The organism is Leptolyngbya sp. FACHB-541 (assembly GCF_014695875.1).
Classification (GTDB): Bacteria; Cyanobacteriota; Cyanobacteriia; order Elainellales; family Elainellaceae; genus JAAUTN01.
This window is the reverse complement of record NZ_JACJPC010000148.1, coordinates 54,926-146,897: the sequence shown is the minus strand read 5'-3', so window position 1 is coordinate 146,897 and position 91,972 is coordinate 54,926. Positions and strand designations below refer to the sequence as shown.

Here is a 91,972-nt window from a genome sequence, read left to right as displayed (position 1 = left end):
AATTTAGTTTCACAAACGTTCAAAGACGACCTGCTGATCATCCAGTTGGATAACGGTAGATTTCACAAAGCCAAGCGACTGAAGGTGCCAGACAACATCGTTTTGATGTTTCAACCACCCCATTGCCCCGAACTCAATCCGATTGAGCAGGTCTGGCAGTATCTCAAGCGACGACTGCGTTGGAGTTTGCCCACCACTCTGGATCAATTGCGTCAGCAGGTGAAAGAGAGACTTGATGCTTTAACACCAGAAGTAATCTTCTCGATTGTAGGGCGACGGTCTATTTTAGATGCCTTATCTGTAGCTGAACTTTAGAGAATTGGTATAATGCTGATGGACAGATGCTAGTCCACTGAGCAAATTCTCCCTGTAATCCTGCAACAGAGGAGATTTTGCTCGACGACACTAATTTGTATCGATGTCATTTAATTTGTACAGTGCCAAATTAAATGACACTTTGCGATCGCCAATCCTTAGCAAATCAGTACTGGCAAATTTGTTATTACAAATTGTCTAATTCTGTCTCTATCTGTTCGAGTCGGTTTTCATCACCTAAATAGATTGCTCCTACCTGAGCTTGACTAAACCAGAGAGTAGCTTCAGCTATATTGCCTATCCGTGAATTTAAAATACCTAACCCAAACTGAGCGTCTACCCGTTCCTCTAAATTCTGGGCAATCTGAGCCAAATCTGCTGCTTGTTGATATCGCTCTTGAGCGAGCAATTGCAAACCACTTCTAAGATATAAATCACCTAAGAGACGATAAACAAGGGGCGACTGGCTATTCTGTTCAACAAGAGATTCCAAGGTAGCGATCGCCTCAGCAGTTAGCTCGTTTGGGATATAGACATCTGAAACTAGAATCACCGTTTTTGCCTCATTCGGTAGTTCTAGCGCTTCAATTTCTTCAACCTGAGTTTGAACAGTATTCGAGTTGAATACATTAAATCCCAAATCAGCAATGTTTTCTTCTGATGATGAGCGCCCTGTATCTGTCTCAACAACTAGAGAATAGATTACTCCCTGCTCTAGAGGTGTTTGATTGGCAGGGTAGGGGATTTCGGTTTGCTCAGTTTGAATTTCCCAAACTATCTGATTGTCTGCTATGAGCTGTACTGTGTATCGATTTGCTCCAGAAACTGCATTCCATCGTAGTACTGGTGTGGAGTTAGATATCAAATCAATTCGAGGAGTGATGATGTATGGAATTTCTGGATTACTGCCTCCCTGCAAGTTACCAATGCCAATGATGGGTCGAAAACGTCGTAGTTCAGAACAATAGTTACTGACGCTATGCTGCCCCGAAGGAACGATCCACCGTCGTTCATTAGGACAAAGAACTACTGCTCGCGCATTGCGATCGCGCCATAGTAAGTCCCCATCATACAGGTCGGTTCCTTGAGAAGTTTGATGATAGGACGACCATCCATCGCGTCTGAGGCGGACTCGTCCTTCTAGTTCAATAATTCTGGCTGGATTGGCTAAAGCAGAGGTTGCTGTAATAACGGTCATTGCACTCAGACTTAAAGATACAATACCGATAGCTCTACGATTCATTGTTTTCCTTCCATTTCTGCTGTTGCTAATCTTGCTTTTGCCTGGGTGAGCCAAGCATCTTCTTCAGGCTGGAGTACAGATGCATATTGTCTACAACGCTCCCACTCCAACAAACTGCCCGCTCGTCTTTGTGCTTCAAGTACCTGAGCTAGTAAGCAGTGGGCTGCGCCTTGTTCAGGTGCTAGGCGAATTGCCTCCTCTAGTTCTGTTTGTGCTTCTTCTAGCAGAATTGCTTTAGCGTTTTCTGGCATCTCTTCATCTGCACGGGACTGCTCGAATCGTGCCCAGCCTAGATTCTTGCGAATGGCATATTCGAGAAGCGGATCAGCAGATTCGTCGCGACCCGTTAGCCCTAAGCCATTCTGCAGGAGCGGAATAGCTGTGCTGTACTCCTCATCCAAAATATGCAGCCGAGCTAGATTGTTATAGGCTTCAGGAATATCCCCTTGCGCTGCCAATTGGTACTGGGTTTTCGCTTTGTCAAACTCCTGCAAATCTTCGTAAAGCAATCCTAAATTGAAGTGCGCTTCTGAATAATCCGGTTGCAACGCCAGTGCTCGCTCGAAGTTGGACTGGGCACTTGACCATTCTTCTGTTAAATAGTTCTGCTCACCGGCATTGTTGTACCACACCGCAATCTGAGGTAGGAGGGCATGGAAGATGAATAATAATGCGAGGACGGTAACGGCAAGTCCAAACTTTGCTTCGTGTTGATGATGCTTTGGGATATGAAAATATTCCAGACCTTTTTCGATTGTTTCTTTACCCACGTTCGTTAGCGCTCCTCCGGTTGCCAGTAGCGTGAGTACTGCTGGCGCGATCGCTGCAAATGAACTCCATACCCCAGTACTGCCAGAGAGGAAGCGATCGGCAATATCTTTAACCAGGGCAAAGCTAATGGTGATGCAAGCTATGGTGAGCAAACTCCACAGCCAATCCAGTTGATCGCGTGAGTCTACTGGTTGTTTGAAGTACCACCACCATGCCTGCTCGGGTGGATTAAAGCTCTCTCGCCACTGTTGGTATTTCTCATGCTGAGCGATCGTATCTTTATGCTGATTGAGCTGTTCATCAAACTGAACTAGTTTTAGCCAAAAGTCTTCTTCCAGCTTGATCTGTTCTGGCTTTTCAGCCGCTAGCAGCAACAGTGCATAAAGCTCATCTCTGGCTTTCAGTATTTTTAGAAGTTGGGCTTCTGATAGAGATGAATTGTCTTTGAGGAGAGCATTGACAGCACTTCCATAACGGCTGAGAACATCCTGGTGAGGAGAAGACATGATTGTAGGCAGAGCTTGAATGGCTGGAAGAGCAGTTTGTGCTTGCCGTAATCTATCACGGCAGGAAAATCAAAAATACGAAGGCTGTCTTAACCCTGCAAGGGTGACGAACTGGGCGGTACAACTTCGTAGGTTAGCGAAACGACGGCTAGCTGAGTCGTATCCATACTGCAGGCGGCACCTTCTGATGAAGCATTTGTCCCGCTGCGGGTTCCACTCAAATCCGCAAACAAGTTTTCCATAATTTCACCCGGTTCGGTAATTGGGACAAATCCGCGAGTTCTTGGGGCAGCACGCTGCATCGTGCGTAGTGCTCGTCGTAAGGAGTGGGTGCTGGCAATCAGAATCAGTTCTGTCAGCCCTGTCGGCTCTGTCGCTCGCAAGATTGGCAACTCGATCGTCCGTCCTGCCGCAACCAGAGCATCATCTTCGGGGGCATCCCAATTGAAAGGGAATAGGACTTCAACGGTTCCTTCGGCATCAATGACCAGTAGGCTGATGTATAAGTCCTGTTGTTCCTTGTTCTGAAACCTAATCTGAATCTGTCGATTTAGCTCAATTTGCTCGATCGCTTTTCCAGAGAGGGTTGGAATAATAATTTCCGATGCTCCACCGCTTCTAGTTGTCCCTCGAGAAACCGATCGCTCTGCTGTACCTTCACTGCTGAGCTGTTCTACGCTGATATCGACATTTAGACGGGAGGTATCTGGATTGAGCAGTAGTCGCAGCATTCGCCCAACCAGAAGGGATTTGAATTTGGGTTGCAGACGGGCGATCGCCTGCTCAACCGATTCGGAGCCAGGACGTGAGGCTCCAGGGATGGGTTCCAGCATGGGGGTAAAGATGCACCAGCTTCCGGTTTCGGGTAGATTGGCGATCCCGAAATCGCTCAGGTTTTGCTGATTGGCGCTAGTCATGCGCCCAAACAGGCACTGCACCCCTTTCCCAGCTTGGGTTGTGTGAACCTCTAGAAAATCGATTTGGCTTAATTGCTGTGCGGCGATCGCTTCATCGTTTTCCAAAGACGAATCTAAACCAACACTGAGCTTGATATCGGTGGGGACACAGCGTACCCGCTCTTGCAGAAAAATGCTGTCGGTTGCGGCGGTTCCTCGGGTCTGACTCAGCAAGCGCCCTTCACTCGCTAGCCCGTCGCGAGGGCTGTCTTGCTGCACCTCTCCCTGGGGATTGCCATTTCCATCTACAACGGTGAAAACGGCTCCGTTATCAAAGGCAGACAGGCTTTGAGCGTCTAAACCACCCAGCCAGAGCTTGACCCGGTTGTTGTCCAGGTACTCGGTAATAACGGCTTCAGCGGGAGGAGTTGAGTGTCGCACCTGATAAATAGGGGTGTCTTGCACTAATGCATCTGCGGCATATTCATACTCGGGTTCTTGAAAATGCTGAGATAGACGAGTTGTACTGCGGGTGATTTGGGTGATTGCTTGCTGTACCGGACGATCTTCTGCTTGCTGCCATAGGTATTTCGTCATTAGATAGGTGAAGGCTCCGGCATAAAAGCCTTCAAAGGGGTAGTCTGCCGATAGCTGGTCTCGTTTGGCAGAACTAATGACGACTCCACGGGCAACCCCAGCTCGTCGCTTTTGCCGAAATTCGTCCTCTGTCCATCCTAAATCGTCTAGCAAGCGCTGCTGATACTCCCGTTCGTTAGGGGCGATCGCTGGTGCTTGTCCGGTGCGAATTTCTGTATCAGTGGTATGCGATCGCATGATGACGTTGCCGCGTTTGCCGCCGCCGGAGTAGCAGCAATCTAGCACAACGGTCATATTGTCGGTGTTGACTTTCGACATCAGCAGGAAGAGGGTGTGTCCCATGATGTCCTGCACAACGCCACTCTCAGTGGTTTGGGAGAAATCGTAGGGCACTAAGGTTGTATTGCGGCAATCAGGCGCGTCACAATCTGGATCACGAACTCGTGCCCCATGTCCAGAGAAATGAAACATCACAACATCCCCCGGTCTAGCTTGAGCGATTAGATGGGTTTCAAACGCGCTGAGAATGTCTTCCCGTTTGGCTTGCTCATTTTTGAGGGTCAAGATGTCGGCGGAGCTGAACTTGAAGCGATGCATCAGCAATTGCTTCTGGAGTTCAACGTCCACTGTGGGACCATAGAGCACATCGCCAACGGGATAGTCGTTGATGCCAACCAGCAATGCCAGCTTCCGGGGAGTATCTTGAGCCAAAACACGCGCATAGCGTATCGCTCGCTGCTCTAGCTCAAACTGGCTTAGGGCGATCGCTCCCAGGGCAGAACCCGCGAATTGCATAAAGTGCCGACGTTTCATCTAGACAATCCTCAAGTTATTCAGCTTCACCGATTAATGCAAATGCAGCCCAGTCTTGTGGATTAGGATGTTTTTCCATTGTTATTAACATTGCCTGTCGTAGTGCTTGAGCCTTATCTTGACCTCGTTGCCACTGTCGATAAAACTCTGCCATAAATTCAGCTGTGGGAGCATCTGGCACTGACCAAAGCGACACAATTACACTCAATGCCCCCGCTGCAATTAGTGAGCGTGAGAGCCCATTAACTCCATCGCCAGTAACTTCTCCTAATCCTGTATCACAAGCACTAAGAACAATTAATTCTGCATTAAGATCTAGGTCTAAGATTTCTCTAGATGTGAGCAACCCATCTTCTCCCCCTCCAGAAGCTAGAGCAACTGCTCCAGGTACGTCCTGTATGGCTGAATCCTCTGATGTTCCGTATTCCAGCAATCCATGAGTGGCTAGGTGGACAACTCGGGCAGTTAGCATGTGCTGCTTAACCAGTAGCTCTGTAGCTCGCTCACCAATTAATGCCTGAGTATTGAAAAATTCAGAAATCGCTAGGGCTTCTCTTTCAGCTCCAGGCAGATTTGATAATGAATTCAAGGGTTCCTGTGGAGAAAGCTGTATTTTAGGCATGTCAGGATTGCCAACAATTAAAAATTCTTGGTTTGACGGAGATCTGGTACGCCCTATGTGCCTCTGTTGCGTGAGATCTAATATTTGGATAGCGGGAATTGTTGAAATTGTATGATTCTCAATTAAGTATTGACCTGAAGCATCCTTTAGGGCTGGAAAAGGTACTAGAAACAGTTCGTCATGTGGGATGAAAATGACTCGCTCCTCTGAACGAGATGGTAGGAGATCTGCAATAGGCGCAATTAAAAGTTGATGCAGCTTCCGTAACTGCTCGTCTTGGAGCGCACTGCTGTTTTCAGACAGTTCGAAACCACCTCGGCTTCTTACACCAATGTATTCTCTAGACTGACTTATTAGTGATGTTAAATCTATTTGATTGCTATCAAAGTTAACTTGGCGTAAAGCCATCTCACCTGTAGGTTGAATAACCCAAATGTAGAGTTCTGTATCTGAAACCAGTGAGTACTCAACAAAAACAGCTTCATTTCTTGCTGCAAGTTGTTGTATGCGATTGAAAGAAAGAAGCTGATTATCTATTTGAGGCACTGAGCCATTCATGCTTGTCATTAATAGCGCAGCAAAAGCTTGAGCACGTCCTCGTTCGGCAACTTCTAAAGCTCTATCATTTGAATTTGATGCAACAAGAGTTCGTTGTAAAATGTTATAAGTTCCAAGCTGAGTTTCGAATAGTGAAATTCGATTAGTATCCGTTAGGTCAGGTCGAAGTGATTCCCAAATTTCGATAGCATCAAATAGATGTTTTTCTGCCTCTGGTAACATCTCAAGTGAAAAGTAGCTATCTCCTAAGCCAGTAAGAATTCTTCCTTGTTCTACACGATCATCAGTTTGTTGAGCAATTTCTAAAGATTGATAATAAACCTCAACTGCCTGCTGATATTGCTCTAACTGATCGTAAGCAGAGCCTATATTATTTAAGGTTTTAATTTGCAAACGGATGTAGTTTATCTCTTGAGCTATTTCTAATGCTTGCTGATAAACCTCAATTGCCTGCAAATACTGCCCAAGAGCATGATAAGCCATACCTATATTGCTTAAAGACTCGACTTCTCCACGACGAGCACCAGTGTCTCTTTCTATAGCCAGAGCCTGTTGATGAAACTCAATTGCTTGCTGATATCTTCCTAGATAAAAATAAGCTAAGCCAAGATTGCCGAGAGAATTTGCTTCGCCCTGATCACCATCAATCTGCTGCTTAATTGCCAAAGCTTGTTGATAAAACTGAATTGCTCTCTCATACTGTCCTAAAGAAAAATGAGCTAAACCAAGATTGTTCAAAGTCTTAGCCTCTAATTCAAGACTTTCTAATTCTTGTGCTAGTTCTAGTGCTTGTTGATAGAAACCTATAGCTTGTTGATAGTTTCCAAGAATGCTCTGAATGGTGCCAAGATTGCCTAAACAACTAATTTCTCCAGAGCGGTCGCCCAAATCTCGATAAATCTCCAACGCTGCCTGCCAAGACTGCAATGCCGCTTGCCATTGACCCACGTCATACTGCTGGATTCCCTGCTGTAATAGTCTATCTGCCTCTGCTGCCTGCTCTCCTTCACTGCTTTCCTGGGCTACGGCAGGAGAGATGACAGAAGGGGCATTCAGCAAAACCGAGGAGGTCAGAGCAAGGCAAAGGTCAAGGAGCAGAAGGTAAGTATTAATCCTTCTCTTGCCCGTCTTTGCCAACAACGTGTGGAGACTAGGGAGAAGCATAGTTTCAGTTTGAGGGGCTTAATCTAGTTATACGAACTGAAATGCCTCAATTTAAAGAATTAAAGCGAAAATTAACTTCAAGGACGCTTGTGTTTTAGGTGACTTTTTATTCAGCGTCTCCAATCAGTGTGACGCTGCCCAATCTTATGAACCAGGGTTGTTCTCCAGCATAATTAATAGGTAACTGGCATAACTAAGGGCGCAACATCCTGAATCAAGTCATGACAGCTTTTACTCAAACGAGTAAGGCTGAGTGATAATTAGATAAAGTGATCGCCCTCACCCTTGTCCAATCCATTTCCTAGTACGAATCTCTGTCTAGAGCAATCGGGATTGTAATACAAGGTTTGCATATCATTTTTAGGGATTGATGTGTGACAGCGATCGCCTCATACCTCTGATTAGTCAGCTCTGCTTCTTCCTCAGTTAGCTTTTTACTCAGCTAGCCCAACTTTTTGCTCAACCAGCCTGGTTTTTCGCTCAGTCAGCCCACTGTCGTACTTAGTCAAATCAGCTTTTTGCTCAGCCAACCCAGCCTTTTGTTGAGTCAGCGTTTTGCTCAGTCAGCCTAATGAAATACTCAGCTAGCTTGTTTTTTTGCTCAGCCAGCCTAAAAAAGTACTCAGCCAGCTCAGCGTTTTGCTCAGTCAGCTGCGCTTTTGGTAATGCCCGGAATGTTGAGTTCTGTTTGTAAAGACAAAGAGCATTGTGCTCTACCTGTAAACTCTGCTCTCAAGCATTGTGCGCCACATCCCCTCGCTGCTTATACCAACCTGATGAGTAGAAACCCCACAGCTTCGCCTGCACTGAGCCACAGAAAGCTTTCCCTCGGTTCGCTGCTGTTGCTGTTAAGTGTAGCCTTGCCCCTGGCATGGCTCTCCCCATTACCACCCAGAAGCGGTATCGCCGTTGCCCAGATACCCGCCGCAGCGCATGAGGCAGAAGCTAATCGGCTCTATGAACTAGGAGAACAGCAGTATAACGTTCAGCAGTGGCGGCAGGCAGTGCAGTCGTTTGAGTCTGCCTTAGAGCACTACCAAATGCTCGGCAATCAGCAACGCCAAGCCCACACACTTTCCTACTTAGGATCGCTTCATCAATCACTTGGTGAGTATACTCAAGCATTAGACTATCATCAGCAAAGTTTAGCCCTCCTTCGCCAGTTGGGCAATCGATCAGGGGAAGCCAGCTCCCTCAACAACGTCGGTCTTGTCTACGAGTCACTGGGGGAGTATCCGCAGGCCCTCGACTCCTTTGAGCAAAGCTTAGCTCTCTTTCGCCAGTTGAGCGATCGCCTCGGGGAAGCCAGCTCCCTCAACAACATCGGACTTGTCTATCGTCAGCTGGAGGAGTATCCGCAGTCCCTCGACTATTATGAGCAAAGCTTAGCTCTCTCGCGCCAGTTGGGCGATCGTCCCGGGGAAGCTCTTACCCTGGGCAACATCGGCACTGTCTATCGTCAGTTGGAGGACTATCCGCAGGCACTGGAGTACTATGAGCAAAGCTTAGCCCTCAAACGCCAGTTGGGCGATCGCCCCGGAGAAGCCAGCTCCCTTATAGGCATCGGCATTGTTTACCAATCGCTGGGGGAGTATCCGCAGGCCCTCGACTCCTTTGAGCAAAGCTTAGCCCTCTCTCGCCAGTTGGGCGATCGCCCCGGGGAAGCTAACACCCTGGGCAACATTGGTATTGTCTATCGTCAGCTGGGGGAGTATCCGCAGGCGCTGGAGTACTATGAGCAAAGCTTAGCCCTCAAACGCCAGTTGGGTGATCGCCCCGGGGAAGCCCTCACCCTAGGCAATATCGGCACTGTCTACGCCTCGCTGGGGGAGTATCCGCAGGCCCTCGACTACTATCAGCAAAGCTTAGCCCTCTCTCGCCAGTTGGGCAATCGTCCTGGGGAAGCCAGCTCCCTCAACAACATCGGCATTGTCTACCAAGCGCTGGGGGAGTATCTGCAGTCCCTCGACTATTATCAGCAAAGCTTAGCCCTCTTTCGTCAATTGGGCAATCGCGCTGGGGAAGCCAAATCCCTCAACAACATCGGACATGTTTACCAAGCGCTGGGGGACTATCCGCAGGCACTGGAGTACTATCAGCAAAGCTTAGCCCTCTTTCGCCAGGTGGGCGATCGGGCCGGGGAAGCTATCACCCTGGGCAATATGGGGGCTGTATTTGAAGCGCAAACCCAACCAGAACTTGCCATTGTCTTTTACAAAGAGGCCATCAACGCCTACGAACAAATTCGCCAGATCAATCAGGCATTGGAGAAAAACTTACAGGACTCCTATACCGCTACCGTCGAAGACACCTACCGCCATCTGGCAGATCTGCTGCTCCAGCAAGACCGCATCCTGGAGTCCCAACGAGTGCTGGATCTGCTCAAGGTGCAGGAACTCGACCAATACCTGCGGGGGGTACGCAGTTCTGAGAATGCCCGCCAAGGAGCCGAACTGGTGCCACCTGAGACGGTTATTGCCAATGCCCACAACGACCTCATTAACCGAGCTATTGCCAACGGTCAACGCCTGCATGAGCTGGAGGCAAAGGATTCACTCACCGATGCCGAACTTGATGAATTAGCGGCATTACAGGCAGACCAACGGCAGATTGTGCAAGCCTTCAACGCCTTCAAAGACAGTGCCCTGGTGCAAGAGCAACTGGCATTGCTGAGCCAGGAGGAACGAGACCGTAATGTGCAGCTTGACGAACTAGCAGCCTTGCAAGACAACCTGGGACAGATTCCCCAAGGCGCGGTGATGCTCTATCCGTTGATCTTGGAGAACAGGCTGGAGCTAATCGTCACCTCGCCCTATGCACCTCCCATCCACCGCACCGTCAATGATGTCTCACGCCTTGAACTCAACGATGCGGTGCAAGCCTTCCGCTACGCCCTCGAAGAGCCTACCCGCGATGCCATCACCCCTGCCCAAACCTTTTACCAGTGGCTCATTGCCCCTATTGAAGCCGACCTGGAAGCAGCAGGGATCAACACCATCATCTACGCCCCCGATCGCTCCCTGCGCTACATTCCTCTGGCTGCCCTCCACGACGGCAACCAATGGCTAGCTGAACGTTATCGCATCAACCACATCACCGCTGCTAGCCTCACCGACCTCAATACCCCACCACGCACCCAGCCTCAGATTCTAGCAGGCGCACTCACCGAAGGACCGCTGACGGTTAATGTGGGCAACCAGACATTCAATTTCAATCTACTTGAACATGCAGACGACGAAATCAATCACATCGCTGGACTAACCTCTGATGGCACTGCACTGCTAGGCAACGACTTTAACCGCGCTCGGATTGAACGCGATGCCAATCGTCACACCATTGTGCATTTGGCGACCCATGCCCAATTCCTGGTAGGACAACCCGAAGACTCCTTTATCCTCTTCAGCCAGCAAGAACGGTGGACACTGGCAGACTTCAAAGCAGGCTTACTCAACCTGACGCGGGTAGACCTGGTTGTGCTCAGTGCCTGTGAAACGGGCGTTGATAATACCTTTGGCGATGGCGAAGAAATTTTAGGTTTCGGCTACCTGATGCAGACAGCCGGGGCACGGGCGTCAATGGCATCTCTCTGGGCAGTAGACGATGGCGGCACTCAGATTCTGATGACTGAATTTTACGATGCCCTCCTGCGTGGCAACCTCGGCAAAGCAGCAGCGCTGCAACAGGCGCAGATCGCCTTAATTAGCATGGGTGAAGACGGCAACAGAGGCGGCTTTGAACTGGCGGAAGCGATCGGACTTGATCCCAATGATTTGTCACATCCACATTACTGGGCACCGTTTATCCTAATTGGTAATGGGCTATAGCGAATATGGTCCACATTTAAGATGTAAGTTTTCTGCTGAGAAAAAATAACCTTACAGTGAGGCGACTCATGTTTAGACGCAGGACGTTGTTGAGTTCAGTCCTACGGGTGGGGTTTCTCTCCATTCTCGTATCCGCTTGGGCAGGGTCTCAACGTCAGCAGGTGGTTGCTCAAGCCCAGTCAAAACAGCAAGCCACTTTGATAGAGGGAGTCTCTGCTCCTGCACAATTTCGGATCGACATTGAAGGAGAAACCGAATCAGGCAGGTTTGGACCATTGCCTGCGGTCTTAGAAATTATGCTGCCTCAGGCGGGGGATTCTAATCCCTTACTGGTTGCTCTCTCCATGACCGCTCAGACTGAAGCTGAGCTGGTTAACGGCAGTATTTTCTGGCAATCATTCACCGCAGGTCATCCCAACCAGACTGAGCACTTTAGTCAAGTAACGATCAGCGACGGTCAGGTTCACCTGCATCTGCACCCTAGCGACGATACGCTTCGCAGTGACGTGATGTGGTTTACACAAATCACCGGAACGCTGGCAGAGGCAATGTTAGCCTCAGATGACAGTATTCGCTCTGGAGCAGTGCCAACAGCAGGAACTTTGACCTTTACTGTAAATGGCAATCAAGTTTCAGGAGAAATGCAGCTCACTGGTGTCACCGACTTGGGTGTATCAAGCACCTATCAAGCTCGTTTTAACGGACAGCGGCAGTAGGGTTGCAGTAGGCAGAGCAAGCAGGGGGATGGTATGGGCTTACGAAAAAATAGCTGGCTCTTCCTAATCAGTCTGCTGCTAGCGATCGCGCTGTCAATTCTAGGCTGGTCTTGGGAGCAGTCTGGAATGAATGCTCGCACCTTACCAGCAGCAATTTATGCTCAGACGGCAGATCCGATTGAGTTGCGATCGCAAGGTCAAACACTGGCTCTTCAGGGGCAATGCACAGAAGCCATCCCTATCCTCAATCAGGCACTTCAACTCTATCGTGCCAACAGTGCCGATCCGACCACCTCAGATTTGATCCGAGATAGCAACCTGATCAGCGAAGTCAATATCTTCACTCACCTATCGCGGTGTTACTTTCAACTAGAAGACTACGGCGGACTCTTGACTGGACTGAGGGCAGGAATTGCAACTCGAAATCAGTTGACAGCCCGATCGTATTTAAGTTCTGGAGCACAGGCAGGTCTAGGTCAGCTTGCCGACTGGCTCGATAGTTGGCGCAACCGACTTGCCACTGATACCGAACGGATTAACGCTTTGGATGGAAGCCGTGACTTTTTTAACGAACTGACGTGGGTTTTGGCTGAGCTAGGAGATACCGAAGGGGCTTTAGTAGCTTCTGAGAAAGGACGTACCCGAGCGATCGCAGATATTCTTTTCGCCAGTCTCTCTGAGATACCTTCAGAGCAAAGAACCATTGCCCAAACTCCAACCTTGGAGGAGATTCGCCGCACGGCTCAAGACCAGCAGGTGACTCTGGTAGAGTATGCGATCGCAGCGGTGCAGAACAATCCTGAAGATAAACTCTACCTCTGGGTAGTGCGTCCGTCTGGCGAGATTCAGTTCAAATCGCAATTATTAACAGCGGGCAATCAGTCTCTTAAAGACATGATCCAGCAAAGTCGAAGAGCTTTGGGTGCTCGACTCAGAGGTGGCTTTGAGCTGGTTGAATCTCAGCCAGTTGCCCAGCGAGAACAGTTACGGGCGCTCTATCAGCTCTTAATTCAGCCTATTCAAGACTGGTTGCCTGAGAATGAAACCGATCGCATCGTGTTTATTCCTCAAGACGATCTGTTTCTGGTGCCCTTTCCTGCCCTACTAGATGCCAATGACCAACCTCTGATTGCTCATCACACTGTACTCACTGCACCGTCAATTCAGGTCTTGAACTTCACGCACCAAAAGCGGGAGCAAATGGGCGGGTTGGGTTCGATGTCTGAGGCTGATGTATTGCTGGTAGGAAATCCAGAGATGCCTCAATCTCCGAACCTACCTAATTTAACGACACTACCTAGTGCTGCGGATGAGGTGAATGCGATCGCTACCCTCTACAACGTTCCAGTCCTTATAGGAGAAGCTGCTAGTGAAACTGTCATCAAACAGCGGATGCTCAATGCACGAGTGATCCACCTGGCAACCCACGGGCTTTTAGAGGACTACAGCGGCGATGGTGAACCGTCAGTACCAGGGGCGATCGTGCTGGCTCCCGACAATCAAAACGATGGGTTGCTGACCTCCGCCGAAATTTTGCAACTCCGCCTCAACGCCGAACTCGTGGTGCTCAGCGCTTGTGATACTGGGCTAGGAAACATTACTGGCGATGGAGTCATTGGTTTGGCGCGATCGTTCTTTCAAGCCGGAACACCGAGCCTGATTGTATCGTTGTGGTCAGTACCCGATGCGCCAACGGCAGAGCTAATGGTGGAGTTTTATCGCCAGTGGCAGCAGGAAGGACGGGACAAAGCTCAAGCCTTGCGTCAGGCAATGCGATCAACAATGGCAAACCATCCTGATCCAAGCAACTGGGCGGCGTTTACACTGATCGGTGAAGCTGGATAACAGTTAGATGAAGCGATTACCCAACACTGATCCGTCTTCATAATCCGTTGCCAATCAGGACAAATGGTGCCCAATAGTAGGTATGACTGATGCTAAAGGTTTCCTATGGAGCATCTACTGGCTCAAACCTACCTCGCTTCAGTAAGCTTGTCATTTCTTCTTCGCGCGATTTCATCGCAAGACCTTCTACTATTCCAAGTTCATTGAGATGCTCGAGGCATCGATCTGTTTGTTGATCTACTACTTGAAGGATCGGCGAGTGCCTGCTTTGAGATAAATCATGCACCCATTGTGCAGTGCCCGTTTTTCTGTTGATGCCATCGCTCAGTTTCTGGACATAGAAACCTACTCGGAATGTGAGAATCTTACGTTGTAGTGAAACTGTCCGTCTCAAGCACCTCACCTGCTTAAGCTAAACCTTATTTGATCCTCAGGTAAACCTGACTTGCTATCCTCTCAAGTAGCTCTTCTGCTTCCATAATCAGCACTTCTGGCAGATTCTCTGTTGAGACGAAAATTGTTCCATCATCATCGATTACGAATACTAAGTTCTGAATAGTGATATGGAACGGAAACCAGTCACCTTGCACTTGGTAAGTTCTGTTGATCTCGTCCAGATTGAGTTCACAAACCTCGGCGATAGGAGAGGCAATCAAACCCTCTATGGCACTCTGTAAACCTATTTCTACTAATTCAAACGAAACTTGAGCATCACTAACTACCCGCCTTCTCTCACCAACCCTTCCAATTTCCTTAGATCGCTTCAGTTTCTCCTTGAGTTCAGTAATTTCTTTGGCTGAAAACTTCAGCGTCTTTCTAGCACTAATCAGATATGAGTTGAAATCGTAGCGGATGTCATAATCTCTCAATCGCTTTTGCAATCCCAACTGAGCAATCTCTAGCGCCTGCTCAAGGATGTTCATGTGTCCATCACGAGTACTACTCTGAGCCAACTTTCGCATCCAATTTCGCACTAGCTCAGTAAAGCTACACTCGATCTCACTGCTGTACTGCTGGGAACCTCGGTTGGTCTGGTTTTGAACAAGCTCTACTAGATTGTGCAGAATGAACGCTTCCTGGGACAAGATCTTAAACCTCACACCGTTACCTCAGTCACGTAACAACGATAATGCGTCTCGCTCACTAATGCAGTGCCTACCAAAACTCCGACTACGGATCGGGTCTCTAACTCGGCACAGGCAGAAGCATAAGCAACCATGCGGATCAGCTCATCCTCAATAATCTGTTGAATATCTAGGTCGGAAGCGGTAGTTGCTTTAGCTTCTACGAGGTAAGTTTTACCGTTGCCCTCCATCACAATGTCAGGATAATCATGGTTAGGACGGGCAAGCTTTCGACATCGATAGAGTTGCTGAGCTAGAAATCCTGCAATACCTTCACCAATTCCTGCAACTGCACTCTTGCTAGGGGAAACGGTTCTATGCTCAGTTCTGCTGTAGAACAGGGGCGGATATCCTGGCTCTAAGAATGCTCCGCTGGAATAAGCAAACCAATACTGCATCTCGTCAAGCGGTCGGTAGACCATCTGCTCGGAGTACTTACTAATCATTCGCTTGAGGATAGCTGTCTGAATTTGTAAGGGGCTGGCTGATTGGTAAGCAGATTCTTTGTTAGCAAGTTGAAACTGAAACTGAAACCGCATCGCAGACCTACTGGCAGCAGCCTTAGCAAGAGACTGCTCTATGGGAGATAGCTGAAGTTGCCTACGCTCCAGACTGATTTGAATCATCATGGGTAGTCAAGGGCGATGTACGAGTGGAATTGCCCATACAGTAGTACGCCGTTACTTCAGAAGACAAACCCTGGCTATCACGATGATAGTTCTTGCTCATTGGAGTGAGGCGGGGGGCAAAGCCATTGCTTAAGTGCTGCGGGGATCTGCTCGTAAAATTCCCATAGCAAGTTCATCTCTGCTAGTCGTCGCAAGTAAATAGGTTCTGGCTGACGGTAGCTACTAGGTCCAGCAAACCAGCGATCCACAGTGGGTTCTGAACATCCACAAATCTGTGCCATCTGAGCATGGGTGACATTCCACTTGGCGTAGAAGTCTCTGGGTGACATCCCAAGCTGGCAGTTGGCGTAGAGACGAAGTAAAGCAAGTTCTCTCGGTCCCAAGTCTCCAAGATTCATGACGGGTTCCCTTTAACGATTGGATTTGTGGATTCAGCCCCTAGCAATTCAAGGTCTTCCTCCCATGCCACATCACTCTGTGTCCAAATTCGTGAGGGACTTTGGGGATCAAGCCAAACTGTATATTGCCACTGCCAACTTTGCGTCTGTTGGGTTGGAGCGTATAGCAAACCAGTAATGGTTCCAAAGTCTCGGCTAGGTAGCGGATGCCACTGGACGCGATCGCCAAGGCTAAATTTTGGAACTTGAGTACTTTTGGGAAAACCCTCTGGCAAAGATAACGGGAGGCTAGGGTGTAGTGGCTTGGACACGAGAACCTTTTATGATGAATATAAGACTTTGATACTTATAGTGTACATAAATAGACTCATAGTCTGTAGATCTATCGTCTACAGTCTCACAGCATGATGCTGTGAATCAAAACGACCAGTCAGATATCAAACGGCGCTTTGGAAAAGCTGTCAGGCGACGACGGCGAGAGTTAGATATCTCTCAAGAAGAATTGGCAGAGCGAGCTGAACTCCACCGAACTTACATCTCTGGCATTGAGAGAGGGGAGCGGAATACGTCGTTGGAAAACATTGAAAAAATAGCGAAGGCTCTAGAGATCTCGATCGCCGCTCTATTTACTGATTACGGCATTGAAGAGTCAGAAACTCCATAAGCTCAACGAGTATCTGACAGTTTTCCATCGCTCTATCTGTTCTCCTCGCTGATTGAGCAGTTCAACCGCCCACCTAACTCGTCGAATCTGGAAATCTTCGATGGTTTCTAAAACGGAATTTAGGTATACCTGTGTTTGGGGCATCTGGTCGAGGTGTTGTTCTACGAGTGTCAGTTGACCGAGCGCTTTGGCAACTTTGCTCCCCGTAATTCTGATTGGCTTCTCAGCCGTTAGAAGTTCCTGCACAGTTTCCTTTACTTGAGCCAGGATTTGCTGATCTCGCTCCTGCCAGTTCACCCGATTGTTCAAATAGAAGGGTTTTCGACTGTCCTCCTGGGAATGACGTTCTCGTTTACTGAGGATAGCAAGGGCTTTATCAAGGTCTTTGGTTTTGCAGAATGCCAACATCGGCTTTGGGCGCATGATGGAGAATCTCTCAAATTCCAGAAAAGTTGCTCGATTCCTCCTGAGCATCGAATCCGAGGAATAGCGAGACGTTGAACTGAGGCGAGTTCCTCAGCACCTTTGCAAGGTAGATGAATAGGGCGATCGCTGCCTTAGAGTCAGCTACCCCTCGCCCACAAATCCGATCGCCGACAATCGTGCCAGCAAATGGGTCGTGTTGCCATTGAGAGCGATCGCCCACGGGAGTCGTATCGAGGTGTGATTGCAGTTTGATGATGACAAATGACAGAGGGATGCTCCGGATCTCCAATCAGATGTGGCTCGAACCAAGAGCAGTGAGCTTTTCTGCAACACAAGTAGCGATCGCCTGCTCTAACTCGACAAATGGAATCGAAGTAAACTGCTAAAGGAACTCAATTACTTCTTTTAACCAAACAGTTGGCGGTTTGGTAAGCACAGGTTCACTTTACTTGCGTGAGAAATCTTTTTATGGCTCCTTAAAATCGAGCATGGATATTTGAACGACTTGTTGAATTAAGCGTTTGTAAGTTGAGTTCTCTAGATGTTGCTCATACCAACCTACATAGGTTCCAGCATTTAGGTGATGCTTGATCAAGCGAGCTTCCTCTAACAAAATCCATAGGTTATGCGTCGCTCGATTACAGAAGCCTTCAATTTTATCTGCTTTTAATCCATCCAATCCATTTGCCTGGCAAGCCGGACATTGGCATTCTGCTAATTCTTCCCACTCTAGTGGACTAGGTTTGCGCCCCTTCCACTTCCCTAAATCTGCGACTGAACGATCGCCTCGACCCAGAAGCTGGACAATTCCTCTAGCAGCACGGGCACGCCAACCACTTGAATCAACAGAATCAATTTTTAAAAGAGCAGCAATATGTAAAGTTGCTGTTCCCCCAATACCAAAAACGTGAACCTCTTTATCCGAAAACTCTTTCCGGACATGTTGTAAGTCTTTGATTACTTTCTCATGTGGCAAAGCTTTAGAAGCACGTAATAAATTAGGAACAATTCCACCTAATGCAATCTGCTTTTTTAGAGATATTTTTTCATGCTTTTTAATTGCTGAAGAATATTTTTCTAAAAATTGTCCCACATGAATAACTGGTGTATACCCGTCATAGTCATATTTTCTATTTACCTGCATAGTGAGCTTAAAACACTTTCGTTGCTCCTCTACGCTCATTTTAGGAATCGGAATGTAGTCTTGTGGAATTGGGTACCAATCAGGTTCGGCGTTTCTGATAAATTCTTCATAATCTTTTCTTGGTACTTCTCCATCTCGGCTGATGAAGTGAAAGGCACCATTATCAAGAAAAATTTTTACATCCTTTGGAACGCCTAGTGCTTCATGCAATCCCTGCTCCATCGCTTTATGTCTACGAGCAGGCTTTTGATGAAAATCTGCGTAAGATACCATAATTGCCTGTAAGTTAGGCAGGTAATATTTAGGATAATTCTTGTCCCAAACACGAGGGCGTGCATTATTTAGACTCCAGCCTGCAACAATTAACACAGACTCATTTCCTCCTTAACAGAGGAAGATTAGCACATTACAGCCTTGTATGAGTTATACATTGACTGGGTTAAATTCAACTTGCCCATAACCAGAGCTATCCTTTGAAATCCGGTAACGGTAAGCGAACTCCTCGCAAATATCTTCTTGGTGAGAAACAATAATAACCCTTCCCCCCTGCAAAACCTCCTCGCTGAGGCGACGCAACTCACTAACAAGCAATCCCCGATTCACTTCGTCTAGAGCACCAAATCCTTCATCAATGACTAGCGTATCTACAGTGCGCCCACCAGAGGTTGCCTGACCGATCGCGATCGCAAGACTGATAGCAACTCGAAACTTCTCACCACCACTTAAATACTCAAACTGGCGACTCGGTAAACCAGGACTACTCAAATCGCGAGCAAGAATATTTAACTCCTTGCCATCTCTAGATTCTTGAAGATCAATTTGCCAAGTATTGTTACTCAGCCTGCCCAAAGTCGTATTGGCAAAATCTTTAATTGCAGCCTGAGCTGATTGAACAATCTTTGCTTGCAAACCTTTAGCACCCAAAGCTTCTGACAGTTTCTCATAATATCGATACTCCTCAACAGCTTGATCTCGTTCTTGCAATTTCTCCTCATAATCCTGTTTTCTTTCATTGAGCCTTGCTAGCTCACCTCGCTCAGACTGAAGAGCTTGCTCAGCTTTCCCTATTGTTGCATTAACCTGATTAAGCTCTACTTGTACATCGTCAACTAAACGCCTGTGTTCAATAGGAATTTCAGCAAGTTGTCTTTCTAGGATAGAAATCGATCCATCTGTCTCATGCTTTTGCTGTTCAGCCTCACGCAGTTGTGTCTCTTCTTTCTCCACCTGGCTCAAATTTTCTTTTTCCTTCCGCAAGTCCTTTAGGGCTACTTCATCCTCAAATGCTGGGTGTTCATTCCAAGGTAATGGTATTGCTTGCTCTTGTTGTTCTAGATTCTGCTCTGCTTGATTGTATCGGACTTGTAAATCATCAAGCGTAACCTCCTTAGCTTGCAATTTTTCTCGTTCTACCTTTTCATTCGTTTCTAAATCTCTTTGAGTAGAAGTAAGTCGATCTAATTCTTGCATCAAGTCTTGCTGCCTTCGTTTCAGTGGGAGAATAGCTGCCCCAGTTTCTTTAAAGTCATCACGAATTCTTTGCCGTTCTTCATTAAGGAGCTTGGGAAGCTTAGTTAATTCAGTCTGGTAAACACTAACTTTACTTTCAGTTTTGATTTGCACACTCTTAGCTAACTCAAGCTGTTTATGGCGGTCTGGAATATTGCTAAGAGCTTCAAGTTCAAGCTGGAGATCAGCAAATTGGTTTAATCTATCTGTCCAAAGACCAATCTCTTGACGGATGTCTTCAAGAGATCGATCTTGCCGGCTTAGATGTTCCTTTTCAAGTTTTAAGGTCTCCTGATTAGCATGAAGTGTTTTTTCTATGTCACGAGTTTTATCCTGAGAAGATGTATGGTTCTTACGAGCCAGATGCCCCGCATCTTCTTTATTTTTTAGTTCCAGTTGCAGAGTCCGATTTTTAGCCTCCATATCTGACAATTTTTCCTCCCAGAGAGTTCTCTCTAGAGTCAGACGCTCTTTAACTTCCGGCGAATTTAGATGATTACCACAAATCGGACATTCATCATCATCATGAGTAATACTATTGCGGCGTTTGAGCTTATCTTTCAGTTTCTCAATTTCTATTTCACATTCTTTTTGACATTTTTGTAGTTCTTTATATTCTTTAATTCTAGAGTCTAACGATTCTAAGAAACAATTCTCTTCAGTAAGACTTGACCGAAGAGCCTTCTGAAGCACTACTATATTCTGTTGCTTCTCATCTATAGACTGACGTACTTTTTCTCGTTCAGTTTTCCCATCAATAAGCTTTTTCAATTGTGGAATTACTTTTGTTAACTCTGCATGACGAACAACATCACGTTCGATTTTAGCAACCTCAGATAAAATCAAATGATAAGGCTCTAGTTCTGCTTCAGCCTCTTTGAGGCTTTTCTCAAGCTCTTCAATTTTTCTCACACTTTCAAGTTGTTCGGTCAAATAGTTTTGACGCTTCTCATAGACTGCTAGTTGCTCACTGAGGTCAGAGAAATATCGGTCAGTTTCTGCTTTTCGATTTTGATTTTCTCGAATCCTTAATATGAAATCAGCTAATCGCTTTTGAAATAAATCAATTTCCCTCTGAGTAGTCTTAATTTTTTGCCCTTCATCGCTCAAAGTACGTCGAGTTCTCCATAAATTTTCAAACAGAGGGAGAACTGTTGATAATTCTTGATATCGACGTAAATTCCTCTTAATCTCTTCTGACCGTGCCAACAGAGAATCAAGGCTCTGTTGTTTTTCTTGAAGAATTTTAATCTCAGCCTCGTACCTCTGGGCATTTATAGCATCTTGTAGTTCCTTTTCCTTGTTTTCTTTGGACACCCTAGAAGTCTTCAATTTTGTCTCTGCCGCAGCAACTTTTTGGCGTTGGAGTTCTAGATTATCCTCGGCAACTGGTTCCCCCAATTCTTCTGTCACTCTCTTAAGATCAGCCTTACATCGGTCAAATTGTTTTTTAGCGACCTTACCTAGTCGTTCATATAATTTAAGATCAAGCAACTCTAGCAAGCGATCTTTTCGAGCAACAGGTTTAGCTTTTAGAAAGCTATCCGCTTCTCCTTGCCTTAGTACCACAGCAGACACAAACGTTTCAGCACTCATCCGCAGGTTGTCAGCAACCCATTTTTCAATGTCATTTTCGTAGCCTGGAATGGCTTCCCAATCTGCCCCGGTCCAACGACGAACAACCCCCCAAACCTTAGAAGTTACCATTTCGCGTTTGATGCGAGTAATAGTACGCTGAATCAAGTAACGTTGATCTTCAATTCCGATCTCTAGATTGATTTCAGCAATATCATTCTCAGCAGCATCATGAACCAACTCATGAAAATATTTTTGACCACCTCGGTGTAGTTTATAAAGAGCAAAAGTAATTGCATCAAAGATTGAACTTTTGCCACATCCATTTGGACCATGAATTAACCAAAGCGGAGAAGTAGAGAAGTCAATCACAACAGGATCGATATGACCATTCTCATTTTTACATCCATAATGGCTCAGAAAACCTTTTAACTCAATCCTCTGTAATTTCATTTTCCATCTCCCTGAGTAATTGACTAGCTCGACTCTTAAGTTCTGGAAGATCAGCATCATTGGCATACCGATCGCCCAAGTAATCAATAACTGTTGTTAAATAGTCTCTTGGAGTAGCAGGGACACCCGCCGTCGCCGCAGAAAACCCGCCTTCCCCTATAAGCACAACATCTATACAACGTTGACAGATTTCAGTAATATGCCGCCTTATCACTATGGCATCATCAGTTGGTTCACACTCCACCTGGATCCTGACAACAGCACGATCAATATCTGGATATTGCTCCGTTAATGTCTCTATCTCCGTAGACGAAATCTGGATATCATAAAAAGAAGTTGCATCCAGTTTCAACGATTCCTTTTGCTCCCACGTTGTCACAGTTGCAGGACCATATTCAGGTACATCGACCAGCAACACCCCCTTTGTATCTTTTCGCTCACCCATATCTAGACGCTCGATGTTGCCGCTATACCAGCAAGGAATTGGATACTCAATCTGCTGTTGCTGATGAATATGACCGAGCGCAATATAAGCAAGGTTGTCAGCCTTAGGTAAATCCTCCCTACCTATACGGAGATCCTCGTTATAGCTAATCTCTTTTTCGCTAGGGGTAGTTACACCCGCCACCGTGATGTGGGCAACAAAGACAGTAGGTTTCTGAGATTCAACGATTTTGTCAGTAACACTGCGAATCAGATCCGCATATGCACTGCTTAAGGATACATTGCGTCGAGTCGTTCCTGTTTCTTCCGAACAATAAGGCTCCAACAGTTCTCTCGTAGGGTAAGGGATGACGGCAAACTGGACATCATTGATGCAAAAAAACTCCCGAGTTTCAACAATATGAACCCGATCGCTTTCACTTCGTTTCAGGGTTAACAGCGCTTTCATCATCCGGAAGTGTTCCCGATCATCATGATTTCCCGGAACCAAAATGATGTGTAGCCCTTGATGGACATAGGGTGCCAGAATTCTAGCTAGCCGCTTCGTTAATTCAGGTGATTTTCGGACAAAGACATCTCCTGCAACTAACAGTACATCCGCATGTTGACTTGCAATTTGGCAAATGTACTCGACTTGCTTGAAAAGCTCATCACTGCGGTCGTAGCTACCAAGGCGGCTTCCTAAATGCCAGTCCGATGTGTGCAGAATCCGCATGGTTATACCTCAGGAGTTTGATCGAATGATTTGCTGGGAGCGATGTCCTCCCGTCGCATTGCCCATGCTGGAAATGGCATCTTGACAAACATAGGTTGACGAAAAGTTGGCTGCATAACAAGTTTTTCGTCGGCTTTCAGAGTTCCTGCTTGTTGTCGTACTGATTTGTCCCAAGATTGCCACACTTTGTCTTGCAACTCAGCCGAGCCTGTACGCCCTAACACTCGAATTGCTGCATTTTCAATGACCTTGATTGATACCTGGGAAGCTAACTGTTGGGCACCAAACAACAAAACCCCTTGACTCCGCATTTCTGAAGCCACTTTGTCTAAAAGTTGAGTAATAGGATCTGTGCTATTACGTGGTGCAAAGCGGTTCAACTCATCTAAAACTAGAACATAGCGCAAGCTAGAAATAGTTCCCTTACCGCTTCGTGCCGCAACTACTTGTTTGGCAATAGAAGCTACAACAAAGCGTTGCAGAGAAGACGACAAAGCATGAATATCAATTACTTGAGGCGGAGAGTTTTTAGTGCGTGTGACTTTTAGAGGTTGTCCAGTAGGGAGATCACGTGGAAAGATGCTTTCACCTTCAGCTAGAATGTCCCATAGTCTTCGATATATAGCTCGCCAAGTGCCAGTTTGATGCATTTTCAGACCGCGATCGCCTTCTGATAAAGCGGCTTGATCACGTATCCATTGAAGGATCTCATTCCAATTTTTCGGTGCTGCGGATTTCAAGGTCTTGCCATCATTCTCAGTGAGGAAAGCGATGATATCGTAAACTAATGCCATCATTGCCGAACTAATTGAATCATCTCCGAATAAGTAAGGGAAAAGTTCCTCAGAGAGTACATCTGAAAGCGACCAAGAGTATGCTTTCGCCTTGCACCCATCAATTGTCGGAGTACTTGGTTTTCCTGGTTCTGTAGGGGCATAGAATTCAGCCCCTTTGAATGGCTCAGGTTTCACATCTAGTTTCTCCCAGTCACTCTTATATTTGTCTTCACTCTTCTGAAAGTCCTTGTTGGGGCGATCTATCCACATGAGATCCTCTCCCTTCACATTCAAAATGATAGGCACGATAAATAAGGGTTCTTTGCCTTTTTCAGGCTTTGCTTTAGGATCTGCTTCACTGAGCAGTAACTTGACTACAGCTAGGAGAAAACTGGATTTCGTTCCAGCGCCAGCCATTCCAGTCACATTTAAGTGACCGCCGTTGTCGCCTAAAAGATAAGCTAGGTCAATGCGAGCCAAACCTGCATCATTGCTACCCCCATTGCGTAACTGCCCAACCGCCATTGGTCGTTTCATCTCATCAAAACCATAGGAGATTGCAGCATCACTTTCATTGCCTAAGTAGACCTTACTAACCTCAATAGGAGGTGTCAAAACATCAGGCACAGTTCTCAAAACATTAACGTTGGCGTAAGTAACGCCTTCTGGCTTAAATTCTGGATCACTTGCAACTTCACCATCTAATACATCAAATTCTTCACCTATATCCCGTTTCCGGCTTCGGCGATGAACTTCTTCGATTACTCCATAGAATTTGATAGTTTGTCCATTGATAATGCTTTCAGCACGAACTAATTGAGTTTTTTCGACTAAGCGATCGCGCTGTACCCAAAAATAAAATTCTTCTGATGTTGATTCTAATTGTGGTGGAGAAGCAACACGACCAATCAACTCATCGTTAGGAACTTTCGCATTTTGAGGTGATTGCTCTGAGGTGCTATTGGTGGAGTCTTGTTGAAGTGGATCTTCTTTTGCCATATTACTTCTGTCTCCTTATTACGGACAAATGTTTACAATCCGGTGAGTCGGTAGAACTGGCTTTTCAGTGTGCTCATAGGTATCAAAAGAGAGCCTAAACTTTGTTCCCCTCGTACAATTGGGTGTAAAGAAACAGGTGCACGGTCATAACTACTTTCGCGACAACGATATTCATAAACAGTGCGTGACAAATGATTGATAAAGTCTTCTCCAAGCTTGTGTTTTTGAAACCATTTCAACGATGCTTCAACACGAATAAAGCCCCAACTTGGCATTGCTCTCCCCCCAGCAATACGAACAAACCAGGTAATTACTGGTAATCTGCGGTGCTCCGTTGGATAAGTCAAGGTGAATGCAGGTGTCCTTTGTCCAACTTCTAATTGCTGGTAAAGCATCCGAACACCTTGCGGGTGCATATAAAGTTTTCGAGGTGTTTTGATTACACCAAACGCAGGTGAATCTTCGTGGTGAAATCCTTCACTGCGGGGTTCAAGCCGCCCATCGACAACTGTCGGGACATCTGAATTCTGAGCAAGAGCAGCTTCCTCTAACTCAGTCATCTCGTTCATTGTTTTGTTATCGGCTGCCTTTCGCATTCTTTCGAAATCGTCTGAAGGCTTGTTTCCATCAGGTAGAGCATTTAGCAATCGAAACCCATGAGCCTGTAATCCAATCGCTAAATTTTCAACTTGATCCCAAGGGAAAAGATCAGATGCCATTGAGACAACCCGCTCGACAACATGAAAGTCACGGCGACACTCGCCATCTACTACTCGCATAACTACACTTCCAATTTGAGATAGTCGGACGGGGACTGGATAGCCAGTTGGAGAACATAGCCAGGCTACAGTTTCACCTACGTCTTTACCATCCACAAATCTTACTGGGCGATTTTCCCATTCACTCGTTTTCCAATGACTAAACATATTCAATGGAATTGGCTCCCATTTTGCACGAGGAGTTTCGTAGTCTAAGTTCGCTTCCTTTTCCCCCTCCCCCCCTTCCTCCGTCTCTACTGGTTCATCAATAAGCGGATCTGGAGGATTATATTGCTGTAAACGATAAGTTTCATTGTGTTTGAAGAAATCAATTCCCATACTTCGTCTCCACCGCAGTTAGTTGAGCTTTAGATGACAATCTTTTTTGGAAGCTGCAACTCTTGCAGGCGTCGCTTCACTGCCGGTGGGCTTACCAACAATTCAGGAGCTATACGTCCAGCCAATACTTCTCGCTTGCTACCAAACCGGCGATGATAGCGGGTAGCTAATGTTTCACAAATTTCTGTTGGCATTAAAAGTTCGGCTGCAAAGAAGTTTGCCTCCTCTTCCATTTGCGCTGGATTCCAAGCTGGTTCAGATTCATGAACTTCAACCACATCTAAAAACGTTAGTTGACCTAATGGTCTACCTTCCACGCCGTCTCCCACTTCGCCATAGACAAGTCCTTCTGCAATTACTCCTGTCTTTGATGAAGTATTTTGTTTCTCCTGTAATTTAGGAAGAAAGTGCAAGAAATAATGCCCTAGTTCATGTCCAATTGAAAATCGTCGGCGCGATATCGGATCAGATTGAGCAACCAGGATGCAACCATCTAATGATCCATCATCACTCTCATAAGCGTATAGAAAGCCAGCAAGGTTCTTCTCTGGATCTCCATCAAGCGTTATATGTTTGTTCATGTGCTCACTTAAAAACTGAGCAGCAGTTCGATAGGACAAAACTGGCACCTCTAGAACAAGAATGTTGGATAGGTGGTCAAGACTATTTACGATGTTAGAAAGTGGCACAATCCCAGAAGGTAATGAAGTTGGGTCAAATCCAGCTTCTTCATAGATTCGCCTTACACTTAATGCAATTTCGGCCTTACGCTCTTCACTTAGCGTTGATAATGACATAAACAAATTCCTTTCAATCTAGGAGTTGGGTTTGTGCTTCTTCTTAGCATTTCGTTTAGCAACTGCTTCGCGGGCAGCAGCCAATTGAGTTTGATTTTTTGCCTTCTCATGGCTACGTCCCATTCGCATAAAAATGGCTTTTTGCCGAAACAGTTGCCAGAAGCGATCGCTTGCCTCTATTTCAATATCCTTTGCAAGTTGTTTGAGCGATGGAAGCCCAAGGGTGGTTGGCAATGTCACAGAAATCTTTTGCAGGCGTTCCAAAGCTGGCTTATCTATTGATAAAACTTTAGGATCATCCTTCAAACTATGAGCAACATCACTGGTCGTTAAAGGTGTAGTATTTGAAATTTGTTCTTCAAATGCACTGGAAAGATGTTTGCGTAGAAGCTGACGGACAAGTTCTGCGTCAGTTGTCGTAAAAGTTAAATGTTCTTCCTCTTGGTAGGCGATATTAATATCAGCGATCGCTTGTTCTAGTTCTGGATCATCTATAGCCGCCTCTAGAACAGGCGTAAGAGATTCTAAATCTCCCTCATCAAGGGCTGTAACATATTGATAAATCAGGCGTTCACGCAAGAGAGAACTTTTGCCGGTATCGTTTCGTTGCATCTTAGCGCCCTCCCCCTAGCTCTTTTTGTCGAATCAACGCTTCGTGTAACTTCTTTCTGGCACGACTCAACCGAACATGAATTGCTCCAGTGCTAGTTCCTAATTCGGCTGCTAATTCCTTTCCTTGTAAATCCTCACCGTAAAACAACCTAAGAATTTCACGGTCATCCCCCTCAATAAGGGAAAGTAAATCGTCGAGCGTGGAGGAATCACATTTAGAGCGATCAGCAGCTTCATCAAGCAAATCGAACATTTCACTTTCAGATAAAAATCCTGTGTTACTCTGCTGAAGTCTTCTACGAATCTTGCCTAGATCGGCAATAGGAGTTACGTTATTACGCTCTTTAAGCTGTTGCTCTCCCCAATTCAAAACTATGTTCTTAGCAATGCCTAAAACCCAAGGTTTGGGAGAGCGGGTGGAGTCAAACTTATTGGCGAGTTTAAGCGCAGTTTCAATGGTTTCGTGAAGTATATCTCTGGCAGCAGCTTCAATCATTTGTGGTTCAATAGCAAGGTTGAGCTTATTGCAACGTTTGATTACAAAAATATGAATTGTTCCTTGAAGTTGCTGCCAGTCCTGTTGAATAGCATCATGAAGAATTTGCCGGCTCTGGCTATTGCCCCCGACCTCTGCTGAGCTAGTTTTTTGCCCCATCTGTCTGCTCAAGTCGTCCTCCTCAGGATTCCCTTATTAAGTAATTGCCGACACAGGGCGAAATCCTTACATGTTTAGAAAAAATTTTCTCCTCTCTGCTCCTCACTGCTTCCTCCCATGAGCTATCCCTATTTAAGTAATTGCCATGAGGCAGGCAAAACCTTACAGCTTGGAGAAAATTTTTATGAAATTTCTAAGGAGGCGTTGCGGTGCCTACTGAAAATCGACGACTATTGATAGTTTCCTGCTCCCGCCGTAAAACAGAAGGCTCTACTATCAAGCCTGCCCTAGAGCGATATGATGGTCCAGTTTTTCGCCTGCTCCGACGTTTTCTGCAAAGCCAGCAGGTCAAACAGCTATCTATATATATAGTGTCAGCAGAGTTTGGTCTCATTCCTTCAACCCAACCCATTCCTTTATATGATCGGCAAATGACTTTGCAACGAGCGCAGGAACTTGGCCCTGACTGCTTAACTAAACTAAAGTACCTCCTTAAAGAAAATTCATACCAGGAGATCTGTATCTGTGCTGGTCGAGTGTATCTTCAGGCAATGGTAGGTACGAAGCAATTAGTCCCCCAAGACATCAAAATACGGACTATCCAAGGTGGCTTAGGTAGACAACTGGCGGAATTACATGACTGGCTGTACGGTGAAACGATTCCATTGCCTTTGGTGCCCCCTATAAAACGGCAACAGCATCCACGCTTACGAGGAGTCACAGTTAACCTTACGGCAGAGCAAATTTTAGACCTTGCCCAACAAAGATTAATAAAAGACGATAAAGGGGCAAACCATTACCATTCATGGTACGTCCTTGTTGGAGAACAGCCTGTTGCAGCGAAATGGCTTGCCAGTCAAGTAACAGGTTTATCTGTCAGTACATTCACAGCAAGCGAGGCACGAAGGTTGCTGGCACAGCTAGGTATTCAGGTCATGCGCGTCGATAGACAACCTGTTCTGAATCCAGGTTGTCTAGAGCAATAAAACAAAAGGTGGTGGAAGAAGTAGCCCTAATTTTTTCTTTCTACCTGTAAGGTTTTAACCCCCTCTCGGCAATTAAGTAATAGATGCCTTTAGAGGAGGACACATGACTGAAGCCGTAGAAGTATGCTTAAACCGCTTTCCTGTCCGCCAATTGAACCAATCTGACCGAACTGTCTGGATTTATAGTTATCGATTTGAGCAACCGCCAGAACCAGAAGCCATCTACCAATCTACAGGAAAGATTTTATGGCAGATCAAAACGCCTGGAGCGAGACTAGGCTCTACACTGGCCGTTCAATCCGCACTTAAACCGGAATACATGCAGGGAGAGGGATGGGCATTACAACTGCTCGGTCAGCAGGAACTGAACCCCGAAATCTCCTCAGAGCGACGAGTTTTAGAGCAGATAGCGCGCCGCGATTTAGAACAGAAGTTGCGGGGAAGTAAAAGTAGGAAAATCGAGCGCAACGCAGGCAAAGGTTTAATTTGGTGGAATGATCAGCGCGTGGAGCAGGCAGGCGATGGTTGGCAAGTTCATAGTGGGGTGCTACTTGATGTTGTGATTGACGTAGGTGGGCTTCTCCTTCTAGAAATTGATAGCCATTACCGGTTCTACACACCTTGGACATTACAAGACTGGATAGAAGCTCACCCAGAAGCGCCCCTTGATTATCTACGGAATACTTACAATGAAACTTCTTGGAGATTCATAAGAATTAGTGAAGAGAGTCCAGAGGGACTTATTATTCCAGAATTGGGCATCAGTTTGGCAGATTACCATCGGCAAAAAAATGTAACTGAGGCAGAAATCGCTCACTCATCGGTAGTGTACGTCAGAAGTTCTAAGCGTGGGCTACAAAACCGAGAGATTGCTCATCTCTCATGTCGTTTGCGTCCTAGTATTTCAATGGAAGTATTGAGTTACTTGGTTGAGCAAAATCAACCTGATGCAGCCAAAGTCTTCAACCAAGTACGGAAACCCATCAATGATCGTCTTCAGAAGGGGGCTGAAGTTGCAAAGTGGCTGATTCAGAATGTTTATGGACTACAGGTTGTCGATGATATAAAGCCTCAATCTGTTACCGGATTTCGCTTTGAAAAAGATGCACTCCTTGTACAAAAGGGGACTGTTAGCCGACCAGAGGCGGTACTTCAACGTGGGTGTTTACGGGCGGGAGAACTTAAATTTGGCTGCCTGGATTTAGTTGGAACGGACGGATGGGCACCACTCATCAAACAGCAGCTTCTGTCAGTAGCACAAGCGAGCGGTGTAACCCTTGATTTAACAACCACAAAATATCGACAAGACTTGCCAGAGCGAGACTTGGCTCGACGCCAGTTTTGGGCAGAGTTGGGGCAGAATAGTGTCCGCACCATTTTGGTTATTACAAAGTGGTTAGGTGACAAGGAGAAGATGAGACTCCGCTGTGAGGCTCTGCAAGCAGGGATAGCCTTGCAGTTTATGTTACCAATGACCAATCCCAATAGATTCCGGGCTGCCAATATTACTCTTGGACTGTTGGTCAAAGCAGGATGGCAACCTGTTGGTGTAAAAATGCCAGATCATCCCAAGGTAGCTGAATTGACGATCGGCTTTGATGCGGGTGCTAACAGTAGCTTGTTCTATGGCACGAGTGCTTTTGCAGTACTTGCTAATGGTCAGAGTTTAGGGTGGGAAATCCCGGAAGCGCAGCCTGGCGAAAGGTTTTCTGGAAGAGCGATATGGCAAGCTGTTCTCAGCATCGTTGCACGCTTTGAGCGATTGGTAGACCGGAAACCTCGACGAATTCTGTTACTAAGAGACGGCTTTGTTCGGGATGATGAGTTTGAACTCACAATTCAAGAACTGGAAGAGGAAGGAATTGCCGTCGATCTGTTGGAGGTGCATAAATCTGGTGCTGGCCGAATGGCGATCGCTCTTCCAAATGGCAGTTACCAGGATGCACCCCCTGGTGTGGGTGTATCACTAATTCAAGATCAGTCTTTCCGCTTAATCACGACGCAAGCAAAAGCTGGGGGAAGTGCTCGTCCATTGGAAATTGTAAGAATTCACGGCGATGCACCTCTAGCTCTCCTAGCAACAGAAATTTTTCGTTTAAGCCAGTTCCACCCAGCCAGTAGCTTCATCCCCAGTCGCCTGCCCATGCCATTACATTACGCTGATCGCATGATCAAGGAGGTGCAGCGTCTTGGTCAGGTTGGAGTTTTGCACAACGTTGATCGGCAGAAGATTTTTGCTGCCTGAACAATTGTTCTTTAGGTTGCCAGAGTAAGTTTGGGAAAACTAGGATGGGAGCAATTTACTCAAGATCTCCTGCTCCCTGAAGGCTTCAATACTTCTGAGGAATCTTTAGTATTCAATAAGACTGCGACCGTAGAAAATTGTCCCCTATTGACTTAGCTCTCCGAGCATCTTCTACCACTGTTATGCATTAGGAACTTAAGCGGGAATCTCAAATAACAACGGATCATCTGGTCGCTCAGTATCTTGGAAAAACTCCGCCTCCGCCTACTCGACCTGAGTGGTCGCAATCGGCTTCTAAATTTCAAATTCTCGGAACGCTCCCGCACCCAGGTTAGGTTGGTTGATGAATTGCCTGATCAGGTTTTCGAGAAGTTGGAAAGGGGTACTGCACTGACGATCGCCTTGCTACCAAAGCCTTCAGAGCATCCAAGAGATGAAGATGATGATGCCTTTCGCCTCCTGCTTGAAGCAATGCGGGATGCAGATGAGGAATATATGGCTGCGGTTGCATCCCTTGATGAAGCTGACCGTGACTCAGAAGAGTTCCAACGAATTGAGCGGGAACTGCGGGATAAAGAACGGTGCTCATGACGAGGATGCTGACGGGACATTGAGCCAGAAGGTTACTCCATTTAAGCCGAAGTGATGGAGCGATCGCTAACATCGCCAAACAGCAGTCGATAGAACCGCGATAGCAAATTTTCTCCCTGTAAAGGTAAGGAGGGGATTCCCGCGGGTCGCAGTACTGAAAGACTGTCTATTTTCTGCAATACTGCTGATCGTTCCACTGAACAAAAAGCATGGGAGCTAAGCCAGGTCGGGATTCTAATCCACCCCTGGCTCAGCTCTTCTAACCTTACAAGCTATTTAGCCTCTAAGTGACTAACGTTAAACCACCTAGAGGCTATATGGCATCTAATTTGCTGTACAATATAAATAGGTAGAGGTCAAATGCCTAAGAGAGGGCAGAAGAAGCTTCGGGGTCAACCAGAGATCTATGACGAGGTAAAAGGGCAGGTGAATCTATCACTGACCAGATCGGGAGTTCAGGGTATTGATGAACTGGCAACCGCAATGGGGCTGTCCAGATCCGAATTTGTTGAGCAGATTGGACGACAGCTAATCTCTGTAGTGTCTTTGGAGGATAGAGAAGCTATAAAAAAGCCTTACAACAACTGATTGCTACTGCACAAGATGAACTTGTGGGGCAGAATTTGTTGGAGGGACGCAAGGGGGAGGGCGATCGCGCTACCCTTCTGCAACAGGAAATAGCCCAGTGGCAACAGTTGTTGTCAAAGTTAGGTGATTAATTTGAGTAGAGGTATCCCGACAAGACTACAACCACTTATCTAGCCAGGAGATTTGAGGATGGAAACTCCCAGGACGATTGAAGCTCTGCTCATCCCCAGTGAATGGAATCCTCCCATTGAGGAGGATTCTGAGCCTTCTGAGGCAAATAATCTTGAGTCGATCGCGGTTGCTAGCGAAGCCGCAAGAGACCTCGTCTTACAGTTGGCGCTGGCTAGTACGAGATTATGCAAGGAGTTGAATGAGCAAATCGGTCAGCATCCTGACTTCGAGGAGTGGAAAGAAAATAGAAAGATTCCTCCTAAAATACTCAAAGAGATTTGGAATTCGCTGAGGGCTACATCTTCCTATGGAAACGTCCCGTATGAAGATATACCGGAGCGTTTTGCCCGTTCTGCTTGGCTTAGGATTGAGAGTATTTATGCCAGTTGGTTCAAGACTCAAGCCAAGCTTCTAACCAGATATTATGGCTTAAAACGTTGGCTGGATATTGTGAAAAGTGATAAAAAGCTGGCTGAAATTTGTGGGTGTTCGATCGAGCAGATTCAAATGAGAGCTAGCCAACTTCTGGCTGAGGCTAGGGTTCGATTAAAGGAAAAGAGGCAAGCTGAGAAAGCAGAAGGTAAAGACAAGAAGCAATCCCAGAAAGGTAAAAAACGCTCAAAAGCGATCGAGGAGCCAGCTTCTACTGCTGAATCAGACAATCAGTCACACAAAGACCCAGAATTAGAAACAGAACATACTCTAACTGATGAACTGTTTGATACTTACTTTGAACTTGTTAAAAGTCGCAGCAGTCTTCGCGATCAGTGTGCAATCGTTCATCTAATCAAAAATGGATGCAAGATTGCATCTGAGCCAGAAAATATAAAAGAGTTTGCAAAAAAATGCCAGGGGAAACGTACGCGGCTTGAGCGCACTGAGAAGCAGTTATCTGACAGAATTCCCAGAGTTAGGGATTTAGGCGAAGAAGCCGAAAGAGCATTCTCTAACGGAATCGAGAGAGTTCCCCTAGATAATGCTGAATTTGAGGCACAGCTAGCTGACTTTCAGAGGAAGCCAAATCCCCTGCCTTACGCGGTCTTATTCTATAGTGGAGATGATGTTGAATGGCATTTACTTAAGCGGAAAAATCCAGCCACTCACGTTCTTGAGAAGCGGATATTCGTTAAGTTTAAGGGATTGAAAAAGTATCTGAAAAGCCGAATAAGAAAGGAATTAGAAAAGCATATAGAAGAGCATCTGATAGAGCTAGGATTGAAACTAAATGATATAAGATGGAGGATTGCCAAGCGGAAAAATAAGACTACCCAAAAGCTCGAGTATTACATTTCCTTTGGGCTTAAGCAGCCAAATACGGGACTCACAAGACAGTTAAGGGAACGATTTGAGAAAATTGATCTGAAGAACAAGTACAACACACGAAAAGAATATGTTTTTGAAGTCTGTTGTGGTCAACGACAACTTCAAGATTTTCAGATATTTCTACAGGATTGGCAAACTTATTCAGCTAACAGAGACGAGTATTCCATCGATGCATTTGCTTTCGAGGCTGCTGCATTGGTGTGGGAGCGATCTGTCGAGAATGGTATTTCTACACTTCAGCTTTATCTGAAATGTACTTTGGATCACAAGCAGCTAACGGCTGAAAGTGCTGAATCTGTCAGAAACAAGGAGATCTCAAAGCTCACTAAAAAAATTGCAAATTTTGAGGAGTATCAAACTAGAGGAGAAAGTCTGACAGGTGAACAACAGACAGATCTTAAGAGAGCAAGAAGCCAGTTGACGGCTCTCGGTAATCCTTACCCACGCCCCTCTAAACCTCCTTATCAAGGGAATCCAAACATTATCGTTGGTGTATGCTTTAGTCGAAAAGAAGTTGCTACTGTGGCGGTGGTTGATTGCTCAACTCAAAAGGTGCTTGCTTATCGCAACGATCGCCAACTTCTGGGTGATGATTATAAACACTTAGCTGCCTATCGGCTTGAACAGAGGAAGAATGCGAATGAACGCCATAAGCAACAAAAGCGAGGCAAAGTCAGCACATTGTCAGAATCAAATAAGGGCAAGCATCTTGACCGCGTGATAGCGAAAAGAGTTGTAGAGGTAGTTCAGGAGTTTAAAGCCGGAAGCCTTGCAATGCCTGATTTAACAGATACAAGAGAAAGTCTTCAAGCAGAGCTTGAGGCAAAGGCGGTAGGGAAATACCCAGGAGATAGAGCTAAACAAAAGGAGTATGAGAAGCAGTACAAAATCAACCTGCACAGATGGTCCTACGGTAGGCTAATTGAATCTATTAAACAGCGTGCAAGCAAACTTGGTATTCCTATTGAACAAGGACAACAACCAGACGAAGGTGACCTTCAGGAGAAGGTAGTGCAAATTGTCTGGTCTGCTTATCATGCTCGACAAGACACAGGAACCTGAAACACCCTTGCATCGAACCTTGACAATACAATATATTATGCTCTAGCGCCTCCAATCAGGTAGAAGGCACCTGAAGAAGAGGAAATGGGTGGGTTTCCATCGTAAGGTGGTTCTTTTCGACCCTGGTAGTACAACTCTTTTAGAGTTCGCCTGCACCTGAAGCTGCCTAGTTAGGACAATTGTCTCAATTAGAGACGTGCGTTGAGATTAGGGATTAAGTGTACGAACGAATTTCCGATTCTATTAGTATACGTAGGTCGCTCCCATGCAAACAAGGTGCAGTTCTCAGAAATGGGGACAACTCTCAGAAATGAGGGTAGGGACTGTATCCTAAGGCGGCTACTGAATACGCTTACTGGGCTTGCTCAGTGAGTATCCACCAAGCCTTCACCTGACAAACCGAAGCGGGGTCTAAACCCCGGTGGGTTTGCCAAATTTGTTCAAACCCTTACGTAGCTGGCGATTTGTCTATTTTTGGCTTATTGGATACTAATCACAGAATGAGTAAAAAGATTAGTATTTATGCAGATGAAAATACTTTGCAGGATTACGTGAATAACTAGCTTACAGTAAGGGCTTGAGCAGCCGGGGTTTCCATCGACTCCTTGGCTAGAGGTGGTTAGAAAGGCGAAGGAATAAATGTCCGTGCGAAGGAATAAATGGTTTCCATCGACTCCTTGGCTAGAGGTGGTTAGAAAGCATTCGGTTTCAATGCTCCAGCCCTTTTGCGGACGAGTTTCCATCGATTCCTTGGCTAGAGGTGGTTAGAAAGTCCAAGCCTTGAGATGGTTTCCATCGACTCCTTGGCTAGAGGTAGCAGAGGGATTTCATGAGTCTAAGAACGCTAACCTTGATATCTCAGTTATTCCATAGACTTTGAGCTATTGGCACAAACTGCACGAATTGAATGAGTTATCCATTTTCCGCTTCAATCCTCGAAAACTCCGGCATCAACAATGGTGGATAGAAAGGCGCACTTCCTTCGCATAGCAAGGACTTAGGCAAACTGCTTCTTTCTAAAGTTAGGCAAGAGCTTATAAGGTCAAATCCTCAAGAATCGATGCTTCAGAGATTATTCTCTGACAAAAGCCATGAAAAACTGGCTTTTTGTACTCAAAATAGCGACAGTCTTCAGGCAGTAGCTTGAAACGCTTGGAAATTCGTTCTTCTAAATATTCTTTGACAAGAGCTATAGAAAACTGACAAATAGCTCTGGAATGTACACTTGCAGAGACCGCTTTTCAGGAGTTTTAATCGTATGGGCGATACTGGATTTGAACCAGTGACCCCTTCCGTGTGAAGGAAGTGCGCTACCACTGTGCTAATCGCCCACTGTTAGATGATTTTTGTAACCGTTCTTCAGTATATCTTGAAAAGATGGAATTCTGAGAACATTTGCGGTGTCCCTGTAGGTGAGAGGTCAAAAATTCGGCTTTTCAAGGGACTGCTGAAGATTTGGGCAAATGGTTTGAGCCATTCGATTGCTATTGGGGTATTCCTCCCATCCGGACAAGATGCCCTGCAGCTCAAACTTTAAAGTTTCCAGTGCTTCAATTTGTTCCGTGATTGACTGCACCTTGGCTTGCAGGTGTTGTTTTACTTCACCACAAGGCAACTGTCCTTCATCGTGAACAGCTAAAATTTGGTGAATTTCGTTAAGGCTCAGCCCAAGTGACCGTGCGCGTTTGATAAACGCCAATCGGTTCAAAACCTGGCGGTTAAACAGACGATAGCCGGATTCGGAGCGATCTACCGTTGGCGCTAATAGCCCGATTTCTTCGTAATAACGAATGGTTTTGACGGGTAAACCGCTGCTAGAAGCGACTTCACCAATTTTGAGGAACTTCTCTTGAGGTGCCAGAGTGCGGCTTGTCATGGTGTCTGACCTGATAAAAATATTTCAGGTTCGGCGAGGCGGAGTTTTGCGAGACATACTCAATGTGGGAAGCTGAGGGCGAGAGGAATGCCCCGGCAGGTAATGAATCGGTGCGCTACTCGGAATCTCGATTTTGCTTTGACGAATCTTCCACCAGCGCAGGGCGATCGCCACGCCAACAAGTCCTACGCCCAAAAGCATGAGAGAGAGGTGATCGCCCACGCCACCAATTACTGCATCCACAGCCCCGACCGTAATAATAAAGCTTGAAATAGGTTCCTTACGATATCCAGACTTCAGCATCCGTGACCAGAGTAAGTTCATTGCGGCTCGCTTGTCTTCAAAATACGCCTTTGATTCAGGCAATCTATTTAAGATCTATAAGAGAGATCTACACCGTCTATCCACCTGTGAACTCTTTATCTCTAAGCTAGCTCATCAAGCAGAGCAAATTATAGGAAATATAAACAGACAAATAAAGTTCACTGGAAACGGATTACTCGTTCTACCAATCGGCAAACCATTTGAAGAGCAAGCTAACAATGCTTCAGCAAGGGCAAACGATTGTTCACCCCTAAGCATTGCTGAATGCGGGTCTGCTTCACAGATCTCAATTTCCTCTGTAGGGCATGGCATGTCCATGCCCCTACTCATACATCAGATCAGCAATGCTCACCCCTGCGAAGGTAAAATTCTTTTGCCCAAACCGATTTAGTACAGACCTAACCAGGACAGCAGCCCTTGCCCAGTAACGTATTCAATAGCTAGCGTCAAAACGAAACCAATCATAGCGGCGCGCCCGTTCAAACGTTCTGCGTAGTCGTTAAATCCAAACTTTGGTTCTTCTAGCTTGGGAGTGACAGTGGGTTGAGGTTGGGTCATCGTTTTGTTACAACTCTTTGCATTACTTACATATTCTATAGCAATACGATTGGTTGCGATTGTCGGGGGCAGAAGAAGCCGATTCCTCCAACCGCAACTCTTTTAAGAATCAAAGAGACCTAAATCATTCTGCGTCATCGCTGACATCTGGCTCGACCGGTTGAGCTGAAGGTTGCGAGGGTGTTGATGGTGGGGTTGGCGCAGCAAAGGAAGCAGCAGGCGGAGGTGATTGATAAGGTTCTGGTGAGGAACTGACAGGTGAGGGTTTAGCTGGCAATGCTGCGGACTGGGTGGGCTGTTCCGCTGGAAGTCCCAACTGTTCTTTTGCTTGGGAGAGCGTAAAACCAACACTATTCTTTCCGGCTGACAGTAAGGCTCTGCCTGCCTCGGATACAACCCGATCTGGGCTGGACTGCTCGATGCCAGATAACCATGCTCGAAAGTTGCTGCCTAGCTGCACAGAGGTTTTCCAAAACCATTCAAAAGCAACAAGAAATAAGCAAATTAGCAGCCAGAGTAATGTCGCTGTTTCTTTCAGAAGATCCCCAGTGAGCAGGGCTGCCTGCTGATAGGTTGCACCTGTTTCGGGTGCAGACAGGCGCTGCCAGAGATGAGCAGCTTGAGCTTGAATTTTATCCATTAGATGCCTCTATCTAACTTAAGGATTTATGGAAAGGTGAGGCGGGCGATCGCCCAACCCCTTGAAGGCTGTCAACTTACGATTGATATCTTAGCCACATCCTGTCCCTGATTTGTCTATTGGGGTAAAACTCTCTGACACAGCGGGTCATCTGATGAGGTGACTTCAAAAACCCAGGCTCACCCAGACAGGCGAGACAGATGGATGAAGTGCGATCGCAATTGCCATCGTACTTTGAAGATATAGTCACAGGTTCTACCCACGCCTGAATCTAGCTTGAGAAGGGACACCCAGCAAACTGTGATGCAATCTGAGCTCGATCTGCTACTTCAACAAATCCGCCGGGATATCCAGGCTTTGGAAGACACACTTCAGGAAAGGGGCAAGTCAGCACCTAACACACATACGCCTCTGTCGGAGCAAGATCAGCAAGCTCAAGTACTTTGGCAAAAGCTTTATACAGAGCATCTTTATACAGAGCATACAGATCCCGACGAGATGGAGATGAGTTAAAGCAGGAACACTGACGTTAGGGCTCCGTTAATGTCGGGCAAACTTACATAAGCACAGCAAAAAATATTTGGCGAGACATTTGCTGGATGACCTTGCTGAAAGCGACAACGTTTAACCTGATAGAAATATCAGGTTTTTTTGTTGAGGTGATTCAGGGTGGTCGAAAAACTGTTTGAGATTAATCGGGCAATAGCGCGTATTCGCGAGGCAGTGCGTCCCTTTCCTAAAGCTGCTATGTTTGCGCTGGCAGATGAGGGATACGGTTCGCCATTTGAGCAGCTTGTTTCCTGCATTATTTCTATTCGTACTTATGACGAAGTCAGCCTGCCCGTTTCTCGGCGGTTATTCGCGCGTGCCCGAACTCCAGAAGCAATGAGTCGCCTAACTCCTGCTGAAATTGAGCAGTTAATTCAAGACTGCACGTTTCATGAGCCGAAGTCACGGCAGATTCATGCGATTGCCCAACGCATCGTGACGGACTACAATGGTGAGTTGCCCTGTGAGGCAGAGGTGTTGCTTGCCTTTGATGGTGTTGGTCCTAAATGCTCCAACCTGACTTTGGGAATTGCCTGTGGTCAAGCGTGCATCAGTGTCGATATCCACGTTCACCGAGTCACCAATCGCTGGGGCTATGTGCAAACCCGCAAACCCGAAAAAACACTCACTGCCCTTGAAGCCAAGTTACCTACTGTTTACTGGGTAGAAATTAACCAACTGCTGGTTCCCTTTGGCAAACACATTTGCACAGGCAATCTACCCCACTGTTCAACCTGTCCGGTAGCAGAAATGTGTCAGCAAGTTGGGGTAGAAAAGCATCGCTAGCTTGGATCAAAATCACAAATCTCCCGACGGGGAGAGGTGTAGACGGCGATTAAGACGAACACTGATGGATGTTATTCAGTTCAGTTTCGTCGAGGAGAAAAGTCTATGATCTTATCTACGTTATTAGCTGCTGCCCAACAAACTACTGCTCGTGCTGGCAATACCTGGGGGTTGCCAGAAGCTCTGATTATGAGTATTTCCTGTCTTGTAATTTTGTTCTTAGCTAGCCGAGGAATTGAGCGTCCCCATGATGGTCGTCAGATGCCTCTGCCTTTCCCAGAACTGTTCAACAACATCAGTGTAGGAGGCTTTTTGGGTGCAATGAGCTTTGGGCACATTGTTGGCTCTTTGTTGATTTTGACCTTGGCGGACTACATTAGCTAAGCCGAAACTTCTAATACCGACTTAAACAGATTTCGCGACACATTAATTTCTGTAGGGGCGCACTGCGGTGCGCTCCTACCCACATCTGCAACATTCTGTAGATATATTGCATGTCCCGTAACTTATCTTCCTGGATAAGTTCTTAAAATGCGCCCCGTGACTTCCCGCCCCAGCCAAGGAGTGTTGGTGGAAAGCGACTTGAGAGCTTGTGGCGTAATTTGCCAGCGATGATGGGGATCAAATAGAGTTAGCTCTGCAACTTGACCGGGTTGCAGTTGGGCAGGAGTTTGTCCCAAACAAAGGGCAGGGTTGGTGCTGAGATATCGCCAGAGCGATCGCCCCTCCCAGTTCCCTGTTTCCACAAACTTTTGCCAGAGCAGAGGCAGCGCCAGTTCTAGACCAATTGCTCCTGGAGGCGCTTCAGCAAAGGAAACAGTTTTTTCTTCGTAGGTGTAGGGGGTATGGTCAATGGCGATCGCATCCAGCACGCCTTCCTCTAAACCTTGAACCAGGGCAGCTTGATCGGGTGAATTGCCTAGCGGTGGCTCTAGACGCAGGCTGGGATCATAGCTTTGAACGTCAGACGTGTTGAGCAGCAGATGCATCCACGTCGTACTAGCAGTAATCGGTAAACCACGGGATTTTGCGGCTCGAATCAACTCAACGCTGCGGGCGGTGGAAACGCGCATGATGTGAACTGGGGTGCCGATGGTTTCAACACACTCCAATAGCGCCGCTAGGGCAATAGTTTCAGCGATCGCTGGACTTCCCGGTAAGCCTAGCTGCATCGATTCTAAGCCTTCTCGCACCACCCCATTTCCGGCTAGCTGGCGATCGCAGCAGGAGAAGGCGATCGGTTTACCCAAAGGCTGACAGTATTCTAGTAGTCGGCGCACTAGCGCCCAGTTTTGCAGCGGGCGACCGTCAGCAAAGCCAATTGCTCCGGCAGCGGCAAGTTCTGCCAGTTCGGTCATTTGCTCGCCCTTGACCTGGGTGGTGAGGGCACCCCAAAAGTCAACCTGGGGGATCGGTCCAGCGAGGCGCAGCAGCGATCGCATTCTTTCCACACCCGCCGGATTGTCGATTGCGGGGTCGGTGTCGGGTAATAACGCCAGTCGCGTGAAGCCACCTGCCAGTGCAGATTGCATGAGTGAATCCAGAGTTTCCCTAGATTCATATCCGGGCTCACCAGAGTGGCTGTAGAGATCGACCAGTCCCGGTGCCAGGATCAGGTTGGGGCGATCGCAAATTTCCACATCTTCTAGCAGATCAGCAATCTGCGCCTCTACCTGCTGAATCACCCCATCGGCAACCAGCACATCTGCTACGCGATCGCTATCAGAAACCGGATCAAGCAACCGCACCTGGCGAAATAGCTCAGCCATTTACAACGCCCCTGCCGCCGTCCGGTCTAGCACCCCACCCAGGTGAGTCGTGATGTTCATCGCCTGAATCACAGGACGAGATTCGATGCCATGTGGATAGTCGATCACGCTAACGGCTCCATTGCCTTGCTTAAATGCCCAAAAGCGCTCTGGACCTGCTCCAGCCAGATAACAGAGAATTGCTTTGTTGACCGCATCATGGGCAACGACAAGAGTAATTCCAGGCGGGTCGAGCTGAGCGGCGGACTGGACGATCGCATCCCAGGCAGCGATCGCCCGATCCCACACCTGCTGTAAATTCTCACCTTCAGGCATTTGAACGGTTTCAGGGGCGCTTTGCCACTGGGCTAACAGCCCAGGATAGCCCTGCTCAATCTCTTCCTCCAGCTTGCCTTCCCAGAGTCCGTGACTGATTTCACACAGGTTTTCATCAAGCTCCAGGTTTAGACCAGGATGCCTTTTCAGAATCGCCTCGGCTGTTTCTTTAGGACGTAGCATTGGGCTACTAACGGCTTTGGCGATCGCCACCGATTGTAAGAATGCGCCCGCCTGCTCTGCCTGTACCCGTCCCTGGTCATTTAACGGTACGTCAATTTGCCCTTGAAATCGCTTTTGACGGTTCCAGTCGGTTTCCCCATGACGCACCAGCAGCAGACGTGGACCTCGCTGTCCTTGACGAGTTTTGGGCAACACTTCGCCCATGTGTCCAGTTAGGTTAACGGATTCAAGCTGTACGGGCTGCCCTAACCCACGCGCGAAGTTCAATACGCTAATACCGCAGTTGGACTGATAAAAAGTCTGATAGCTTTCGGGTTGCAGCCCAATGGCAGTGCTGAGCAAAGCCCGATTGATGCCGCTGTGAGCGACGACTAGAATCGTTTCCCCAGCATGGTCGGGTAAAACTTCCCGCCAAAACTGCTTTGCTTGCTCGTACAAGGCCGGTACCGGAAAGAATTCTGTCGTACCATTCTCATTAGGAACCTGCATGGAAAGCTCGTGGGGGCGATCGCGCCACAGCCGATAGCCTTCAGGAAAACGCCGCTCAACCTCATCAAAATCCAGCCCTTCCCAGAGAGCCAGGTTGATTTCCTTCAGGTCATCACGAAGTTGCAGCGGTGGCACTGAGCCTGAGGAATCCTGCTGTTCCAAGGCCGATAAAATCAAGGTTGCAGTTTGCTTAGCGCGTTGCAATGGGCTACTGTAGGCAGCACTAAAGCTTAAACCTTGCAGGGCACTACCGACCTGACGCGCAGCAGCTTCGCCCGCATCCGTCAGGTAAGATTCGTCAAAGTGACCCTGAACTTTACGCAGGACATTGTAGGTGCTCTCGCCGTGACGCACGAGAATGACGCGAGTAGTCAGGGCTTTATCCTCCACTAAGGTTTGTTTACAAATTGACCTGTCGTTTGAAAGAAACGCAACCGATGAAAGAAACGCAACCGAGCCTCATTTCTTTCAAGAACCGCAGGATCAACAGGACAGAAAACAGTCAAAACCAGATGCATTTTAACCTGTCTCTGGCACTCCACCCGAACATTTCTTGACCTAAAGAACAGTGCGATAATGCCAATCAAGGTAGAGTTAATTCCTATTCGCCTAATTTAGCTTTTGTGAAGGATTCCATCCGAATTTGTCTGCAAACCCGCTTCCACCGCGAGAAATGATCACATTGAAACGGTTGGTTTTAACCGGTCTCACCTTTTTTGTTGTCTTTTTAGTTGGCAGTTCCCTGATCGGCAGTTGGAGTGAGCCGCAAATTACCAGTCGGCTTCAGCTTTATCAAACTGATTTGTTGCTTCAAGCGACCGAGTTTCAGCCTGAAGCAAGTGGTGCAAACGTAGACTCAACCCGTACTGCAATTTTAGGTAAGGACCCGATCGCCACCTCGCTTGAGCAATACGAGGACGTGCGGCAAACGGCTCAAACTGAACTCGACCGATTTCAGTCACGGCTTGATCAGGTTACTGTCGCCGACGCAGCCGCGCCAGAATTTCCAACCTCCTCTTCAGATCCCTCTAAGCAAGGTCAGTTACGCACCGCGATTCGACAACAGCAAACGCTGATTGACCAACTCGACCTGCGAATTGGCATTCTTCAAGCTGAGCAAGGTCAAGTGGAAACCGCTTTAGAAACCTGGTCGAGATCGACTGCCAGCAACGGGACTCGGTCAGCCTCGGATGCAACTGCTTCGGATACAAGGGCTTCAGATGCAACAGCCCCCCCACCTAACCGAGTAGCCGAAACCTTAACGGGTCTGTGGAGCCAACCGCCACGGCTGTTGCCCGATGTTGAACAGCAGATTCAGGAAAATCTGGACGGCTGGTTTCGCGATCGGGCTCTTAGCCGCCTGTATGAACTGCAACAGCGTCCTGATGCAATATCCGCTCTTCAGCAAGCTGCACAAGCAGCCGCTCAGCAGACTTTTCTCAAACTAACGCTGATTGGTGTGGTCCCTATCATTGGCTGTTTAGCGGGTACTGCCATCTTGATTTCACTGCTAGTACAGCGGGCTTTTCGAGGCGAACAAGCGCTTCTAGCTCAAAACGGCACCACGACCTGGGAAACTCCCTGGAGCGGGGAAATCGTCTGGCAGGTGCTGATTGCTGGCTTTTTCTTTGCGGGGCAGATTGTTCTGCCACTGGCTTCACAGTTGCTTGGAATCGGTTTCTCCGCATTTGATAGCCGCGCCAGAGCCGCCTACGCGCTGCTCTACTATCTCGCAATGGCAGGGATATCCCTGTTTGTGCTTTACCTCTCGATCCGTAAGTTTCTGCCGCTTCCTCAGGAATGGTTCCGCCTGAAGAGCAAAAGTAACTGGTTTTTATGGGGGGGAGGCGGCTATCTCGTAGCGTTGCCATTGATGATCGTGGTGTCGTGGATCAATCAACAGGTTTGGCAGGGGCAGGGGGGCAGCAACCCACTGCTGCAAATTGTGCTAGAGGAAGGTGACCCCATAGCACTGGGAATGTTTTTTGCGACAGCATCGATCGCCGCTCCCATTTTCGAGGAAATCCTATTTCGCGGCTTTTTGTTGCCATCTCTGACTCGCTATATGTCGGTAGGATGGGCGATCGCCCTCAGCAGCTTAATTTTTGCAACTGCTCACCTCAGCCTTGCCGAAGTTTTACCGCTAACTTTATTAGGTGCCGTGTTGGGATTTGTATATACGCGATCGCGTAGTCTCCTATCTCCAATCCTGCTACATAGCCTTTGGAATAGCGTTACGATGATCGGCTTATTCCTTTTGGGTAGTGGTGCGGAATAGGATCGGTTATTACGTCCTACGGGAGTGTCAAGCTGCCTTAGTTTTACGACAGCATAAAGGAGTTGAGGAAAAAAGCTAAGCGTTTCTAGCTCGATAAATTTTACTCGAACAGACCTAGCTTGGCTTTTTGAATTAGCAGTTTTATTGGCAGCTTGATGCCAGGAGCCAATTATGCCTAATTCGGTCAAAGAAAACTCTGTTAAAACCAAAATTTCGGAAGATCTTCAAAAAGCAAAAACTGAAGGACAACTGAGAACAGAACGGATTCGAGAAATCGTCAAACTAGCTGTATCACAGGCAGTTTCAGAAATTAAAGAAGGATCAGTTGAAATTCGCTCGATCGTTAGAGAAGCGGTCTCCACGGTCATTGATAATTTGCAAGATCGGGGACAGGAGACGAAGGAAGAAATCACCGCTTCAATTGAAGGCGCAATTGAAGGGATCAGCAGCGTAAGACGGCAGGCGATCGCCAAAACTCAGTCTGAAGTTGAGCAGCTTCAAGCCCAAATTGATGGCGAAGAAAAAGCACTTCAAGGACAAATTGACAGCGCTCTAATGGATATTGAGGAGACGGGAAGCAGCAGATCAACAGAGATCAAGTCTGCCATTAATTCTGCTGTGAGTTCAGTCAAAGACAGCGAAGAAGTGTCTTCGATGCGGAAGCGTTATGCCCAACTGCAAACCCAACTCTCTGTTTTGCAGGCCAATCTAGCTGCCCGTTATGGTGCTCGTTATGAAGAGGTTCAACGGCATTTAGACAGCGCTAAAACTTGGTACGACCAAACTAAAGCTCAGGCTGAAGTGGGAGAAACGCCTCGGTTAAACCAGAAGCAAGTAGAATTTGAGCAAAAAATGGGTGAAGCCGGAGCCGCTCTAGCACGAGGAGAGCAACGAGTGAAGCAATTGCTCAAAGAGCTTTGGCATTCCGTTAGAAACGGTGATGCAAGCTAATTGCACCAGTCTATAAAAAGAAAAAAGATCTAAAAAGAAAGGTGGGCAATGCTCACCTTTCTTTTTGTTTGAAAAATAAGTCTAAAAAATAAAATGTAGGGGGAGCAACGCTCCCCCTACATTTACAGTCCTGGAATAGATCAATTAGAAGTTTTCTTGACGGCGAGCTACTTCGCTGTGCTTGGCGAGCGCCCAAACAGCATGAATGCTGCCCGGTAGCCAACCTAAGAGCGTCAACACAATGTTAATCAGCAGAGTTGTACTAACTCCGTAGGTCAAAAACACTCCAACAGGAGGTAACAAAATTGCCAGAACTAATCGAAGTAAATTCATAAGGTTTCTCCCAAAAACTTTTGCACTAGAGACTTTTTACGCTAGCTTTTATTCCATTGTTTCAACTTAAGATCAAATTGCCCTCCACCATGAGAATTAATTGTTGCTTGCTTGTTCTAATCCTTTTCAAAAATGTCTTTAGGACGACCTCGAATCTATCTGCATGGGGAGGTGACAGTCAGGTCATATGGCTGATCATTGAGGTAGTTTAAGCAAATTTGTATTTTGCTTCCCCTTGAAGTTGAAGTTCGTTTGAGGAAAATCTTATGCTTAGCGCCCTTTTTACTGCTCTGGCTACCGCTTTAAGTTTGCTAGTTGTGGATCTAGCCGTTCCTGGTGTTGATTTGGCAAACTTTCCAGCAGCGTTGATTGCCGCTCTGGTGATTGGACTGGTTAACTCCACTGCAAAGCCAGTTCTATCAACACTATCTCTGCCGCTCAACTTCGTGAGCTTTGGTTTGTTCTCGCTTGTAGTTAACGGACTTTGTTTCTGGCTTGCGTCAGTACTAACCCCCGGATTCGCAGTTCGAGGAATTCTAGCTTTCATTCTGGGTCCAGTCATTCTGACTTTTGTGAATACTTTCATCCTCAGATATTTTGCTGAGCGCAGACCTGCACTGAACCTGAACACAGATGCCAAGACGGAAGCATAGTACCTAACGAGCACGACTTCTGGGCTCCTGGTGCAGCACAAGTTAAATAGAGCAAGTGCAAAACCCAATGCCATCTAGTTAGGCATTGGGTTTTAGCTATTTAGCTCTCCATACAAAAAAGGGCAGCCTAATGGCTACCCCAATCTACATACTTCTTTCCCCTAAAGGATAGGATGCACGTTGCTCAACTTACTTAAGCACCGACCGCTTCTTTTGCGGCGTACATCACTTCGACGCTGATTTCGGTTAAGTTGCGATCGCGCGCAAACTTTTCCGTATTGCGTTTCACCTTACCGCGCACAAAGCCAGGTACTTTGTTCAGCTCCGCCTGTGCATCTTTTGTCCAGCCCAGATCAGAATCAGCGCTGATACCTTTAGTGATCACTTCCTTAGTATCGTGACCGCCAAAGATCTCGAGCAAGTGATCTTCCATCCCCAACGTGAAGGAGTTGTAGACCAAGTCAGCAATCTGATTGGTCCCTTCATAACCCACAAAAGGCTTATAGCCAATAGGGAAATCTTGAATGTGAATCGGAGCCGCAATTACCCCACAGGGAATGCCTAGTCGCTTGCCCACATGTCGTTCCATTTGGGTACCGAAGATGGCAGAGGGTTCTAGGCGGGCGATCGCATCGCCGATTGCCCCATTGTCATCACTAATCATCACCTCATCACAGTACTCACTCACCTGCTCCCGGAACCAGGCTTCGTCATACTTGCAGTAAGTCCCTGCCAACACCACATGAATTCCCATCTCACGGGACAAGATTTTGGTGAGTGCAGCAGCGTGAGTATTGTCGCCAAACACAACTGCTTTCTTACCCGTCAGGTTCTGGCAGTCGATCGAGCGAGAAAACCAGGCGGCTTGTGAGACATACAGGGTTTGCTCGTTGATGAAGTCTTCGTAATCCACCCCTGCGCCCTGTTCATTCAGCACTTGCTGAATTTTGCGAATGCAGCGGGCTGTTTCCACCACGCCCATCGGCGTAATGTCTACAAAGGGCATCCCAAAGTCTTCCTGGAGATATTGCGCCGCCATCAAGCCAACTTCACGGTAAGGCACCAAATTGAACCAGGCTTTGGGCAAATCCTTCAGATTTTGAACCGATGCACCCTCAGGAATTACCTGGTTCACCTCAATTCCCAAATCTGCCATCAGCCGCTTTAGTTCAGTGCAGTCGTGCTGGTTGTGGAAGCCAAGGGAGGTAATGCCGATGATATTAACGGAAGGTTTCTCGGTTTTGCCTGTGGGCAAGCTGCCCTGTTTCTTCGCTTTGGCAATGTAAAACTGGACAATTTGCTGAAGCGTGCGATCGGCGGCTTGCAGTTCATTCACACGATAGTGATTTACGTCAGCCAGCATCACGTCGCCCTTCGCATCAATTTGGGCGCGATCGACAAAGTTTTGCAAATCCTCTTGCAGAATGCTGGAAGTGCAGGTCGGGGTCAGCACAATCAGGTCAGGCTTTTCTTCGGCATCCTTGCGGGTGATGTTGTTCACCACTTTTTCTTGAGAACCTCGCGCCAACACATTGCGATCGACGGAGCTAATGGTGACAGGCGTAAAGTTGCGATCGCGCTCTAACATCGATCGCATCACATTAAAATAGTCATCGCCAATCGGAGCGTGCATGATGGCGTGGACATTCTTAAAGGAACTGGAGACGCGGAGAGTACCAATGTGCGCAGGGCCGGCATACATCCAGTAAGCCAATTTCATAAACTGATCTCCGTTTCGCTGTGGGTCGCTTGTCCAAAGGTTTTGGACAATACTTCTGAGTTTGAGAATTGCTTACGATTGTCTCAGAGATATCCAAGGCATGAGCGATCGCTATTTATTTCTTAGGATATGGAAATGTGGGGGGCGATCGCTGAGCAGGTTGGTACAAAAGAAGTAGGGCGATCGCCTCCACTTAATCACCCCACTTTTGTGCAATGATTCTTAATCCTTCGCGATCTTTTTCAACTTAATGGGATGTAGAACAAAGTATGTGAGAGAAGTTTTTGAAGGTTTTCTATGTTGTTGCTCCTTCTTCATTGTTTTTGAAATACCAGTACAAATTGGCAACTGCTAAATCTGGCACTCCTTTCCACGTTGAAGGAGCAAGCGCTTTATAGTTTGTTTTCTGAGCTTGCTGACTAACGAAGTCCTCGTAAGTTAGACGCAGAGTTGGACGGACAATCAGTTTTAGCTGATCGCGTAAAGCTAGAAAATGTGATTTTGATTTCAGGCTTTCGTAAAATAATTGTTCTTGAGGTTCGACTGTAGTTATATTTGATTGAGCAATATCAGCGTCAGTTTCAGAATCGGTTAAATCTGCATTTGCTAAAAGTTCCTTTTCTGCTGGAGACAATTCTTGTATCCAAGCAGCATGGTTTTTCCAGGACTGCAACATTGCCATATCGTGACTGTGAATGCGAGTTATTTCTGGAAACAGGAAATCCAACTCGTCCTCAGACCCACATTTGTTAACTATATAGAGAGAGTCTTGGCAAATCTTCTCTTGAAGCTCAGAAATGCGATCGCCAACGATACCATATTCACCTTGCAGTTCGTAAGTTTTCGTGATTGCCTGATTGATTGCCCAAACGCATTCCTGCCGACGAAGTTGACCCGCAGGACAAGTTCCTTCTAATAAATGGGGAGCATCATAGTCAGCTAGAGCATCAAATAGCATTTTTTGAGCATTATTGATTCCTGAATTTCTTAAGCTTACATCGTTGGCTTTTAAAGCATCTCTCAAGTAGATTAAGGCGGTTGTAAAGCGTCCATAGGCTCTAGCTATAATAGTACGGTGATGCCTAAACTCAACATCTTGAGCGACTTGATCTATTCGCTGAAGAATCTCCGCTTCTACGCCTTTTAGGGCTTGTTTAAGATCAAGGAAGCCATCTTTGATCTCTATTCGTAACTGCTTAACGTCTTCTCTTAATTTGAGTGTTTGATGTAGGTTTATAGCCGATAGAACAACTCCTGCTACTGTACCAATACCGATTAGGGCTGTAGCCGTTTGCAAAACACTCACGCTATTTTGAAGGGATTGTAAACCAAGCTGAATTGTATCAAGTTTCTGATAAGTCTTTTGAAACCCTCTATGTACTTGAAACATTTGTATCCCTCCTATTAAAGGAGATAGAGGATTGGAAGGACTTCCAGCTAATGTTCCTAAATCACCAAGAACAGCTTCAAATAAAGGCTTCTGGCGGACTAAAGTACCGATCGCATGACTTACAAAGCGCCCCTCTAGATTTCTTGCCATCCCAATGGGCGTGCCATTATCTAGGAAAACCTGCTTATATATGCCCTGACGGATGCCTTCTTGGATTGCAGGAGGAAACATAAACTCCATTTCGGCTCCAGATGGGAACAAAGTGTCTATCATGAACTTGAGTAAATTAACAGTTGACGGGGAAAGCTAGGTACATCGTAGCCCTCCTAACTTGCTGAGAGCGTCAGAGGTTTCACGGATGAATCAATATTTGCAGGCTTTTGAAAAAGTTGCTCAATCTACAGAACAGCTATTAGATGCTCAATATAATTCTTTAGAGTCTGTAGAAATTAAACAGACTGCATCAGTTTTGCAGGAATCTACTGCCTCATGTATTGCAGAACTTAGGTTATCTACTACCAAGCTCAACGAAACGCTTAAGCTTTGCTTTGATAACTTAGCGCTTGGTGAAGAAGTTTGGCAGAGTAAGCAAAGAATTCGTGAAGCCTCGAGTTTAGAAATTTGGCAGCAGCTAGGAGAAATTAGCGGTTGCAAAGTTAGAATTCAGACCATGACTACTGCATACAAGATTACTGCAATCGGAAAGCTTACAAAATCTTGGAATGAACGTGCTGAGGAACTTAGGAAGAAATATTTCGTTGACTCAAAAGGACGAATGAAGGATGGAATTGGTTGGGATGATAAGAAGGGATTTTTATTGGATGTACGACCTATACTTCTCGCCCAGTCTAATGAGATGAGTCAAGTCATTCGAGAGGGACTTGTACTAATTTTTCAAGATTTAGCGATAATCAACTTCAATGCCCTCGATTCAAGCCTTAAACTCTTAGATACCGAAACAGCTAAGAAGAGTGAATTTAAAATTAAAGACATTTTTCAAGCAGAGAATCTAAAGTTTAAAGATCCAAAAAGTTTGTTCGGTGGCATTCCCCTTCTTGGACTTCATGATCTTTTCAGTCAGGCAATAAAAGATTTGCAGAATCGATGGGGAGATATTGAGTGGAAACATGTTGCTCAAAATAAAGACGAAATTTCCCGAAAAATACAAAAGCAAGTTACAACCATCTTTGACGATAGAGTGAGATTAGTAGAAGAATGCCTGGAGCAGTTGCTCTGTTTTTACAATAACTTCCTTGAGCTACAAAGTCGTTATCAACAGGAAACACCAGAACAAAGGTTAGCCGAAAAAAGTTGGATTGAGCAACAGCAGAGAGAGTTTGAAAAAGTTCAAATTGATATCAATGCAGTTCTTGGTCAAACTCAAGAGAAACTTGCTTCCTGACGTAAGTTTTTTGTGGCGATTGCCCTCATTTTCCCCTATTCCTTTTCCACTGCATCATCCTAGTAGAGCTGTGTAAATGTTTCTGCGGCGTTTGGGTCAATTTGTTGCAATGCATTTCGAATTTCAATAATCGAATCCCCTGCTGGATCGCCAACCTCATACACCCAGCGATGAATATTAGACCGTGAGATACCCATTGCCACAGCGAGTTGGTTTTGGGTTATTTCATATTGCTCTAGAACTTGCTTAAGAGCTTTACCTGCTTTTCCCATGCCCCCGATTGTGTCAAAGGCATTTAGTTGAGTAAATGATCTGAATTCAGATCATTTCGTGTATGACGATCTGAATTCAGATCATTCTGGTTAAAACAGCAAGAGCCAGTGCATCCGGCGACCAACCTTTTAGCACTGGCTCTAAACCCCAATTGCAATGGAGATAGGAATATTATGACGTATCAGGAGTACATTACTCCTTGGGTTGTCGTGCGCCTTTTACCTGATCTGCGGCGAGTGGTAGTCGGTCGATTTCACAAGCGATCAGATGCGGAGGGACATTTGCAGCTTTTGCAACAACAGATGCCCAACAGTAAGTTTGTTGTAATGTTTGACTCATTAAGTAGTTAAGCAGTGAGTGAACTTGTGTAGGGCGATCGCTTCTCTCTCAGTTCTTCTATCCAAGTCCCTAATTGTGTTGATTTGTAGTTTGAAGTAGCCAATCCTGACGGAGTTTTGCGATCGCCACTTCTTTCTGTTTTGCTTCAACCTCAATCCAGGGAGCATTGCGGTAGGAGCTGGGCATAACTGTAATCATGTCGCTGTGGCGCGGATCGTTGAATGATTCGCATCCATTTGAGATGTGAACAAGCTGCCAGTCAGGTCTATCCCAGGTGCTACGGGCGGTTACTAGCATGGCGGCAACACTGGGATGTTCGTAGCTGTCCAGGTGATCGTGAATGATGTGGTGGTGAGCGTCAAACACCATTGGCACTCCAGCCGCCTGACAAATAGCCAGAATTTCCTCAGATCCATAGGTATACTCGTCGTTTTCCAGAGTCAAACGATTGCGAATCGCTTCGGGCAAATCTCGAATGACGCTGATCAACCGTTCTGCCCGATCGCCCTTCCCCCCGTGAACATTCATCAATGACCAAGACGATCGCGGCAAGCCCATCAGGTCAAAGGTTCTGGCATAGGCAGTGAGAATTTTGATGCTGTTAGCAATTACTTCTGGTTTGTCGGAATTGAGTACGACAAACTGTTCGGGGTGCATAACGATACGGATGCCAAGCTGAAGGGCGCGATCGCCCACCTGCCGCAATGAGTCACTAAACTCTGTTAATATTGCTGCTCCTAACGACTCATCGGCAAAGGGAAATAGCCCGGAGGCAACGCGATACAGATAAATTTCCTCAGCCGCACAAAACTCTAACGCAGCTCCTAAACGCCGCAGATTTTCGGCATACAGGTCGCGCAAAGCCTTCTGCTGCTCAGCTTCTGAAAGTAGCAACAGGCGTTTGCGTGTCAACGTCCGATAGCGAACCTGATTGGAAGATGTAATGCAGACCAACCCTAACTTCGGTGTGATTTGAGAATCTCCCAAAGCTGCGAATTCTTCTGAGGAGACGATTTCTAAAGAACTGGCTGGACGAAGCATTCCCAAACACCAAGCTGTTGAACAGTACATGTCCAACTTATGAGTTCTTGGACTTTAGTACCTCTATCTGGCGTTGAGGAATTGCTGGAAAGAATTTATATCGGCTTGAACAGTTGGAGACACTTTGGGAGAAGAGAGGCGATCGCCCCTCCTCCAGTTTGTATCGAAGAAAAACTAGAAACTTGAGTCTTACTGACGTGATAGATAGATCTCGTAGGGGCGTTTCGCGAAACGCCCCTACATCCAGCAACACCAAATTGGGATAAGGAACTAGACCTTGAGGGCAACAATCTTTTGCACGGCTTCAACAATTTGATGAGGCTGCACAATGGTCAGATTTTCCAGCGTTCCGTTGTAGGGCGTGGGAATGTCCTGCGAAGCCAGACGAATCACCGGAGCATCCAGTTCGTCGAAGAGGCGATCGTTGATTGAAGCCGTCAGTTCAGCCCCAATTCCACCTGACCTCATGCATTCCTCCACAATGATCACGCGATGAGTTTTGCGGATCGAGGCTCCAATGGTTTCAAAGTCAAGCGGCTTTAGCGAAATCAGATCAATGACTTCAGGATCAAATCCTTCTTTAGTCAGCGTTTTCACCGCATTCATGACGTGATGACGCATCCGAGAATAGGTGAGAATGGTTACATCTTCGCCTTGCCGCACCACTTCGGCTTTGTCCAACGGCAGCAGATATTCTTCTTCGGGCAGGTCTTCCTTCAGGTTGTAGAGCAGCACATGCTCAAAAAACAGCACAGGATTGTCATTCCGAATGGCGGACTTGAGCAAGCCTTTTGCGTTGTAGGGGGTGGAGCAAGCCACCAACTTTAAGCCAGGAACGCCTTGAAAATAGGCTTCTAGCCGCTGGGAATGTTCTGCTCCAAGCTGTCGTCCTACGCCACCCGGCCCGCGAATTACCATCGGGGTTTTGAAATTGCCGCCGGAGGTGTAGCGCAGCATTCCAGCATTGTTAGCAATTTGGTTGAACGCCAGCAGCAAGAAGCCCATGTTCATGCCTTCAATGATCGGGCGCAAACCTGTCATTGCGGCTCCAACTGCCATGCCCGTGAAGCTGTTTTCAGCGATCGGCGTATCGAGGACGCGCAGATCGCCATATTTCTTGTGAAGGTCTCTGGTGACCTTATAAGAACCGCCATAGTGTCCTACGTCTTCGCCCAAAACAAAGACGGAGGAATCTCTTGCCATCTCTTCGTCGATCGCTTCACGTAAGGCGTTGAATAGGAGGGTTTCTGCCATCTGGAGGTTCGAATAGATTTGATCGTTCAATCTAAAATCTTAACTGTTAGTGGCGATGATTGGTCAAAAATTGATTTTCGGATGGCTCTTCGTCTCTGATCTAGACTGGGGATGGTGGGTAATAGGAATGAAGCTGACGAGAGGAATGTATGAGCGATCGCAACTTCAACAACTTCAACGATGACTTCGACGACGATTTTGAAGACGACGATTTTGAAGATGATCTTCTCGACGCATCAGGACGAGGTGCTAGAGAAATCGGGGGCGATCGCAACTCCGCTGTACTCCGCCCCTTCATTCAAGAAATTGAGCAAATTCCGCCTGAACATCTAGCTAATCTGCTGCAAATGGTTCGCCTGTTTCGTCAGAGCGTTGCCTTAGCTGAGCGGACTGCCAGAACAGAAGCACAGAATTCCCTGCCGATTCAGCCTACCGTTTTGCCACCTGTTGCACCGATAGATACGGCACCCATAGACACTCCTTCGATCGCCCCAGATGTGACTCCAATCGCTCCAAGTGAGAAGCCAACTGGAATAGATCCGATTGAGAAGCTGCTGCTGCGATCGCGATTTGAACCGTCTAGCAATCGCACAACTGAACAAGTTACCAAGCCCCCAACCGAATCATCCCAAGAACCGCCACGGATTCCCCTTCGACTGCCACGGACTTCCGAAGCCAATGTTGAACCTGCTGCTCCTGTCGAAGTTGCTGTTGGCGAATATGGTGTTAGACCTGCATCAACTGAAGACGAGTCTGACTGGGATGAGCTAATGGACTTTCTCGACCAGGACAATCCAAAAGATTTCCGTGAGGAAGAGGAAGACGATTCGCGAAACGATGACTGGGACGAATATTTCCGACCCTCTCCTTGAACGAACTAACTCTTCCCAAACTCAGGTTAATTTCATCGGCATTAGCGGGAATCGATGATTTGCTGTAGATGCAGTCGGCATTGCCATTTTGCGATCGCTTGGCACCACCAACTCCGTCTCGAACAGCTCCATCTGGGACTTGGAACAAATTCGTCGCGCTGCCAATCTAGGGTTAGGAGCTACCAGTGCCGAGCAGATCGAAATCATCACGGCTGACAGCGCGAGCACTCAGATGGCTGACGAAATCTGTAGATTCATGTAACCTGGTAGATTCAATTTTCGACTTAACTGCTTCCGGTTTGTCGGAGCAACTCGTTTCACCTGTGTTGAATTAAGAGACAGGCAGAGAGAAGATTCACTCACTGTGCAGCCGCAAAACTAAGAGAATCGCACTAGCAAGGGGCTTAAGCCCTTCGTTCTAGGGGAAACGCCTATTCAGTTTGTTTCTGCAAAAGTGTCTGTCTTCTGCTCAATCTCTGCCGTTGAATAGAGCTGATGCAGTGGAGTGGGAAATTGGAATCATGATCAAAATTTTCAAAGCAGATGCACTGCTCTATACCCCCTTCATTAAATCAAAAGGATTCAATTTTTTAGCAGAAAAGGGCATTGTTATCACCGAAGATGAAGCTGATTGTGACTTATTCGTTGCCCAGAGATGTAAAAATCTAATTCCTTTTCAATTGAAATATGGAGCAAAGAAGAAATATTTAGTTTGGTCGCATGAACCTCGCTGGAATACTCATTTTACAGACACGGCAAAGTGGTTTAGCCTACCAGACATTCATATTATGAATGTTTATACCGGAGACATTTATCTCAACAACTACTACACCGTCAACAGCAACGGCATTCAAACAATCGATCGCCTACTAAAGCCGCTTGACGAAAGTAGTTTTCCTAACTTTGAGCATAAAAAGGTTGTGGCTCTGATGTTTTACCGCAACAATTGCCGCCGATGGAGCCTGAAGCGAAACGGAGAGGAGTTAGATTTGTGCTATCTCAGAACCCGTATCGCTCTACAAGGATACAAGTCAGGGAAAGTTGATGTTTATGGTAGAGGTTGGCCAAGAGGTGTTTCATTAGAAGATTCGAGGGGAGAAGGTTGGGAATCAAGAAAAGCAAAAATTTTGCAAAACTATCACTTCAATTTATGTTTTGAAAACACAAATATAGCTTATTACTGCACTGAGAAAATTTGGGATAGTATTCAGCACGGATGCCTTCCCATTTACTATGGAGAAGGTAACAAGATCTATGAAGATTTTCCGCAGAAGAGTTTTTTAGACTACTGCGACTTTGGCAGCTCGGATGCACTTTTCAGATATATCGACGTGATGACGGTTGATGAATTTAGAGCACGAATGAATCTTTGCATTGATGCCTACAATCGGGCTTTTGAAAAGCTTGAAGCACCTTCCAATTCATTCTATGAAGAAATGCTGTTGAGAATTGTGCAAAAAGCAAAAGCAATCGTTGGCTCCTGACTATCAAACCAGACTTTCTAATCAGCAGAAAAGTTAAATTGAGGGGAGATCGCACTCCACTTCAGTCAGTTTGCGATTAACCTAGTACAATCAAGACCTTCATCACCTGACTTGCCCAGTCTGACCTGACGGATTCATCATGATGCGACCGGATTTGCAGGGTTTAGAAATTACCAGGGGAGAGCTACGAAAGCTGAGCGGTGTGGATACCAGTCAGGTATTTCGGCGGTCGGTGATGCGGGATTCTCACAAGCGATCGCACTTTCTGGTTCGCCAAACTTTAGAAATCTCGCTGATGACACTGCTGGGGTTCATTCCCTTTGCCCTTGCCTTTAACCAGTTTTCACCGCAGCTTCAGCCCTTGCGGTATGAATACATGATTTTCGGCTCAGCGGCGACAATCGCACTTGTGGTCGCAGCTATCATTCAGTTCATTCGAGTTAAAAGAAGTACAACCTCGCCGTTAGTGGGCTTGCTGGATGAGGTCGATCGCCACAACGCGATGATTCGGGCAATTGACATTAATGATCAGATTGAAGCTGCCGGAAATCTGCGAGTGCGCTTGAGCAACCGCCATCGGGTAGTTGAGGCACTCAAGCTAACTAGAGCCAACCTGGTCCGTGCCCTCAAGACAGAGCGCATCTTGCGGGAAAACAAACGGTTTATCGATCGCAATCCAGAACTTTTTGCTGACAATCTGATGGCGTTGCGGGCGCTTCAGGTAAGTGATCAGGCAAGTGAGCATGGACGACTTTTGGACGAAGCTTTGCAGATAGGGTTAAGTGTGCAAGACGAGATGAGAAAATTACAGAGTCGGCACTAAACCAGGGTCGGCATTAATGAACGACGCGATGCAATCGAGCTTATGTCTACCAAACCAAAGATTATCGTGCTTGATGATGACCCAACGGGCTCCCAGACGGTGCATAGCTGTCTGCTGTTGACTCGGTGGGACGTTGATACGCTGCGGTTAGGTTTAGCCGATGAGTCGCCGATCTTTTTTGTGCTAACCAACACAAGGGCAATGACTCCGGCACGAGCGAATGCTGTGACGCGAGAGGTTTGCCAGAATCTCAAGCAGGCGATCGCGGCTGAAAATATCCAGGAGTTTCTGATCGTCAGTCGGTCTGACTCGACGTTGCGAGGACACTATCCCGTTGAGACAGATGCGATCGCCCAGGAGCTAGGTCCGTTTGATGCTCATTTCCTCACCCCCGCTTTTTTTGAAGGTGGACGCATCACCCGCGACAGCATTCACTATCTAATAATTGACGGGGTTCCAACTCCGGTACATGAAACGGAATTTGCCCGTGATTCAGTCTTTAGCTACAGCTACAGCTACCTACCTGATTACGTTGAAGAAAAAACCAAAGGGCGAATTGCATCCACATCGGTTGAGCGATTTTTGCTAGCAGATATTCGAGCGGGAAGTCTCGATCGCCTGCTGCACTTGAGCAATAACCAGTGTGCAGCGGTTGACGCCGAAACCCAGGCAGACCTCGATCGCTTTGCTGCGGATGTGCTGGCTGCGGCTTCCCAGGGCAAGCGTTTTTTGTTTCGCAGCGCGGCTAGCTTGCTGACCGCTTTAGCGGATCTGCCCCCGCAACCTGTTGCGCCCGAAGACATGGCAACCTACACGCGCAACGGCAAGCCTGGTGTGGTGTTAGTCGGCTCTCACGTTAAGAAAACAACTGAGCAGCTAGAAGATTTGCTTCAGGCTCCCGGTGTAGTTGGCGTTGAGGTCAAAGTTGAGCAATTGCTAGAAGAATCTGCTGCCCAGCGCAATGCCTTGCTAGAACAGGTGCTTCAGCAGGTTCATGCCATTCATCAAGAGGGCAAAACGCCTGCAATCTATACGAGCCGTCAAGAGCTGCCGTTTGAGGACGTGCAGACGCGGCTCAATTTTGGGGTGATTGTTTCAGCATTGCTGATGGACATGGTGCGCGGATTGCCTTCTAATATTGGTTTCCTCATTAGTAAAGGCGGCATTACTTCTAATGATGTCTTGAGTAGCGGGTTAGCGCTGACTTCGGCGCGGCTGCTAGGGCAAATTTTGCCAGGATGCTCGATTGTGCGTACTCCAAATGACCATCCCCAATTTCCCAGCCTGGCTGTGGTACTGTTTCCTGGAAACGTGGGCGATCGCCATGCCCTCACCGCTATTTATCAGCGGCTCAGTCGAGTAAATTAAGCATCCTGCATGGTCTAATTTTTTCTCCGTAGTCTGCAAGAATCGGGTTGATCTGACAAAATTAGCCAAATTGAATGTTTTTTCGATTTATTGCTGAGGCTGTTGCTGTAAGGTAGGCGATCGCTGTGTCACAGGTAGATTAAAAAACGTTTCCCCTTCAAGCCAAAGCGGTATAATCAGCCCATCTTTTACAAAAATTTATTTCGTTGAGGCTGGTCAGCCTGCTATTCTCCCTCGCCATTCTCACTATGCTTAAAACAAAAGATACTTCGGTAGCTACCCTGGCGCTTCTGGTTGCCATTGCTCCTATTTCTAGCGCGCTGGCAGCCTCACCTTTTTTGTCTATGCCAGGTGGGTCAATGGCTCAGGATTCTAGGGCTGACAGTTCTGCCTCGCTGCGATCTTCGGTTCTCATCAGGACAACTGTGACTAATAACACGACAGACGGTTTTCAACTAGTCTCAGGCTTAGGAGAAAACCTGGTTGCACAAGAGACGGCGATCGCAAGTGCAAACAGTGCAGATGCCGCAAACAACGCAGACGCGGGCATTCCAGGTTGGCTGTGGTGGCTGCTGCCGCTGGCGCTGTTAGGCTTACTGTGGTGGCTCCTCAGAAAACGGGCTGAATCTAACAGAGTTGAGTCAAGCCAAGCTGCTTCAGTTCCACCCGTATCTGCTGCTCCACGAGCTTCTCGTGCCGTAACCAGTGGCGTAGCAGCCTCCACCCCCTCCACGGAATCTACACATTCTGCATCTAGGGCAGGTGCTACAGCGCCGAGTCCAGCTACCAACGCTGCCCCCGTCAGATCTACCTTGGTGGGTGGTGCCGCTGCTGCCGCCCGCTCCTCGTTGTCAAGCGATCGCTCTAACGCAATTCCTGAATATCAGGCCCTTTACAATCGAGGCATGGTGCTGGCTGAATCGGGTCTTTACGAAGAGGCGATCACCAGCTTTGACCGAGCCATAGCAGTTAAACCTGATTTCTTTGCAGCCTGGTCTAGCAAAGGCGATGCGTTGCTCAGTGTCGATCGACCAGAGGAAGCGATCGCTAGCTTTGATCGAGCAATTGAACTCAGCGCAGCCTCAACCAATTCTGCTATTGGAACTGCCTTAGCTGCGACCTGGGCAGGCAAAGGCAATGCGCTGGCAAACTTGGGACGAGCAGAAGAGGCGATCGTCAGTTTTAGCCAAGCCCTCGAAATCGAACCGACCTACGCAGAAGCACAAGCTAGCCGCAACGCCCTGATCGCGAGCCTTAACACTGCTGCACTGTCCAGCCCAGCCCAGACTGATTCTTCCTTGGAAAGCGTACCTTCACTCGCAGAAGCAGATTCAAGCAATCTAGCTGAAATGCCTCCCCTCGTAGAAAGTCCCGCAGCCAGCACCACACCAGAAGACTCAATTGCGGATGTTCCCGCTGAAAATGCTCCTGCTGAAAATGCTCCTGCTGAAAATGCTCCTGCTGAGGATATTCCCGCTGAAGACATTTCCGAGATTAGAACTCAAATTGGCGGCGCAGTTTTAGCAGCAGGTACAGCCGCCTGGTCTGCCATGCCTAACGACAGAATTCAGGCTGACAAAATACAGTCCGATATAGAAGCTGCCAAATTTGACGTGGGTCAAACGGATGAAGTTGAATTCCTAGCAGCCGTCGATGAAGACCTGGACGATTTGCCCGAAGGTTACGGCGAAAGCCGGATCGTTTTGATGCCGCGTGACCCGCAGTGGGCTTATGCTTACTGGGACATTCCCATTGGACATAAAGAAGAGTTGCGTCAGCAAGGTGGCTCTTACCTGGCACTGCGGCTATATGACGTGACAGATCTTGACCTAAATCATCAAAATCCGCATAGCCTCCAGCAATTTAGCTGTGAAGAAATGGCGCGAGATTGGTATTTGCCAATTCCAGTGAGCGATCGCGACTACATTGTTGAAATCGGCTACATTACAAACAACAGCGGTTGGCTCATGCTAGCCCGTTCTGCCCCAACCCGCATTCCTCCTGTTTATCCTTCCGACTGGTTTGAAGACCAATTTCTTACCATTTCCTGGGATGAAGATCTGCGCGATAAAACCTTCCTGACGCTTACTCCTCCTACCAAACAAGAAGAAGCCACAGGCAAATCTACCCCTTACAACACCCTCTTTGGACTGGCACAATCAGCAGAATCAATGCGAGTTGCAGGTTCCCTGTTTGGCTCTATGCAACAAGTGCCTCAGCAAGCAATCAGTTCCTACGTCTTCCCGTCAGGTGCAGCACTTTGGTCCATGCCAACTCCATCGGGCATTGGTATGTCGGGCATTGGCATGTCGGGTGCTGGCTTTCCTGCCTCGATTCCGCCAATCCGTCCGCGTAAGTTTTGGCTCGTCGCCGATGCCGAACTGATTGTCTACGGAGCTACCGAACCTGATGCAACGGTTACGATTGACGGACAGCCAATTCAACTCAACCCAGACGGCACCTTCCGCTTTCAAATGTCCTTCCAGGACGGCATTATCAACTATCCCATCATTGCTGTTGCCGTTGACGGAGAGCAAAGCCGCTCAATTCACATGGAATTTAAACGGGAAACTCCAGAGCGAAACACTAATACTAAAAATGAGGCAACTGACGAGTGGTTAGAATAGAACCTCCAATTGAGAGATAGTCGGTGAACTGGCAAAATAGGGCAGACATTAGGAAGCTGAAGAGCAGCAGAAAGTTTTTTCTAGAAGCAGTAGAGCTTGCAGAAAACTATCGGTATGAACCCAACCTACGTAGCCTGAAAACTGGCATAGGTTGTTGTGATCAAAGATATAAACATGATGGATTCTGGCTACATTGATCACATGATGTAGTCTGCCACTACCATCTTTAAAGCTCAACGAATTTGCTGGGTTGTCGTTAACGTGCAATCTCATTTGATCGCATGTCATGCCAGATACGTTTTCTAATAGAGCAATCACGCTTTGTATCGAGGTATTACCGGATAGGTTAGCTTCTTTTATATCCAAGATGTTGCATACAATCGAGCTAGATGTTTTACCACAGTTCCAATAGCTGACATGGGCTTCCCCTGCTCCTAATGCCATTGCTGCTTCCATCTGTCCAATTGAACGGGCAGCTTTCTCTGCAAAATTAGCATCGGTAGAAACATAAACATCTTCATGGCTTAGATGATAGGTTTCGTCGATCGCCAATCCTGCCCCTAGAGGATAGGCAATCACGTCAGAAGAATGGATAACATTGAGCCACCTTAAAGAGTCATTTTTATACGTTAAAGTGAATTCTTTTACTCTCTCTGGACTGATACCGAGCATAGTATTAAAGAAAAGGATGGGAGATCCCATCGTTGTAATGCTCTTTAATTGAAGTTTTCTAGCTGAGCGATCGCCCTCCAAACCATTAATAACCGACCGAATGTAAAAAGCTGGATCTTTGGGGTGAAATTTCTCAGAAAAGAGAATATCCCACAAGATTACTGTTCCTAAAGAATGCGAGACAATATGCAATTCGGTTTCTTCAGGGTGGTCTTTGATGAATGCCAATAGCTGTTGGGCGATCGCCTTTCTAATTTCTACACCACGCTTTGGGTTTAAGTAGGTAAACATATCACCTACAAATTCGGAAAGAAATCCTTCTCTAAATGTCTGATAGCGAAATATGTCTTGAATGTCAGACTGAGGATGTTTTTTCTTATAGTTCTGCAAATCCTGATGAATCAGGTTCCACATCCTACTAACGTCGTTTAAGGCATTTCCCCAAAAGCAAGAATAAAAGTGAGGTAGAGCCTTGCCCAATTGAGCACAACTTTCTTGGATTGACCGCTTTAGTGGATCTGCATATTTAACATCTCGTGTTGCAACGCCATGAATAAAAAATACAAGCATTCCACTATCTCCTCATTCTAGAGGTTAGCTTTCCCCTCAAAACTTATTGACAACCAGATATACCTGGGCGATCGCCCTCACGTTGAACGCTATCCTTGCCGGAGTTGCTACAGAGTTTAGAATCTTCAATTCTCTTGTCCGGAGTGAGAGTGAATTGCTTGAAGAATGCTTCATGGCTTCGAGCCAAAGCCATTTGCCAAACCGTAAATCAGCTTGACGTATTACTTTTCATCCGTTGTTGCATTAGCTCAACAAGTGATGAAATTTACTGTATGGGGGGCATCCTAATAAAAAATCACCCACTTCTTTTTATCCTAGAAAACAGCTATGTCAACTCACCTGGTTTTAGTAGAACCCAGATTGGCTCAAGCTTCGGCGGCTACGCAGGCTGGAGGATTTCGTGCCGATCAAGTGTGGATGTCCGCATCCGGCACACTCTTTTTGATACTAGCGGGTCTAGCTATATTTACCAAGGTCAAAATTCATCGCCTCTCCAAGCAAAAACGATTTGAGGAATACAAGAACCAGGAGTTACATAAGAAACTCAAGCTTGCACTTCAAACAATTAGCAAAATGGAGAAAAACCCCGATCTAATCCATTCACGAGAATTTAACCTGGATTACTTGCGGATGCGAATGGAGGAGGAGAAATTTCACTTTGCTATTTTGAATCAAATCAAAATTAAGGTAAAAGAGAAAATCAGTATTGCGCTTCGTCCAACTCAAGCCAGTCAGGGACTTTTGGGAATTGCCAGCACAGGACGGCAGATCGATGAAATTTTTGATATTGAGTATGACCTTACCGACTCACCTAGAGGCGGCAAGCGGGTTCTGTTTCGGGTACAGGTAAAGCTGATGAAGTTGCCGACTCAGCCGACATCCGTCACGATCAATCAAATCATTGAGTGTATGCAGACCTACATGAGTCCAAATGCCGATCGCGATACCTGGCAACCGACGATTCAAGGACGTATTGCCTATATGCATTGGGATCAAAAAGCAAAGCCTACTCCTCTACTGGTACTTGAGCAGTCTAATGAAGGAGTGAATGTAACTTTTCGCACTACCCCAATGGCACATAGCTAAACGCTGGTTGAAAGACTGTGAGAGTTAACTGACGCTTTTTCCTTCTCCGAGGTTTCTTATTCTTATAAACTTTACGTGAAGCTACTGAGTGGAGCTTGCGATCGCCCCAGCATATCGGTCAATCTGTAGTGAAATTGACCGGGTGGAGGGAAAAAGTTGTGAGGGATCTGGGTGGAAATACACAACAGCAAGCAAGAAACGTCAAGCTAACCCCTAGCAGAGTTCGCATGTCAGACCTTGTCGGCAGATCAGACCCGAATGACTTCTACCGGGTCAAGCTGTCTGGTAAAAGTAGCCTTGACCTAAAGCTGTCTGGCTTAACGGCTAATGCCAACCTAGAGCTACGCAATTCAGCAGGCAGAATTCTCAAAGCATCCCGGTTGAGAGGTACCAACAACGAGGCTGTCAGCTTTAATGTGGCAGCAGGAACTTATTTTGTTCGGGTTTACCAGCAAAGTGGCAACACCCGATACGCGCTAGACATGTCCGCAAATCTCGATGCGGCTGGAGACACGCCTGCTCGGGCTCGCAACATTACCCTGGGCAGGGCTGCCACCCGCTATCGTGACTATGTGAATGGTGCTGACAATGACTTCTACAGCTTTAGGCTGAATCAGCGCAAGGAAGTGAGTTTGACGCTAACAGGTCTGACGGGTAATGCCACTCTGCAACTGCGCGATCGCACTGGTACAACGCTCAAAACGTCAAGACAACGAGGTACCACCGCAGAATCCATCCGCGAGATTCTCAACCCAGGAACGTATCAAATTCGTGTTTTCGCGGACACAAAGGTTGTCAATTCTCAATACACTCTGAGAACGTCAGCAATCCCAAGATCTTCCTCAACCCGGCTATCTCAACAGTGGCTCAAGCAATTAGGTGCTGCAAACGTCAACTCGAATGACTATTCTTACGATGTAGCGGCGAATGGCAATAGCGTTTACCAGGTCGGCAGCACAGAGGGTTCACTGCAATCGGGTAGCAACAATGCAGGCAAACAAGATGGCTATGTTAGCCGATATGACAGCAGCGGGACTTTACAGTGGACTCGACAAATTGGCACGGACGAGTCAGACGTTTTATCAGGAGTGGCGATCGGTCGGACTGGCAGTGCTTATGTAGCGGGTGCTGTTGATCTTGAAGCGCCATCATTATCTAGACTATTCCTCGGTTCAGGTAAAGCTTATATTGCCAGGTACAACACCGACGGCAGCCAAGCCTGGCAACGCGAGTTCGCGCGAGGAAACATTGCTGCTGCCTCTGGAATTGCTCTAGATAGAGCTGATAATGCCTATTTAGCAGGTGGTTTCGTCAACATCGGGTTCTCTGCAAATCTTGGCGCTTTTGTCGTCAAATATGACGCAAATGGCAACGCCCAAAACTGGGCACCTTCAGCCGACATTAACAACATCACCAACAGCGGCGTAGTTTCGGGTATCACGGTTGATCAAACGGGCAACATCTACGTCACTGGAATTACCAATGCTTCTATTGACACGTCCAATCTAGATCCCAACAATCTGAATTTTAATAACCTGGATACGGCTCTTACTGGAGAAGATGCTTTTGTTGCTAAATACGACAGCACAGGGAGAAGACTCTGGTTTAACACCTTGAGAACCAACAGCGACGATTATTCACGAGGAATCACGATCGATCGCACAGGCAACGTCTATATTACGGGCGAAACGGCTGGCGTCCTTCCATCCGGCAGTTTGCCTACTAACACCAGTACGGGTGGTGCAGATGCCTTTGTCGCAAAATACAACAGTAACGGCGCATTCCAATGGACAAAGCAGTTTGGCACCACTGGGAATGACCAATCTCAGGGAGTCGCAGTCGATAGCCTGGGCGACGTTTATCTAGCAGGTGAGACATTTAGAACATCCGGTGGGTCAGATTCTCACGCACTTGTGGCAAAGTATGACAGCACTGGCCGATTGCTCTTGCAGCAGCGGATTGGCACCGCCCAAGATGATGAAGCGTTTGGCATCACAGTTGATTCATCTGATAATGTCTATATTTCTGGACAAACTTTTGGAGATTTAGCGGGGGCAGACAGCAACAAAGGCAAATACGATGCCTGGATAGCAAAGTATCAGCCTTAAAGTGCCAAGGGTTAGTGCTCTGTGGAATCTCTCTAGAATGTGATGTTTGCTCGGCTTAAACGAGTTAGTTTAAGCGTGTTTAAGCAAAATTTTAGGGGCAGCAACCCATAGGAACATCATGAGATTTGTGACTGATCCGCCCATCTCCACGAAGATTCGCAAGATGAAGCAGCGGGTCAGGTGGCGATCGCCCCAAATCATGCAGCGAGGCATTGACCAGACACGAATGGTCTTCTCAGAAGACTGGGCAAATGAGCCAGACTTTTCCTTTCTCGTCATTGGCGACAGTGGCTCCAGTGCCCATCGAAAGCACAATCCCCAGCGTCAGATTGCTGAACAAATGACAGCCCATCTAGCGGATTGTCGTTTCACAATTCACACGGGGGATGTCGTTTACCTGGTGGGTTCTAGAGAGTACTACCACGACAACTTTATTAAGCCTTACCGCAAATTTTTGGTAGGCGGTGAAAAGCCTCGCCAGATTGAATACAACAAAATGGTATTTCAATCACCCATGCTGCCCGTTCCGGGAAATCACGACTACTACGATTTGCCATTAATGTATGGGCTAATGACAGGAGTTACCCAATCTTTTCGCCGTCAGCTCCAGCTCAAAACCGATTTTGATATGGGCTGGTTTGGCTCGGATCAAGGTGACACCTATGCCGCTGCATTTTTAGACTACCTTAAGGCACTTAATCCAAAGGCAATGGAGGCACACCTCGATCGCCATTACACTGCAAAAACCGAGACAGGTCTTTGTCTGCTCTACCAACCGGGTCAATTTACCCGGTTGCCCAATCGCTATTACACTTTTCGCTGCGGTGGGATCGACTTCTTTGCGTTGGACTCTAACACCTTCAATGATCCGCCCCCATTGCCTGACACTCGTGAAGGAAGAGCCTATCGGTTGCTGCTAGAAAACCGACGTACAGAACTGGAGCAACAGAAGCAAGATATTCTCAAAACTTGTGAAACGCTAGACCCCAATGTGCCTGAGCAAGCAGAACGGCTCGACGACTTACGCACCAAACTAGAGCAAATCGACGAAGTCAAGCTAGACATTGAGAAGCAGTTGACCGCAGATAAGCTATCGGTCACAGATTATGAGCAGCTTGAGTGGTTGCGCGAACGGCTAATTACATCGTGGCAAGATTCATCGGTTCGGGGAAGAGTGGTTTATTTTCATCACCCGCCCTATGTGACAGAGGCGACCAAATGGCAGCAGGCGCAAACGCTGGCTATTCGCAATAACTTACGCTGGGTGCTTGATGCAGTTGCGGCTGAGGTGGGAGATTTTACACAGGGTCGTCCACTGGTTGAGCTGGTGCTAAACGGTCATGCCCATTGTCTGGAATATCTTCGCACTGGAGAAACTGGACATGCCGACTCTCACATGGACTGGATTGTTTGTGGCGGCAGTGGCTACAGTTTGCGGCGGCAGCGGGAAGAAGGGGCTGGGTTGTCGGAGAGCGATCTAGAAGGTAAGAGCCGTTCTGTGGCGCGATCGCACCTATTCATTGGTCGCACAGGGCGCGGCTCAAAGAAGAGGCGACCTTACTCATTTCTGCGAATTGACGTGAGTGGCGATCCCCCTAAGTTTACGGTGCGTCCGTTTATCTGCGAATACTCTGAACAGGAGTGGCAAAACAGTGAGGTTGAGCCGTTTGTGATTGGGGGAGGTAGGAGCTAGGGAATGACTGTGCATAGGTAGGACTTTCTTCCCATGAGTTCACACAACTGGGTGAGGGAGGTTGTAGGCTGAAGTGCAATTGTTAGAGCTAGTACGGGCGATCGTCAGTCGGCGATTCAAGATTTGAGAGGTATCTATGGTTTACTTCCGGCTTTTACCCGCGCTAGTTGCAGCTAGCTTCGCTTTATCCTGGGGGACAGTCTCAGCCCAACCGATTCCCGAAAGCGAAGTCTCTTTGCTTCAGGAAATGGTTAGATTTTTAACTGGGTCTAACCAAGACACTCAAATTCTTCCGGGTCAACTTGCCAATTCATTGCCAGAAGATCTTCCTTTACCAGAAGGAGCAGAAACTGTTGGCTCTATTCTAAGAAATAGCGATAGCTCTGCACGAATCCTACTCAAAGTAGCTCAATCGCTAGAAGAGGTTTTTTCTTCTTATCAACAGCAATTGCTTGATGCAAATTGGCAGTATCTAGATTCTAACTCTACAAATCAAGGTTTTCTTGCTGTAGAACCTAGTGAAGATACTGGCGATGAGATGTTCAAATATGCCAGCTATTGCTCTCCCTCTGAGTCTTCTTTGTTGCTTATTTCACTTACTTCAACTCAGCCTCAAGGTAATTCTCAGACGCTAGTAGAAGTAGAACTCTTAGAAAGCTTCAATTCTGGACTTCAAGATTCACCTGTTTCTATATGTTCTCAAAGCGGCATAGATTCACCGTTGCCAAATCTGCCGCCGCCTGCTGATGCTTTTATTGGCTCTGGTAGTAATGATGGTTTTCGCTCGGACGTTGAAATTGAAAGTGATTTAGATGCTAAAGCACTAATTGATCATTACAATCGCCAGTTTCAACAAACTAATTGGACGCAGATTGATAGCGGTGAAGGAGAGCTTTTGGAATGGAGCCTTTGGAATTTTGAAGATGAGCAAGGACGGAATTGGCAAGGTTTACTGACGATCACCGAAGTTCAAAATGTACCTGGTCAATATTCAGCCTATGTTCAAGTAATTGAGCAATTGCCCAACAATTAAAAAGCTTTCTTTGTGCAAATGGTAATGATATTGACTTAATAACCTTCGATCTCAAGCTTCGATCATTGCCATTTGTTCTCAAGCTCTTTGCAAATCTGCGGCATAGAGGGAAATGGAATGCTGGCGACTCCAGGTTGAGAGGTCTGAGAAGGCGCGATCGCGATATACACCATACCGTTCGCGCTTGTTGCGAATTCGCTGGGGCAGTTCTGGTAAGATGCCGAAGTTGGGCGGCATTGGCTGGAAGTGTTTGGGTGAGGCAGAACTGATGAAGTCAAACAGCGCACCCATCATGGTTGTTTCGGGTAACACCAGCGGATCTCGACCGAGGGCAATTCGGGCCGCATTGGTTCCAGCTAGCCAACCGCCTGCTGTAGCGGCAGTGTAACCTTCAGTTCCAACTAGTTGTCCAGCGGCAAGCAGCGTTGAGCGAGTTTTGAATTGAAGCGATGGGTGCAGCAATTCTGGTGCATTGATAAAAGTATTTCGGTGCATCACGCCCATGCGGACAAACTCGGCTTCCTCAAGTCCAGGAATTAGCCGAAACACTCGCTTTTGTTCTCCCCAGCGCAAGTTGGTCTGGAAGCCAACCATATTCCAAAGCTGTCCGGCTTTGTCTTCCTGACGCAACTGAACGACAGCATAGGGGCGATCGCCCTTCCGCTCAGGATCACGAAAATCGCCTTTGCGCGCATCAAATAAACCCACAGGCTTAAGCGGACCGTAGCGCATGGTGTCTTCACCTCGCCGCGCCATTTCCTCGATAGGCAAACAAGCCTCAAAAAACTTTGCCGTCTCGCGTTCAAAATCTTTCAATTCTGCCTGTTCTGCCGCGCAGAGTTCTTGCCAAAAGTGAAGATACTGCTCCCGATTCATAGGGCAATTCAGGTATGCTGCTTCGCCCCGGTCATAGCGGGAGGCGAGGAAGGCAACCTCCATATTGATCGATTCGCCTACGACAATAGGACTGGCTGCATCAAAGAAGCTCATGTATTCCAGACTAGTAAAACGATGCAGGTCATCCGTCAGAGCCGGACTGGTGAGCGGCCCGGTCGTGAGTACGACGATCCCATCGGTGGGAATCTGGCTCACTTCCGATCGCCGCAGTTCAATCAGCGGATGTTGAGCTAGCACTTCGGTCAGATTACTGCTAAACACAGCCCGATCGACTGCTAATGCGCCACCCGCAGGCACAGCGTGTTCGTCTGCTTTGCCAATTACGATAGAGCCGAGGCGACGCAACTCTTCGTGCAAAAGACCGGAGGCGCGATCGCTCGCCTGTGCCCCAAATGAATTGCTGCACACCAGTTCTGCTAGATGCTCGCTGTGGTGAGCTGGACTGAGCCGCAGCGGCCGCATTTCATGCAAAACCACTGGTACTCCTGCCTGAGCAATTTGCCAGGCTGCTTCAGTTCCAGCCAGCCCGCCGCCAATTACCTGAATCGGTTTCATTTCTGTCATCGTTCCATCATCCCATCCACTTCCCATCTCCTCCAACCCCTAACTCCCAATTCCTACCTCGAATACGTATGCAGCAACTCTATAAATCTCTGCGAGTTAAAGCTGCGGGGATCGCGACGAGTGCCTGAGCGATCGACGGCTCGATGGGTAGTAATTCTATTATCGGGAACGTGGGTTTGGGCGACCACCCAGGCAAGCGACTGATACTGCGCTTCGGTGTAGCCGCTGTGTCTGCTGCTGTTGCTGCGTCCGTCGTTAGGCGATTCTAGTGAGGTGTGATAGGCGAAGTTGTTGACAGAAGAGGCAAAGGCAGGGTTAGTTCTCACCGTCTCTGGTCCGTTTGGACCTTCAAATACGGAACTGCCTGCCCCAAAAGCTCGCAATTCCGGTGGCACGATGTAAATGACGGTGCCGTCTCGCTTGATGAGGGAGTGATAGCTAACCTGATCTTCGTCTCGGGGGTGCGGCGTTTGGAAGGTGTTGATGGCGCTGGAGGCAGACCCAACGGTTTCGTGAATGACGACGATCAGGTCGTTGGAGACGAGCCTGCCGTCTGAATCTTGAGCAAACCGTTCGCCATAGTTCGTAGGATGCGCTGGAGCGCTCTCCTGACGAGGAACATAGCCCGATGGCGAAGCCGTTGCTCCTGGCAAAATTGGCTCTGGAAAGGGTGGCTCTGGCAGCAGCATCCCTCGCAACATCACGGGCGAATTACCCGATTCGGCTGAGGTGCTGCTGTTCTGGGTTGCCTGACTGATCAGGGTTGGAGAATCAATCGAATTCCACGGAACGATTCTGGCGATCGCCCCTCCGCTTAACCCTAAAATCACGACCAGCGTAACCAATCCTAAAAGGAGCGATCGCCCCACAGCAGTTTGAGTGAGTTTCACAGCAATCTCAAAGCAGATAATGAATTTATGCAGAACTCAGCCTTTTGAGGAATACCCTTCTGCCAAAGAATCAACTACATCATATAGTCAAGCTGGCGTTGCTGATTTCAGGAACGAATGAGTCTGTAACAGACCAATCACCAGACACAAACTTATCTCCAGATGCAGCAAAGCTGCCAAGTTTAACGGGGTTAAACAGGATGGAAACTAAGATTATTCTGCAAGAGAAAGACATTAAGCGGGCGATCGAGGAGTACATCATCTCCCAAGGACAGGGAAAAGTGTTGGCAATCCGGCTGGAGCAGGGCGATCGCAATGTTGCCTCCGATCCCAGAGAGTTTTCTAGCGTTTACGCAGAAATTGACCTGGAAGTAGAAGCAGAGTCAGCGGACAGTTCAATTTCATAGAGAAATTGAACTGTCCGCTGTTTTTTTCCTGAGCCTGATTGTCAATTTAGCTAGTTCATCGCTGGAATTGCGATCGCTCCAACTCAAAGACTATGCGTGGCCTTACTGCACCAATTTCAAAGCACGCTGGGTTAGGGCAGCAGCAGTGATGCCGTTGAATTCCATCAGTTGGGCAGCGGTTGCAGTGGTTTCGCCGCGCTTCCAGGCAAAGGTGTCCCGCTTGGCAGTGCTGCGGAGCATGATTGGCTCTAACATGCCGCTGGCTCCACCTGTGATGCCGATTAGTGCGTCGCCGCCAAACAGCGCCTCAAATTTAGCATCGTCCAGGAAATCGCCGTCTGGCTCGGAGCAAATATCCCAGGCAACATCGCTGGGACGGTAGAGACGACGGGGACTAACGATTGAGACGACGCGAACACCGATGCCCTGACTTTGAAGTTGGTCGGCAGCTTCAAGAGCGGGGATCAGAGTCATGTCGCCGATTACGGCAAGCACGACAGTTTTGCTGCCGCTGGTTTCCTGGAGGGCGATCGCTCCGTCTCTCAACGCCTGCTGAGTCTGCTTAAAGGTTGTGCGAATTGGCAGCGGAGACTTGCTGGCAGTAATCACAATTCCCTTGTTTTGGATGGACAGTGCCCAATCGTAGCAAACTTGGATGCTGTTGGCATCCGGAGGAAACAGCGGAAAAACGTTGCCGTTTCGCATCATTCCAGCAAAGTAAGCTTCGATTTCGGGGCGCTGATGGGTCCAGCCGTTGCGTCCTTGTTCTAGTGCGCCAGCGGTGAATAGGGTGACGGTAGAAGGCGTGGGGCGACGCAATTCTGCCATTGCCTGAGTGACGGTCTGCCAGATCGGTAAGCCATTGATCGCAAAAGATTCGTAGGAACACCAGAGCGATCGCCCACCCATCAGGGCCAGTCCTGCTGCCAAACCTGCACAGGCATCTTCGCTCAGCGGTTCATACACCTGCCCGTTGGGACCCTGGTTGTAGAGCGGGTCAGTTGTAGGGTGAATTACCTTTAGCGCCTGGTTAATATTGCCGATGCCAGAAGCTTCATTGCCGTCTGCGTTGGTGACGACAAATTGGCGATCGCGTTCTCCCACCGTTCCAACCAGGCGACCCATTGCGGTGGTAGAAACCTGATTGTCGCCACCAACCGGAAATTCTTCTAACGGCAGTTCGCCCAGCTCAGGGATCGGTAAGACGGATTCCGTAACGGACGTTTTCGCAGCGGGACCACTGCCTGCCCGTTCAGCGTTGGTGCGTACCAGTTCCCAGGCGGCGGGAGTCAGGGCACGGGCTTTGAGCGCGGCGATTACGTCCGCATTTTCCAAGGTGTGATGGGCATAGAGGTTATGGGATTTGGAGCCACGAGCATGAACGCCCGCACCCTTAAGCTGCTTGATGATGAAGACGGTTAGTTTGCCGCCCAGTGCTGCACGAGCCGCTTTGTCCGCGGCTTGTAGTACGGCTTGGGTAAATGCCAATCGGCGCTCAAAGGAGAAAGCCGTGCTGTCTACATAGTCTCCAGGCTGATTCTGGTCGTCAAAGTCTTTTGCGTCAACTAGCACGATCTCCTCAAAGCCGTTGCCGTGCCAGTAGGCTGTCATCCGTTCGTTGGACTGGGTAGACACCATGCTGTGGTGTTCCTGGGAATAGCCATTCCACACGAGGACGGGCAGAAAGTTGGTTACGTCAGGGTAGGCAGTGTGGAAGTGTGCCATCGAACTCATGACGTAGGGTTCGCCCAAGCCACCATCGCCTACAGTGAAGGGGAAAAGCTTGTCACGGTGCAGCAAGGCGGCTGACATGGCAAAGTGCTGTCCCTGCCCTAGTGGACCAGCAGGCGCGAGAATGCCAGGAATGAAGCCAGACAAATGTCCTAGCAAACCGTGCTGTTCTCGGAAGCGATCGCGCAATTGCTGCACAGTGCTGATCCCCATGTCTTCAAGGGAGCGATCGATAAACATGGCGCTGTAGAAACCGGGGGCGTGATGTCCGACTTCTGTAAGGATGTTTTTGTAGCCAAGCATGACCAAGGCGGCATAGGCTTCAACCTGACTGGCAAATCCACCAGGATGTCCAGAGGCTTTGCTAGCCGTCACTTGCAAAATCATGTAGCGCAGTGCATCGGCAGCCAGCAGCGTTTGATAGACAGCAGCGGGATCAGTGGGATCAGCGATCGCACTTTGATCAGCGGCGATCGCTGGCGTTTTGCCATACGTGTCAAACTGGGGCAAAGTGTCGGCAAAATACTGAATTCCCTCGCAAAAAGCAGGAGCGGTTGAGGAGACTGGGGTGGCTGCGGTCATGCTTGAGATACCTACTGCGATTACAAAATGGACGGGCGATCGCACTCGTCAATTCATACTCATAGTACACAGCCCTCTAGACAAAGAAAATTAGAAAAGCGTTGAATGTCCTAATAGTCGTCATAGCGGTTCTTGATAAACCACTCCCGGAATTACGCTAGGTTTCTTCTTCGTCAGGCTTTTCGGGTTTGAGTAGGGGGAAGGCGATCGCATCACGAATGCTGGCGCAGTCACAGAGCAGCATCACCAGGCGATCGATGCCAATTCCCACGCCCCCTGTAGGCGGCATTCCATATTCCAAGGCAGTGAGGAAATCTTCGTCTACACCGGGAGCTTCCAGATCTCCGGCAGCTTTACGGGCAGCTTGGGCTTCAAATCGTTCTCGTTGGTCGATTGGGTCAGTCAACTCAGAGAAGCCATTTGCCGTTTCACGTCCGACTACAAACAGTTCAAACCTTTCTACCAAACCAGGTTTATCACGATGGGGTTTTGCCAAGGGCGAAATTTCTACCGGATATTCCAACACAAAGGTCGGTTGGGTCAGTTGCCCTTCTACTTTTTGCTCAAACGCTTCATTCAGAACGTGTCCAACGCTGGCACATTTGTCTAAATCAACCAAGCCTGCTGCTTTAGCTGCTGTTTTTGCTTCGTCAAGCGTTTTGAATTGGCTGAAGTCAATTCCCGTCTGCTCTTGCACAAGGTCATGCATTGTGGCTCTGCGCCAAGGCGGAGTTAGATCGATCGCCTGTCCTTGATAAGTAATTTGCAGCGTTCCTAGAACATCTTGAGCAGCAGTCGTAATCAGCCCTTCAACCAGCGCCATGATGTCGCGGTAGTCGGCGTAAGCCTGATACACCTCCAGCGTCGTAAACTCTGGGTTGTGGCGAGTTGAAACGCCCTCGTTACGAAAAATTCGCCCCAGTTCAAATACGCGCTCGAATCCGCCCACGATCAGCCGCTTCAGGTGCAGCTCTGTCGCGATTCGCAGATACAGATCCATCTCCAAGGTGTTGTGGTAGGTGATGAAGGGACGAGCTTCTGCCCCGCCTGCTTCTGCCTGGAGAACGGGAGTTTCAATTTCGATGAAGCCGTGCTGATCTAAGTAGCGACGAATTGCGGCTGTAGTTAAGGCACGACGACGAAAAGTTGTCCGTACCTCTGGGTTAACAATCAGGTCAACGTAGCGTTGACGATAGCGCTTGGCAACGTCGGTGAGTCCATGCCACTTATCCGGCAAGGGCAACAGGGATTTGGTCAGAATCGCGTACTGCTTGACATAAACAGACAATTCTCCCTTCTCAGTGCGCTTGATCGTGCCACGAACACCCAGAATATCGCCTACGTCCGTAAGCTGCTTAACGTGATTGAATGCATCGGGATCACGCTCCGCCATGCTTTCCTGGATTCTGGTTTTATCCAGGTAAAGCTGAATCGCGCCTGTTTCGTCTTGCAGTGTAAAGAAGGCAAGTTTGCCAAAGACGCGCCGCGCCAGAATGCGCCCGGCGATCGCCACTTCTACATCGACCTCTTCACCGCTGGCTAGGTCAGCATATTTTTCTTGAAGGTCAGCCGCATGGTGAGTCGATTCCCATTGATAAGCGTAGGGATCAAAGCCTAATTGCCGCAGTTGTGCAACTTTTTCGAGTCGGGCAGCGCGAATTTCGTCAGAAGACATTTGGAATTGGGGATTAGGAGTTGAGAATTTGGGGTGGAGAGGGGCTAGCCCCTTAATCTTGCTGATGGGCAAACTGGTAAGCACCAATCGCAGAGAGGGCGATCGCAATCAGCAACAGCACCGGAATACTGTACCAGGGAAACTGCGAAATGGGCAGATAGGCAGCCGCTCGTAGTCCTATGCTGGTATAGGTTAGCGGCAGGCAGTAAACGACCGCTTTGAGTACCAGTGGCAAGGTAGTCGGATCAAAAAATGTAGCACCCAAAAAGGACATTGGCACAATCAAGAAATTGTTGAGTAAACCAACGCCTTCCAAAGACTTGACGTTTAGCCCAACAATGACACCCAGTCCTGCAAAGACAGAGCAGTTTAGGACTAGCAGCAGCAAAAACAGCGGATTGAGAAAACTTAACTGCCCCGTAAACAGGATAGCAATCAGGATTACAGACGCAGAAGTCATTAAACCTCGCACTACGCCTGCCAGCATTTTTCCTAGAAATAGCGCTAGCGGATGAACGGGCAGCAGCAGAATTTCTTCAAAGGTTTTGCTGTAGAGGCGTTCGCCACAGATTGAGAAGGTTGTGCCACCAAAACTAATGGTCATGGATGACAGTGCTACCATCCCCGGCAAAATAAACTGGAGATAATTGTCACCGACTGGAGGCTCCATGGCTGCGTCTAGGGCACTACCTAAGCCCAGCCCAAATGCCAGGATGTAGATCAAAGGAGAAATTAATCCTGAAGCCGCAACCTGAAGGATGCGAACCCGCAAGTCAAGCCAGTCTCCCCAAAAGACGGTGAAGCTATCTGTCAAAATGCTGCGAAGTAAAGAAACCTTATAGGTTCTACCCAACTGGAGCGGGGGTTGAGAAGTCACGATTGCGACCCAATAAAAACGATAATGAGTTTTTTCTTATTTTTGCACTTCTTGCCGGACAGCCGATAAATATTTGGGAATCAGAGCTTAGGGACTGGAGATTGGCAGAACGAGTGGAATAAAGCTTAAGCTAGACTAGTAGAGGTAGAAATCTGTGTAGCTTTAGTTTTTAAGTAAACAAACTCGATATATAATCTCCTGATTTAATGGTCGGTTGCTAAGTCCGCAATTGAGTTACGAACTACTCTCTAAACCGTTGTGAACCCAAGTTGCTATGAGACGTAAGACAAAATCACCTCCCAGACCCCCAGCCCGTGCGCCCCAGGATCGGTATCAGGACAGACCCCAGGAATCTTCGGGACGATCGCCCATCATGGCAGCTTTGAATGCTACAACGATGGCAATTCTGGCAGGAATTTTCATCCTGGGAGTTGGTATCGGTGTCGCGATTAGTTCGACTGCAAACTTCACTCCAGAAAACGTCGCCTCTCGCGAATTTATTGATAGAAGTGCGCCCAACGCTGAGATCTGCGTTCAATACGGTGCGAGTGCGGTGACGATGGATATGCGGGCGTTTGTGACGCTTAGCCCGTTTAATGTCTATATCTCTCAGCCATCGATGCAGCCAGGTTGTGTGCTTCGCAATAACAACTGGGCAGTTTTGGAGCGAAACAATCTGATTTCACCTCAGCAAGTACGCGAGTGTAAGAATCGGATGAACACCTTTGGCTTCACTGGCAGCATTGAGGGGAATGGCAGAGAACCCAAGATTGACTGCATCTACCAAAATGACAGCGCCAAGAACCTGTTCCTTGACCAGCCCGGAGGTGGAAGCGCTCCACCAGAATCCCAGCGGTTCTAGCTATGCAGTTCTAGCAATAGTGCCAGTCACCTAGTTAGTAAAAAGAGAGGTAGGACTTCGTCCTACCTCTCTTTTTTTTAAGCTGTGCTGTGCGTCAGGTTTATGGTCGGGGCAGATCTTCGGTCAGACGTACTTCTACGATCTGGTTGGGCTGAATGATGGCTGGCTGAGGAGCAGTTAAATAGGTCGCAGTCGCACCCGCCGCAAGTCCACCTAGTAGCCCGATTCCAGTGAAGCCACCTAGCACAGTTAGTGCCAAGGCACCCAAGGCAGAATTTTGCAGCAAACTATCTTCAGAAACTTCGCGATCGCCCGCTAACGTTGCTGATTCTGCCTCTAGCAAAACGTTCTGCCCCTGTAAGGCAATTGCTTGCGCAATAAATTGGCTGCCCTGACTGCCCGTTTCAAACCGTCCGATTACCTGAGTCCCCGCTTCTGCAATCAGGTTGCCGTTGCGATCGAGAACAGGCTGATCGAGCAACAGCACCTCTTGACGTGGCACACCTGACTCCAGAGGTAAACTGGTTTCTCCCGGATAGCGCAAACTCAGTGTCGTCCCTGAAGGCAGCAAGATGTTAGGCGAAGTGGGAGCAACTGCCACGTTTTGGTCAGAGAACACATTTTGGTCAGGTAAATCATTCTCCGGTAACTCATTTTCTGGCGAATTGTCCTGGGGTGCAATTGCGGTTGAGGTTGGAGAAGGTGGCGGACTGTCAGGTTGCCTAGATATGGGCCGCCCAAATTCAATTTCATCTTCTGACGGGGCAGGGGATGTTGGCGCAGCCGCAGTTGGGCTGGGAATTGTGGATACGGGTGGAACACTAACTTGACTCGTTGGATTGGGCGAGAAGGTCGCTGGGGGGAGGGCGGCTGGTGGCGGCGATTGAGACGGAGCGACAGGCGTATTTCCGGGAGGTTCCACAACGGTTGGATTGCTTGGCGCTTGGCTGAGGGGCGGCACCGCAACTGTAACCGACGGGCTAGTCGAAAAAGTTGCTGGAGGTAATGCTCTAGGAATTTGTGGGGCTGGTGCGATCGCCTCTGGTGCTTGCTCGTCCGACTCTAAAGCAATCAGCTCTGATTCTGCCTGCATTTCGGGTTCCGGTGCGATCGCCTCTTCCGTCTGCGCTTCTGGCTCAAGCGTCACAGTCTCTTCCCGTGCTTCGGGTTCCTCTTGCAGTGGCACTGCAAAGTTTTGCTCAGCTTCAGCGCTCTGGGCTGGTGAGGGTTGAGCTTCAGGTTGGTCAATTTCAGTTTGAGGTGAGCTTGCTGCTGACGGAAGTTCTAGTGTCGGTGAAACTGCTTCGTTGATAGGTTCTTCAGCTTCTAGCGCGATCGCCTCATCTCCTTCAGAACTAACTTCACCGTCCTGAGCATCTTGAGAAGTAGGTTCAGTGACTACGTCACTAGGATTTGCTAAATTTTCTGGTGGCTCAGCAGGCAAATTCCGTTCACTCTCCTCAGGCTCGACCTGCTCAGCAACGGATGCGGCATTGGGTTCTGGTTCATTGGTGGGAGGCATCAATTCCAGGGTTTCCGGTACTTCTGAAGCAGGCTCAACTGGAATTTCCAGTGCCCCCGGTTCCAAAGGCGGTAAGTTTGCCGATGGTGAATCTGCTGATAGTAACTCTGCTGATTGTTCCTCTGGAACTACATCCGCCGTTGTCTCAGATTCGGAAGTTACCGCCGAATCCGTTTCTGGAATTACCTCTGAGACATCAGAATTGGCATCGGAAATATTAGGTGACGTGTCAGGAACGACGGGAGCAGGATTAAGCTGAGGCAAGTCGTTCCCCAATTCTGCTGCTGTCTCTGGTTGGGGTGCTGGAGAAGGGGCGATCGCCGTCGCTTCTGGTGCAGGTGTCTCAGGAATGACTTCTGTTGTCTCAGCATCGGATGCTTCCACCTCCAGTTGTGGCGGCTGAACGGGAGCAGGTTGGACAGGGGCAGTTGCAACATCCGGTGCGGCGGCTCCATCGGTTAACAAGGGACGTAGTACCCAGCGATCGCCTTCTTGACGCAGCTCCACCTGTCCTGGAGCAAACTCGACATCTGCAACCAGTTCAATCACAATTCGCGTTAGCCCAGGTTGAAACTGACCCACTCGAATTTGACGCACTGCCCCATTAAACACTTGCTGCTCTGGTACAGCCCCAATCTGAGTATTGGGCAAATCTAGGACAATCCGGGGGGGCTCTGCCAACAAAAAGTAGCGGGGAGTGGTGCCCTCTGGCACTGTAACTCGAAGCTCACGGGTGTTAGGGTCAAACTGCCAGTTGGTTAATGTGGCTGCTTCTGCGGGAGCAATGGCAGAGAAAGGAGCGATTGCCCCAATTCCTATCAGGCTCAACCTCAACAATGGATTGCTAATGGCAGTTAATGTTGCCAAACCTAAGCTAAATCCAACTCGCACAAATTTTGCTTTTCGCATCGTTCCGCGCATCAACCAGAGTAACTTGATGGATCTTCTACTGCCACATTCCGGCAGGTTAGACGATAGACTTGCTGCTACACACAGCGGTCTATCACGTGCAATATCTTACAAATAGAGCCAAAAGCCGTCGTTAGGCATGGTGTTAAGTTTAATCAGTCTATTGCTGAATGACAAAAAATAATTGCTTAATTGTTGATTAACTATTTTTCTAGTTAAAGAGATAAACAGTCAAAGAGATTAGGAATATATATTAGAAGATGTCTAAAAAATCTCAATTTGTCCAAGATACTCGTAGGGGCGAAGCAGTCAGGCAAAGTTTTCTCATGATTTCAGGCGATCGCCTAGCGACTGCTTCGGCCTTACACAAGACATTAGCTACTTCTTAGGCATTCTGTTAGAACAGCAGTAGATGCTCCCTGAAGTGAAACTAGGAGACCTGTAGAACAGGCAACACAAAGCGAAACCCCTGCTGTTGAAGATTTTCAGCTTTGGAAGCCAATTCAGCGGACTAACGAAAATGCTAATACATGAGCAGACCTGTCAGTCAACTAAATTGTTCAATGAATAGAAGTTTGGCGGGTAAGCAGTAGTCTCAGAAATGAGAGACTCAGGATGATTAGAAATAGAACTAGACCAATGGTGCAGGCGTAGCTTCTCTCTAAGTCCTGGAAGGCAAGATCGTAGACATAGTAGACGATCGTTTTCGAGCTGTTTCTGGGTCCACCCTGAGTCATGATGTAAATTTCTTCAAACACTTTGGTGGCAGAAATAGCGGAAATGATGGCAACCAGAAACAGGTAGGGTTTCATCAGCGGTACGGTGATGTCCCAGTGTTTGAGCCAGCCGTCGGAGCCGTCGATCGCCCCTGCTTCGTATAAATCCGCCGGAATTGCCTGTAGCCCTGCTAGATAAATCACCATGTAATAGCCCAAGCCTTTCCAGACGGTGACTGCCATGACGCTAAATAGGGCAAAGTTAGGACTGGTGAGCCAGGGGATGCCGTCAGAGGTTAGGTGAAGCGATCGCAGCAGTTGGTTGATCAAGCCGGTTTCTGCATAAAGCCATCTCCAGGCAATGCCAGCGACGACCATTGAGATTACGACAGGCGTATAGTAAGCTGCCCGAAACCAGCGAACCCCCGGTAGCGCCTGGTTGACCAAAATTGCTAAGAGCAATGGCACAATCACCAAAATTGGCACCACGCCAACCAGGTAGAGAACAGTATTGCCAAGGGTTTGCCAGAAGAGGCGATCGCCCAGCAACCGCTGAAAGTTTTCTAATCCAATCCACTGAGGTGGCTGGGTTACGTCATATCCATAGAGCGTAAAGCTGAGATAAAACGCTTGCAGAGCAGGATAAAAGACGGTCAGCGCCAGAACGATGAGAGCAGGCAACAAAAATAGATACGGACTGAGCCGCTGTTGAATCGTCGCCCAATTCCAGCCTCGATTGATTTGTGCTTGATCCTGCATTTCGGCTGCTTGCGTAAGTTCTCAAAGCATTATTTCAGGCGATCGGATTTCCGAACAGGGTTTTACAAATTTTTCGTCAAGAGAGGCTGTCATCTGACTTTAGTTTTATAGTACACTTGTACTAAATAAATATTACTGTTGTACTACTAGTACACTACAAAACCTATCTACCAGTACCCTATAGTCCGCTGCTCAACCGCTTCATCTAAAAGTTTTAAGGCTGACAGATTTGCAACTTTAAGCATTTTAGCGGTCCTTAGATTTTTAGCGCGACGGTCAGTCAATCAATTCTGGCTTGCAGATTGAGGGACATGCAGGGTACAGCTTTACCCTGGTTAGCCACCCAATTACACCTTCGCTCAGGAGCCGCAAAGCATGTCAACCCGATCGCGTCGTCCCTACTCCTCTCCTTCATTCCCTCCCACTCCCCAAGGAGTCAGAACGATGAATCAGCGTCCCCCCCGCAAGCGCAGACCCCGCCGTCCAGTGAAGTACCTCTTGGCGGGAGGCTCAATGCTGGCGATCGTCGGTGTACTAGTGGATTTACGGACTGTGTTTCAGCCGCCACCTGATCCAGATGTCTGTCAGGAAATTGTGCAGTCTCAGTCGGTGTTGTCAAGAGATGAGTTAGCTCGCCTGCTGAACGTGTCGGAGCGAGACAGTAAATCAACGGTGCGCGAAATTGTCAGCGAACCCTATTGCACATTGCCTGACGTAGAAATTCGCGAGGGTGTAACGGCCAAGCGAGAAGCTTATCCTCTGGCATTCGATCCGCAGACCTGGTTTGTCGTTCTGTATGAGGGGGAGGAGTATGCGGGCTACTCGTTTGTGTTTCAGCAGTAGGGTGTTGCTTTCGGTGCTGCTGCTAGTCGGTGCGGGTTGTACTAAACCTAGTAACGTTGCGCCACGTGTGCTTCAGATCCAGCAGAATTGGCAGCTTCAACCCGGTAGTGAAATCGCTGGACACCGCATCTTAGGTGGCTTAGGAGACGTGTCAATTGCGCTAGATGGCAGTAAGGTGTATGCCCCATTCGCTGGCAAGGTTGAACCCCACCGAGATGATTGTGTGGTGTTTTCTAGCCCAGAGGTTCCGGCTTATCTGCTCAGGCTGTGCGGAGTGCGCCGTCCTAAGTTGGGTCAGGTAGAGCAGGGAGAGGCGATCGCTTCTGCTAAATTTCTCCAGTTTGCTGCTTTGCGCCGACAGCCCGATGGCAAATGGGCAATGGTCGAACCGTCTACTGATGTTCTTGAACGCACTTTGAAATAGCGAGAAGCCCCAATGAACAACTTTCACCTGTATGTGGTGCGCCTGATGGCGTTAGCACTGTTAGCGATCGCCGCTGTCCTGGGAGTTTCGCCTGATGCCAGTGCTGCTAGCCCTGAATCGGTTGAAATCAGCTTTGACCTTGCCCCGGTCGCAGCCAGTTCCCCTGCCTCTGCTCCGCTGGCTCAGCCTCCAAAGCCGACTCCAACTTCTCAAGCAGCACCTCAAGTCAAACCACTCCAGATTCCGACGCAAGCAACTCATGTTCCTGTTGGAGTCGCAGACACTTCCAAGGCAATAGCAGAATTACCGCCACCGCCACCAGAGGTGTATGTGACGGAGCGATCGCCCCAACCCACTCAACCGGAAGTTCAACCTGAACCTGTCGAGCCCAAAGTTCAACCCACCGAAATTCAACCCGAATCAGTTGAACCCGAACCTATTCAATTTGAAACAGCACCCACTCCTGCTGCTGCAACCCCTACTCCCAAACCTGCCCAACCTTCTGTCGCCCAAGCTCCCGTTCGCCAGCCCAAACCTTCCACTCAAGCCGCTGCTGAGCCAACCGCACTTAGCTTCGAGCTGAACTCCACAGCGTCTAGCCCCACGCCATCACCTACACAAGTACAAGCTTCACCCTCTGGACAAGGCGGTCAAGCAACCCCAACCCCCAACCCCCAACCCCCAACCTCCTCCCTAGACGCACTCTTCCAGAACGGCTCCAACTCAATTGTGGCAAAAGCGGTTGGCAGCGCCGAGGGCACACGAACCCCCGACGGTGGCAGAACCTGGGCTTTCCAGGGACATGTCGATCCGGGCAACGGAGTTTGGAACTTGGGTACTTTCTCGTATCAGCATGGAGCAAATTCTCCTGATGAAGCTGACCGAAAGCAGCTTGAGCGGCTCAGAGGGCAGGCTCAGACCCTCAGACGAGCAGCACTGGAACGAGGAATTACCCTAACGCTGGAAGAGGAACTGAATGGGATTGATCTAGCAAATCAGTCTCCCCGTGCCGCACTCAGTCGAGGTGGCTACATAGATCGGCTGAAAGAGGCACATGATGTAGGCTTGCGCGGCTCGGATGCAGTGCTGTGGGCGCGGACTCGTTCTTTCTTAGATCCAGATACAAATCGCTGGAATGCCCCCGGTTTAGGCAATACGACTCATGGAGTAACCAGTGACCAGGCTCGACGGATGCAGGCGATCGCCAAAGCAATTGAAATGCATCAACAAGTTGCTGCAACTCCATCAGCAGCCAGGGAAGAAGTACTACAGCCGATCGCCACTGCCTCTTCAAACCCTCAGCTTGAGCAAGTAGCAAGCTACCCGTCAACTACTAAGCAGGATGCAGAACGAATGGAGGAGATTGCCAATGACATCATCTCGCTCGATCTCGCACCAATGTAGTAATAAGATTCTTCGCAAAAAATTCTTCACAGAAGCAAGTAGCAAAGCCTGAAAAAAGCTCTGTTAGGCTTGAAGTAAAGAGTAGGAAGGGCGATCGCTCCAAGAATTGCCATTTTTAGGATCGCCCTTATAGTGGAATCATTCCAACCTGCTTACCCTTTCTTGCATTCTTTTGTGGCGACTGTTCCATGTCCAATTCCTCTTCACCGCTGATTAAAACGTTAACCCCAGAACGCTGGGCGGGCTGGAGCATGGACTTTATTAATGCAGGCTATGCAGGACTGCTGGTCAAAAATGGGCAACTAGTGCGAAAGCTGGAGCCAGGGAGACATTTTAGCTTTGCGCTGCCCTGGATTGAGCAGTGTCAGTTAATCTTGGTGGACAGCAAAGTCCGTAACCTGGAGGTGCGATCGCAGGGGGACTTTCTGTCACAAGACCAGTTTTTGGTAAATATTTCACTCAACGTGATGTATCAGGTGATCGACCCCAAACGGGTTGCTCTGGAACTATCCGACCCGCTTGCGACCCTGACTAGCGCAGTCAAAGACTGCTTGGGGGTCGTGGTGGGGCAACTGCGGGTTGATCAATTAACCAATCAGGGCAGAGTCTTGATTCGGCAATATTTGCTAGAGAACATTGACACGTTTTACCTGTTGGGCTTCAACCTGGACGACGTGCGGGTGAGTGACATTAACTTCCCGCAGTCTCGTGGCATTATTCGGCAGGTTGAGGGCATGAGTGCTCGGCAGGAAGCCGAACACGAGGCAGCCCTAAAGGCACAAATTGCTGGCTTGACCCACCCCGCAGCACCGATTCAGCAGGTGAATATCGTTTCCGGTCGCGTAGGACAAACTGGCGAGGCAGCGATTCCATTGCCGGATGCGGCGCTTGAGCAAACGGCAGTTTTGCTGCAGGGGCAAACGACCCCATCGGCTAATCTGCCTCCGGCTAAAAAGGTGCCGCTGCCTGCAACGATGTTAGCCCCCGATGATGGGGCGCTCGCCCGTCTGGTTCACGTCACATCGGGTCAGAGCATTCCGCTTCCAACGGCTACCTTCACAATCGGGCGAGAACCTGCGAACAGCCTGGTTCTAGACGATCCGCTGTGTTCGCGCAATCACGCTCAAATCGTGCGTCAGAACAATGAAGGAGCTATTCTCTACCAACTAATTGATTTGGGCAGTTCTAACGGCACCTTTATTGATGGACAACGGCTTACTGCCCATCAGCCACGCTGGTTGATGTCCGGCAATGTAATCAAAATCGGTAGTCAGGAATGGAACTTTGAGGCTTAGCCGTAACGATTGACTTCTTCCTGGAGCCAAGCATCAACGGATTGCCCATCGCGCCGCTGCAGTTCAATTTCCACGACCATCACCAATCCTGAGCTAGGAGGGGCAGGCTGTTGGTGAAACAAAATATCGTAGTCGGCTGGATCTTCGTTGCGCTCTCGCAGCCAGTCTTGCACCTTGGTTGTGGCAAAAAACGATTGACCCTGCTCAAACATGCGGGTGATTTGCATCTGTAGGGTATAGGGATCGAGTCGGGCCATCGTTTCGGTTCAGCTAATTGAGTGCAACAGGTGCGCACGGTAGTAATGCAGCTATCATATCGCTTACTCAGGACGGTCAGGCAAATGGATTTGCTTGAGCGGGTAGATCACCCTGATGTAATAGGTGGAAGATCACCCTGGCTTGTCTGTAGAAGAGTTACCAAGTCTTGCCATTGTAGAAACTGACTGATTCTGAATGTGAGGCTATTCGACATGAGCTAAGGGCGACTAACGACGACTCTGAAGTTGAATCAGTGCTCGCTGGATGCGCTCCCGCAACTGTGCGTCAGATTGCTGACTGGTTGTAATCAGGTTAAAGCGACCGATGTCCAAGTTGTTTTGCTCGACAATCTCAATCGACCGATCGCAGTAGTCAACGGCAATTTCCCGAATGCTTCGATTCAGGTTGTTAAGGCTATTTGGTTGATGGCAGGCGATCGCCGGAACGTCGCGGTTTCCAATGATTTGCTTGATTTGATTATAGGTTTCCTGCCGAATTGGCTCGATCGCCAACACAGAGCGGGCATAGTCCTCCACTTCCTGATCGGAAATTGCATTGGCTTGAGCATAAGCAGAATTACTGATCGCGACCGTAGCCGTGCGATCGAGTGAGTTAGCCTGAAAACCGGGAACTAGCCCAGAAACCAGGCTCACGGTGGAAAGAATACCGATGACCAGCGGACGCACAAGGCGAGGTTTAAGTCGTCGAATCAGGTGAAAGGGTTTGTTCATAATGGTATGTAACAAATCGAGAATGAGAATACTACGTAAGGGTCTATTGTTTTGAACTATTTTAAGCGAGGGAAGTTCCAGCAAGGCACTTGCTTACGTAAGTATTTTCTGCTTTGTCATCACCTGATCGCATTAATAGACCCCCTATATAAATCACTTTTTGAAGCGTGTAAGAGTAGCGCACCCTTCACGCGAGAGGTTTAATGCTCATGCGCTGCTACTTCTGAAAAAGCTGGCAAAGTTCAATCGTTTTGGTTTGCAGAATGGCGGTTTCTTCGGCGCTTCGCTTCAAGCCAGCTTCCAATTCCAAGAGAATCGGTAGCGCTTGCTGAAGGCGAGCTAGGGGAGTGGTGCCGATCTCTTTCTGCAAAAAGTAGATTTGTTTGGGATTGTTGACTTCTGCGGCTTGGGCGATCGCCCGTTCATCTCGCTCTCCAGCTTCAACCATCAGCTTTACCCACAGCCGAGTGCGAAACTGCCCAACTAGCGTCATGACAATTCGCAAAGCAGGCTCATTGCGGTTGAGCAAATCGGCAACCAGCGAGAGCGCTTTAGCCGTTTCTCCCTGACGAATTGCGGCGGCAAGCTGCAAACTGCTTTGCGTCGAAGTTGTCACCAGCATGGACACGGTTTCTTCAGTCAAAGGCTGCTTGCTAGAGCCTGCATACAGACGCAGTTTTTCCAGTTCAGTAAACAACTGGCGGGTATCGTTGCCGATCGCCTCAGCCAGCAGTTGAATTGCGCCAGGAGTCAGCTTTACGCCAACCTCTTGGGCTGCCTGTCGCGCTCGTTGCACCAACTGATCGGTCTTCCAGGGTGAAATGGCAGCAAACTCACGAATTTCTGCTAGACGTTGCAGCAGCTTAGTAGACTTCAACCGACCATCAGGCTTAGTGGAACTGGTGAGCAACAGCACCACGTTGTCAGGCAAGTTGGGCAGGGTGCGCTCTAATTCAGCCAGGGTTTCCTCCGAGCAGCGCTGGCACAGAGTTGTTTCCACTAGCCAAACCAGACGACTACCAGAGCCAAATGGCAGGGTCATTGCCTGGTTGAGTGCCTGGGTAATAGCATCGGGCTGCTCTGGGGAAATTTTGTCGTAGTTGAAACTGACCCAGTCAGGATCAAGGGTGCGATCGCGCAATGCCATCACCGCTCGATTTAACGTAAAGTCATCTTCTCCCCAGTACAAGAAAATCGGCATATAACCTCCGGGGATCACTTCCTAAACTGAAAATTGATTGTATTTTTTAATCGGGGATCAGACGCTTGGGTCACTGTTATAAACTCGGATTATCGCTAGATTAGTTGGAAAGGCTTTCCGTAAGTTATATTCCTTGATTGGTATTGCTTAAATTTAGGATGCGAGGCGAGCAAGATTGGACGACACCTATCAAGTTTATGTAAATCGAGTGGCACGGATGACCTTACCTGAGTCTTATCGCTCTCAGGTACAGCATATTCAGGCATCCCCTAAATTTCAGCAATATCCAGGTGGGGATGCAAAGCCTGTGCCATTTCCAGGCTACTCGGTGATTACACCACCCTGGGTGGACGATGCAAAAAATGAAGAATTTTATCGCTGGCTGCAGTCCTATCAGCAGCAGCTTGTGCAAAAGGTAGAGCCTGGTGTAATCGTGCCTTTGCCAGCCGACAGTTTTCATTTAACGCTGGCTGACCTGATTTGGGACAACGCTTATCACCATGCGAAGGAGAATCCGGACTTTGAAACCAAGCTGAGGGAACAGATTGGTCAAAGCCTGCAGCAAAGTCAGCCGCTGGTTCAGGGCGAAGGTCAAGTGCTGTGGCAGGCTTTGGGGATAATTGTGATGACCCGGGCAATCGGAGTTTGTCTGGTGCCCGCTGATGAAAGCTCGTATCAGCGAGTGCTGAATATGCGGCGATCGATTTACCAGAACTCTAACCTGATGGGGCTGGGGATCGAGCAGCAATATCATTTTACAGCGCACATTACGCTGGGCTATTTTGGCACTGGCTCAATTCAGTCTGATCGCGATCGCCTCGGTCAAGTGCTAAACGATCTGAATCAGCAGCAGCTAGAGTCAGGCACTCAAAAACTCTGGGTGCATCGGGCAGAACTGCGAAAATTTGACGATATGACGCGCTATTACCGCGAGGCGGACTGGCCAACCCTGGAGTTTTAGCGATGTCTTCGCTATACCATCCCATTCTGATCGAGAGCTTTGCTGCAATCGATCGAGAGTTTGGCGACCACACCTTCAGTCCTCAAGAATATGCGATCGCCCGGCGGGTTATTCACAGCACAGCAGACTTTGAGTTTAAGCACCTAATTCGATTCAGTCCGGGGGCTATTGAGGGGGCGATCGCGGCTTTGCAGCAGCAAGTTCCCATCGTTACCGATGTCAGCATGGTCAAACAGGGAATCACAACGCTGGTTGCCAAAACCTTCGGCAACCCTCTCATTTCAGCGGTTGAGCAGGCGGAACAGGCGCTTCCTGGAAAAACCCGGACTGAAACAGGGCTGCTGCGCTGCTGGGAGCAATTTCCCCAAGCGATTTATGTGATTGGCAATGCTCCTACTGCATTGTTAGCGCTGTGCGAATTGCTCCGGTCCTCTGGAACCAATTCAGAGCCTGCTCTAGTGATTGGCGCACCCGTTGGCTTTATCTCAGTTGTGGAATCTAAAGCGGCTCTTGCCCAAACCACAGTTCCCCAAATTCGGGTGGAAGGGCGCAAGGGTGGGTCTGCGGTTGCTGCCGCGATTCTCAATGCGCTGCTTGTTTTGGCTTGGGAAACTGAGTAGACAGCATAATCCCCTGTAGGGCGTAGTATTCGGGCAAGTACTTCTGGTTTATGCCAAAGTTTATTTGCCGAATGCTGCGCCCCTACGTTTGTTGGACGACAAATTTGTAGAATGACAGATTCGGGTGGGGGGAGGCTCATCTTCACAGTGTTGTCCAGAATTGTGAAGTGTTTGTGGCCTTAATTAACCGCTAATCTGCGATTAATCCAAACCGCTATCAGGCTTAATCTCAACCTCGTATTTTTGCTGAAGTCATCAAGCAATTTATGGGGTGAGCATTCCCACTCTGTGAAAAATTGCTGAGATTCTCATCCTCTTCCCATAGCTGCAGTCAAAGCAGTTAAGGACAAGGGTAAGCGCAATTCTATTCAACAGTTTTTCGTGGAGATCTACTATGTCCCGTCTATTCAAGCTGGCATTCCTAGCTGCTGCGGCTCTAGCAATTTTGCCTGCGGCTAAAGCTGAGGCAATCACGTTGAGCAGAACACCAACCCTGGATGATGAACTCCCTATCGTCATCGGGCATCGGGGCGCAAGTGGCTACCGCCCAGAACATACGCTGGCGGCTTATGAGTTGGCGATTGATATGGGGGCTGACTACATTGAGCCTGATCTGGTATCAACCAAAGATGGTGTGTTAATTGCACGGCATGAGAATGCGATCGCCATCGTAGATCCAACGACAGGCGCTGTTACTGAAGCAACGACTAACGTTGCTGAACTGCCTCAGTTTGCCGACCGCAGAACCACCAAAGTAATCGACGGAGTCTCTATCACCGGATGGTTTACCGAAGACTTTACGCTGGAAGAACTGAAAACTCTGAAAGCCAGAGAACGGATTCCGCAAATTCGCCCTCAAAACGTTCCATTCAACGACCGATTTGAGGTACCAACCCTGCAAGAAGTGATCGATCTGGCAAAGCGTAAAAGTGAAGAGACAGGTCGCACCATTGGCATTTATCCAGAGACAAAGCATCCGACTTACTTTGACTCAATTGGGCTATCACTGGAAGAGCCGCTGGTCGAAACCTTGAATGCGAACGGATATGTCGGTGAAGATGCGCCCGTTTTTGTTCAATCTTTTGAGGTTGGCAATCTGCAACTCCTGAATACGCTGACGGATGTACCGCTGGTGCAGCTATTTAGCGACGCAGACGACAAGCCCTATGACTTTATCGTCAATGGAGATACGCGCACTTATGGCGATCTAACGACCCCATCTGGTCTAAACGCGATCGCCAACTATGCTGATGGCATTGGCCCATTCAAGCGGCTGATTATTCCAACGAATGAGTTTAACCAGCTTCTGACTCCCACTTCTTTAGTGAGTGATGCTCACGATGCTGGGTTGTTAGTGCATCCTTACACCTTCCGTGATGAAGATGTGTTTTTAGCAGAGGACTACGGCGGCAACCCAGAGTTGGAATATGAGCAGTTCTTTAAGTTGGGAATCGATGGTTTGTTTAGTGACAACCCAGACACCGCCTTTGCTGTCCGCAACCGGATTGCTGGCAACCCCAATCAGTCTGTACCTGAGCCAGGGATGCTGCTTGCCTTGGGACTTGTGCCGCTAGTGGGTCTACTCCACCGCCGTAATGCTCAGTCTAAAGCCTAAAGTGCTGGGCGCAGCAGTTGCTTAGATCCTCGTGGTAGTGCAGCAGTTCTAGAGCGTTGGGTTCCGCGCTGCTCCACCCAACCTACAAATAGCAGAACCGTAGGTTGGGTGAAGTGCAACGGAACCCAACACCTTAGGCTTCCCTACACGGGTGCTACTTCTCCAGTCTTCTCTAAGCCGTTTGAGGAAGCACACAGGGGGCACAGCGCTTCAGTGTATCCAGAAAGGCAAACACGCCCGGTGGATGCAGCGCCTCTGCTAATGTTGCAACACCAATAATCCGCTCCAGAGGAACAGGCAGGCTATAGGTTTTAATCCCCGATGGCAGTGGTTCAGCCGCAAGGCGTGGCAATATAGTCACCCCCAAACCTTGCATCACCATGCTGACAATCGTTGAATCTTCAGAAACCACATAAGCAGGCTTCAGCGATCGCCCAAGCTTAGCGCAATGTCGGTAAATCATACCCCCACAGCTTTCCGTTTCGGGATGCAAAATCAGCGGGTAAGAGGTTAGCTTTTCCCAGGTCAACGACCCGTCAGGTAGGTCTAACTTAGGCGACACCAACACGATATATTCGTCGCGCAACATCTCCCACGTTTCAAATTCTTTAGAAGTGGGCATATACGTAAAGCCAAGATCAGCAACCCCTTCACGTATTGCTTGATCGACTCCCGAAAAGTCTTGATGCTCGGTGATTGAGATGGCGATCGCCGGATAGTCTTGATGAAACTGAGCAATCATTCCCGGCAGAATGTGCGTCGCTACACTGCGAAACGAAGCAATGCGAACCTGCCCACCCCGCAACCCCTTAGACAGATTTGCCTCTTTGCTAATCTGCTCTAGCGTTTGCATCACCTGGCGGGCATATTGAATGATCTGCTGACCAACAGGAGTCAGGTTTGCGCCATGACGACCGCGCGATAGCAGCACCACGCCTAGCTCTGACTCCAAGGTGGCGATCGCATGACTCACGGCAGACTGAGAGACATCTAGATACAGGGCTGCCCCACTAAAATTTCCGTGATCGGCGACTGCAATCAAAGCGCGTAACTGAGACAGCTTAATTCCATCACGACTGACATCTCTCATCAGAAACCATCCTGGACGCAATGTAGCAATACTACCTGACGCGGTTGTGAAGCGTGGGTTAAGCCAACGCCCTACAAGACAGCCACTTTAACGCTCAAACTTTCGTATGAATTTTATTCATGGATGTCATGCAGTGCGTCTTTTGTTTCTTCCTAAGAAAACTCCTAGATTAGATCGTAAGAACAGAATCTAGACAAACACCACAGAATCACTCATCAAAGCTCTGTAACTGGGAAGAAAGAATATGAGAAGCTACGCAAATTTTAACAGTAGAGAAATAAGCCAGTCAACAAGCAATTTGATTTCTAAAAGTGCGCTGATTAAATCCAAAGCTCAGTCAGCTTTAGAGCATATTTGGAAGCATCTACTCAATGCGCTATCTGGCAATTCTGAAGTGCAGATTCAGCAAGTTCATGATCGCTCTGGTAAAGCTTACTGGAAGGTTTACGATCCAGCTACAGGCTACTACAATAGCCTGTCTTCAGAAACCGAAGTAAGAATCTGGCTGGAACAGCGCTATTCCTTGTAAACCCCATTTACGTTATTTAGAGCTATTGAATAGGGATAGAGAAAGGAAATAGCCTGTTACGCTATTCTCTTCAATGAAATTGACTCAACCAACCTAATTTTTGAGCCCGTTAAACTTATGAAAACGGACTTAATTGGCATGACCGGCATTAGGAATGCTTGCTTGTTTACCGCATTTTAAATAGAAATCAAGCACCACTTTTGCAGGAAGTAAACGATACTTTTCCTAACTGTTCATCCGATTGGATGAATCACTTGGAGGACGGCGATCGCTCCTCAATCTACTTATTCTGATAGCA

General features: G+C 48.0%; 82 protein-coding genes, 1 tRNA gene, 3 pseudogenes and 1 CRISPR repeat array. Of the genes and pseudogenes, 42 read left to right on the top strand and 44 right to left on the bottom strand.

The annotated features are described in order from the left end of the window. Positions 1-315, top strand: a 315-nt coding sequence (locus H6G00_RS33480; RefSeq protein ID WP_190800039.1) for a transposase, incomplete at its 5' end; no start/stop codon positions are given. Between the two features lie 187 nt (positions 316-502). Here the strand turns inward: H6G00_RS33480 and H6G00_RS33475 are convergent. From H6G00_RS33475 to H6G00_RS33460, 4 genes are all read right to left on the bottom strand, one after another. Then, entirely contained in the window at positions 503-1,558 is a 1,056-nt protein-coding gene (locus H6G00_RS33475; protein ID WP_190800038.1) for a tetratricopeptide repeat protein, read from the bottom strand. Beyond that, on the bottom strand, positions 1,555-2,835 hold the full coding sequence (locus tag H6G00_RS33470; RefSeq protein ID WP_190800037.1) for a tetratricopeptide repeat protein: 1,281 nt from the start codon (positions 2,833-2,835) through the stop codon (positions 1,555-1,557). The genes H6G00_RS33475 and H6G00_RS33470 overlap by 4 nt, the downstream gene beginning before the upstream one ends. 89 nt (positions 2,836-2,924) lie before the next feature. Then, positions 2,925-5,141, bottom strand: a complete 2,217-nt coding sequence (locus tag H6G00_RS33465) for a caspase family protein (protein ID WP_190800036.1) — start codon at positions 5,139-5,141, stop codon at positions 2,925-2,927. 16 nt (positions 5,142-5,157) lie between these two features. Next, complete coding sequence (locus H6G00_RS33460) at positions 5,158-7,458, bottom strand: CHAT domain-containing tetratricopeptide repeat protein (RefSeq protein ID WP_190800035.1); 2,301 nt, start codon at positions 7,456-7,458, stop codon at positions 5,158-5,160. A gap of 803 nt (positions 7,459-8,261) precedes the next feature. Between H6G00_RS33460 and H6G00_RS33455 the strand changes: the two genes are divergently transcribed. From H6G00_RS33455 to H6G00_RS35925, 4 genes and pseudogenes are all read left to right on the top strand, one after another. Further along, complete coding sequence (locus tag H6G00_RS33455) at positions 8,262-11,309, top strand: tetratricopeptide repeat protein (protein ID WP_190800034.1); 3,048 nt, start codon at positions 8,262-8,264, stop codon at positions 11,307-11,309. A gap of 68 nt (positions 11,310-11,377) precedes the next feature. Further along, positions 11,378-12,025, top strand: coding sequence for a hypothetical protein (locus H6G00_RS33450; protein WP_190800033.1), 648 nt, complete (start codon positions 11,378-11,380; stop codon positions 12,023-12,025). Between the two features lie 33 nt (positions 12,026-12,058). After that, complete coding sequence (locus H6G00_RS33445; protein ID WP_190800032.1) at positions 12,059-13,870, top strand: CHAT domain-containing protein; 1,812 nt, start codon at positions 12,059-12,061, stop codon at positions 13,868-13,870. A 157-nt stretch (positions 13,871-14,027) separates the two neighbouring features. Next, positions 14,028-14,147 (top strand): annotated as a pseudogene (locus tag H6G00_RS35925) (IS1 family transposase); the annotation flags it as partial. Between the two features lie 142 nt (positions 14,148-14,289). Here the strand turns inward: H6G00_RS35925 and H6G00_RS33440 are convergent. From H6G00_RS33440 to H6G00_RS33425, 4 genes are all read right to left on the bottom strand, one after another. After that, positions 14,290-14,970 (bottom strand): hypothetical protein, encoded by a 681-nt coding sequence (locus H6G00_RS33440; RefSeq protein WP_190800031.1) that lies wholly within the window; start codon positions 14,968-14,970, stop codon positions 14,290-14,292. Continuing rightward, positions 14,967-15,623, bottom strand: coding sequence for a hypothetical protein (locus H6G00_RS33435; RefSeq protein WP_190800030.1), 657 nt, complete (start codon positions 15,621-15,623; stop codon positions 14,967-14,969). The genes H6G00_RS33440 and H6G00_RS33435 overlap by 4 nt, the downstream gene beginning before the upstream one ends. Positions 15,624-15,700: 77 nt before the next feature. Further along, complete coding sequence (locus tag H6G00_RS33430) at positions 15,701-16,021, bottom strand: helix-turn-helix domain-containing protein (RefSeq protein WP_190800029.1); 321 nt, start codon at positions 16,019-16,021, stop codon at positions 15,701-15,703. Then, on the bottom strand, positions 16,018-16,332 hold the full coding sequence (locus tag H6G00_RS33425; RefSeq protein ID WP_190800028.1) for a hypothetical protein: 315 nt from the start codon (positions 16,330-16,332) through the stop codon (positions 16,018-16,020). Before H6G00_RS33425 ends, H6G00_RS33430 begins: the two co-directional genes overlap by 4 nt. A gap of 101 nt (positions 16,333-16,433) precedes the next feature. Between H6G00_RS33425 and H6G00_RS35920 the strand changes: the two genes are divergently transcribed. Further along, entirely contained in the window at positions 16,434-16,685 is a 252-nt protein-coding gene (locus tag H6G00_RS35920; RefSeq protein ID WP_190800027.1) for a helix-turn-helix domain-containing protein, read from the top strand. Here H6G00_RS35920 and H6G00_RS33415 read toward each other — a convergent pair. The 10 genes from H6G00_RS33415 to H6G00_RS33370 all read right to left on the bottom strand — a co-directional run bounded on the left by H6G00_RS33415 (position 16,671) and on the right by H6G00_RS33370 (position 27,887). Then, complete coding sequence (locus H6G00_RS33415; protein ID WP_190800026.1) at positions 16,671-17,108, bottom strand: TnsD family Tn7-like transposition protein; 438 nt, start codon at positions 17,106-17,108, stop codon at positions 16,671-16,673. The genes H6G00_RS35920 and H6G00_RS33415 overlap by 15 nt on opposite strands. Before the next feature lie 13 nt (positions 17,109-17,121). Next, positions 17,122-17,400 carry a M20/M25/M40 family metallo-hydrolase gene (locus H6G00_RS33410; protein WP_190800025.1) on the bottom strand — a complete coding sequence of 93 codons (279 nt, stop codon included), beginning with the start codon at positions 17,398-17,400 and terminating at the stop codon, positions 17,122-17,124. 177 nt (positions 17,401-17,577) lie between these two features. After that, the gene (locus tag H6G00_RS33405; RefSeq protein ID WP_190800024.1) at positions 17,578-18,624 is read right to left on the bottom strand and encodes a hypothetical protein; all 1,047 of its coding nucleotides are present in this window, start codon (positions 18,622-18,624) and stop codon (positions 17,578-17,580) included. A gap of 54 nt (positions 18,625-18,678) precedes the next feature. After that, positions 18,679-21,792: an SMC family ATPase gene (locus H6G00_RS33400; protein ID WP_190800023.1), complete on the bottom strand. Its 3,114-nt coding sequence runs from the start codon at positions 21,790-21,792 to the stop codon at positions 18,679-18,681. Beyond that, on the bottom strand, positions 21,773-22,951 hold the full coding sequence (gene sbcD / locus H6G00_RS33395; RefSeq protein ID WP_190800022.1) for an exonuclease subunit SbcD: 1,179 nt from the start codon (positions 22,949-22,951) through the stop codon (positions 21,773-21,775). Before sbcD ends, H6G00_RS33400 begins: the two co-directional genes overlap by 20 nt. 2 nt (positions 22,952-22,953) lie before the next feature. Continuing rightward, entirely contained in the window at positions 22,954-24,726 is a 1,773-nt protein-coding gene (locus tag H6G00_RS33390) for an ATP-binding protein (RefSeq protein WP_190800021.1), read from the bottom strand. Between the two features lie 32 nt (positions 24,727-24,758). Next, a complete protein-coding gene (locus H6G00_RS33385) occupies positions 24,759-25,823 on the bottom strand; it encodes a hypothetical protein (protein WP_190800020.1) in 1,065 nt (354 codons plus the stop codon). 29 nt (positions 25,824-25,852) lie between these two features. Beyond that, positions 25,853-26,620 (bottom strand): ImmA/IrrE family metallo-endopeptidase, encoded by a 768-nt coding sequence (locus H6G00_RS33380; protein ID WP_190800019.1) that lies wholly within the window; start codon positions 26,618-26,620, stop codon positions 25,853-25,855. Between the two features lie 18 nt (positions 26,621-26,638). Then, positions 26,639-27,232, bottom strand: a complete 594-nt coding sequence (locus H6G00_RS33375) for a hypothetical protein (protein WP_190800018.1) — start codon at positions 27,230-27,232, stop codon at positions 26,639-26,641. 1 nt (position 27,233) lies between these two features. Further along, positions 27,234-27,887 carry a sigma-70 family RNA polymerase sigma factor gene (locus H6G00_RS33370; RefSeq protein WP_190800017.1) on the bottom strand — a complete coding sequence of 218 codons (654 nt, stop codon included), beginning with the start codon at positions 27,885-27,887 and terminating at the stop codon, positions 27,234-27,236. 209 nt (positions 27,888-28,096) lie between these two features. On the opposite strand from H6G00_RS33370, the gene H6G00_RS33365 reads away from it, so the two are divergent. From H6G00_RS33365 to cas12k, 5 genes are all read left to right on the top strand, one after another. After that, positions 28,097-28,873, top strand: coding sequence for a DUF6884 domain-containing protein (locus H6G00_RS33365; RefSeq protein WP_190800016.1), 777 nt, complete (start codon positions 28,097-28,099; stop codon positions 28,871-28,873). Between the two features lie 103 nt (positions 28,874-28,976). Beyond that, positions 28,977-31,118 (top strand): argonaute PAZ domain-containing protein, encoded by a 2,142-nt coding sequence (locus H6G00_RS33360; protein ID WP_190800015.1) that lies wholly within the window; start codon positions 28,977-28,979, stop codon positions 31,116-31,118. 243 nt (positions 31,119-31,361) lie between these two features. Continuing rightward, positions 31,362-31,709 (top strand): DUF4011 domain-containing protein, encoded by a 348-nt coding sequence (locus H6G00_RS33355; RefSeq protein ID WP_190800014.1) that lies wholly within the window; start codon positions 31,362-31,364, stop codon positions 31,707-31,709. A 360-nt stretch (positions 31,710-32,069) separates the two neighbouring features. After that, entirely contained in the window at positions 32,070-32,297 is a 228-nt protein-coding gene (locus H6G00_RS33350; RefSeq protein ID WP_190800013.1) for a ribbon-helix-helix domain-containing protein, read from the top strand. Between the two features lie 189 nt (positions 32,298-32,486). Beyond that, positions 32,487-34,853, top strand: a complete 2,367-nt coding sequence (cas12k, locus tag H6G00_RS33345; RefSeq protein WP_190800012.1) for a type V CRISPR-associated protein Cas12k — start codon at positions 32,487-32,489, stop codon at positions 34,851-34,853. A 589-nt stretch (positions 34,854-35,442) separates the two neighbouring features. Next, a CRISPR array of direct repeats spans positions 35,443-35,678; the repeat unit is 25 nt; unit sequence TCCTTGGCTAGAGGTGGTTAGAAAG. Positions 35,679-36,112: 434 nt separating this feature from the next. On the opposite strand, the gene H6G00_RS33340 is transcribed toward cas12k, so the two are convergent. The 5 genes from H6G00_RS33340 to H6G00_RS33320 form a co-directional block, all read right to left on the bottom strand. After that, positions 36,113-36,184: transfer RNA gene (locus H6G00_RS33340), tRNA-Val, on the bottom strand. A gap of 89 nt (positions 36,185-36,273) precedes the next feature. Beyond that, positions 36,274-36,729, bottom strand: coding sequence for a heavy metal-responsive transcriptional regulator (locus H6G00_RS33335; protein WP_190800011.1), 456 nt, complete (start codon positions 36,727-36,729; stop codon positions 36,274-36,276). A gap of 24 nt (positions 36,730-36,753) precedes the next feature. Continuing rightward, a complete protein-coding gene (locus tag H6G00_RS33330; protein WP_190800052.1) occupies positions 36,754-37,053 on the bottom strand; it encodes a hypothetical protein in 300 nt (99 codons plus the stop codon). A 387-nt stretch (positions 37,054-37,440) separates the two neighbouring features. After that, positions 37,441-37,611, bottom strand: coding sequence for a hypothetical protein (locus tag H6G00_RS33325; protein ID WP_190644987.1), 171 nt, complete (start codon positions 37,609-37,611; stop codon positions 37,441-37,443). Between the two features lie 124 nt (positions 37,612-37,735). Further along, the gene (locus H6G00_RS33320; RefSeq protein ID WP_190800010.1) at positions 37,736-38,251 is read right to left on the bottom strand and encodes a hypothetical protein; all 516 of its coding nucleotides are present in this window, start codon (positions 38,249-38,251) and stop codon (positions 37,736-37,738) included. Between the two features lie 303 nt (positions 38,252-38,554). On the opposite strand from H6G00_RS33320, the gene H6G00_RS33315 reads away from it, so the two are divergent. From H6G00_RS33315 to H6G00_RS33305, 3 genes are all read left to right on the top strand, one after another. After that, entirely contained in the window at positions 38,555-38,764 is a 210-nt protein-coding gene (locus H6G00_RS33315) for a hypothetical protein (protein ID WP_190644990.1), read from the top strand. Between the two features lie 156 nt (positions 38,765-38,920). Continuing rightward, positions 38,921-39,586, top strand: a complete 666-nt coding sequence (gene nth, locus H6G00_RS33310) for an endonuclease III (protein ID WP_347278259.1) — start codon at positions 38,921-38,923, stop codon at positions 39,584-39,586. Positions 39,587-39,691: 105 nt separating this feature from the next. Continuing rightward, a complete protein-coding gene (locus H6G00_RS33305) occupies positions 39,692-39,970 on the top strand; it encodes a photosystem I reaction center subunit PsaK (protein WP_190644991.1) in 279 nt (92 codons plus the stop codon). 122 nt (positions 39,971-40,092) lie between these two features. Here the strand turns inward: H6G00_RS33305 and H6G00_RS33300 are convergent, their stop codons facing one another. Next, the gene (locus H6G00_RS33300) at positions 40,093-41,355 is read right to left on the bottom strand and encodes a dihydroorotase (RefSeq protein WP_190800009.1); all 1,263 of its coding nucleotides are present in this window, start codon (positions 41,353-41,355) and stop codon (positions 40,093-40,095) included. Then, positions 41,356-42,732, bottom strand: a complete 1,377-nt coding sequence (locus tag H6G00_RS33295; protein WP_347278258.1) for a histidine phosphatase family protein — start codon at positions 42,730-42,732, stop codon at positions 41,356-41,358. A gap of 301 nt (positions 42,733-43,033) precedes the next feature. On the opposite strand from H6G00_RS33295, the gene H6G00_RS33290 reads away from it, so the two are divergent. Both H6G00_RS33290 and H6G00_RS33285 read left to right on the top strand, forming a co-directional pair. After that, positions 43,034-44,620: a type II CAAX endopeptidase family protein gene (locus H6G00_RS33290; protein ID WP_242042642.1), complete on the top strand. Its 1,587-nt coding sequence runs from the start codon at positions 43,034-43,036 to the stop codon at positions 44,618-44,620. A 171-nt stretch (positions 44,621-44,791) separates the two neighbouring features. Then, on the top strand, positions 44,792-45,571 hold the full coding sequence (locus tag H6G00_RS33285; RefSeq protein ID WP_190644993.1) for a histidine kinase: 780 nt from the start codon (positions 44,792-44,794) through the stop codon (positions 45,569-45,571). Between the two features lie 144 nt (positions 45,572-45,715). On the opposite strand, the gene H6G00_RS33280 is transcribed toward H6G00_RS33285, so the two are convergent. Then, complete coding sequence (locus H6G00_RS33280) at positions 45,716-45,904, bottom strand: YqaE/Pmp3 family membrane protein (protein WP_190644994.1); 189 nt, start codon at positions 45,902-45,904, stop codon at positions 45,716-45,718. A gap of 266 nt (positions 45,905-46,170) precedes the next feature. Here H6G00_RS33280 and H6G00_RS33275 point away from each other — a divergent pair, with 266 nt between their 5' ends. After that, complete coding sequence (locus H6G00_RS33275; protein ID WP_190800008.1) at positions 46,171-46,557, top strand: phage holin family protein; 387 nt, start codon at positions 46,171-46,173, stop codon at positions 46,555-46,557. Between the two features lie 193 nt (positions 46,558-46,750). On the opposite strand, the gene bchB is transcribed toward H6G00_RS33275, so the two are convergent. Together bchB and H6G00_RS33265 are read right to left on the bottom strand one after the other, a co-directional pair. After that, positions 46,751-48,277, bottom strand: a complete 1,527-nt coding sequence (bchB, locus tag H6G00_RS33270) for a ferredoxin:protochlorophyllide reductase (ATP-dependent) subunit B (protein WP_190800007.1) — start codon at positions 48,275-48,277, stop codon at positions 46,751-46,753. A gap of 295 nt (positions 48,278-48,572) precedes the next feature. Next, on the bottom strand, positions 48,573-49,907 hold the full coding sequence (locus H6G00_RS33265; RefSeq protein WP_190800006.1) for a hypothetical protein: 1,335 nt from the start codon (positions 49,905-49,907) through the stop codon (positions 48,573-48,575). Between the two features lie 118 nt (positions 49,908-50,025). On the opposite strand from H6G00_RS33265, the gene H6G00_RS33260 reads away from it, so the two are divergent. Beyond that, positions 50,026-51,069, top strand: coding sequence for a hypothetical protein (locus H6G00_RS33260; protein WP_190800005.1), 1,044 nt, complete (start codon positions 50,026-50,028; stop codon positions 51,067-51,069). 59 nt (positions 51,070-51,128) lie between these two features. Here the strand turns inward: H6G00_RS33260 and H6G00_RS33255 are convergent, their stop codons facing one another. Next, positions 51,129-51,341: a helix-turn-helix transcriptional regulator gene (locus tag H6G00_RS33255; RefSeq protein ID WP_190800004.1), complete on the bottom strand. Its 213-nt coding sequence runs from the start codon at positions 51,339-51,341 to the stop codon at positions 51,129-51,131. Positions 51,342-51,515: 174 nt separating this feature from the next. On the opposite strand from H6G00_RS33255, the gene H6G00_RS33250 reads away from it, so the two are divergent. Next, positions 51,516-51,692: a hypothetical protein gene (locus H6G00_RS33250; RefSeq protein ID WP_190800003.1), complete on the top strand. Its 177-nt coding sequence runs from the start codon at positions 51,516-51,518 to the stop codon at positions 51,690-51,692. 58 nt (positions 51,693-51,750) lie between these two features. Here H6G00_RS33250 and uvsE read toward each other — a convergent pair whose 3' ends face one another. After that, complete coding sequence (gene uvsE / locus H6G00_RS33245) at positions 51,751-52,752, bottom strand: UV DNA damage repair endonuclease UvsE (protein ID WP_242042641.1); 1,002 nt, start codon at positions 52,750-52,752, stop codon at positions 51,751-51,753. 9 nt (positions 52,753-52,761) lie between these two features. Between uvsE and H6G00_RS33240 the strand changes: the two genes are divergently transcribed. After that, positions 52,762-52,908, top strand: a complete 147-nt coding sequence (locus H6G00_RS33240; protein WP_190800002.1) for a hypothetical protein — start codon at positions 52,762-52,764, stop codon at positions 52,906-52,908. A gap of 84 nt (positions 52,909-52,992) precedes the next feature. Here the strand turns inward: H6G00_RS33240 and H6G00_RS33235 are convergent, their stop codons facing one another. Beyond that, positions 52,993-53,976, bottom strand: a complete 984-nt coding sequence (locus H6G00_RS33235; protein WP_190644999.1) for an alpha-ketoacid dehydrogenase subunit beta — start codon at positions 53,974-53,976, stop codon at positions 52,993-52,995. 149 nt (positions 53,977-54,125) lie between these two features. Between H6G00_RS33235 and H6G00_RS33230 the strand changes: the two genes are divergently transcribed. Further along, on the top strand, positions 54,126-54,848 hold the full coding sequence (locus H6G00_RS33230) for a hypothetical protein (protein WP_190800001.1): 723 nt from the start codon (positions 54,126-54,128) through the stop codon (positions 54,846-54,848). 21 nt (positions 54,849-54,869) lie between these two features. Here the strand turns inward: H6G00_RS33230 and H6G00_RS33225 are convergent, their stop codons facing one another. Further along, entirely contained in the window at positions 54,870-55,055 is a 186-nt protein-coding gene (locus H6G00_RS33225) for a hypothetical protein (RefSeq protein WP_190800000.1), read from the bottom strand. Positions 55,056-55,348: 293 nt separating this feature from the next. Here H6G00_RS33225 and H6G00_RS36955 point away from each other — a divergent pair, with 293 nt between their 5' ends. From H6G00_RS36955 to H6G00_RS35905, 5 genes and pseudogenes are all read left to right on the top strand, one after another. Beyond that, positions 55,349-56,332 (top strand): glycosyltransferase family 10, encoded by a 984-nt coding sequence (locus tag H6G00_RS36955; protein ID WP_190799999.1) that lies wholly within the window; start codon positions 55,349-55,351, stop codon positions 56,330-56,332. Between the two features lie 139 nt (positions 56,333-56,471). Then, positions 56,472-57,155, top strand: a complete 684-nt coding sequence (locus tag H6G00_RS33215) for a hypothetical protein (protein ID WP_199318861.1) — start codon at positions 56,472-56,474, stop codon at positions 57,153-57,155. Positions 57,156-57,197: 42 nt separating this feature from the next. Beyond that, the gene (locus H6G00_RS33210) at positions 57,198-58,523 is read left to right on the top strand and encodes a four-carbon acid sugar kinase family protein (protein WP_190799998.1); all 1,326 of its coding nucleotides are present in this window, start codon (positions 57,198-57,200) and stop codon (positions 58,521-58,523) included. 248 nt (positions 58,524-58,771) lie between these two features. Further along, positions 58,772-59,725: pseudogene (locus H6G00_RS35910) on the top strand (tetratricopeptide repeat protein); the annotation flags it as partial. A 390-nt stretch (positions 59,726-60,115) separates the two neighbouring features. Further along, positions 60,116-61,150: pseudogene (locus H6G00_RS35905) on the top strand (DUF4912 domain-containing protein); the annotation flags it as partial. A gap of 48 nt (positions 61,151-61,198) precedes the next feature. On the opposite strand, the gene H6G00_RS33200 reads toward H6G00_RS35905, so the two are convergent. Further along, entirely contained in the window at positions 61,199-62,392 is a 1,194-nt protein-coding gene (locus H6G00_RS33200; RefSeq protein ID WP_190799996.1) for a hypothetical protein, read from the bottom strand. A gap of 46 nt (positions 62,393-62,438) precedes the next feature. On the opposite strand from H6G00_RS33200, the gene H6G00_RS33195 reads away from it, so the two are divergent. The 5 genes from H6G00_RS33195 (at position 62,439) to H6G00_RS33175 (ending at position 68,312) form a co-directional block, all read left to right on the top strand. After that, on the top strand, positions 62,439-62,609 hold the full coding sequence (locus H6G00_RS33195; protein WP_190799995.1) for a hypothetical protein: 171 nt from the start codon (positions 62,439-62,441) through the stop codon (positions 62,607-62,609). Between the two features lie 110 nt (positions 62,610-62,719). Continuing rightward, the gene (locus tag H6G00_RS33190; protein ID WP_190645005.1) at positions 62,720-63,478 is read left to right on the top strand and encodes a hypothetical protein; all 759 of its coding nucleotides are present in this window, start codon (positions 62,720-62,722) and stop codon (positions 63,476-63,478) included. 227 nt (positions 63,479-63,705) lie between these two features. Next, positions 63,706-65,586 carry an SBBP repeat-containing protein gene (locus H6G00_RS33185; protein WP_190799994.1) on the top strand — a complete coding sequence of 627 codons (1,881 nt, stop codon included), beginning with the start codon at positions 63,706-63,708 and terminating at the stop codon, positions 65,584-65,586. Between the two features lie 118 nt (positions 65,587-65,704). Beyond that, positions 65,705-67,279, top strand: coding sequence for a metallophosphoesterase (locus H6G00_RS33180; protein WP_190799993.1), 1,575 nt, complete (start codon positions 65,705-65,707; stop codon positions 67,277-67,279). A gap of 136 nt (positions 67,280-67,415) precedes the next feature. Beyond that, positions 67,416-68,312, top strand: a complete 897-nt coding sequence (locus tag H6G00_RS33175) for a hypothetical protein (protein WP_190799992.1) — start codon at positions 67,416-67,418, stop codon at positions 68,310-68,312. 78 nt (positions 68,313-68,390) lie between these two features. Here the strand turns inward: H6G00_RS33175 and trmFO are convergent, their stop codons facing one another. Further along, positions 68,391-69,773, bottom strand: coding sequence for an FADH(2)-oxidizing methylenetetrahydrofolate--tRNA-(uracil(54)-C(5))-methyltransferase TrmFO (trmFO, locus tag H6G00_RS33170; protein ID WP_190800047.1), 1,383 nt, complete (start codon positions 69,771-69,773; stop codon positions 68,391-68,393). Positions 69,774-69,826: 53 nt separating this feature from the next. Beyond that, positions 69,827-70,663, bottom strand: a complete 837-nt coding sequence (locus H6G00_RS33165; RefSeq protein ID WP_347278257.1) for a peptidoglycan recognition family protein — start codon at positions 70,661-70,663, stop codon at positions 69,827-69,829. Between the two features lie 200 nt (positions 70,664-70,863). Between H6G00_RS33165 and H6G00_RS33160 the strand changes: the two genes are divergently transcribed. Beyond that, positions 70,864-71,070, top strand: a complete 207-nt coding sequence (locus H6G00_RS33160; RefSeq protein WP_190645009.1) for a hypothetical protein — start codon at positions 70,864-70,866, stop codon at positions 71,068-71,070. A 102-nt stretch (positions 71,071-71,172) separates the two neighbouring features. Here the strand turns inward: H6G00_RS33160 and H6G00_RS33155 are convergent, their stop codons facing one another. The 3 genes from H6G00_RS33155 to H6G00_RS33145 all read right to left on the bottom strand — a co-directional run bounded on the left by H6G00_RS33155 (position 71,173) and on the right by H6G00_RS33145 (position 75,935). Further along, positions 71,173-73,383, bottom strand: coding sequence for a phosphoketolase (locus H6G00_RS33155; RefSeq protein ID WP_190799991.1), 2,211 nt, complete (start codon positions 73,381-73,383; stop codon positions 71,173-71,175). 157 nt (positions 73,384-73,540) lie between these two features. Further along, a complete protein-coding gene (lysS, locus tag H6G00_RS33150) occupies positions 73,541-75,058 on the bottom strand; it encodes a lysine--tRNA ligase (RefSeq protein ID WP_190799990.1) in 1,518 nt (505 codons plus the stop codon). Between the two features lie 52 nt (positions 75,059-75,110). Next, on the bottom strand, positions 75,111-75,935 hold the full coding sequence (locus H6G00_RS33145; RefSeq protein WP_190799989.1) for an ABC transporter permease: 825 nt from the start codon (positions 75,933-75,935) through the stop codon (positions 75,111-75,113). Positions 75,936-76,308: 373 nt separating this feature from the next. Between H6G00_RS33145 and H6G00_RS33140 the strand changes: the two genes are divergently transcribed. Continuing rightward, complete coding sequence (locus tag H6G00_RS33140; protein WP_347278261.1) at positions 76,309-76,797, top strand: DUF3172 domain-containing protein; 489 nt, start codon at positions 76,309-76,311, stop codon at positions 76,795-76,797. Positions 76,798-76,897: 100 nt separating this feature from the next. On the opposite strand, the gene H6G00_RS33135 is transcribed toward H6G00_RS33140, so the two are convergent. Further along, positions 76,898-79,228 carry an AMIN domain-containing protein gene (locus H6G00_RS33135; RefSeq protein ID WP_190799987.1) on the bottom strand — a complete coding sequence of 777 codons (2,331 nt, stop codon included), beginning with the start codon at positions 79,226-79,228 and terminating at the stop codon, positions 76,898-76,900. A gap of 260 nt (positions 79,229-79,488) precedes the next feature. On the opposite strand from H6G00_RS33135, the gene H6G00_RS36430 reads away from it, so the two are divergent. Next, entirely contained in the window at positions 79,489-79,617 is a 129-nt protein-coding gene (locus tag H6G00_RS36430) for a hypothetical protein (RefSeq protein ID WP_277882024.1), read from the top strand. A gap of 171 nt (positions 79,618-79,788) precedes the next feature. Here H6G00_RS36430 and H6G00_RS33130 read toward each other — a convergent pair whose 3' ends face one another. Further along, on the bottom strand, positions 79,789-80,703 hold the full coding sequence (locus tag H6G00_RS33130) for a sugar ABC transporter permease (protein WP_190799986.1): 915 nt from the start codon (positions 80,701-80,703) through the stop codon (positions 79,789-79,791). Positions 80,704-81,147: 444 nt separating this feature from the next. Here H6G00_RS33130 and H6G00_RS33125 point away from each other — a divergent pair, with 444 nt between their 5' ends. The 4 genes from H6G00_RS33125 (at position 81,148) to H6G00_RS33110 (ending at position 84,669) form a co-directional block, all read left to right on the top strand. Then, positions 81,148-81,546, top strand: a complete 399-nt coding sequence (locus H6G00_RS33125) for a hypothetical protein (protein WP_190645090.1) — start codon at positions 81,148-81,150, stop codon at positions 81,544-81,546. After that, positions 81,515-81,970, top strand: coding sequence for a hypothetical protein (locus tag H6G00_RS33120; RefSeq protein WP_199318860.1), 456 nt, complete (start codon positions 81,515-81,517; stop codon positions 81,968-81,970). Before H6G00_RS33125 ends, H6G00_RS33120 begins: the two co-directional genes overlap by 32 nt. 12 nt (positions 81,971-81,982) lie before the next feature. Next, the gene (locus tag H6G00_RS33115; protein WP_190799985.1) at positions 81,983-83,374 is read left to right on the top strand and encodes a hypothetical protein; all 1,392 of its coding nucleotides are present in this window, start codon (positions 81,983-81,985) and stop codon (positions 83,372-83,374) included. Positions 83,375-83,562: 188 nt separating this feature from the next. Beyond that, positions 83,563-84,669 carry an FHA domain-containing protein gene (locus H6G00_RS33110; protein ID WP_190645018.1) on the top strand — a complete coding sequence of 369 codons (1,107 nt, stop codon included), beginning with the start codon at positions 83,563-83,565 and terminating at the stop codon, positions 84,667-84,669. Here the strand turns inward: H6G00_RS33110 and H6G00_RS33105 are convergent. The 3 genes from H6G00_RS33105 to holA form a co-directional block, all read right to left on the bottom strand. Beyond that, a complete protein-coding gene (locus tag H6G00_RS33105; RefSeq protein ID WP_190645019.1) occupies positions 84,666-84,926 on the bottom strand; it encodes a hypothetical protein in 261 nt (86 codons plus the stop codon). The two genes, H6G00_RS33110 and H6G00_RS33105, sit on opposite strands and share 4 nt — an antisense overlap. 228 nt (positions 84,927-85,154) lie before the next feature. Continuing rightward, positions 85,155-85,658, bottom strand: a complete 504-nt coding sequence (locus tag H6G00_RS33100; protein WP_190645020.1) for a DUF4168 domain-containing protein — start codon at positions 85,656-85,658, stop codon at positions 85,155-85,157. Positions 85,659-85,875: 217 nt separating this feature from the next. Continuing rightward, positions 85,876-86,859, bottom strand: coding sequence for a DNA polymerase III subunit delta (holA, locus tag H6G00_RS33095; RefSeq protein ID WP_190799984.1), 984 nt, complete (start codon positions 86,857-86,859; stop codon positions 85,876-85,878). 175 nt (positions 86,860-87,034) lie between these two features. On the opposite strand from holA, the gene H6G00_RS33090 reads away from it, so the two are divergent. From H6G00_RS33090 to H6G00_RS33080, 3 genes are all read left to right on the top strand, one after another. Continuing rightward, a complete protein-coding gene (locus H6G00_RS33090) occupies positions 87,035-87,820 on the top strand; it encodes a DUF1868 domain-containing protein (RefSeq protein WP_190799983.1) in 786 nt (261 codons plus the stop codon). 2 nt (positions 87,821-87,822) lie between these two features. Continuing rightward, complete coding sequence (locus tag H6G00_RS33085) at positions 87,823-88,440, top strand: cobalt-precorrin-8X methylmutase (protein ID WP_190688999.1); 618 nt, start codon at positions 87,823-87,825, stop codon at positions 88,438-88,440. 394 nt (positions 88,441-88,834) lie between these two features. Further along, entirely contained in the window at positions 88,835-90,055 is a 1,221-nt protein-coding gene (locus tag H6G00_RS33080; protein ID WP_190799982.1) for a glycerophosphodiester phosphodiesterase, read from the top strand. 172 nt (positions 90,056-90,227) lie between these two features. Here H6G00_RS33080 and H6G00_RS33075 read toward each other — a convergent pair whose 3' ends face one another. Next, complete coding sequence (locus H6G00_RS33075; RefSeq protein ID WP_190799981.1) at positions 90,228-91,145, bottom strand: LysR family transcriptional regulator; 918 nt, start codon at positions 91,143-91,145, stop codon at positions 90,228-90,230. A 298-nt stretch (positions 91,146-91,443) separates the two neighbouring features. Here H6G00_RS33075 and H6G00_RS33070 point away from each other — a divergent pair, with 298 nt between their 5' ends. Next, the gene (locus tag H6G00_RS33070; protein WP_190799980.1) at positions 91,444-91,674 is read left to right on the top strand and encodes a hypothetical protein; all 231 of its coding nucleotides are present in this window, start codon (positions 91,444-91,446) and stop codon (positions 91,672-91,674) included. Positions 91,675-91,972: the final 298 nt, after the last annotated feature.

Bases quoted from the DNA above. Each gene is read 5' to 3' on its own strand.
- H6G00_RS33475 (WP_190800038.1), bottom strand. From the start codon at position 1,558: ATGAATCGTAGAGCTATCGGTATTGTATCTTTAAGTCTGAGTGCAATG.
- H6G00_RS33470 (WP_190800037.1), bottom strand. From the start codon at position 2,835: ATGTCTTCTCCTCACCAGGATGTTCTCAGCCGTTATGGAAGTGCTGTC.
- H6G00_RS33465 (WP_190800036.1), bottom strand. From the start codon at position 5,141: ATGAAACGTCGGCACTTTATGCAATTCGCGGGTTCTGCCCTGGGAGCG.
- H6G00_RS33455 (WP_190800034.1), top strand. From the start codon at position 8,262: ATGAGTAGAAACCCCACAGCTTCGCCTGCACTGAGCCACAGAAAGCTT.
- H6G00_RS33450 (WP_190800033.1), top strand. From the start codon at position 11,378: ATGTTTAGACGCAGGACGTTGTTGAGTTCAGTCCTACGGGTGGGGTTT.
- H6G00_RS33445 (WP_190800032.1), top strand. From the start codon at position 12,059: ATGGGCTTACGAAAAAATAGCTGGCTCTTCCTAATCAGTCTGCTGCTA.
- H6G00_RS33435 (WP_190800030.1), bottom strand. From the start codon at position 15,623: ATGATGATTCAAATCAGTCTGGAGCGTAGGCAACTTCAGCTATCTCCC.
- H6G00_RS33430 (WP_190800029.1), bottom strand. From the start codon at position 16,021: ATGAATCTTGGAGACTTGGGACCGAGAGAACTTGCTTTACTTCGTCTC.
- H6G00_RS33415 (WP_190800026.1), bottom strand. From the start codon at position 17,108: ATGCGCCCAAAGCCGATGTTGGCATTCTGCAAAACCAAAGACCTTGAT.
- H6G00_RS33400 (WP_190800023.1), bottom strand. From the start codon at position 21,792: ATGAAATTACAGAGGATTGAGTTAAAAGGTTTTCTGAGCCATTATGGA.
- sbcD (WP_190800022.1), bottom strand. From the start codon at position 22,951: ATGCGGATTCTGCACACATCGGACTGGCATTTAGGAAGCCGCCTTGGT.
- H6G00_RS33390 (WP_190800021.1), bottom strand. From the start codon at position 24,726: ATGGCAAAAGAAGATCCACTTCAACAAGACTCCACCAATAGCACCTCA.
- H6G00_RS33385 (WP_190800020.1), bottom strand. From the start codon at position 25,823: ATGGGAATTGATTTCTTCAAACACAATGAAACTTATCGTTTACAGCAA.
- H6G00_RS33380 (WP_190800019.1), bottom strand. From the start codon at position 26,620: ATGTCATTATCAACGCTAAGTGAAGAGCGTAAGGCCGAAATTGCATTA.
- H6G00_RS33375 (WP_190800018.1), bottom strand. From the start codon at position 27,232: ATGCAACGAAACGATACCGGCAAAAGTTCTCTCTTGCGTGAACGCCTG.
- H6G00_RS33370 (WP_190800017.1), bottom strand. From the start codon at position 27,887: ATGGGGCAAAAAACTAGCTCAGCAGAGGTCGGGGGCAATAGCCAGAGC.
- H6G00_RS33360 (WP_190800015.1), top strand. From the start codon at position 28,977: ATGACTGAAGCCGTAGAAGTATGCTTAAACCGCTTTCCTGTCCGCCAA.
- H6G00_RS33350 (WP_190800013.1), top strand. From the start codon at position 32,070: ATGCCTAAGAGAGGGCAGAAGAAGCTTCGGGGTCAACCAGAGATCTAT.
- cas12k (WP_190800012.1), top strand. From the start codon at position 32,487: ATGGAAACTCCCAGGACGATTGAAGCTCTGCTCATCCCCAGTGAATGG.
- H6G00_RS33335 (WP_190800011.1), bottom strand. From the start codon at position 36,729: ATGACAAGCCGCACTCTGGCACCTCAAGAGAAGTTCCTCAAAATTGGT.
- H6G00_RS33330 (WP_190800052.1), bottom strand. From the start codon at position 37,053: ATGAACTTACTCTGGTCACGGATGCTGAAGTCTGGATATCGTAAGGAA.
- H6G00_RS33325 (WP_190644987.1), bottom strand. From the start codon at position 37,611: ATGACCCAACCTCAACCCACTGTCACTCCCAAGCTAGAAGAACCAAAG.
- H6G00_RS33320 (WP_190800010.1), bottom strand. From the start codon at position 38,251: ATGGATAAAATTCAAGCTCAAGCTGCTCATCTCTGGCAGCGCCTGTCT.
- H6G00_RS33315 (WP_190644990.1), top strand. From the start codon at position 38,555: ATGCAATCTGAGCTCGATCTGCTACTTCAACAAATCCGCCGGGATATC.
- H6G00_RS33305 (WP_190644991.1), top strand. From the start codon at position 39,692: ATGATCTTATCTACGTTATTAGCTGCTGCCCAACAAACTACTGCTCGT.
- H6G00_RS33300 (WP_190800009.1), bottom strand. From the start codon at position 41,355: ATGGCTGAGCTATTTCGCCAGGTGCGGTTGCTTGATCCGGTTTCTGAT.
- H6G00_RS33285 (WP_190644993.1), top strand. From the start codon at position 44,792: ATGCCTAATTCGGTCAAAGAAAACTCTGTTAAAACCAAAATTTCGGAA.
- H6G00_RS33280 (WP_190644994.1), bottom strand. From the start codon at position 45,904: ATGAATTTACTTCGATTAGTTCTGGCAATTTTGTTACCTCCTGTTGGA.
- H6G00_RS33275 (WP_190800008.1), top strand. From the start codon at position 46,171: ATGCTTAGCGCCCTTTTTACTGCTCTGGCTACCGCTTTAAGTTTGCTA.
- bchB (WP_190800007.1), bottom strand. From the start codon at position 48,277: ATGAAATTGGCTTACTGGATGTATGCCGGCCCTGCGCACATTGGTACT.
- H6G00_RS33265 (WP_190800006.1), bottom strand. From the start codon at position 49,907: ATGGAGTTTATGTTTCCTCCTGCAATCCAAGAAGGCATCCGTCAGGGC.
- H6G00_RS33260 (WP_190800005.1), top strand. From the start codon at position 50,026: ATGAATCAATATTTGCAGGCTTTTGAAAAAGTTGCTCAATCTACAGAA.
- H6G00_RS33255 (WP_190800004.1), bottom strand. From the start codon at position 51,341: ATGGGAAAAGCAGGTAAAGCTCTTAAGCAAGTTCTAGAGCAATATGAA.
- H6G00_RS33250 (WP_190800003.1), top strand. From the start codon at position 51,516: ATGACGTATCAGGAGTACATTACTCCTTGGGTTGTCGTGCGCCTTTTA.
- uvsE (WP_242042641.1), bottom strand. From the start codon at position 52,752: ATGTACTGTTCAACAGCTTGGTGTTTGGGAATGCTTCGTCCAGCCAGT.
- H6G00_RS33240 (WP_190800002.1), top strand. From the start codon at position 52,762: ATGAGTTCTTGGACTTTAGTACCTCTATCTGGCGTTGAGGAATTGCTG.
- H6G00_RS33235 (WP_190644999.1), bottom strand. From the start codon at position 53,976: ATGGCAGAAACCCTCCTATTCAACGCCTTACGTGAAGCGATCGACGAA.
- H6G00_RS33230 (WP_190800001.1), top strand. From the start codon at position 54,126: ATGAGCGATCGCAACTTCAACAACTTCAACGATGACTTCGACGACGAT.
- H6G00_RS33225 (WP_190800000.1), bottom strand. From the start codon at position 55,055: ATGATTTCGATCTGCTCGGCACTGGTAGCTCCTAACCCTAGATTGGCA.
- H6G00_RS33215 (WP_199318861.1), top strand. From the start codon at position 56,472: ATGATGCGACCGGATTTGCAGGGTTTAGAAATTACCAGGGGAGAGCTA.
- H6G00_RS33210 (WP_190799998.1), top strand. From the start codon at position 57,198: ATGTCTACCAAACCAAAGATTATCGTGCTTGATGATGACCCAACGGGC.
- H6G00_RS33200 (WP_190799996.1), bottom strand. From the start codon at position 62,392: ATGCTTGTATTTTTTATTCATGGCGTTGCAACACGAGATGTTAAATAT.
- H6G00_RS33190 (WP_190645005.1), top strand. From the start codon at position 62,720: ATGTCAACTCACCTGGTTTTAGTAGAACCCAGATTGGCTCAAGCTTCG.
- H6G00_RS33185 (WP_190799994.1), top strand. From the start codon at position 63,706: ATGTCAGACCTTGTCGGCAGATCAGACCCGAATGACTTCTACCGGGTC.
- H6G00_RS33180 (WP_190799993.1), top strand. From the start codon at position 65,705: ATGAGATTTGTGACTGATCCGCCCATCTCCACGAAGATTCGCAAGATG.
- H6G00_RS33175 (WP_190799992.1), top strand. From the start codon at position 67,416: ATGGTTTACTTCCGGCTTTTACCCGCGCTAGTTGCAGCTAGCTTCGCT.
- trmFO (WP_190800047.1), bottom strand. From the start codon at position 69,773: ATGACAGAAATGAAACCGATTCAGGTAATTGGCGGCGGGCTGGCTGGA.
- H6G00_RS33160 (WP_190645009.1), top strand. From the start codon at position 70,864: ATGGAAACTAAGATTATTCTGCAAGAGAAAGACATTAAGCGGGCGATC.
- H6G00_RS33155 (WP_190799991.1), bottom strand. From the start codon at position 73,383: ATGACCGCAGCCACCCCAGTCTCCTCAACCGCTCCTGCTTTTTGCGAG.
- lysS (WP_190799990.1), bottom strand. From the start codon at position 75,058: ATGTCTTCTGACGAAATTCGCGCTGCCCGACTCGAAAAAGTTGCACAA.
- H6G00_RS33140 (WP_347278261.1), top strand. From the start codon at position 76,309: ATGGCAGCTTTGAATGCTACAACGATGGCAATTCTGGCAGGAATTTTC.
- H6G00_RS33135 (WP_190799987.1), bottom strand. From the start codon at position 79,228: ATGCGAAAAGCAAAATTTGTGCGAGTTGGATTTAGCTTAGGTTTGGCA.
- H6G00_RS36430 (WP_277882024.1), top strand. From the start codon at position 79,489: ATGTCTAAAAAATCTCAATTTGTCCAAGATACTCGTAGGGGCGAAGCA.
- H6G00_RS33130 (WP_190799986.1), bottom strand. From the start codon at position 80,703: ATGCAGGATCAAGCACAAATCAATCGAGGCTGGAATTGGGCGACGATT.
- H6G00_RS33125 (WP_190645090.1), top strand. From the start codon at position 81,148: ATGAATCAGCGTCCCCCCCGCAAGCGCAGACCCCGCCGTCCAGTGAAG.
- H6G00_RS33120 (WP_199318860.1), top strand. From the start codon at position 81,515: ATGCGGGCTACTCGTTTGTGTTTCAGCAGTAGGGTGTTGCTTTCGGTG.
- H6G00_RS33115 (WP_190799985.1), top strand. From the start codon at position 81,983: ATGAACAACTTTCACCTGTATGTGGTGCGCCTGATGGCGTTAGCACTG.
- H6G00_RS33110 (WP_190645018.1), top strand. From the start codon at position 83,563: ATGTCCAATTCCTCTTCACCGCTGATTAAAACGTTAACCCCAGAACGC.
- H6G00_RS33105 (WP_190645019.1), bottom strand. From the start codon at position 84,926: ATGGCCCGACTCGATCCCTATACCCTACAGATGCAAATCACCCGCATG.
- H6G00_RS33100 (WP_190645020.1), bottom strand. From the start codon at position 85,658: ATGAACAAACCCTTTCACCTGATTCGACGACTTAAACCTCGCCTTGTG.
- holA (WP_190799984.1), bottom strand. From the start codon at position 86,859: ATGCCGATTTTCTTGTACTGGGGAGAAGATGACTTTACGTTAAATCGA.
- H6G00_RS33085 (WP_190688999.1), top strand. From the start codon at position 87,823: ATGTCTTCGCTATACCATCCCATTCTGATCGAGAGCTTTGCTGCAATC.
- H6G00_RS33080 (WP_190799982.1), top strand. From the start codon at position 88,835: ATGTCCCGTCTATTCAAGCTGGCATTCCTAGCTGCTGCGGCTCTAGCA.
- H6G00_RS33075 (WP_190799981.1), bottom strand. From the start codon at position 91,145: ATGAGAGATGTCAGTCGTGATGGAATTAAGCTGTCTCAGTTACGCGCT.